Origin of the sequence: Pseudoxanthomonas beigongshangi (assembly GCF_016820515.1) — a bacterium.
GTDB lineage: Bacteria > Pseudomonadota > Gammaproteobacteria > Xanthomonadales > Xanthomonadaceae > Pseudoxanthomonas_A > Pseudoxanthomonas_A beigongshangi.
Genome location: NZ_JADHDV010000015.1, coordinates 1 through 98835, shown reverse-complemented (window position 1 = coordinate 98835; position 98835 = coordinate 1). Strand labels below are relative to the sequence as shown.

Genomic DNA, 98835 nt, shown 5'->3' with positions numbered 1-98835 from the left:
TGTCTACGAAAGGCTGGCCGGTCCAATGGCCAGTGAACAACAGTTGGCTGAGGTGATGTCGGGAGATGGAACGGTCATAGCAGGTGGAGTTAGCGGAAAGGAACTCCGAGACTCACCACGCTTAAGCGCAGTCCATGGAGGACAAGAATCGGATTGGACGAAAGTAACGAGCTCGACACATACCGCTCCTGATGGACAGAAGTTCTCCACACACGCATATCAGAATCAGTCCACAGGCCAAGTCGTAGAGCCAAAGACAAAATTTGAGAACTGAAAGGTCATAACGCGATGCGCGTCAAATTGAACGATGGTTGGCGAAATGTTCTTGCTGAACTCGCCCATAAAAATCGAAAGCAGATGACATTCTTCCTTAGCAGCAAGAAGGAATACGTGGTGTATGGTTTGAGCTGGCATCCGGATTCCGAGATCTATCCAAGGCCCGTAACCTTATGTGAAGTGGTGGACGATGAGGGGAATCTGGTGTCTGTTCCCATTGATGTTTTTGAAATTGTCGATAGCAATATTTCGAGTACTTGGCAAGTCGAAAGAAATGCTAATAGCGTCCTAATGTGGCCTAGGGAATTCTTGGAAAAATTCTTCTTTGACGATCTGTCGGAAGGAAAATCAGGCGCCTTAGCAGCCTTTGAGCACGTGCGTGATTTGATCGGCAGGGATTGACTGGTGGACCAGCCAGCCTTTCGTATTGGTAGCGGCCAACGAGCATCAGCCAGCAATGCCTTTTATCAGGCGTGCCCACTAGGCATACCTAAGTTCGTGATTAGATTGATTTATCGGGGGTAGGGGAGGACGGCAGGGGGCTCAGATTTTTAGGTGGCTACGAAACCGGGTGCGATTCAGCGCAGAATATGGCAATGCACCGTGACGATCCCACTGCCGTCAGAAATGAATCGAGTCCCGCTGCACGCGGCGGCGCCGGCGCCTACATCGAAGGCGAGCTTGGTGCGTTCTACCTGCTGGCGCTCCTTGCCGACATCGAACCGCGCGGGCTGCCGGGATCGCGCATCCAGCGCGTTCGTTACCAAGGCGTAGATCAAGGCTTCTTGCTCGACGATCTGGTGATCCACGGAACATCTCATACTGGTGAGATGCTGCTGGAGATCCAATCGAAGCGGACAATCTCGTTCGCCCCGAAGGACACGGTATTCGAAGATGTCTGCAGGCAAGCCTTCAGGAGTGCCGCGCAGGGAATTCCCGAAGATAGGCATCGGCTTGCGATTGCGACGCAACGGACGAGTAGGGCCATCTCAGGTCCATACCAAGACGTTCTGGAATGGGCGCGCAAGGCTGCGACCGGAGCCGAGTTCTTCAGCCGACTGGCGGCAAAAGGCGTATCCGGGCTCGACATGCGGAAATTCGCCGGCACGTTCCGCGCGAACCTCGTGGCGGCAGGGGTTGCGGACGATGACGACGCGATCTGGCGATTCTTCAGGCGGTTCCTGATTCTGGAGTTCGACTTTGAGTCGAGTGCGCCGCTGGCGAGGACACACGGGCTGTTCGTTGCCAGGCAGATCCTCGCCCCTGGGGATGCACCGCGAGCGGAAGCGCTATGGAGCAACCTGGTCGAAATCTCGCTCGAGAGGGCGAAGGCAGGCGGATTCGTCGAACGCGTCGAACTGCGCGGGCTGCTCTCCGACCGCGGCTTCCGCTTCGCAGGCGACCGGGACTTCTCCGTACCAAGGCTGAAATTGGCGGAGAGATCACGACAAGCCTTGGCCGAGATCGGCAACAGCGTCGCCGGTGTCCAGCTTCCTCGACTCAAAGCAATCGATGCGCTCGACCTGGCCCTCGATCAGCATCGCTTCGTCGAGATCAGCGGTGGTCCTGGCGTCGGCAAGTCGGCGGTGCTAAAGCATGCCGCCGAGCGCATCGCTGTCCAATCCAACGTTCTCGTCCTAGATCCGGTGAGCACGCCGGAGGGCGGTTGGGCGGCCTTGGCGCAGACGTTGAATCTTCAGGCGACGGCGCAGGAGTTCTTGGCAGATCTGGCGACGAGCGGTGGCGGCGTGATATTCATCGACAGCCTCGATATGTTCACCTCTCCTGCGCGACGCCGGACAGTCAATGATCTGTTGCGGGAGGTCGCAGCGATCGAAGGCTTGTCGATCGTCGCCACCTCGCGGCCGGAATACAGCGCCGACGGAGACGGCTGGCTTGCGCCGGAATTGGCATCGCTGCTTGGACCGCTGCACACGGTCGTCATCGGCGAGCTTGACGATGATGAAGTCGAGACCTTGCGTGAGCATGCCCCCGAGCTTCGGGCACTCCTGGCGCCTGGACACGCCGCCGCAGCCATCGTCCGAAATCTGTACAGACTCTCGAGACTACTCAAGGTGCCGTCAACCACGACGATCCGGTCGGAGGCGGCGCTTGCAAGCCACTGGTGGCAAACCGCGGACTCCGCGGAGTCCGCCGACCGGCGAGCGGCCCAGCGGCTGATGGCCGATCTCGCGGACGCCGCGCTCGCAGGTGGCAATGCGATTGAGGTCCGGGACGATTCGCCCGCGCGCAACCACCTCCTACGATCCCAGACTCTGACAGAGCCCAGGCGAGACCATCTGCGGTTCTATCACGACGTGCTTCGGGACTGGGCCGTGGGCGCTCGCTTGCACGAGGATCCTGATGGCTTCAACGCACTTGACCTTGGAGTCCCAGCTTCAGCGAAGCTAGCGCGGGGAGTGGAGTTCGCTGGACGCTTTGCATTGGAGCTCACCACCGATAGCTCGCGATGGCCTGCCCTTCTGGAAAGACTGACGGTCGACGGATCGCACAGCTCCTGGCGACGCCATGCGCTGCTGGCGATCGTTCGCTCGGAGCTTTCGGCAAGCTTGCTCGATCGCTGCACTGCAGCACTTCTTTCTAAAGACGGCGAGCTGCTAATCGAACTGTGCATTGCGGTGACCGCAGTGGAGACGGTGTCGCCTGCCGACATGGCGCGAGACCTGACCGGAGAGTCGGCCGCATGGGCATCCTCGCTCTCAAAGGACATCCGCGTGCCGACCACGGCATCCGCGGCTAGATTGGTGGACTGGTGCATTCACCATTCGGCAGAGATTCCGCTCCAGGCGATCGCATCTGTAGTCAAACTGGTGCAGGTCCTGTACTTGGTGGTCAACGGTCTACCGAGGTTGGCCGCGCCTATCGCGGGAATGCTTTTCGGCTGGCTGCGCCAGCTCGACGAGCAAGATGCGGACGTCCTGATTCCTGCGGGGACTACGCCCTTGCGTATCGACCGCAGGTCCATGATCTCGGAGCTCAGGGCGGTGTCCTTGCTACTATCCGCCTACGCGCCGGAACAGACGAAGGCCTATCTGCGTGCGCTCGCCGTGGAGAACGACGGGTTCAAGTTCAAGGAGATCCGTCCATTCAGCGCGGTCATTGCACGCGTAGCGCCGCAAGAACTCGCCGATCTCGTTGCGGCCAGCTTGATCGCGCCGCCAGATCCTCGAGGCCAAAGCAGACGCCATCGGGACCAAGCGTTCAGTTTCAACGACGGCGACTACTTGCCGCCATCACCTGCGCAGACTCCGTTCCTGGACCTGCTGGAGGCGTCGCCCGGCGTGGGGCTCGACCTCGTGCGCAAGCTCGTCGATGTAGCAGTGGCTTTCCAATTTGGCGACAACGATCCGGAAACGAACGGATTCCTACTTGGTCTCGGCACTGGTCCGCGGTTCTTCCCATGGACGCATACGTACTTCTGGTCGCGTGACCAAGCTCGCGAGTACTCGGTTGCCTCCGCACTGATGGCATTGGAAGCCTGGGGACACGGTCGCATCGAGGCGGGGGAACCGCTGGACGCCGTTATAACTGACGTTCTCGGCCCCGATGGGAGCTGTGCGGCGTATCTCCTCGTGGCGATCGACCTTCTGCTGTCCAATTGGCCTGCCAGTCGAGATCTGTTGGTTCCTTTCATGGCGTCCCCGGAACTGCTGGCGACGGAAAGAGGACGAGCAGGGCATGACCGCTTGGCCACGATGGACTTCGGTATCGCCCAAGAACCCACCGGAAAGGTGCGTCTCGCCAACCTCCAAGCGAAGCCTTCCCGGGGTATAGCGCTCGAAAGCTTGTTGCCGGCCTATCTTCGGGACGACGATGCGTCACACGGCGTGCGCGCATTGCTTAGTGACGCCGTGATCAGGACAGGTACCTACGCTCCGCATTCGAACTTCGGCGATCCAGCTTTCATGGGGGCCCATGCACTCAACGTCCTTGACGCGGGCAATTGGATCGTCGTCGGCGACAAGCGCCAGTATCAATCACCGTCGGCGGAGGCGGAGCATCTTGCTCGCCTCGCCGAGTATTACAGTGGGCATCGCCGCTCCAGCGAAATCGAATCGAAGATCCAACTCGCGATACATGACCTAACGCACGCCACTACGGCTGTCGCCCGCGAATCGGTGGAGTTCGCAAACGGCGAGCTGCCGGATGACACCGATTCCGATGTGCTGCGATCGAGGTCGACCCGCCTTGCGGCTGCGGCGATGCTCGCGGCGCGTGACGGCGACGACGCGCTGCTGGATGAATACGAGAACTGGGTGCGCGAGGTTGTCAGGCTCACCTTGTCCCGGGAGGGAGACAGCTTCCGCACTTCAAGTTCAGCACTTGCCTACAATCCCCAAGCCCTCTCGGTACTGGCATTGATCCATCTTTGGCGCCGGCGCTGCCGTAATTTCGATCGCGATGCGTTGCTTCGCGCTGCAGCCCGACGAGACCGTTGTGCGGTGCCGGCGTTCTCGGCAGCGCTGGATGTCGTTGTGGGAACCGATCCGCGTCTGCTGAAGTCCGCCGCGCGTGTCGCCTTCGCGACGAGCCGCTGGAGGCACAGCCCCTGGCATGAGGACAAGGCGGACGCGGCGAGATACGGGCGTGAGAAGGAAAACGCCGATCGCCTGGCTCTCGAAGCCGAGACTGCTTGGCTGGACGGCGGTTCCGAACCTGCCTGGCCCACCTTTCCGGAGGAAGAGCCGATCCTCAGGCAACACACACGTATTCGAGGCCCGCGCTCGGCGGGAACCGACAATTCCGAGGACGCGGCAACCCCAAAACAGGCTCCGGAAGCGAGCGTTCACGTTGACACTCAGGCTGTCGCGCCTTGGCTGAATCTTCTGGCGGGCAACGGTGTGGCACGGGAATGGCATCCGGAGATCGTCGGGGCCTACGCTACCTGGTCCGCGAGGAAAAACGGATTCGGTCATCCACCGCATGTCGAAGTGGACAGGGAGCCGATGGAATGGAACAACGTTTTCTATGTCCTCGTCGCAAACGAGTTGATGGACGTCGGCGACAATCGGTTCGACGGACTTCTCGCGCAGATCGAGGGACTTCCGGACCGCTCGTTCGGAGACGTTTCGGAGATCGTGCTCCACGCCGCCGATGTCTGCTACTTCAACGAAGTATCGCGATCGCCCGAGCGTGCGGTGGAGCTTCGTCGGCGGTTGGTGGCCCGCGCTTCGAAATTGCGCTACTGGAACCGCGACCCACGGCCGGGAGATCTGTCGGTTGATCGTGACACCGGCGGTGTCGTCGCCAAGCTGTTGTTTAACACCCATAACCTGATCGGCGGCACCACCAGCTACCTAGTACCAACCGTGTTTGATCGCATTGATCCTTTACTAGACGTACTGCATCCCTTCGTTCGGAAAGGGCCAACTCCCTTCGTCGCGTTATGTACCATGAACATGTTGCTCATTGCACCACGAGTACGACATCTCGATTTCTTCCTTCACGCATCAGAAGCATGGCTCCAGCGATTGCCTACTGATGTAGGGTTGTGGGTAGAACTCGGAATAGGTCGTCTGCTGGTGGACTGGTTGAACGCAGTCTCGCGCGAAGATCCATCGCTACTCGCGCGCAGCCATCCGATGCGCAATCGTATCGACAGCATTGTCGGACAGCTCGTTAAGCTTGGCGTTCCGGGGAGCTATGATTTTGAGAGGATCGTGGAGCAGAGCGGGTGATCGACAGTGTCGGATGCATTTTCTCGAATAGGTCTCCAGTGCGGTCTCCGCGGCCATTAGAACCACTTCGAAGCCGTGGACCGAGACGGCGGCTAGGGCCTTTGCCATGGCGTGGTCGCCGTGAGGCTGGCGCAGTAAGCGTTTCGGCAGGGCCATAGTGTGGAACGGCGCGCCGTCATGCAGATCCCCGGACTTGCACTGGACCAGCGCGATGTAGAGCTGTTATTCATGGTGACGACTGGAACACCTTCCGGGATAGCAGTGCAATCTGGAATCGGCGTCCACTCGGTGGTTAGTGGCGGCACGAAATCGCGGGTGCGGCAGGCTTCGCCGCTCCAGCCCTTTTAGGTTCAAGTCTCTTACATGTCTAGCCAAGACATCCCGCAGAATCGCCCCAAGCACCAGCACTGGGTTCCGCAGTTCTATCTGCGCTACTACGCAACGCCGGAGACCCGCAGAACCAAACAGCCGAAAGTCTGTATATTTTCGAGAGATGAGTCAGATGGGGATGAGAAGCTAACGAACATCAGGAATGTCTGTGGCCAGCGGTACCTCTATTCACCGGCTACCGGGGCAGGGGAGCGAGACTGGACACTTGAGGATCTTCTCATGGATCTTGAATCTGATCTCGCGCGGATATGGCCTGCGCTGGCGGAAGACTATGTTGCACTCGATGGCACCAGCTTGCGCAAGATTGTGGCGCTTTTCCTGGCCGTGACCTACCTGCGTCATCCCGACGTTCGTGCGCAGATGGAATCGATCCACGCCCGTCTTGTGGAAGCTTACGATGCCGCGCCAAAGCGGCTGGATGGCACGCCAGATGTCGAAATAATGGAGATCAATGGGAAAAGCTACGCAGTGTCGACCGAAGGTTGGCACGACTATCGCGCTTGGGGGAAGGCCGAGCACGATCGCTTCTTCGCGCATCTGGTTCGTTCGGATGCCATCCGGATTGCAGAGCATCTGGTGCAGAAGCGGTGGTCGATCGTTGTTGCGAACGGGGACACTTTCATCACCTCGGACAAACCCGTGGGGCTGCAGCACGAAACCAGGGAGAAATTCGGGATCGAAGGTCAAGGAACGATCATCACGTTCCCTATTAGCCCCACACGCCTCCTTGTCCTCGACGACATGCACTCCGAGCCCGCCAATCAGTACTACCCACTGAAAGAGGGCAACGGAGCGGCGTTCAATTTCACCACATGGCGGAGTGCGAGTCGGTTTCTCATCACGGGTCGATCCGTACCTGAAGTGTTAACGGAGATGCTGTCTTTGGACGACGGAGACGCGGCGACCTGATCCAAGGAATCGTGAATTGGCGAGTCAGGCAAACAATGGTGCCGGTGCGCTGTGCGGCAGCTTGCGGCACATGTTGAGATCGGCGATGGAACCCGAACGTCACGGCTGTTTGCTCGGCTCAGCGCGTTTCGGAGTTGTTTGCGTTGCAGGGCCTTGGTTAGCTGGTGGCGCGGTCGGAAGGTCGTTCGCGTGACTTGCGGATATGCCTTGGATATCAAGCCGCAACTTGCCCAACTCATCCCGCGTTCTGTTCTGCTCCGCGCGTAGCACTTCTGCTTGATCGATTCTGTCGATCAAGGTTTCCAATGTGCTATTCAACTGCAACAACGCGGGATCATTAACGGATTGCTGGCGACTGGCCGCCGCAGCGATACCGGGAACGGTCACGGCGCCCGCCAACAGGACGAAAGCAACGGAGATTGCCAGGAACATCTGCGATGCGCGAATGAAGTTCGCGACATGGTCGTTGAGCGCCTGTTGCTTGATATACACATAGAGCAGGCCGCGTCCATGGAAGTCGTCGGTCGCCTTCCTGAAGGTCCGGGAGGCAACGACGCTCTCGATGCCAAGTTCCTCGCGTTCTCGAACGGACAAGGCTCGCAGCACGGCGAGAAAGCCCATCACCATGCTGGCGATGGCCAGCACGACAAGGGTCAGGGAAGTACACCTGACCCACGCGGAGATCGACGGTTCCTTGACGATGAAAGCCGACAGAGCGATGACGATGGGTGCGGCAATCCCAAGGCCGGAAAGCGTGGCCGTCGATTTCTGCTCGAGGTGCTCGGAGCGTACCCTCGCTTCCTCCCAAAGCTTTTCGATCCGCTGCAGCAACTTCGGGCGGATTATGCCTTTCGGCGAGTTCGCGGTGATGAGCTGCTCCGGAGATGGAGCCGTGGCGTACGCAGAGAATGTGTGACGCAGCAACACGAGGAAGGTCGCGATGCTCTTCTTCCAGGCATCAAGGTATGTCCGGGAGGAAAACGGAAGGCGACGCGGTGGTTTGGAAAGATAGTCCAAGGCCTGGCTCATGATCCTGTCTGGTGTTTGGGATTGAACAGATCGATAAAGGCATCGCGCAGCGGCAGGTCGAGTTCAAGTTCCAGCCATGCCCATTCGCCGGCTGGATTGACCTCAAGGAAAAACAGTTCGCCCTCCGGCGATTGGACGAAGTCAAAGGCGCCATAGACCAGGTCGAGCGCTTTCAAGAGTTTCTTGCAGTTGTCGACGACTGGCTCGGGAAGCGTGCAAGGACGATAGATCAGATCGTTGGGGCACGACCTCCAGTCGATGTCAGCATCGGGGGCCGTTTCGATGGCGACGGGGAATGCACGGTCTCCAATGATCGTCAGCCTGATGTCCAAGCCCTTGGGTACCAGCTTCTGCAGCAGCGTTGGGAATGCGCAGAAGGCTAACTCGGCAAGGTCGCCCTCCATGACTTCCCAAGTGCGCACGGCGAACCATTGCGACCGTGTGGCGACGAGGCCTTGGGAGATCGGCTTGCAGATGACGCGTCCATGCTGCTTCGCGAAGGCCTGCAGCTCTCTCGAGTCGCTGCTGATGATCGTGGCCGGGATCTGAAGGCCGTAATGCGGTGCCAGGGCGAGCTGGCGCACCTTGCGCTCGGCGCGCTCCGTTGCGCCGATGGGGTTCACCCACCTTGCGCCTCCGGTTTCAGGCAGCAGACCTTCCAGGAGATAGCGAAGCTCCTGCCCCGCGAATCTCCTGAACTCCGCCGGTACGTCATCGAGGCCGACGGGATGGATGGCACGTCGATACCAGACGGCGTCGACACTGGCCAATGGTGCTTCTCTGAACTCGCTGCGCAGCAGTGAGTCGATGCCGGACGAATCGCAGTGGATCGAGTAACTGAGATTGGCGGCATCCTCAGAATCCAGCCGGAAGTAGTCGATGCCTTTCTCTTCCAGTCGCGTGATCATGAAGTCAGCGGCGAGGTCGTCCCGATTGCTAACGATCAGCAGCATCAGTACCGGTCTTCATCACTAATGCGTTCCGATTGATCGTGACCTTCGCTGGTGGCTGTAACGACGGTCTCTCCAAAATCGGAGGCGCGCACAGATTCGGACTGATCGACACCTTCTGAGGTTTCGGTCATGACGGTCTCGCCCCAATCGGAGGCGCGGGTGCCCTCCGATTGATCGATGCCCTCGGAGGTTTTGGTCATGACGGTCTCACCCCAGTCGGAGGCACGGGTAACCTCCGATTGGTCGACGCCTTCGGAAGTTCTCGTTGTGATGGTTTCACCCCAGTCGCTGCGCTGGCGGCTGTTCGGGCGTACATGCTCCGCTACGACCGGAAGTCCGGAGTCCCTAGAGATCCAGAGTTGGCGCATTGGGTCGAATACCCGGCTTGGGTCAGGTACGTGTCCCGGTATGGGCTTTCGAGACTTCAGCACGAATGGCTGGCGACGCGACTCATTCATATCGGCTCCAGTTAAACGATCAATTTGGCAACTATGAATCGTGCGTCACGGTAATACGACGCAAGGGGTGACAGGCCGGACAATCAGAGTTCGACAAGAGTGTTGCCGGTCCGTTTGTTTGGAAATACTCCACAGCACTGGCCGCGGCCCGATGAGCGGTCAGGTCCAGGAAACCTCTGCCGGCCTCTGAGAATACTGATCTAAGGGTAGCGCGCCAATCTGGTCTAGATGACTACTTCTGGCCAAAGTCGCACCGATGTTAAGAGGCTAGGGCAGGTCGTCTTCCAGTAGCCGAGCGGCGGGATTCATCGCAGCGCCGCCCGACTGGAAATATCCCACGACGCTCGACACTGCTCGGTGTTCGGTCAGTTGCATGATCGCCGGCAGCGACACCCCTTGGCGGCTCGCCTCGGTCACGAACCCGGATCGCAGGCTATGCCCCCCAAAATCCCCCTCCAACCCCGCCATGCGGGCCCGCCGCTGCACGATCTCACCCACCGCAGCCGGGGACAGGGCAGGGCCCACCCGCTGTTTCCAGAGCCGCCGGAAGATCGCCCCTTCGGTGATCCCGGATGCCTCCAGCCAATCCTCGAGGGCGAGGGCGGCCCGATCCAACACCGGCTTGTCGGGGGTGGAGGATGCGGTGACGCCGGCCTGCTGGGTCTTGCTGTACTCCAGCCGGTAGATATAGCCCTTGTCGCCGATCCGGCGTAGATCGCGCAGGTCGGCTGCGGCGATCTCGCTGCGCCGGCGTCCGCCGCTGGCGAATCCGAAGCAGAGCAGGGCACGGTCGCGCAGGCCTTCTAGGCTGTCGTCGCAGGTGGCCAGCATCGCTTCTAGCTCTGCCAAGGTGATCGCGGTCTTCTTGCGGGGTCGCTCGCCGCGTTTGACCGAAGCACGGGCCGCACGGCTGAGCAAGGTGCGAATCGCGGGCTGCTCGCAGGGATTGGGCTGCTGCTTGAGTCGGTGCGCGGTGGACAGCACCGCCACCCGATGCCGGACGGTGGACAAAGTCCAAGGACCCAGCTTGGCCTTCAGGCCGGCGGCCACCAAGGCCTGGTCGACCGCCGGCGGCAGTTCCCACGTCAGCTCGCCGTCGGCGTTGCGCCGGACCACATGGTCGACCACGAACTGCAGCACGGCCGCCTCGGACACCGGCAGGGTCAGTTCGATCCCGTAGCGCGCCGCGTGCCAGCCGGCCCAATAGCGCAGCGCGCTGGTGTAGCTGCGGGTCGTGTTGGCCGCGGCCGCTTCGGCGAGCAGTTCGCGCACCGCGTCGGCGGCCTGTTGGGCCAGCTGAGCGGGCAGGGCTAGGCTGGCCGCCGGTTGCGCAAGGGCAGGAATCGCGGGAATATCTTTCATAGTATGTACGTTTTACTACGATAAATCGCCTATAGCCACGATAATCATCACTTATCACCAGTACGTATTCAGCCGAGTAGGGCACCGGCGTAGGAAGCACTTCCATGGCTCGAGGCATCACCGAAACTGACGTCCACGCGGCAGCCGACGATCTCGTCGCCGCGGGCGAACGACCAACGGTCGAACGCATCCGCGCGCATTTGGGTACCGGTTCGCCGAACACGGTGACCCGTTGGCTGGAGACTTGGTGGAAGACGCTCGGCGGGCGATTGCAGGCACAGCGCGCCCGCTTGGCTGTCCCCGACGCGCCAGAAGCCGTGGCTGGTCTGGCAGGGGAGTGGTGGACCTTGGCGCTGCAGCATGCCCGAAACGAAGCATTGGAGGCCTTGGCCGATGAGCGTTCCGCCCTGCATGCAGAACATCGTGCATTCCAGCGGGAGCGCGAGGACCTGGCTGCCGAGATTGCGTCGCTTCGGAAGCAGGCCGACGCAGCCATCCACGCCGAGCAGGTCGCTTCGGCCCAAGCCGCTGAGCTGCAGCGCCTGGTTAACCAGTTGGAGGAGCATTCTGCGGAAATGGCCCAACAACGTGATGCGGCGCTCCTGCGGGTTACACAGGCTGAGAACGAACGGCGGGCGGCCCAGGTGCGTATCCAGGAGCTGCTGGAATCCGCCGACAAAGAGCGCGATGCCATAATCCAACATGCACGAACCGTTGAGGATCGCGCGCACGCTGAAATCGACCGTGCGCGCCAGAAGGTCAAAGACCTTGAGGTTCATCTCGCTAATGCCGCGCAGGAGCAGGTTCTTCTTAAGAAGTCACAGGTAGCGGCTGCGGAAGAATTCAGACTGAAGGCAAACGAGATCCAACGGGATGCTGACATACAGCGCGCTCGTGCCAATGCCTTGGAAGTCCAACTCGCCAAACTGCACGATCTACCAGCAGCCTTGGAGGCAGCATGGCGGCGCAGCGGGCCAACTGTAGTCTCTCCAAAAGCACCGTCCAAGAGATCCAAGCGGCGTTCTGCGTAGATGTGGATCATGCTAAATGCTGTCCTTTATTTGGGAAATTCCTCTTACTAATCAAGGAAGAGCACGATCCAAAGCAAAAAGGACAGCAATTGCCGAAACCGACAGCCAGACCCGCCGGGACAGGCCGTCCCGGAATTTACATAANAGACCCGCCGGGACAGGCCGTCCCGGAATTTACATAATATGCATTATGCGAAAAGACATATCGTCGTGCCCGGAGGGTCTGGCGCTACTACTGGTCCCTGCTGCGCCTGATGCTGGACCGGCTGTTGCAAGGAAACCGGGACGATTCCCAAGCCATGGAGGCCCTAAGCCTATGAACCGTCCCCCGTGCTGGCCCAAGGACCGCACCAAGCCCAACCCGTGTGCACTGGCGCACTATGCCCGTGTCGTTGACGGTCACACCGACCTGACCGCCGATTGGCTGGGCTGGAAACAGCGTGGTCGCTGGCTGGTCTCGCCGGCTGGCGACCGTATCAGTCCGGAACGCATGAAAGGCCTTCTCTGGCGACTGGAACAGGAAGAACGGCTGACCGCTACCCGCAACTGTAACGCGTCACGAAAAGCGGTTCGGCAGCAGTTGGTGAAAGTCGTCGTGGTAGACCTGGCCGACTGGCAGGCCCAGCGCTTCGGCACCCGCGCCGGTTGAAGGCGTCACCGTAGGGGCGCTGCCCCTACACCCCGAATCCTGCGATCGAAGACTACACCTGTAGTCAATCTAGCCGGCGAATCTCATCGCCAGCGACGGCCAGCGGTAGCCTATTCCCATGGAATGGCGAGACCCACCACCCGGCGAACTTTTCGCGACCTGGACACTGCACTTCGGGCGCTACCGGGTCGCTTCGATGACGAAATGCAGCTGTGGCGTGCAGCTGCAGCTCAAGCAGCACCGCTACCAGTACCAGTGGCTTTCCGGGCGCGCCGCCAGCATTGCCCAGGGGAAGCGCTTCGCCGAACGTTGGACGCGGGCCTACCTACAAAGGCATCCCATTGACGACCCCTGATAGGATCCCCCCGGGGAAAGCAATCAGGGAGATGTAATGGACAACGATATGCCGGCTTCCCAGAAAAAGGTATTCGCCAAACTGGGGGTTCTGACCCAAATTCTTGGGCCAATGTACTTCCTGCTCAAAGTCAGTCTTAGGACGCCACTTGTATACCTTGTTTTATGTGGGTTCTGGTACGCACACCGCTCAGAGCACTCCACATCAAAGCCATTCACGTTCGGCGAATTAGTTCTTTGGCTCGACGCCCTCGATACGACCATGAAGGCTGCGGTTGTGGCGAGCCTAGTTACAGCTGTTGGATTCTGTGTGTCGTTCTGGGTTGCAACAAGGCAGTGGAGAGACCAAAAAGGGGCTGATATCCGCCTTCAAGTTGCATCAGAACTACATGCGTTCTTCTCTCATGCCGCAGACAATATTAGAACCATAGAAGGATTCGCCTCTCGCTTAGTTGAGCTGCAGCGCGAAATTAGGTCCCGAAATTTCGACGAAGTGAATGCAGCGGTGCTCATAAAACTTCTGATTGAGACGCACCCTGAATTCGAGCAGGCGAAAACGAGACTGATGCGCCAATCAATCACCGTGCATGATCTTAGGTCGAAGTATAGCCTTGTGCTTCTATCCACATTCTGGGGATACAAGGGTTTTGAGGCCGCAGTTGGTTACCTCGATGCGTTCACTTCCAACGTTAATTTTATGCCTTCCGGCATCGAATTAAGTAACCAGGGTATTGCTCAATTCGTAGTCGGTCGCGACTTAAGTTCAGCAGAGAAATTCATTGAGCTGCATTGGTCTACAACTCATCTTATGGTTGGTGGAGCTGCATTCGCTCAAGGGAACGCCTTCTCAAAAGTTATCGATGTGAATATCTGGAGCGTTTTCTTTTCTGGTCGCGCACTCCGGAAGATGTCTTTTGGCGACAAAACGAACGTTGAGTAAAAGAAGACCTTTGAGGACAATCAATGGAACGAGAGCTGCCGCCATACCGGGCTGCCGTGACGAAGCCAACCAGGTCGAACATCTGGCCGACATTGATCGTCGGACTCACCTTGGCGGCGATTATTGCCGGTGCTTCCAACTGCTGGGGAAAACGCGACTTCGCTGGGAAGCCAACCGAACCGAACGCACCCAGCACAAGGACGCTTTCGAGGAGCAATGGCGAGCCTCTCAGGCGACTCCCGCCCAGCAACAGGCGGACCGCGCCAAACCCCGAGAGCCGCTCAGAAATCCGAACCTACGGTGCATCAACGGGCAGCTGTTCCGGAAGCTACCCAACGGCTGGGAAAACATCCCCGGAGAACGCTGCTAGCGCCAGTACAGCCAGGTGCGCCACGTAGTAGCCCAAGAACACCCACGGAGCGCGCGGGAAGTTACTCTGGGACTTCCCCAGCCACCAGACCAGCGGGAACGCGCCGAGCGCGTAGACGTTCCCGTTGATGACCCACAGCGAGGCCACCGCTGCCACCAGGCCGGCCCAGCCGGTCCAATGGCCATGGGAACGCAATAGCCAGGTGGTGGCCACCACGACGCCAATGCCGGTCCAGCCATAGTCAACAAACAGCCCGCCCACCAGCCAGGCCAACAGGCCCAGCGCCCGCGAACGTTCCGTGCTGACGTAGACGCCGAGTGCCAGCGTGAACAAGACATTGAGCGGGAACGTGTAACCGAAGGCCAGCGCGTGAAAAGGCTGCGCCACCGCCGCGGCAACCAGTAGCCGCGTCAATGAGCGTCCCGCGGCGGATGGATCGCGATGCGTGTGCAGGTTGTAGGCCAGAACCATCGCGAAAATGGGAAACACCACCCTGGCCAGCTCAGACACTCCGGCCAAGCCACCGTCGAACAGGACTTTGTTGACGTGGTCGCCAGTCATCAGCAGCAGGGCGAGCCACTTCAAATGCTCGCGCCCGGCGCTGGTCAGCGTGAGCGCGTCAGAAATGCGGAGCGGGTGCGTTAACGACATTGGAGGTCTCCCCTACTTTGGCGAAATCGCCGTTGACCACGGCTCCGGTTAACGAGCCACCCGGTGGCTGCGCTGGCGCTGGCGCCGGCGTTGCCGGCATGAACTGGTCCTGCCGGCGTTCCTTGTACGGGTTGTAAGGCAACCCGTGCCGCGCCACGCGCCGGCATTCGGGTTGGCTCATCTCGTAACGCGTGCCCTGCTCGGTCAAGCACGTACAGGACGGGTCACCGCCCTCCTCCGCCGAAGGCATGCTCGACATGCAGAACAACTGCGGGTCCACCGTCGTCGGGCGTTGGTCATACACCTCCGCCGTCCAGGGCATCGAGTTGAAACGCGGAAGGTGGGCCTTGGCATACGCGAGTGGGCTGTCGTACTTGACGACGGCCCCATCCTTGGCAGCTGCGCCGGTGGCGGCCATTGCGCCAGCTTGCGCTGGCGCTGCGGCCGCCCCGGCTTGTGGCTCGTCTTTCTTGCCGAACAGGTTTTTCCCGTTCCAATACGCGTAGCCCACCAGCGCAGCGGCCACAGCGGCAAGCATCAGACCACGCTTCATCTTGCTGGACATCGTCCGCTTGACGGTATGCACCTCAGCGGACTTGTACAAGCCGTAACAGTCAGCCGGGAATGCCCACGACTCGTGATCCTCGGCGAGCAACGCGCGCGGGCTGCGCACGTTGTCAATCACCTTGCTGGCGCGGTACACCGTCGCGAGCTGCTTGCCGTTCTCGCGCACCAGGTGTTCGTGCAGGCCCACCAGCTGGCGAATATTCAAGTGAATCAGCGACGGGCTTTGCGTGACAATAATCAGGCGAATGCCGACGTGGCGGATGGTTTCCATCGCCTGGATATTGCGCGGCACTATCTTCTCAGGCTTGCCGGTCTGCGGGTTGTTAACCGTTTCGGTGACACCCGCGCGCCAGAACTTCTGCGCCTCGTCGACCACCAGAATCGAGCCTGCGGGCAGTTCTTCCCACTTCCACGGGTCCTCGAACGGCATCGCACCATCGATGTTGAGGCCGTTGAGGTTGCAGACGTAGACCTGCTCGCCGGCCTTAACCGCTTCGCGGATATACCACACCGTGCGCAGCGTCTTGCCGTTACCAGGTACGCCGGTAATCAGCGTAATGGACGAGTTGGCGGCGATGGCGCTCATGCGTCCTTCTTCGCGAAGAAGATGCGCTTTGCCGAGATCAACGTCAGCCCCGACACCGTAATGCTCGCCACCTTGGTCACGCCGAACAGTGCCAGCCAGCACTGGAACCCTGCCGGGATGGATGCCCAGGCGGTCATGGCGTGGTCAATCAGCGGCTGCACCGCAAACTCGTTGGTCGCAATGACGATGCCCGCGCGGCCTAGGAAGCCGGCCACCATGATGATGGCCTTCGCGGCGAAGAACCGCATTATCCAAGGCCCGAGGACTGCCAACAGTTCAGCCAATACGACAGGCATGTTATTTCCCCAATTCCAGTGCGAGCCAGACATACGCGGCGGCCACGAACAGCCAGCCGATGAACGTTGCAATCGTCCAAAACTGCGGCGGCACGTCGAACGTCTTGCCACCTATGGTCCAGCCCGTGGGGCACTGCGACGCACCGCCCCCGAACAGGTTGGGATTAAAGCCGCTGTTGTCGAAGGTATGGAACATCGAGTTCGGGTCCACGCCTTCATGACCATCGCTGGTCGGCAAGCCGCGCAACGCATTGACCTCCGCTTGCTTGAGCGCGGTCATATGGTCCTTTATGCCGGTTTCACCACCACCGCCACCTGGCACGCTCAGCTTTTCCAGCGCGCACGCACTACGCCACTGCATAATCAACTGCGAGTACTCAACGGCATCGCAGTTGTCCCCGACGCACACCGGCATGGCGGCGCAACTGCCGCCGCTCACGTTCTTTGTTTTGCGAGTGTTGCAATCGATGCGCCATTGAATCCGCGCCATGCCACACATGATGGCGTCACCCGAACACATGGGCGGCGCGCTACAGTTGTCACCGCCAGAAAACGACGTCTTGTCCGGATCATTGTCCGGATTGTCGTCATCTTCGTCGGCCTGACCGTCGCCGTCACTATCCTTGCCGCAGGTGCCGTTCTCGCGCCTGGCTTCACCGGCGGCACACTGGCCCTCTCCGGGCATGCAGCCGCCTTCCGGAGACTTAATCTGCCCCGCCGGGCATTCAGGCTTGCTGGGTGAGCACTGCCCGTCTTGATTCAACATCATGCCCTCGGGGCACGCGTCCTTACACGCCCCGCTGAGCGGGTCTTTCGCCTGATTCTGACCGCACTGCTGCTCGTTCGGCTCGCACGTCTGATTCCATTTGTTCCAATGATTTCCGGGAACGGTCGCACAATGCTCCTCCAGCGTCGCGACCGTACAAGACACACCGCTGTCGTACTTTCCCGTCCAGGTGCCGTCGCCATTGTTGTACATCACCGCAGCGCAGCCATTGATGCATGAAATAGCGCCCTGGCGCGGCTGTGCAACGACCGTGGACATGGGGGGCGGGCCGATATATGGCTGTCGCGTCGCGCAACTGGTCGCGCCGCCATAGACGTAACGAGTCGTCGGAGCGGAATTCGCACGTGTACGACAATCACGCTGAAACGACCCAGTTGGGTTCGGCGAATCAATGGCACAAACGTACCAACAAGTCGTTGTCGCGCCGTTGTTAAAACACCTAGGCGGCCTACCGCCGCCACAGTTGTACGATAGAACGCTCGCCGTCGCACCGGGATAGCTCGACACGACAGAGGAATAGTTCGCCATGCACTCGGCGTAGGCGGCACCCTGGTCCGGAAAATTGAGGTCTTGCGCCTTGGCCGTGTTGAGGCCGAGCCACGCGAACAATGCGGCGACCAGCAAGTAAGCGAGCCGCCGCGCCACCGTGCTAGCAAAGATGCGTGGAAGGTTCATCAGTCCCAGTCGCCGCAAACAATGTAGCTGGCGAACATCCACCACAGCAGGCAGATGGTGCCGAAGAGTTGGTCGAAGTCGGTGCCCATAGTGAAGTCGCGGGGTGCCCTAGAACCCCGCTTGCCCTCGCATCAGCTACGGGGCTTCAACACGCCGGTGGCGCGCAGCGTCCACAGGATCACGATGAGCGCGAGGATGGCGACCAGCGCCTCTTCCTTGTACTCGTTCATCGCGGTAATGGCCGGGCTGAGGTCGGCACCGGAACCGCCGGAGGCGAACGCCATGGGCGCGGCGACCAGGGCGGTGATGCCCGCCATCAGGGCGGTGAACTGGGTCTTGCCTTTCTGGATGAGACTCTTCATTGCTGTACTCCTAAAGATGACGCGGTGGTTTCAGAATCCGCTTCGCAGCGGCGATGGTTAGCAGGCTGGCGAAGAACAACGAACCGACGACGTTGGCCTGCTCAACGGTCGGCAGGTACTGCGCTATCCCGCCCACCTCCATCCACGCCGTTTGTGCGCAGGAACCGTCCTGCGCTGGCTGTGGGTCGAGGCAGACGAGATAGCGCGGCATTGCTTACTTTCCTGCAGCTGCCGGCGTCGCCGGCGGCGTGACGCCGGCGTCCTTGAACGCGACCGCCAGCGGAATCAGCTTCGGGCGGTTCAGTTGGAGGTCGCCGTACTTGCCGTGGCCGTAGCTGTCCGGATGGATGAGGTAATCGCCCACCTGATACACGGGGCCAGTTCCGAGGCCGACATTGAAGGCGGTTTCGTACCCGCCCCCGAGGATGAGCGCCACGCGCTGCTCACGGAAGATTTGCGGCACACCTTTGATGGTGACCTGACGTTCGATAACACGGTCATCTTTGACCCTCACGATGGACATAGTTCAGCCCTCAGCTGATTGACGATGGCGGATGCCTTGCCTAGTTTTTTGAATCGCGCGGGCACCCCTTCGCGCGCGATTACCTCGCTGGCGTAGCGGGCAAAACCCTCTACACCGAACACTTGAATCAGGAGCCATGCAGATTTGCCCCACTGGCGCTTGGACCACCGCTGCATGGCGGTGCCGGTCGCTTCGACGGCGCGCTTGGTGTACTCAATCGCGCACGCAATGCCCTCGCAGACCTTGGCGAGCAGCAGTTCCATGTAGCCGTACGAGCCGCGCAGGTACTTCATCGGCTCGGTCAGGATGTCGGTCGGCACTTCGCAATGCTTGCCGTACAGGCGCGCCTCATAACGCGTCCAGGGCGAATCCGTGACGCCGAGCTGCTTCCCTTTCTCGTACACGCACAGTTGCTTGTGGCCTTTCTGGCCGACGTACAGCGTGCAACCGGAGCCACCGCCGTGGTCATCAAGGAACTTGGTCTTGGGCGGGGTTCCGCCGTTGGCGAACAACAGGCAACCGCCGCTCTCTGTGAGCGTTTCGCGGGCCTTGGCTTCCAGCTCCCGCACTGTACCCATAAGGCCGTCGTAATCGTCGTAGGCGACGTCACAGCGGCTAATGCGGCCGCCGCAGGCTTCAATCTGCATGCGCACCCTGCGCCACTCATCCCTGGTGCGGATGAACTTGCAGGCGGCACCGGAGAGGCTGACGCACACCGTGTCGCCATTGCCCTCGCAGCCGATGCGACCAACGAGTTCACCTTCGCTGTCTACGATCACAGCGCTGGCCTTGTAGAACTGCCAGCGCTTGGCGTGCAGCTCCCCTGCCCTCACGTCGGACGGCCTCAGACCGAAGATGCCGGGGAGCAACAGCGAAATGCGGGTGAAGCCTCGCTCCGCGAGGCGGTCTTGTGAAAAAACGACGGTCAAAAAGTCCACCAGCGCGCCATGTGTCGGGAGGGCGGACTTTTGGCCCGTGTTACTCCTCGGGCCAATCTGACTTCCCACCGCTCCGACCGGGGAAAAGGTCATGCCGTCGGACGGACGGCCCTCGCGCAGGGAGATCATTCATCACCCCGCTGAGCGATGACGGCCCGGTAGTCGGAGGCGCACAGGTGCCACACAGCGCCGTTGACCAACAGGCGGTAGTGGTGGACCGGGAGGATGCGCGTGCAGCACTGGCAGCGATGACGGGGCTTCATTCGCCACCCCGGCGCGAGAACGCGGCTTCGACGAACGCCTGCGTCCAGTAGTCGCCCAGGCGCACCTCTTCACCGTCCACGATGATGATTCGGTCGGCGATGTCGAAGGCGGTGATGACCGGCGTGTTGACCGGGGTAAGCATGCGCGGCGGGCGCGGCTTGGGGGCGCGGTCTTCACGCATGGCGTTCCCTCAGCGCACGGCGGCAGCGTGCAAGGCGACGGCGGGCGCGGAAGCGGTCCCACGTGCGATACCAGTCGATGAACCATAACGCACCGCAGAAGCCGCCGAACAACGCCAGCAGCGCGATGATTTGCAGCAGGGTTCCCCACTGCTGGGCAGTGACGACGATGCAAGAGGCGTTCATTGCACGTCTTCCTGCTGGGCCTTGTGCAGCGAGGCGGAAAAGGCGCACTGAGCGATGAACTTGCGCTGCGCCAGCTCGCTGCGCAGCTGCCACTGCTGGAAGATTTCGTGTGCACGGAGCAGGCCGTACAACACCAGCCCGGCGCATGCGGCGAGTATCAATTCCATTGCCCTATCCCCTGCCCTAGTGCCCTAGAGGTCCCCTGCCCCGGCCTAGGGCGACCGGGGAGGGGAACCCCGGCGGAATTTGCGGCCCGGCGGGGTGTCCACCACTGGTGGACATGCGGCAACGTACACTGGTGGTGGACAACCTGTCAACAGGCGGTGGACATATGAACTTCGAGGACATCCTCGACCGGGCGAAACAAGCGTCCGGAGCTACATCTGATTCGGACCTATCAAGGAAGCTAGGCGTAAGCCGTCAGGCGGTCAGCAATTGGCGGCATGGCACGAAATATCCGGACACGGTTACATGCGCGACGATTGCCGGCATCACAGGCATTCCGCTCGCACAGGTAATCGGAATAGTTGGTGAAGCCCGAGCGATCAGCCGCGAAGAAAAGGCCGTCTGGCGCAAGCTAGCAGCGTCTGTAGGTGTTGCCCTCATCGCGGTATTGGCGACGCTTCCCAGCGTTGCCCATGCGGCTACCCCTGCCCTACACGCGGCCAGTTCCCATGCGGGGGAATTGATGCTTTCGGCCTATGCATTATGCGAAATTATTACCAGAACGGTCCGACGGACCTGGCGCTACTACTGGACCCCGATCAAGCTACCTAGCGCGAGGTTCTGTGGCGCGCTTTGAGCTCAGGGCCGCCTGTATGCAGAATGCGTATGCTGCGTCAGCGCATCGCGCGCTTGCGTTTCAGCAGCTTTCGCTTGGGGCCGTCGCCGGGCTGTGCCGGAGTGACCGAGATCCACTCGGACTGGTTCATGATGCGGTCGACCTGCCGCTCCATGTTCTCGAAGCTGGCGTACCAGCGGTGGATGGCCATGGTGGGTTCGTTGTGTTCGTCCGTAGGGGAATCTGAACTCATTGGCGGTACTCCGGTCCGTGGGAAAGATCCCCGTTGCCGGATGGCAAGCGGGGATGTCGGGAGGCCAAAAAACCGCATTTCGTCGGCGGGCGTATTCCCTCAGATGAGGTCTTGTATTAGCCGCCCTCCCGACGCAGAACGTCTTGCGTCGGTCGTACCCGTGACAGGTACAAAAGACCCACCAGATTGTCGGAGGTGGGCACCGCGAAATGTGGAGTTTTTGGACTCCGGCGACGAGTCTGCCTTCGCCATCGAACGCGTTCAATGCTTTGGCGTTCAATGTTAGGTAGATAACCTGGCGATAGTTCGAAACGACCTACCCTGTCATCCTCAACTACCGACGTTCGGACAAGTCCCGGCACATGGTTGTTGCTACCGAACAAGCTGAACATTGAGCTTTGCGATGGGCCGGAAGATGTCGTCGGTGTAGTCGAGGCTTCCCAGCGGCCCCAGAATTCCAACAAGGGTCACCCATGAGCCGCCCTTCCCTTTCAGCAAGGCGACCTGCCCCGTGAGCAGGATGGAGTCAGCCATGCTGAAGTTGTCGGAGAACTCTTTGCTTGTGATGCAGGATGACCATCTCCAGGCGGATTAATGTCATCAGGTGATTCCAGCAAGGTTCGCAAGAACAAAAAACTGGCTTGCCTATTGCCAGAACCGACTTGAAGCTCCGTCCACCACTCGCTTCAGCAGATGCCAGGAGGTTGCCGAGCCTTCTCCCAAGTCAAACTTCGACAAGAAGAAGGCTTAGGGCTTCTTGGATTTGAAATAGCCGGCGTCATACAAATAGCCCAGTGCTGCGCCAATGGCGATACCGATGGCGATTCGGTCGATGAATGCCCCCAGCGCCAAGCCAAAGACCATGCCGAGCAGCAGCCCCTTGTACGAAGTTGCAGGGTTCATGTCCTATCAGTCCCAACTGATATTCAGCAGGATACAGGCTAACGCGATTTGGCTTTCGATGCAGACCAACACGGCCACTGCAAGCCTGGAGAATGTCCACTAACATGGCAGGCTCAACAAGTAGCCACTACATGGCACGGACCATGATCAGGCACACCCCCGATTGCCACCGCACAACCTGCCCGGCTACCGCGGATGCAAAGCGGCCCATATCCGCCCCCCCCAAAGCTTCTTCGGGCGAAGATACGGTCTAGAGGGTCATGTCGGCGAGTCCGAACAAGTATCCCTTTGACTCCAACAAACTCCTCAGTCGCCTTTCAACAGCGTCCTTGTCATGAAGGCGCCAAGCCCACAGCTCGTAATAGGGCTGCTTTGCCTGATCGTAGGCCGAAGTCCGCCGGCTGACGCTTACATCGGACGATTGCGCCGCCTCCTGCCACATGGACTGGAGTTCGGCAGGGCCAATCGACTGGCGATTTCCGACGTGAAGTGTGAATGTAAGTTCATGCTTATGCCGCACAACCATCTCCCTAGTTTGGAGCCTCAAACGACATCAGATATGCCGAGACGGAACCAGACAACTTTGACCACTCGCTCGGCATAGAGCCAATCGAGCCTCTTTCTCGGATCGATTTGCCTGTCATAGGAGCACTTCAAAACGCTCTCCAGCTCGACCAGCGCCTCCCCTTTCCAGGCCAGGTAAGCATCGTAGGAGAACTTCAGTGTAGGACGTAATTGATGGAAGCTTTGCTCCAGGCCGGGAAACCCATTTGCCGAGATTATCTGCTCCCAAAAATCCAGTTCGGCCTCAATGTTGATGACCGTCCTCTCCGCGATATTTGACAGGTCCACAGGCCAACCCCGGCAGTCCCCGGACATGGTTGCATCACGCATCGCCTTGGACGCGTTGCCCTAGAGGCACGCCTTTTGCCCGCGCTCGGGAAATCCCGTCCAGAATCTGAATTCACCGCGAAAATGGCACGCAATGTGTTTGGCTACGTGCCGCACAGCGCTCGCCTTGGCAATGGATGACCGTGATTCCACGGCGGAGGGCGGTATCGGCCAGCCTTCGTTCTCGGCCCTTTCCACAGCGCCTGACATCTGCATGGCAGCAATGCCTTCACCGAATTTGGCACTCACGACACGGTGCCCCTTGTATCTGTTCATGACGCCCTCGCTTTCGTGCAGGCCGGCACGAGACGGACGTTGGAGATAGGCGGGGTTCGCATTCCAGCAGCAGCTCACCATAGCACTTCTGCGACGCAAGCGCCGATGCATGTCCCCCGCTCAGACCGACGGCAACGCTCACGGCACAGTAACAACCATGGGGCTATGGTCATTGGGTTGCCGCGCAATGCCGCAACGGCTCCTCAAGCCGCGCCGCACTTCCACCCACTCTCCGCATTGAGTTCTCGCCCCGGCAATCGGGGCTTTGGCTTCGGCCATCTTCGATTTGCAATCCGCAAATCACACCAAGGCTCACCCATGAACACGACCCAAGAAAACAAGTCCCAGGAGAAGAACCTCCTGGATACCGCCGCTGCCAACGGTTCCTTCAAGACCTTCGCCCGCGCCGTCAACCAATCAGGCTTGAAAGACACCCTGGCTGGACCAGGCCCCTTCACGGTCTTCGCTCCTACCGATGAAGCGTTCGCCAAACTGCCTCCGGGCAAGCTGGAAGAATGGTTCAAGCCCGAGAACAAGGCGGAGCTCACTTCGGTGCTGAACTATCACCTCGTCAATGGTCGCCGCAGCAAGGCGGACATCGGCAAGTGGGAGGCTGCGCGGACAGTGAACGGCCAGCCGGCCCCCATTCAACTGGCAGGCGACAGGCTCAGCATCGATGGCGCCGAGGTTACCCAGGCGGATATCGCCTCGACCAATGGCGTTCTCCATGGCATCGACAAAGTCAACATCCCGGCAGCGACCAAGCACTAACGGGTGACATGCAATGGATTGCGAACGGCAGGAAGGAATTCCTGCCGTTTTCTTGTTCCCCCTGGTCAAAGTCCTCCTGCGGATGTCGCCTGTCATGCGCCTTCGCACACCGGGTCCAGGAGCGAATTGACGTCAAGGCCGAACCGTACACAAGGGGCTACAGATGACTTACCTCAAAGAACGCACCAACAAAAACCTGGCCAAGCCACGCCCGCCCTTTTCACTCAAACAACCCGCCCTTCCAATCAGGCGGAAGAAGAGCGTCCGACGACCTCGCCCCCATTGAAAATCACTACCCGCGAGGATAAACGATGAGTATCTCCGACCAAGCCACCGCATTGATGGTCAAGATTGTCTATCAGCTCAGGCCGCCTGCCACCACGACGATGGCTCCATGCCTTCGTTGCAGCAGCCCGAGTCCCGGAGGACAAGTCTGCGCCGCGTGTTTGGACGATGACCTGGGTGGCCTGATCAAGAACAGAGGCGCCGCCGTACGCTGGCTGAACTCGGTGAAGCAGGCCGCTCAGGACGAGCGAACGGTCATTTCATATGCGCAGAAGATGGACGAGGCGAGAACCAGATAGAACGGCCGAACCGCCTTTCGCGACCAGCCCCGGAAACCGACGGCCCCGCAGTTTGCAATGAAACATCAGCATCATGCCTTTGCCCTCTCAAGGCATCCATCGTTCCCCATCCAATTGCAGTACCGGGCCTACCAGAAACCAAAGAACGACAAGGATTATCGCCACTGAGACGGCGACAGCCACCGCAATCCAAATCTCGCCAGATGTCAACTTCACTACCGCGCCCTCCGCAGGGTATCGAGGTTGCGCGCTGAACAGTGAAAGGGGAATGATGGCTGCAGGTGACCTGGCCTCCCTGGCGCATAAAGACACCCAAAGTTGTCTAGCGCTCCTGGCCTGACCGCGTCATCCCGCCCTCACAACGCGATGACGTTGCGTACACGTCGTGTGTGAAAAATCCTGGTTTCCTTCAATACCGAGCCCCGACATGACTACCCAGAAGGACATCATGGAGCTGGAACGGCAGTTCTGGCAGGCGATAGTCGATACGGACGTCGATACTGCAATCTCGCTGCTTGATGGAGAATCAGTTTCCGTCTCCGGATGGGGAATCCATCACTTCAGCCCCTCCGAATACAGGAAAATGGCTTCGTCCGGCGATGCGCGGGTCACGGCCTTCAAGTTCTCCGAGGAACGGGTAATTTTCCCCGCGCCTGATGTCGCCATTGCGACCTACAAAGCGGACCAGTCCATTACCGTCAGCGGGAAGAGTCAGGACATGGTGGTTTACGACACCACGACATGGGTCCGCAAGGATGGGGCCTGGGTGGCCTCAGCCCACACCGAAACCGTCCGCCAGACCAACTCCTAGCCGGTCTTCCCACCATACGGTTAGCGCGCGCCGGCAATAGGAGGAATGTCTGTCGCTGTCCTGTCTCTGCCAGGCTCCATGCACCAGTAAACGCCGTATGCAATGGCGACCAGCGCCACCGCAATGAGGGCGCCGAGGGCGATCCTTCGTTGGGTCCTGAGCTTCATACCCGGACCGTAGCACCCTCCCGTTACCGCGGCGTCTGGAAAGGGTTGCCATTACGTATCGATGTGACCTGCGTGCCTATTCCGTCCCGAGTTAGTCCGACACCAATAGTCGGCTCTCCTGCATTGCTGTGGATCACTGAATCGAGAATGGTCTGCAAGGTATTCATTTTCCACGGCCCGTCTTTCCGGCCCGGGTACGCATTCCGGAGCCGCTTCCAAGACATTTCACCATAGGGTTCGTCCCTCGCCTGGTTTGATACTTACCCGACCTGGACACCACCCGACGGGTAACGATGCCGGATTTCACGCAACAAGGCATCGGCAAGCTGCTCGGGCGGCGCGGCCGCGTCCCATGGCTCGCCAAGTTCGCTGCCGACCGCGCCGCTCAGCACGGCATATTCGCGGTGGAATGTTTCCTTATCGTAGTCGAGTTCGTCGATCGCCCTGACGCTTGCCCGCCGGTCTATCCGGGCCAGGTTCGATTCGGGGTCCAGCGTCATGCGAAAGCAAAGGATCCGGTCATCCAACCGGGCCAGCCGGCAGCGAAGGTCCTCCAGTTCGGCTGCGTTTTCCCAGAGATGGTTGATCACGAAATGGCGGTAGCCGAATCGTCGATGGTGGCGCAGCAGCAACAGGATTCCCCGGTGAAGGTGCTCGACCGGATCCGCAGGCAGCGGATTGACCGCGACCAGGCTGTCGCCGTCCAGCATGGCGCAACGGTCGATTCTCTCCGACAGGGCTTCGGAGAGCGTCGATTTGCCGATGCCCAGCGGGCCGTTTATCACGATGATCATGAAAGTCCGCGCCTCCGGCGCCCGGTCATCGGATTGCTTCGCCGACTTCCAGATCGCCGCCCAGGACGCGGCGCGCGACATGCAGCGGATCATCTCCACCGTTCACATCCGGAACCACGCCTTCGCGGTCCCAGTTGCCGCCGGTCCGGACGTTGAGCGGCCGGGCATCCGGAATGAAAATCTGGAAGCCATGCGGCAATGGCTTGGGGTCACCCAGCAGGTTGGCTGCACCCGCGCTGCGCGAACCGATCACCACCGCCCTGCTGGCGGCCTGCAGGGAATAGGCGACGTACTCCGATGCGGACGCGGAACGGCGGTCCAGCAGGACCACCAGCCCGCCATGGTATTCCGGTAGATCACGCTTGGGCAGCGGCTCGGTCCGGCGCGCCGAGCGCGCCTGGATGTCCTGAACCGAAGCCACCTCGTCGCCCAGGAATGCACGCACCAGCTGGCCCGCGGTATCCGCGTCGCCGCCGCCGTTCTGCCTGAGGTCCAGCACCAGTCCCTGCGTGTCCTTGAGCAGTTCCATTGCATTGCGGAGCTTGGGGCCCGCCATGTCCCAGGGATAGAAGGACGCCAGGCGCAGGTAACCGATGTTGCCTTCCAGCACCTTCACTTCCCGCACGCCCATGTTGGCGGGCTTGCCGGCCGCCCGCCAGGCCATCAGCCAATCGTCATCGGCGCCCGCCTTCTCTTCGATCACCCGCTCGATCAGGAAGTGTCCGTCGTAGGCATCCAGATCCCGGTTGAGTCGCTTGGAGAAGGAAAGCCAGTCGCCACATGCATCGGCGTAGCGTCCCTTGTCCGACCAGTCGCGGACGCTTTCGGCAATCTGCCGGGCTTCCTGCGCAATCACGTAGTCCTTCTCGATGGCCTTCGCCATCTGTTCGAGCACGGCTTCCTGCTGGGGACAACCACCCGCCAGCATCGCCGCCAACCATAGTGCCTGGCTCATGACCCTTCTCCTCCCATGCCGTCATTGACAATATATAAGTGCTAACATATATTCCTGGGCATGACAACACCACATGCGACTTTGGGCACGCTGTTGCGTACGCTCATCGATCAGTTGGATTCGGCGGTCGCGGATGCGTACGCCGAATCCGGACTCGACTACAAACCGCGCTTCACGCCGATCATCCGCGCGCTCTCCCAACACGGCCCCTCGCGGATCAAGGACATCGCCGACGGGATGGGCGTGAGCCATTCGGCGGTCAGCCAGACCCTGAGCGCGCTGGTGCGCGCCAAGTGGGTGAAGCTCCTGCCCGGCGAGGACAGTCGCGAGCGCATCGTGCACCTGACCCCCTACGCGAAGGCCCGCCTGCCCCTCCTCGAACAGCACTGGGCGACCACCGCGAAGGCGGCGGCCAGCCTCAACGAGGAACTGGGAATTTCGCTTGAAGACGTGCTTCGCAATGCGCTGAAGGCGTTGCAGGACCAGTCGTTCGGGGAGCGTATACGGAAAGCGGGTAAAGTCCGTTCCGCCTGACCCGGGCGTCCATCCTTCCCGCCACATCGCACCCACCGGAGAGTCCAGATGCGTGGTCTTCGCCTGTTCGCGTTCACCCTGTCGCTGCTGCCGTGGCTGGCCTGCGCCGCGACGCTCCCCTCCCCCACTTCCCTTCCCATCACCGCCGAGATAACGGGCACCGGCACGACGGATCTGGTGCTTGTTCCCGGGCTGTCCGGTGGCGATGTTTCCTGGCAGGAAACCGCGGTGCGATTGTCGGACCGGTATCGCGTGCACAGGCTCCGGATAGCCGGGCTCGAAGGGCCCGTTGGCGATGCTCCCGCACCAAGCAGTATCGGCGCGGTCGCCGAAGCGCTGACAAGCTATATCCAGCGGAATTCGTCTCGTCCCGTCATGCTTGTCGGGCATTCGGCCGGCGGCGTGGCGGCGCTGATGGCCACGCTTCGGCAGCCCGATCTGGTGGCGCGCGTCATCATCGTGGACGCGCTGCCCTTCATGTCCGCCAATCGCGGCAGCACAAGCGTGGACGAGGAACTGCGCGGCAAAGTCGGCGCGGAGGTCCGAGAGATGCGCGCGGAAGACGCGGCGGCCTTCGAAAAGCGGATGCGGGCGCAGGCTTCGTCCGCGGTGGGCAATCCGGACACCGCCGCCCGAATCGCGCAAGGCGGTGCACGCAGCCATCGAGACACCTACGCCGCGTTGTACGAAAGTCTTTCGACCACGGACCTGAGAGCCGAAGTCGCCAGCCTGCGCCCGCCGTTGACCGTCATCTTCGCCGACCAGTCGCCCCTTGGCGCGCCCGCCGGATACATGGCCCGCCGCTACCGGGAGCAGTATGCGAGCAGCCGGGCCACATTGGTGGAAATCACGGATGCCCGTCATTACCTGATGCTCGACCAGCCGCGCGAGTTTGCCGAGGCGCTGGATGCGGCATTGATGGATTGAACCGAGCCGGCATAGCGTGAGGGTGGCATGGCACTGCTGATCGGCGAGGTGTTCTCGCCCTGGACGCGCAAGGCGCGATGGGCGCTGGACTACTGCGACGTGGCCTATCGCTACCAGGAGTACGTCCCGTTCCTCAGCGAACCCGGGCTCAGGCTCAGGTTGCGGCAATGGCATGGCAAGGTGTCGGTTCCCGTGTTGTTGACGGACACGGGACCGGTACGTGGCTCGTTCGAAATCGCCCGGTACGCCGCGCTGGCATCGGGTGATGATCGGCTGGGCGATTTCGACCGGATCCGGTTCTGGGATGACATCAGCGAGGTGGGCCTGGCTGCCGCCAGGACCCGTGTGGTCAGGACCATCGCGGAGCATCCGGACGCGCTCGACGAATCCCTTCCCCACCTGCCTTCGCGACTCAGGCCCCTGCTCCGCCCCATCACCCGCCGCGTGGTGAACGCACTGGACCGGAAGTACGCGCACTTGTACGGGGCCGGCAACCACCGGAACGCACTGTTTGCATTGCGCCGCGGTTTGCGCGAATCCGGAACGGGATTCGTGCTGGACACTTTCAGCTACGCCGACATCACCCTGTGCGCCCTGCTGGACGCGGTGGTCCCCGAGACCGATGCCGTGTTTCCCGGCGAAGCGCAGCGGCGCTGCTGGCAGGACGACGGTCTGGCCGATGAGTTCGCAGATCTGCTTGTCTGGCGGGAACAGCTGCGCCCGTATCGCGCTTCCCCGCCTGTCGTCTGAATGCGGTGCGTACCGCCACCTGCTTCCCTGCTGGCCACCCGTGAGGGGAACACCCGTTCCCCCCACGGGTACTAGCTAGCGTTGGCCGCCGCGTCGTCTTCCGGCCAGTTCGCTGGCCGCCGCGCGGAGTTCCTCGCGTGAAATCCTGTCGTCGCGATCCGCATCGATGCGATCGAAATGCTCGGCCAGCTTAGGCAAGGAAGCGTCGGCCTCGGCACGACTGATGTAGCCGTCCTGATCCGTATCGGCGGATTGCAGGCGTTCCTGGAGCGCCTGCTTGCGCGCGCCGCGACCTTGCTGCGCATCCGCGGCGAACGAAACCAGCAACAAGCTCGCCAGCAGGGTGAAATGAATGCTTTTCATGGATGGGATCCTGTCGATGGGAATTCAACGTTCCGGGTTGTCGCAATCAGCGCTGGCGGCAGGGCGCGGGATCGCCATTGGCATCGTGGCAACTCCCGGAGTAGCTGACCTTTCCGTCGGAGAATGCGAGCGAGCCGTCGTAGTGGCCGCCATCGCGCGTGGTGAGCGTGGTGGCACGGGTGCCGGACACGCTGCCGTCCGCGCTCCGGCTGATGCTGCCGGAACGGTCGACGCCCGCACCGCCGGGACCATGGAGCGAGATATCGCGCTGACGACTCGCATTCCCGGCGTGATCGCGCTGGCTGGAAGTTTGATAGCCGGCGGTCCCGCCCCGATGACCCTGTGCCGAGCCCTGCCGATTGAGCGAGGCGTTTCCATGCCCGTCCGCCTGCCAATGGCGGCTCCGCCGGGACTCGAAACGGGCATTCGAACGGGCCGCTTCAACCTCGCCGGCATGCGGGCTCCGTTCCACATGGCGGAAACGCTCGCGTCCGACAGCCCACTGGCAACTGGCCAGTGCTATCGCGAAAACAAACATTCGGGTCCAAACAGGGACTGTGTTCATGGTGGTTCCTTCGGGTAGGGGTTGGCCGGGAATTCCGGCGCATCCACGCTAATCGCGCTCCGCTCCCTCCATCGCACGCAGATGTAAACCGCCGTTTCTCCCGGGCGTTCCAGAAACATCCGCTTACAAATCGGCACCGGTTCCCCGCTGCCGGCGACCGGCATTGCCGACATAGTGACCGCCATGAACGAATCCACGCCGTCCCGCATCCTGATCGTCGATGACGACGCCCGCCTTCGCGAGCTGCTGTGCCGTTATCTGCGCGAATCGGGCCTGCGTGCCAAAGGCGTGGCCGACGGCAGGGACATGGACGTCGCCCTGGGCCGTGATCACTACGACCTCGTCGTGCTCGACCTCATGCTGCCGGGCGAGGACGGGCTGGCCCTGTGCCGCCGGCTGCGCTCGCAGGACGACGCCGTTGCCGTGGTCATGCTCACCGCCAAGGGCGATGACGTGGACCGCATCGTCGGGCTGGAGATGGGCGCCGACGACTACATTCCCAAGCCGGTCAATCCGCGCGAACTGGTGGCGCGGATACGCAGCGTATTGCGACGTTCCCACCGCGTTCCCTGCGCTCCTTCGCCCGAGGCCGGATGCCTGCGCTTCGGCGCGTTCACCCTGGACATGGCGGCCAGGACGCTGCATCGCCATGGACGCCCCCTGCGGATGACCGGAGGCGAATTCGCCGTGCTCTCGGTGCTCGCGCGCCATCCCCATACCACCCTGAGCCGCGACCGCCTGATGAGCCTGGCGCGCGGCCGCGGCCTGGAGGTAATGGGCAGGAGCATCGACATCACCATCGTCCGCCTGCGCAAGCTGGTCGAGGAAGACCCGCGCCGGCCACGCCTGATCCAGACGGTATGGGGCGCCGGCTATGTCTTCGTCCCGCCGTCGGAAGAAGCATGATTCCGCGCATGATTTCGCGCATGACCCCGCGCATCAACCGGCCATCGACGGTATTCGGACAACTGGTGGCGGTCATCTCGCTGTGCCTGCTGGGCGCGTTCGTGCTGAGCTTCCTGCTGGTCAGGGAACTGTGGGTGCGGCCGGCGGCGGAACAGTCCTATCGGGTGATGGATGGCTTTGCCAGGACCGTGGAGACGCTTGCCCGGAAGGAACCGATCGACACCACGGTGAGCCGCCTGGAGGCCGCCGGCCTGCGTTTCCAGACCGCTCCGCCCGTGGACACGCGGCCCCGGATCGCGCCCTACCTGCGTGAACTGGCGTCGCTTTCGGGTGCCGGGGATGTGGCGCCGCGCGAGGTCCGGATTGCGGACGGCCCCGGCGGGCGACCGGTCCTCTGGCTCAGGCTGCGGACTGAGCCTTCATTGTGGATTTCATTCGCGCGCGAACGGGCGCAGGGCGAGGTGCGCTGGCTGCCGCTGCTGATCCTGCTGGCATGCGCGCTCGCGGTGCTGGTGGCGGCGGGATGTTTCGCCCGCAGGCTGGTCATCCCTCTGCGCAGCCTGGCGCAGCACGCACCGGACGTGGTGCGCGGCGAATGGCCGCGCCTGCCGTTGCCCCAGGCTTCGCGGGAGGTGGCGGAACTGGCGCAGGCGCTTGGCCGGGCGGGCGATGACCTTCGCGCGATGATGGACGATCGCAACCTGATGCTCGCCGGCATATCGCACGACCTGCGCACGCCGATGATGCGGTTGCAGTACGCGGTGGAGTTGCTGCCGGGAACCGATCCGGAACTGCGCGCGGGCATGCATCGGGATATCGAGGAGATGGACGACATCCTCGGACAGTTCATCGCCTATGCCCGCGATGGCAGGGATGAAAACAATCGCACCCTCGATCTGGCGGTCATCTGCCGGCAGGTTGTCGCCGCCTCCGGCGTGGATTGGCAACTGCAGGTTCCCGACCAGGCGTGGCTGCGCGGGCGACCGATGGCCCTGCTCCGGGCGCTGGAGAACCTGGTGACCAACGCGCTTCGGCACGGTGCCCCGCCCTATGAACTGCGGCTCCGGCGGGAGGGCGATGCGTGGTGCGTCGACGTCATCGACCACGGTTCGGGCATGCCGCCCGGTCATTCGCGCGAAGCCCGCAAGCCTTTCGTCCATGACGCCACGCGCGGTGGCAGCGGCCTGGGCCTGGCCATCGTCGAGCGGATCGCGGCCCAGCACGCGGGCGATCTCCAACTCGGTTCCCACCTGCCGCACGGGCTGCGGGCCACGCTGCGGCTGAAATCCAACCTGGAGTGACCATGCGCCTTTCGACATTGCGTCCATGCCTGCTGGCGGCCCTCCTCGCCTTCATCGCCTTCCTGCCACCCGTGAGCGACGCGGCCGAAACCGATCTCCCCGCGGGTACGCGCGTGCTTGCCGACGTCGCCTACGGGAACGACGCCAAGCAAAGGTTCGATGTCTACCTTCCCGCGGAAACCAGGAACGCGCCGGTGCTTTTCATCGTCCATGGCGGTGCGTGGCGCAATGGCTGGAAGGATCATCGCGGCCTGATTGCGAACAAGGCCGCTTACTGGATTCCCAAGGGCTACGTGATCGTCTCGACCGACTATCGCCTGCTCCCCGAGGCGGATCCACGGGTCCAGGCCGAGGATGTCGCCCACGCCATCGCGAAGGCACAGGAACTGGCACCGGCCTGGGGCGGCGATCCGGCTCGTTTCATCCTGATGGGCCATTCGGCGGGTGCGCACCTGGCACTGTTGCTGGCGGCGGATCCCGCACGCCTGGCGAAGCACGGGGCACGCCCGCCACGGGGTGTCATTTCACTGGACAGCGGCGCGGTGGATGTCGTCGGAATCATGCGGACCGTTCCGCATCCCGCCCTGTACGACGCGGCATTCGGTGACTCCCCGTCGTACTGGCAGGCGGTATCGCCGCATCATCTCCTGGCCCCCGGAGCGCCGCCGATGCTGCTGGTGTGCGCTTCGCGTCGCCAAGGCGCCTGTCCGCCTTCCTGGCGGTTCTCGCGCAAGGCGACATCGCTGGGCGTCCGCGTGGAGGTGATGGAACAGGATCTGTCCCACATGGCGATCAATCGGGAACTCGGCCTGCCGGGCGCCTACACGGAGCAGGTGGATACCTTCATTGAACGCGTCGACAGATGAGCGGCCCGTACAAACCGCGCAGCACACGTCCGAGCCATTTCTTTCGAGGAGTTTGACGTGATGGAGCTGTCGGCCCTTGCGCTGGGATTTGTCCTGGCCGCACTCGTTGTCGTTCCGGAACGGAATCCGGTGTATGCGCCTGGCTGGTCGGCCACCCATGCCGATGCATCGAACAGCGACTACAGCCCGGTGCCGGGATCCGCGCGCATCGTCCACGCGTGGTCCCGTTCCTTCGAGGGCATGATCAACCTGGGACCGACCAGTGATGGCCACGGGCAACTGTATGTCACCACCAGCGGACCGGGCTGCCGGCTGCACGCGCTGGATCGGGCGACCGGCCGGACGCTCTGGTGCTCCGATGCGCTGGACCGCCTCGCGGTGGCTTCCTCGCCGCTGCTGGACGCAGATCGCAATCTGTACATTGCCGATGGCGCGTCGATGCATTCGTTCCGGCACGATGGTGGCAAGCGCTGGAAAACACCCCTCATCGGATTCCCGTTGTCGGCGCAGTTCGCTGCCGATGGCGATCTGGTTTTCATCACCCATGTGGGTGTCATTTACCGCCTGGACCGCAGGACCGGGAAAACCGTCATCGATCCCCTTGAACTGATCCCGGATCCCGTCTTCGACCCCTCCAGGGACGCGCTTGCCTGCATGCGTGGAACCCGGGCATGTCCGAGCGCCAACACGCCAGCGCTGGATCGGCGCGCTGGCAGGTTCATCTTCACGTTCTGGGCTCCGGAGTCACCCGCGGCCGGTGTCCGTTCGATGAAGATCCTGGCCGGCGCGGACGCCAAGGGCATCACCGCCGATTGGACCCATGACACGCTCCCGGGCGGGGGCGCGGCCAGTCCGAGTCTGTCGGCGGATGGCAGCCGGGTCTACCTGACCGACAACAACCAGCGCTTGCTGGCACTCGATGCGCGTACCGGCGAGCGCGTGTGGAGCATCGACATCGGCTACTCCGCGGGCGGCAGTCCCTCGGTCTCGCCCGACGGTATCATCCTGCCCGCCGGCGGTGGCGATGCTCCCCTCATGGCCATTCGCGATCTGGGAAACCAGCCGCGCGTTCTATGGCGCAGGGACGACCTGCAAAACCGGGGCATCGCGACCCAGACCGCAGGTCACCTCGCCTATGCAACGGTGGCCAATGGAGATGGCACCCTGGATCTGGTGGTCGTCGACGTCCAGACCGGCAAGGTTCATGACAGGGAACATTTGCCTGGAAGACCGATGTTCACCGTCGGAACAACCGTGGATTCGGATGGCACCGTTTATGTCCCGACCATACGTGGTGGGCTTCACGCCTATGTGCCTGTCCGGTAGCGGCCGTCTACCGCGATGACGCGATAGACAAGCGCCAGGCTCGGCATGCGGACTGCACCCGGACGCGGAAAGCGATCAAGCCTGCCTGGACGAACTCCCTGCCGCGCCAATCAATGCGCGGTACTCCTGGTATCGGATGCCGGGCTGCCCATGGCAGACGCCGGGGTTGCCGGACGGGAATCCTCGCTCATCGCCATCACCGCGAACAGCATCCAGGTGGTATGCGGAATCCATTGCTCCACCCAGCGCCATTGTTCCGAGTCCGGACCCGGTGCGAAGGTGATGCCGGCGCCGGTGTCGCTGCCCACCGCCCCGGTGATGCCGTTGGAGATGCCGCCCACGAACATTTCGCCGGCGCTCTCCAGGACCGTGGGCGGGTTCTTCTGGCCGAAGCCATACAGCATGGACATGCCGTACGGGTTGCGGCCCAGCGTCCAGTCGAGCTGCGCCTGCGCATAGCCGGCCTGCTCGCCAGACAGGCCGTATCCGGCCTTGCCATCGGCGGCCAGCTTGCGTCCGCCGATGACCATGGCCGCGCTGAGCGATGCCAGGCGGGCGCTTTCGCCCTGCCACCAGTAGCCGGTTTCATTACGGTGCGGAATGAAGAATCCTTCCAGCACCTCGCCCGCGGCCTTGCCGTCCTGCGTGAGCTGGAAGCGCTGGCGGGCATAGCCGTACGGATTGGACACCGCCTGGGTAATGGCCAGTTCGTGTTTCAGCGCTGAAGCGATGGCGTCCAGTGCGCGCTGACGGCGCGCCTGTTCCGGTTCGATATCGGCATAGGCGGACAGACTGATCACCGGCAGGCCGGCTTCGGCCGCATGGTAGTAAGGACGGCTGCCGCCATCGCTGATGAAACCACCATCGGCCTGCTGGCGCGCCATCAGGCTGGCGGCGCGCTCGCGCGCATCGTCGAGATAACGCGGCTGGCTGGTGGCGTTGTGCAGTTCCACCAGCGCCATCAGCGCGGTGTAGTCGTCGATGATGTTTTCCTTGCCGTCGGCGCAGTACTGCGGGTTGAACCGGCGCAGATGCGCATAGGCGCGCTCCGCGTCGGCCAGATAGGTCGCGCCGTCGAATTCGCCGTGACGTCCGGCCTGTTTGGCCAGCATCGAGGCGCGCGCGAGCGCCGCGATCGCCATGCCGCCGCCGGCGCGGAAGGCCGAGCGATACAGGGTGGTATAGGTTCCCGCGGCGCCCTCGTAGCCGGTGACCATGCGCTTTGCGCCGGGTGTGCCCCACTGATCGAACACCGTGGTGTAGAAGTAGCCCTCCGCGTCCAGTATGCGGTGCAGGTAATCCGCGCCCCAGAACGCCTCGTCCTCGACCTGCTTCTGCAGGCCGTGGGCGGCGAACAGCGCCTTGCGCGTATCCGCGCCGTAGGCCAGCACCCAGACCGCCATCGACGCCTGCTGCGGATTGAAGTGATTGGCGTAGCCTAGATGGGACAGGTACTTGCCCTTGTCGCCGCCGGCATCCTGCCAGCCGCCCCACACGTTCACCCGGCGCGAGGTCTGGAAGATGGGCAGATCCCGATCCGCGTCGTCGGTATGCCGGCTGCGCTGGAAGTAGCCGAGCAGCTGCGCGGCCGTGGTGGCGAAGACGGCGTTGTCGCGTACCGCCACCGGCGCCGACAGCGCATGCTGCCCGCCGATGCGCGCGTCCACCTGATACCGGCCGCTTTGCTCGGCATCGGAAAAATCGACGCTGAAATAGCGCTTGCCCGAGCCCCATTCGGTGAAGGGTTGCAGCGGCCGCAGGTCGCCGTTCCGCACCGGCTTGCCATCGACCAGCACCGTGTAGCTGCCCTTCGTGGCCTCGCCCGTGTATTCGACGATGGCCTGCTTCGGCCCCCGCCGCTCCAGCGCCACCTGGTTGATCTGCACCAGCAGCGGTTCGCTGGGCAGGCTCACCGACACCGTGGTCGCCGGCTTCTGCTCCGAGGCGGGCGCTGCGTAGGCCTGGGCGGACAGCGCCGTCGCCAGCGCGGCCACCAGGAAAACACCGGTCTTGCAGGAAGGCGGCAATCGGGTCATTGGCACGGTTCCGGATAGACTAGCGTCGCAACTTAGCCACGGATTCGGCCGCCGTCAATAAATATTTCACATGGATGTATAAATATATGGGTATGCACCTCCCCTCCCCTACGCTCAACCGGTTTCAACGCCTATGAACATCGGCCGCGGCGCCACCCAGCAGTCCAGCGCCCCCTACAACCGCCGCCTCGTGCTGGATTTCATCCGCCAGCATGGCGCGGCCTCGCGCAAGGACATCCAGGAAAAGGTCTCGCTCAGCCCGCAGACGGTGGCCAACATCACCAATGAGCTGGAGTCCATCGGCCTGATCGTCTCGCGCCGGCAGAAGGACCTTAAAACCCGCGGCCAGCCGCCGATCGCCTTCGAAATCAATCCCGACGCCGGCCAGTCCATCGGCATCAGCCTGGAACCGGGCCGTGCCTCGGGTGCGCTGGTCAATCTGGTCGGCCGGATCGACGCCCGTTTCGAAGTGCAGTTGCAGGGCTGCGACCGCCCGCAGCTGCTGGCCGGGCTGCTGGAACTGGTGGCCAACCTGCGCCGGCAGGCCAATGCCCGGGTCTGGGGCATCGGCGTGGCCCTGCCCGGCCCGCTCGGCGATACCGAACTGAGTTTCGTCGGCCCCACCGCGCTGGAGGGCTGGAAGGATCTGTCCATCCTCGACCAGTTGCAGGAAGCCACCGGCCTGCCGCTGTTCCACAGCGTCGACAGCGTGGCCGGCGCGCTCGGCGAGACCCTGTACGGCGTCGCCCGGCACCTGGACAACTTCTTCTACCTGCACCTGAGCATGGGCCTGGGCGGCTCGCTGATCGTCGGCCGCAACCACTACCGCGGCGCCGACGGCAATGCCACCGAGATCGGCCACGTGCCGGTCGTTCCCGGCGGCACGCCCTGTTACTGCGGCAACCAGGGCTGTCTGGAGCGCTACCTGTCGCTGCACTCGCTGGCCGAGGCGCTGGGCATGGACGACGGCCAGATCCGCACATCGGACCTGCTGGATCGGCTGGACGACGCCAATGACCAGCCCTTGCAGCAGTGGTGCCAGCAGGCCGCCCAGCGCCTGCGCGACGCCATCTGCATGATCGAGAACCTGCTCGACCCGCAGACCATCGTCATCGGCGGCTCCGCGCCGCAAAAGCTGGTCCGGCGCCTGGTCGAACTGGCCCAGCCGCTGCATCGTTCGGTGCGCGGCCGCCCCGCGCCGCAACTGCCGCGGGTGATGATTTCCCAGCGCGAGGAAGACTGCTCGCTGCTGGGTGCCGCCGTGCTGCCCATCCATGAGCTGCTCTCGCCGCGCCTGCAGGGCGTGCAGAAGGACGATCCGGGCGACATGCAGGCCGCGGAACTGCTGGGCCACCGCCCGGCCAATGGGGGGCGTCGAATTTAATTAAACTTCCACTGGATATTTTTATTGACAGGGAAGAATCGGGCTGCCTATAGTCGGCCCCATGAAGCACGATCAGCCCCAATTCAGCATCATCGGCGATGTCAGCGTGGACCTGGTCCTGGGCACGCTGAACAGCTGGCCCAAGATTGGCACCGAACAGCTGCTGCCGCGCAGCGAGCTGCGTGCGGGAGGCTCGGCGGCCAACTCCGCCCTGGCGGCGCGCCACCTTGGCCTGAGTCCCCGCCTGATCGGCGCCATCGGTAACGATGACCTGGCCCAGTGGCTGTTGCTGCAATTGGCCGGCATTCCGGTCGAACTGCAAACCTGCGCCAGCGACACCACCATGTCGGTCGGATTGATGCACGCCGATGGCGAACGCACTTTCTTCACCAGTTGCGGGCACCTGCAGCACCTGACCCCGGCCTTCGTACTCGAACACCTGCCGCCGGCGCCGGCCGGCAGCATCGCCCTGTTCACCGCCCCTTTCCTGCTGCCCGGCCTGCGCGACGACTACAGCCAGTTGCTGGCGCAGGCATCGGCCAGGGGTTACCAGGTGGCGCTGGATCCGGGCTGGCCGCCGGAAGGCTGGACGCCCCGGGTGCACGAGGAAGTCGAAGGCTGGCTGGTCCATTGCGACCATCTGCTGATCAACGAACTGGAGGCGATGAGCATCGCCGGCACCCAGGACCTGACGATCGCGGTGCAGCGCGTGGCCCGCCTGCTCAAGCCCGGCGCCCATCTGATCATCAAGCTGGGTGCGGCCGGCGCGCTCGGGCATGTCGACGGACAGAGCACCCACTACGCGATTGAAGTGGCCCACGGGATTTTCGACACGGTGGGAGCCGGCGACAGTTTCAACACCGGCTACCTGGCGGCGCGGTTGAACCAGGCCGGTCTGCACGATGCGCTCGGCGCCGGCTGCCGGACTGCTGCGGCGATCCTGCCGCGCTTCCCGCGCAAGACCATCGCCGCGGGTGAACTCTCGCATTGCCTGCACCCGTCTCCCTGATCCCGGAGCCACGACCATGAAGCACCGGCCACTGATCATCAGCTACATCCTCCTGATCTGGTTCGCGATCTCCTTCATCACCAACCTGATCGGGCCGTTGATGCCCATCGCCATCCAGGATTTCAAGCTGAGCCTGACCATGGCCGGCTTCATGCCGTTCTCCTTTTTCCTCGCCTACGGGCTGGTCTCGATTCCGGGCGGCATGCTGATCGAGACCCGTGGCACCCGCTACACCCTGTTCGCCGCCTTCGCGCTGAATTTCCTTGGCGCGCTGGCCATCGCCCTGCTTCCCGGCTATGTCTCGGTGGTCGCCGGGTTGTTCGTCATCGGCCTCGGCATGGCCCTGCTGCAGGTGGTGATCAATCCGCTGATGCGCACCGCCGGCGGCGAGGGGCACTTCGCGTTCTTCTCGGTCATGGCGCAGCTGGTATTCGGCCTGGCGTCCTTCCTCAGCCCATTGGTCTTCAGGCTGTACATGCAGCGTCCCGGCGTGGAGGGTCAGCCGTTGGCCTGGCTGACGTTCTACTGGTACTTCAGCGCCGCCTTCGTGCTGCTCGCCCTGCTCAACTACAAGCTGCCGCTGCCGGCGGTGGAACTGAAGGAAGACGAACGCGCCGGCAGCCGCGAAGCCTACCGCAGCCTGCTGCGACGTCGCGACGTGCGCCTGTTCTTCCTGGCCATCGTCGCCTATGTCGGCACCGAGCAGTCCATCGCCAACTGGATGTCGCAATTCCTGCACAGCTATCACGGCCTGTCGGCCACCGAACACGGCGCCGTCGCCGTCAGCCGCTTCTGGGGGCTGATGTCGCTGGGCTGCCTGGCCGGACTGGGGCTGCTGAAACTGCTGGATTCGAAGCTGGTGCTGGCGATTTTCTCCCTCCTGGCCATCGCCTGCCTCGCGCTCGCCCTCTTCGGTTCCGCAGCCGTCTCTCCACTGGCGTTTCCCGCTGCGGGCTTTTTCTTGTCGGTGATGTTCTCGGTGATCTTCTCGCTGGGACTGAACTCGGTACGCCAGCACCACGGCGCGTTCTCGGGAATCCTGTGCAGCGGCATCCTCGGCGGCGCCATCGTGCCGCTGCTGATCGGCGTCGTCGCCGATCACTGGGGCCTGCGCGTGGGCCTGTCGCTGGTCTTCATCCCCCTGCTCTACATCCTCAGCGTCAGTGCCTGGGCCAGGCCGCTGGTGCGCAACCAGACGCTGTATTCCGCGAAAAATACCCCCGCCTCGCCCTGATGGGCAACCACACCAGCCACTGCGCGGGCCCGATCGCCCCGAGTCGCCGTACAACCAGGAGCCAATGATGAAAAAGCATCCCAGCGCTGTTCGACCGACCGGCATCGCCGCCGCGGTGGCGGCGGTATTGCTCGGCTGTGCCACCGCCCCGGTCCTGGCCCAGTCCAGCACGGATGGCGAGGACAAGCAGGCCAGCCAGGGCGAACCCACGACCACCCTGCAGACCGTGCGGGTGTCGGCCACGCGCCTGGAATCGGATCTGCTGAAGACTCCGGTGACCGTCACCGCGGTCACCCAGGAAACGCTGACCCGCGAAGGCATCCGCGACGTGCGCGGCCTGTCGGGCAAGATGCCCAACCTGCAGATCGCCGCCGGTCCGGATTCCGGCGTGCAGGTCACCATCCGCGGGATAGGCGCCAACAACTTCACCGAGATCGGCGACCCGGCCGTGGGCCTGCATGTGGCCGGCCTGTATTCCCCGCGCCCGCAGGGCGCGCTGGCGCTGATGTTCGACGTGGACCAGGTCGAAGTGCTGCGCGGGCCGCAGGGCACCCTGTTCGGCCGCAATTCGACCGGCGGCAGCATCAACATCATTCCGGCCAAGCCGCGTTTCGATTCCAGCTTCGGCAGCACCGAGATCGAACTGGGCAGCTACAACCTGCGCCAGATCAACCTGATCCAGAACCTCGCCGTCAACGATCGCTTCGCCCTGCGCGTGGCCGCCACCAAGATCGAGCGCGACGGCTGGATCGACCAGCAACAGGACTTCACCGACGTCAACATTCCGGAACGGGGTTTCATCGCCGACGGCATCCCGGACGTGGACCAGCGTCGCAACGTCAAGGTCCCGCGCAGCAAGTACTACTACAACCGGGACGAATGGGCTGCCCGCATCGCCGCCCGTTTCGCCATCACCGACGATGTCGAGTGGCTGCTGGCCTATGAAAAGTTCCAGAACTCCGGCGCCGGCCAGGTGGGGCTGAAGGACTGCAAGCAGGCCGCTGGCACCCGCTTCGCCTGCACCGGCGGCAAGTGGGACGTGAAGATCAACGTGCCCGGCCGCACCGACATGTCCATCGACACGGTGCGCTCGAACCTCAACTGGTATCTCAGCGACACCAACAGCATCGAGTACAGCGTGGCGTTCGCCAGGCAGAAGCGCTTCCAGATCTCCGATGACGATGGCGGCTACCACGAGATTCCCTCGCAGGTCACCGCGACCCTGCCGGTGCCGGCCGAAGGCGACTGGGGCGTCTGGCCGGTGCGCGACAACACCTCCATCACCCTGGATTCGGAGTACAAGTCGTTCGTCCACGAACTGCAGTTCAAGCACCAGGGCGAGCGTCTGAAGCTGGTGTCCGGCCTGTTCTGGATGCACGAGAAGAATTCGATCGACTACGCCCAGGAAATGCTGGTCAACGCCCCGTTCGGTTATCCGATCAGCCAGTTCTATCACCAGCCCAACCGCCAGATCGACGCCAAGGCGATCTTCTCGCAGGCCGACTGGCGCTTCGCGCCCACCTGGACGGCGACCTTCGGCGCGCGTTTCAGCCGCGATTCCAAGACCGATCGCGGTGGCCAGGTGTATGGCGGCTGGGACAGCGAATCGACGGCCTACTACAACGGGCTGTACGACCCGGGCACGCCGGGCGAACCCGGTTTCCGCCCGCACAACGGCCGTGACCTGACCGAAGGGATGGGACCGTTCGCCGGCATCGGCGCCTACCGGCTGTGGGGACCGCCGGCGGAAAACGCCCATTCCGATTCGTGGCGCAAGTTCACCTACCGCCTGGGCCTGACCAAGGATCTGTCGGACAACGAAATCCTGTTCACCTCGCTGTCCACCGGCTACAAGGCGGGCGGTTTCGGCGACAAGGACGACGCCTGTGACGGCAAGGTCTGCGTGGACGGCCCCGCCGGCCCGCACTACACCTTCTTCCCCTACCGGCCGGAAACCGTCACCAACCTGGAAGTCGGCTACAAGGGCCTGCTGCTGGACAAGCGCCTGAGCCTGTCGGTCACCGCCTTCTACAGCCGCTACAAGGACATGCAGGTGACCGGCGACTTCTTCGCCGCCAAGGTGATTGTCAACGAGCCCTGCCCGGAATGGGATCCGACCTGCGACGTGGTCAAGAAATGGCAGACCGTCAACGTCGGCACCGTGAACATCCCGGGCGTGGAGGTGGAGTTCGACTACCTGCCCACGGCCAACACCCGCATTGGCGGTTTCTTCTCGTACATCAACAGCAAGATGAAGGACTATCCCACCTTCAGCGACGAGTGGAACTGCGGCGTGCGCGAGGAGTTCGGCGCGGTGCCCTGCCCGCCACCCTACAACGGTCCCAATCCCGAGCTGGCGGGCCGGCAGATCTACGACATCACCGGCAACCACCTGCCGCTGACCCCGAAGTTCACCGCCGGCGTCAACGTGGCGCACACCTTCCGGTTCGGCAACGGCTATGAGCTGGTGCCCTGGATCAACGTCAAGTGGCAGGACAAGATGTACTTCACCCTGCGCAACCTGGACAACGCGCACGTCTCCGATGCGCAGGAAGCCTATGCCACGGTCGATGCCAGCCTGAGCCTGCAGTCACCCTCCTTCTGGCGCGCCGAGCTGTACGTGCTCAACGCCACCGACAAGATGACCAAGAACTGGGCCGACGATGCCGGCGGCTTCATCCGTGCCTACTGGAATGATCCGCGCACCGTCGGCCTGCGCGTCCGTTTCGACTACTGAGACCGTCGGTGCCGATGCTCCGGCATCGTCACGGGTTGCTCCAAAAAACCGCCCGAAAGGGCGGTTTTTTAGTCTCGTGCCGCGCCAGTCAATGCGCAGCGATGTAGATGTCGCGCAACACGTCCCGTTCGAGCGAGAGTTCGTCCAGCCGGTTCTTGACGATGTCGCCCAGGCTGACGATGCCCACCAGCTCATCGTCGCTGATCACCGGCAGATGACGCCGGCGCGCATGGGTCATCATCGACATCGCCTGTTTCAGCGTGCTGTCGGGCGTGATGCTTTCGATAGCGGTTTCCACCAGCCGGCTCAGCGGCCGCTCGCCGGCCTGCGCGCCGTGTTCCGCCAGCGCGGCCACGACGTCCTGTTCGGACACGACGCCAACCGGCTGCGCCAGGCGGGTCACGACCAGTGCCGCGATCTTGTGGGCGGTCATCTTCCTGGCGGCGGCGCCGATGGTATCCCCGATATCGATGGTGACCACATCGCCGGGCTTGGACTTCAGAAGTTCACGAATTTTCATGGGGGTCTCTGGCTGTTCGGGCTGCACCCATCCGGCGCGTTACCCGTGTTGTGTATCCGGACTCTATGACCTGCCCATCCGCCTCACTAGACGGCCCGAAGGGAATTCACCCTTCCACGGATGTGGGCAATGCGCGAATCCCTACACGCGGCGAGTGGTCCGGAACGCCATCCTGCGCCGGCGGCGCCACCGCAATCCAGACGGCCCTGCCTTTGCGGCAGGCGTCGGTTCAGTTTTCCGCATCGATGCTCCTTCCCGCGTCTCCCGCCTACTCTCAGGCATGGATCTCGCCGCCGACCTCGATGCGGGGACTGCGGAACCCCATGGCGATCCATGCGTTCAACAAACGGGCGAAGAACGAGAACGACTGGCGCTTGAAATTGGGAACGTCGGCGGGCAGGAACGACGCATCCGCCAGGTCGCCGGTCATCGTGCGCATCTCCAGTGGCGGCAGCGTGGCGTCGGGCCACAGGGCCCCATAAAGGCTCAACCAATGCCCGCCCTTGAATTCGAGGAACACGGGCGTATTGCAGCAGGACGCGAGAACGCGCCGGGTGCTGGCGTCGGATGACAGCCGAAAGGCCTTCAGGCGGTCCATGCCGGCGACAAAGCGGATGCGGTCTTTCCGGTAGAGAACGAACCGCGTCCCGCCCAACGGATCAAGCAGGGGCCGCGCGCAGGCCAACCGTTGCAGTCGCGCGCCGGCGGCACGGCAACTGTCGCAATGGCATGCGACGCTGGTGATGGGCTCTCCCCGGAGGGTCAGCTTGAACTGTCCGCAGGCGCAAGCGAGGCTCGTGGTCGGCGACATGTCTTTCCTTCCGTCGTGGATTCCATTCTTCGACGAACGGGCTGATCCGATTTCGACACGGTGATCGCGTTACGAAACACCCCAGAGCGCCCGCGCCTCCCCGGCGACCACCTCCGGCATCTCTTCCGGCCAGAACAGCCTGCCGCCCTCGACCCGCCGGACCCCGCGGCTGCCAGGCAGGGCCTGGTCGAGCCAGTTCGCCCAGCGGACCGGAAACAGCGGGTCCGCCGTGCCCCAGACCATGCGCGTCGGCGTGTCCAGGCGCCGGAGGTCCGGTTCGATCGCCAGCAAGGGATTGGGGTCGAGATCGGCGAGATAGCGGTTGAGTTGCGACTTGCGCAGCGGCGACGACACGAGCGGCTTGAAGTAGTACTCGATCGTTTCGTCGGTGACGTTCGCGGGCGTCATGTAGGCCGACCCGATGATGCCCTTGTCCGAACGGGCGTAGACGCGATCGTCCAGGTGGCGCTGCATCTTCGGATCATAGTTGCCGGCCTTGGCCGCGTTGATCGAGTTGCGCATCTGTTCCGGCGGGCAGTTCTCGTGGACGTCGCAGTTGGTCAGCAGCATCGTCCGGACCCGTTCCGGATGTTGCACGGCGAAGAGTTGCGCGATCGTTCCGCCGCTGTCGTTGGCGACGAGGTCGACGGACGAAACGTCGAGACGGTCAAGGAAGGCCACCAGCATGTCCGCCTGCGCCTGCGGGGAAAGATCCTGTTCCCCGGAGACCTCCGTATAGCCCAGTCCCATGAAGTCCGGCGCGATGCATCGCCGATGCGGCGCGAGGCGTTCGAGCGAACCGCGCCAATGGAAGCCGTTCAACGGAAGGCCGTGGAGAAACAGGGCCGCCGGGCCGCTTCCGACTTCCACGTGGGCGATGCGTCCGAACGGCGTGTCGGCGAAACGGCGCAGCGCGGTGAACGCCGCCGCGTCCAGCGTCGTCCCTTCCCTGCCCGGCGCCATCCGGTACGCGCTGAGGGCGGCGGTACCCGCAATCGCCGCGCATGCCTGCAGAAAGCTCCGTCGTTTCATCGTGGTCCCCTATCGTCAATGGCGTTGTCGGTCGAAGGAAATCGTGGCGTCGCCCGCGCGGTAATCCCTGCGGATAGTCGCCCCGATGCATGCCGTGGAACCCGTGGGTTGGCTGCCTCATCATCACCGGCGCCCGCTGGCGCGACCACGCGAATGCGTGCCGGCAGGCCAAGGCAGGTTGATGGTCGAACGCCTGTTGTTCGCGGGAGGGGGCGGTGCCGGAGCGCCCGTTCTCGCGGTAGCCGAAGGGTGTCGCCCATGACATGGGAGGCAGGGGGAATGGGTGAAATGGGCGGATTCCCGTCCTCGTCCGCACCGTCTTTCAGCGGTCTGTTGAAGCCTCCTTCCCGGCCGGATTTTTCACCTCCGGATGGCTGTTCCCTGGCGCCGATGGCCCGAAAAAGAACTCATATGAAACGATCCAAATGGCCTGATTGCGTTCAAATTTGCGAGCAAAGTTCCAATTTTCTTAAATGAACAGGGCCCAATGAGTGCTATCGCCCCTTCCTAGCAGCATCCGATGACAGGTCGTTGACATCTGAATTTATATCGATTCAAACTCGGCTCGCGTTGGCGCCCGTGCCGGCGCATCACGGGTGGGGGCACCTTGCAATGGCTGTTGCATCTCGAACGGACGTACCGATCAACGATGTGCCACTTCTCACAGTGGCCCTCGGTCATGCCGAAGCCGGTTCGCCACCCGCGCAGGCTTCGAACACCCCGCGCTCGCCTCGGCCACCCCGACGCGACCACGGTCCCTCCCCTTCTTTTCTCCAGGCCGCGGCATCGTTCGGCTCGACCCTCGGCGCGGCGCGCGACCGCCCGGTTCGCGAAATCGAATTCGAGTCACCCGCCTTTTTATTTGGCCGCCATTTGGTAGCGCTACCTGACGAGAACAAAACCCGGGCAAGTCGCCCGGGGCGAGCCACGGATGCAGGTCCGGGCATCGGGCAAAGCAACGCCACTCGCATCCGCCGTCCGACCGGCGGCGCACGAAAACGAACAGGACCTTGAAGAAAACGGAGGGGCGCGTCCCACGCCGGGGATGGGCACGGAACCACCGCAAATCGGCAGCAGGCAACCATCGCAGCAACCACCCATTTGATGAGGAAAGGTCATGAAATACCGCAAGTCCGCACTGTCGGCAGCCGTCATTGCCTGCATTGCCTTCAACGCCCAGGCACAGGAAGCCTCGGATCTGGATACCGTCACCGTCACCGGCTATCGCGTTTCGCTGGAAAAGAGCCAGGCGGTCAAACGCTCGGCCAATTCGATCGTCGATGCGATCAGCGCCGAGGACATCGGCAAGTTCCCGGACACCAATGCCGCCGAATCGCTGTCGCACCTGCCCGGCATCACCGTTGATCGCCAGTTCGGCGAAGGCGAGAAAGTCAGCATCAACGGCACCGATCCGGCCCTCAACCGGGTGCTGGTCAACGGCCAGACCATCGCCTCCGGCGACTGGGGCGGCAATCCCACCGACACCAGCGGGCGCACCTTCAACTACACCCTGCTCTCTCCGGAAATCATCGGCCTGATGGAGGTCTACAAGACACCGGAAGCGCGCATCGACGAGGGCAGCATCGGTGGCACCGTGATCGTGCATACCCGCAGGCCGCTGGACCTGCCCAGGAACACGCTGCGCGGCACGGTCGGCTACAACTACAACGACCGTTCGGAAGACGGCAATCCGCGCGCCTCGCTGCTGTGGAGCTGGAAGAATGCCGCCGAGGACCTTGGCTTCCTGATCTCGGCCACCCACGACAAGCAGAGCATTTCCCGCGCCGGCCTCGAATACTGGGGCTACACGACCGGCCTGCCCGACACCGCCGTCATCAGTGGCGAAGGCGACCCCGCCGCCGCCAAGCTGCCGGTCGGCATCAGCAGTTCCTACTTCCAGCAGGATCGCGAGCGTGACGGCCTGCAGGCGGCGTTGCAGTGGAAGCCCAACGAAAACAACGAAATCAACCTGACCGGTATCTACGTCAAGGGCAAGTACGACAACTTCAGCCAGGCGCGCTACATCTGCCCGGCCTGCAGCCTGGGCCAGATCACCAGCGCGACCATCGACAATGGCTACGTGGTCGCGGCCGAGGTCGGCGGCGACGCGTACGCGCAGCACGATTTCAACCTGCGCAAGAGCGAGGTCGAAACGCGGAGCATCAACCTGCGCCACGACTGGTCCGGCGAGAGCTGGGTATTCACCACCCAGGCCGGCGTGACCAGCGCCAAGGGCGGCAAGGATCCGGAATACCTGATGAAGACCCTGCTGCTCAGCGGTGGCTTCGATTTCGAGTACGACGCGCGGCATACCGTGGTGAACTACGACAACGACGCCGCGTCCAACTGGGGCCTGGCGCCGGGCCAGCAGTACGGCGGCCAGTACTACGAAACCAGCCGCGACAAGGAGCGCTACTTCCAGTTCGACGCGACCCATGACGTGGCCTGGGGTCCGATCAACCAGATCCAGGTCGGCTACAAGTACACCAACCACGACAACGGCGTGTCCTCGCGCGGCAACGCGGTGGACGTGGTGTCGGCGCTCAACCTGACCGAGATCCTGGGCGGCATGTCGCCGAGCGGGCTGTATGACGGCCTGGGCGCCGGCGGCGACCTGGCCTCCTGGCCGGTGGCCGATCTGGGCAAGGCCATCGCCTACTTCAACTCGCTGGCGCCGCGCGGCCCGTACACCTACAACTACGGTCCCTCTTTCAACGTCAAGGAGATCACCACGGCCCTGTACGCGCAGGCGAACTTCGAGTCCGGCAAGTGGCGCGGCAACCTGGGCGTGCGCTACGTGGATACCTCCGACAAGTCGCTGTACTGGGTCAGCAACGGCTCTGGCGGCTACGACCGGGCCCTGGCGAACCGCAGCTTCTACAAGCCGCTGCCGAGCTTCAATCTGGCCTACGAGCTGACCGACGACATGGTGGCCCGCTTCTCCGCCGCCAAGGTGATGGCCCGCCCCCGCTATGGCCAGTTGGCCGGCACGCTGGATCTCAACGACCAGGACTTCACCGGCGGCGGCGGCAACGTCGATCTCGAACCCTACGAGGCCACCAACTACGACCTGGCCTTCGAGTGGTACTTCGCTCCCAGCAGCATGCTGGCGGCCGAGGTGTTCCGCCGCGACATCAGCAACTACGTCGTGACCAATACCATCGAGCAGCAGCTGACCAACCCGATCTCCGGCGTGTCCGGCGTCTATTCCATCAGCCGTCCGATCAACGTCGCCGACGCCTCCGCCACCGGCGTGTCGCTGATCTACCAGCAGGCGTTCGACAACGGGTTCGGCATCAACGCCAACTACACCTATACGGACACCGACACCAGCACGAACCTGTTCCTGCCGTACGTCTCGAAGAACGCCTATACGGTGACGCCGTACTTCGAGAAAGGCCCGTTCAGCGTGCGCGTCAACTACAGCTACCGCTCGGAGTACTACAACCAGGTGGGACGCCAGAACGCGAGCGTGTTCGCCGACGCGTACAAGCAGCTGGATCTGATTGCCGGCTATCAGTTCAACGAGATGCTCGGCGTTACCTTCAGTGCCTCCAACCTGCTGGATGACACTTACTACTGGTACGACACCCAGAAGCGCACCCCGCTGGGCCTCTACAAGAGCGGGCGCAACTACCAGGTGGCCTTCACCTTCAAGTTCTGAGGCGGCCAAGGCACGCCATCGGTCCTCCCTCGATGGCGTGCCGTTCCGTGCGCGTGGCCGCCCCTACGGCCACGCGCTTTTTTCAGCGCCTCGTTCCAGACAGGCACCCTCCCGTACCCGTTGTACATTGAGCCACGCTCCGGAGAACCCTTGCCCATGCCCGTGTTCCTTCGCCGCCAGGCCCTGCCGTTCCTGATTGCCGCGGGATGGACGCTGGCGACAATGTCGCTGGCAGCCCCGGCACATGCGGACGAGGCCGAGCAGCGGGCGGCGGCGCTGGTGGCGAAGATGACGCGCGAGGAGAAAATCGCGCAGACGATGAATGCCGCTCTGGCGATTCCACGCCTGGGCGTACCGGCCTACGAGTGGTGGAACGAGGGCCTGCACGGCGTCGCCCGCAGCGGCCACGCGACCGTGTTTCCGCAGGCCATCGGGCTGGCGGCGACCTGGAATGTCGATCTGCTGGAACAGGTCGGCACGGTGACCTCGACCGAGGCCCGCGCCAAGTTCAACCTGGCCGGCGGGCCGGGCAGCGACCATCGGCGTTATGAAGGGCTGACCATCTGGTCGCCGAACATCAACATTTTCCGCGACCCCCGCTGGGGACGCGGCATGGAAACCTACGGCGAGGACCCCTACCTCACCGGGCAGTTGGCGGTCGGCTTCATCCGCGGCCTGCAAGGCGACGATCCCCGGCATCCGCGCACCATCGCCACGCCCAAGCATCTGGCCGTGCACAGCGGCCCGGAACCGGGACGCCACGGCTTCGACGTCGATGTCTCCCCGCGCGATCTGGAAGCCACCTACCTGCCGGCATTCCGCGCCGCACTGGTCGACGGCGGCGCCGGCGCGGTGATGTGCGCCTACAACTCGCTGCATGGCACGCCGGCCTGCGCCGCGGACTGGCTGCTCGATGGCCGCCTGCGCAAGGATTGGGGATTCCGCGGGTTCGTGGTGTCCGACTGCGATTCGCTCTACGACATGCTGCACTTCCACTACTTCCGTTCCGACGAAGCCGGCGCCAGCGCCGCCGCCCTGAACGCCGGGCATGACCTCAATTGCGGCAACACCTATCGCGCCCTGGGCCAGGCGCTGGATCGCGGCGAGACCGACGAGGCGTCGCTGGACCGGTCGCTGGTGCGCCTGTTCGCCGCGCGCTACCGCCTGGGCGAACTGGAGCGTCCGCGGCATGACCCCTACGCTCAACTCGGCGCGGCTGACATCGATGCGCCCGCCAGCCGCGATCTGGCCCTCGAAGCCGCGCGGCAATCGCTGGTCCTGTTGAAGAACGAACATGCGACCCTGCCGCTGAAACCGGATGCCCGGCTGGCGGTCATCGGTCCGAATGCCGATGCGCTGGCCGCGCTGGAAGCCAACTATCAGGGCACGTCCACGGACCCGGTGACGCCGCTGCGTGGCCTGCGGGAACGCTTCGGCCAGGCCCGGGTGAGCTACGCGCAGGGTGCGCCGCTGGCGGCGGGCGTGCCGGTGATGATTCCCGAGACCGCCCTGCGCAGCGATGGCCAGGCCGGACTCAGGGGCGAGTACTTCGACAATCCGGATCTGGCCGGCGCCCCACGCGTGGTGCGCCGGGATCGCGTGGTCAGCTTCAACTGGGATCAGGTGGCGCCCGCCGCCGGAGTCGATCGGAATCACTATTCGGTGCGCTGGACCGGTGAACTGCTGCCGCCCGGACCCGGCGAATACACCCTCGCGGTGCGCGTGGCGCGCTGCTTCGATTGCAGCGGGCACGATCCGGTGCGGTTGTACATCGACGACGAACTGGTGATCGCCGGTAACGCGCAAGACAAGCGCGTCGCCGCCGGCGTGCACAACGCCGATGGCCGCAATGTCGAAACGCGCCTGCATTTCACCGATACACGGCCCCGCCGCATTCGCCTGGAGATCGAGCATCACGGCCAGGATCAGGGCCTGCGGCTGGAATGGCTGGCTCCGGCCGACGCGCAACTGGCCGAGGCCGCGCGCGTGGCGGAAAGGGCCGACGCGGTGGTCGCTTTCGTCGGCCTGTCGCCGGACGTGGAAGGCGAGGAACTGAAGGTCGACGTGCTGGGCTTCGATGGCGGCGATCGCAACGCCATTGGCCTGCCGCCGGCGCAGCAAGTGTTGCTCGAGCGCGCCAAGGCGGCGGGCAAGCCGTTGATCGTGGTGCTGATGAGCGGCAGCGCGGTGGCGCTGAACTGGGCGCAGCAACATGCCGACGCCATCCTTGCCGCGTGGTATCCCGGTCAATCCGGCGGTACCGCGATCGCGCAGGCGCTGGCCGGCGACTTCAGTCCGGGCGGACGCCTGCCGGTGACGTTCTACCCGTCGACCCGGGATCTCCCTCCCTACGTCAGCTACGACATGAAGGGACGCACCTACCGCTACTTCGGTGGCCAGCCGCTGTATCCGTTCGGCCATGGCCTGAGCTACACCACCTTCGCCTATGACGCCCCCCGCCTGTCGACGCGGACCTTGAAGGCCGGCGAGACGTTGCGGGTGAGCGCGCGGGTGCGAAACAGCGGCGGACGCCGTGGCGAGGAAGTGGTGCAGGTCTATCTGCAGCCTCCGCAAGGGCCGCAGTCGCCGATCCGCAGCCTGGTCGGATTCGCGCGCGTGGCGCTGGCGCCGGGCGAATCGCGCGAGGTGACGTTCGAGCTGGACGCGCGCAGGCTCAGCGAGGTCGATCGCGCCGGCCAGCGAGCGGTCGAGGCCGGCGACTACCAGGTCTTCGTTGGCGGCGGCCAGCCCGGTACCGGTGCGCCCGGCGGTGCGGCCGGCTTCTCCATCATTGGCCGCGCGCCATTGCCGCGCTGATCCGCTGGCTCGGACAGGCACAAAAGAGACAAGGGAACGAGGAAACGGACGATGACGACACGACGTGGATTCCTGAAGGGCGCCGCCGCGCTGGGCCTGTCCGGCGTCGGTGGCCCCGCGATCGCCGCTTCGGCGCGCACCGGCAGACCCGCCCTGCCCGCCGACAGTCGCGCGCGAATGGACTTGAGCCGGCACGTCGATGTATTCATCGGCACCGGCGGCCACGGCCACACGTTTCCCGGTGCGACCCTGCCCTTCGGCATGGTGCAGCTCGGCCCGGATACCTACAACACGACCTGGGACGGATGCAGCGGTTACCACGAGGCGCAGGATTCGATCATGGGTTTTTCGCACACCCATCTGTCCGGTACCGGCATCGGCGACATGCTCGACTTCCTGGTCGTGCCGCGCACCGGCGAGGTCCGGCTGCATCCGGGTCCGCCGGATGCGCCGGAAACCGGCTACCGCTCGCGCTTCGACCGCGAGGACGAAGCCGCCTCGCCAGGCTATTACCGGGTAAGGCTGAAGGACACGGATATCCTCGCGGAACTGACCGCCACCGCGCGTACCGGCCTGCATCGCTATCGTTTTCCCGCAGGCAAGCCAGGCCACCTGCTGCTGGATCTGTGCCACGGCTACCAGGACAACGCCGACACGCCCACCCGGACCAGCGAGGCGCAACTGCGCGTCGTCGACGAGCGCACGCTGGTCGGTGGCCGTCGCGTCCATCAGTGGGCCAGGGGGCGCTACCTGTTCTTCGCGATGCGACTGTCGCGTCCATTCGCGCGCGCGCAGCTGTACGCCGATGACCAGCCGCTGGCCGAGGACGCGCGAAGCATCGATGGCACCCGGCTGAAGGCCGCCCTGCACTACCCGGATGCCGGCGCCGCGCCGCTGCTGGTCAAGGTCGGCATTTCGGCGGTCAGCGCCGAAAACGCGCTGGCCAATCTCGATGCCGAGTTGCCGGACTTCGACTTCGCCCGCGTGCATGCCGAGGCGGTCGATGCCTGGGAGCGGGAACTGGCGCGGGTGCGCATCGATACCGGTGACGGCGGGCAGCGGCGCATCTTCTACACCGGGCTGTACCACAGCCTGCTGGCACCGACACTGTTCAGCGATACGGACGGTCGCTATCGCGGCATGGATCTGAAGGTGCACACCCTGCCCGAGGGTTACCACAACTACAGTACCTATTCGCTGTGGGACACCTATCGCGCGCTGCATCCGCTGCTGACCCTGGTGCAGCCCGAGCGCGTACCGGATCTGGCCCAGGGACTGGTGCGCGGCGCGGCCGAATGCCCGGACGGCGTCGGCATCTGGCCGCTGCAGGGCGTGGAAACCGGCACGATGATCGGCTACCACTCGGCGGTGGTGCTGGCCGAGGCGCACGCCAAGGGTTTCGACGGCATCGACTACGCCGCGGCCTGGCCGCTGTTCCGCAAGCGCGCAATGGACGACGACTTCCACGGGCTGGGCTGGTATCGCCGGCTGGGCTACATTCCCAGCGACAAGGTCAGCGAGGCGGCCAGCCGGACCCTGGAATACGCCTACGACGACTGGGCCTGCGCGCATCTGGCACGCGCAGCCGGCGCCTTGGACGATCATCAGGCGCTGCTCGCGCGCTCGCGCAACTACCGTCATCTGTTCAACCCGGACAGCGGTTTCATCCAGCCCCGGCTGGAGGACGGCCGCTGGGCCGAGCCGTTCGACCCGCGCGCGCTGGGCCACTCGGAGCGCTGGCACGATTTCACCGAATCCAACGCCTGGCAGGCCACCTTCCTCAACCAGCACGACCTGTACGGCTACATGGAGGGCTTTGGCGGGCGTGACGGGTTCGTGCGCAAGCTGGACGAGTTGTTCGGCACCAGCTCCGAGCTGCCGGCCGGTGCGCCGCCGGACATCGACGGCATGGTCGGCCAGTACGCGCATGGCAACGAGCCCAGCCATCACGTGGCCTATCTGTATGCCTATGCCGGCCAGCCTTGGAAAACCCAGGCCATGGTCCGCCGCCTGATGCGCGAGCAATATCGCGATGCCCGCGACGGCCTGTCCGGCAATGAGGACTGCGGGCAGATGAGCGCCTGGTTCGTGCTCAGCGCACTGGGCTTCTATCCGGTCGATCCGGTCAGCGGTAACTATGTGTTCGGTAGTCCCTTGTTCCGCCGAGCCGAGCTGCACGTTGGCAACGGACGCCGGCTGCACGTCCTCGCTCGTCGCAACAATGCGCGGAATGTCTTCGTGCAACGGGTGCGCTGGAATGGCGAGCCGTATGCGCGCAACTGGATAAGCCACGCCGACCTGGCCGCGGGCGGGACGCTGGAGTTCGAAATGGGGCCGCGACCCAATCTTTCGTTTGGTACCGGTCCGGAGGATTTGCCGCCCGGATTCGGTTGATCCGGCTGGGCTTGCCGGCACGGGGTTGACGGGGCGTTCGCAAAGGCAAGCGGAGCGAGCTCCGCTCTACGGCGCATTCAGCACTGGCTGCGGGCCTCGCGGCGCGGTTTAATCGGCAGGTTACGACTCCGGAATCGAGACGCTCCATGAAGATGACTTGCAAGGCCCTCGGCTGCCGCAGGCTGGCGGCATTGGCGTTGTTCCTTCCCGCGGTTTTCGCCCTGGCCCAGACACCGGCGATCACGCCGGACATCACCGGCAAGGAATTCGTCGTACCGAAGCAGGATTTCGACTACGACAAGCGCGTGGTGATGGTGCCGATGCGCGACGGGGTGAAGCTCTATACCGTCATCGTCGTGCCCAAGGGGGCGAAGAACGCCCCCATGCTGTTGACCCGCACGCCCTACGACGCGGCGGGCCGCGCCCAGCGCATGGAATCGCCGCGCATGATCGACATCCTGCCGCAGGGCGATGAGGTGTTCGTGCCCGCCGGCTACATCCGGGTGTTCCAGGATGTGCGCGGCAAGTACGGTTCACAGGGCGATTACGTGATGACCCGTCCGCTGCGCGGGCCGCTGAATCCGACCAAGGTCGATCACGCCACCGACGCCTGGGACACCATCGACTGGCTGGTCAAGCACGTGCCCGAGTCCAACGGACGCGTCGGCATGCTCGGCTCTTCCTATGAAGGCTTCACCGTGGTGATGGCGCTGACCGATCCGCATCCGGCGCTCAAGGTGGCGGCGCCGCAGAGCCCGATGATCGATGGCTGGATGGGCGACGACTGGCTCAACTACGGTGCGTTCCGGCAGGTCAATTTCGGCTACTTCACCGGCCAGCTGACCAAGCGCGGCAAGGGAACTTCGGTGCCCAGCGAGGGGCTGGACGACTACACCACCTTCCTGCGTGCCGGTTCGGCCGGCGATTACGCCCGGACCCATGGACTGGAACAGATTCCGTGGTGGCACAAGATGACCGAGCATCCGGCCTACGACGCGTTCTGGCAGGAGCAGGCACTGGATCGGAAGATGGCCAGCACACCACTGAAGGTCCCGACCATGTGGCTGCAGGGCCTGTGGGACCAGGAAGACATGTGGGGCGCGAACCACAGCTACCAGGCGATGGAAGGACGCGATACCGGCAACAACCTGAATTACCTGGTGATGGGACCGTGGCGGCACAGCCAGGTCAACTACGAGGCACGCAACCTGGGCGCGCTGAAATTCGACGGCGATACCGCGTTGCAGTTCCGCCGCGACGTGCTCAAGCCGTTCTTCGATCAGTACCTGGTCGAAGGCGCGCCGAAGGCGGATACGCCGCCGGTGCTGGTCTACAACACCGGCGAGGACCGCTGGGACCGCCTGCCGAACTGGCCGCGCAGCTGCGCCCAGGGGTGTGGCTCCCCCGCCCGGCCGTTGTACCTGCGCGCGGGCGGCCAGCTCTCGTTCCAGCCGCCGGCGGCCGGCGAGAGCGGATTCGAGGAATACGTTTCCGATCCCGCCAAGCCGGTGCCGTTCGCGCCGCGCCCGGTGCGTTTCGGCGATCGCGACATGTGGACGACGTGGCTGGTCAAGGATCAGCGCTTCGTCGATGGCCGGCCGGACGTGCTGACCTTCATCACCGAACCGCTGACCGAACCGCTGCGCATCGCCGGCACGCCGTGGGTGAACCTGCAGGCGTCCACCAGTGGCAGCGACAGCGACTGGGTGGTCAAGTTGATCGACGTGTATCCCGAGCAGGTCGCCTCGGCGACCGAGATGGGCGGCTACCAGTTGCCGGTCTCGCTGGCGATCTTCCGCGGACGCTATCGCGAGAGCTTCGAGCACGCCAAGGCGATTCCCTCCGACCAGACCCTGCCCTATCGCTTCGCGCTGCCGGAGGCCAACCACGTGTTCCTGCCCGGACATCGGGTGATGGTGCAGGTGCAGTCGACCCTGTTCCCGCTGTACGACCGGAATCCGCAGACCTTCGTCCCGAACATCTACTTCGCCAAGCCGGAGGACTACCGCAAGGCGACGCAGCGCATCTGGCACACGCCGGAAGCGGCGAGCTCGATCGAGTTGCCGGTCTATTGAGTGCGGGCGAACGCGCGGCGGTGCGCTCGCGCCGCCGCGGCGTCCATCATCGACGCGCGCCGGGTCTACCGACCGGGCGACGCGCAGGCAAAAGGATGGGATGAGGCTCCGGACGCGCCTGAGACCTAGCGTTCGAGCGTCGCCAGATCTTCCAGGATCGGACAGTCCGGCCGATCGTCGCCGTGGCAACGCCGGGCCAGATCCAGCAGGGTCTGCTGCATGGCCTGCATTTCCCGGATCTTCCTGCCCAGTTCATCCGCGTGTGCGCGTGCCAGTTCCTTGACCTCCGAACTGGCGCGCTCGCGGTTGTCCCACAGTCCCAGCAGCACCTCGATCTGCTTGATCGGAAAACCAAGCACGCGGGCGCGCTTGATGAAGCGCAGGCGGTGGAGGTCGTTGTCCGAGTAGATGCGATAGCCGGCGAAGGTGCGTTCGGCCGGCGACAGCAGGCCGATGCTTTCATAGTGCCGGATCATCTTGGCGCTCACGCCGCTGATGGCCGCCGCCTCGCCGATGTTGTGCAGGCCCTGCCGGCGGGCGTCGGCCAGTTCGGGGCGTGGTGCCTGGGTTCGTCTGGACATTGCGGAAATCTCCTAGGCGTCCAAGGTGGGTCGCCAACGGCGCAAAAGCAAGGTATTGGCGAGCACGCTCACCGAGGACAGCGCCATGGCCGCGCCGGCCAGCACCGGATTGAGCAGGCCCAGGGCCGCCAGCGGAATGCCGACGACGTTGTAGGCGAATGCCCAGAACAGGTTCTGGTGGATCTTGCGGGTGGTGCGGCGGGAAACATCCATGGCCGCGGCGACCAGCCGCGGATCCGGACGCATCAGGGTCACGCCCGCGGCGTGCATCGCCACGTCGGTGCCCGAGCCCATCGCCAGTCCCACCGATGCCGCCGCGAGCGCGGGCGCATCGTTGATGCCGTCGCCGACCATGGCCACGGTGCCGGCCTGCTGCAATTGCTGGATCACCTCGGCCTTGCCGTCGGGCAGCACGTTCGCGCGCACTTCGTCGATGCCCAGGGTCGCCGCCACCGCCCCGGCGGCGCCGGCGTTGTCACCGGAGATCATCACCGTGCGCAGCCCCATCGCATGCAGCCGCGCGATCGCGTCGGCCGCGCTTTCCCGGGGCTCGTCGCGGAATGCCAACAGGCCACGCAACCGGATCGTTCCGTCCCGCGCTTCCGCCAGCCAGGACACCGTATGCCCTGAATTGCCCAATGAATCGGCCTGCACGGCCTGCGTGGAAACATCGACCTCCAGTTCACGCATCAGTTGCGCACTGCCCAGCCACAGCCGGCGTCCCTGCACCTCACCGGAAAGACCACGCCCCGGCAGCGCCTGCACATCGACCGCCAGCTGCGGCGCCGGGCCGGAGGCCGCGGCGGCCAGTACCGCCTTGGCGAGCGGGTGTTCGCTGCCGGCCTGCAGCGCGGCGGCCAGCGCGAGCAGATCCGAAGCGCTGCCCTCGGTGGGCAGTACTTCGGCCAGCAGCGGCCGCCCCTGCGTCAGCGTACCGGTCTTGTCGAACGCGACGATGGTGACCTTGCGGGCCGTCTCCAGCGCCTCGGCGTCCTTGAACAGGATGCCCGCGCGCGCCGCCACGCCGGTGCCGGCCATGATCGCGGTGGGCGTGGCCAGGCCCAGCGCACAGGGACAGGCGATGACCAGGACGGCAACCGCGTTGAGGATGGCCTGGTTCCAGTCGCCGGTGAATACACCCCAGGCCACCAGGGTCAGCAGGGCGATGCCGATCACCACCGGAACGAACACCGCGCTCACCCGATCCACGATCCGCTGGATGGGCGCCTTGCGGGCCTGCGCGTCCTCGACCAGGCGGATGATGCGGGCCAGCGCGCTTTCCGCGCCCACCGCCACGGTGGTGATCGCGATGTTGCCTTCCCCGTTCACCGCGCCGCCGGTCACGCGATCGCCCGGGTTCTTGGCCACCGGCAGCGACTCGCCGGTGATCATCGACTCATCGGCATGGGTGCGGCCTTCGAGCAGTTCTCCGTCCACCGGAATCTGTTCGCCCGGACGCACGAGCACCACGTCGCCCACGCGAACCTGATCGATGGGCAGTTCCACGTCGCCATGGGCCTGGCGCACCCGCGCGGTGGCCGGACGCAATGCCTGCAACGCGCGGATGGCTTCGGTGGTCTGGCGCTTGGCGCGTGCTTCCAGCCACTTGCCCATCAGGATCAGGGTGATGATGACGGCAGATGCCTCGAAGTACAGCGGTTGCGCGGCATGCGACGAGGTGCCCGCCAGCAGGTGGTACACGCTCAGGCCGTAGCCGGCGCTGGTTCCCAGCGCGACCAGCAGATCCATGTTGCCGGTACGCGCCTTGAGCGCTTTCCAGCCGGCCTTGTAGAAGCGCGCGCCCAGCCAGAACTGCACCGGCGTCGCCAATGCGAACTGCACCCAGCCCGGCAGCATCCAGTGTTCGCCCCACAACAGGCCCAGCATCGGCAGCACCAGCGGTAGCGACAGCAACGCGGCGAACCACAGGTGCCGGGCTTCGCGGGAAGCCGCGACCTGCGCGGCATCCGTGCCGGACCGTGCCGCGGCATGCGGCGTGGCGCCGTAGCCGGCCGCCGCCACTGCCGCCACCAGATCGGCTTCGGCCGCCTGGGAAGTGACCCGCACGCGTGCCTGTTCGGTGGCGAGATTGACGCTGGCTTCGACCACGCCCGGCACGGCGACCAGGGCGCGTTCGATGCGCGAGACACAGGACGCGCAGGTCATGCCCTGCAGCGCCAGTTCGATCTCGCGGGTGGCCATTTCATAGCCGGCGTCGCGCACGGCCGCGTCCAGCGCCTGCAACGGCAGCGGTCGCGCGGCGTGGACTTCGACGGTTTCGGTGGCAAGATTCACCGCCACGTCGGCCACGCCCGGGACCTCGCGCAGGCTGCGTTCGACGCGGCCGACACAGGACGCGCAGGTCATGCCGGATACGCCGAAACGGAACCGGTCCTGGATGGCGGCGGCGGCGTGGGACAGGGAGGAGTTCATGACGGCATCCATCGGTGGGGTTGCCGGCACGATGCGGCTTCCCACGATGGGAAGGTCAAACCACCACCATTTCCCGCCCCGGGATTGACCTTCCCACAGGGGCAAGCCCGAACGTGTGCGTGCCGGCGATGGGCCGGTCATCCTCTCCGAGGCATCATGAAACTCATTGTCGAAGGCATGACCTGTGGCCACTGCGTACGCACGGTCACTTACGCGCTGCAGGCGCTGGACGCCAATGCGTCCGTTTCCGTGGATCTTCCGGGCAAGACCGTCCTGGTCCGGGGCGACATCCGCGCGGCGGAAGCGACCCAGGCATTGGCCGCGCAAGGTTATGACGTCGTCGCGACGGACGAAGCGGTCGCCGCGGCGCCGGCCGAATCCGGCAGCCAGTGCTGCGGCAGTTGCAAGGCCGCCTGACCGATCCGTCCGGACCACACCCGTGATCGCGGCGACGTGGCGTGAAAGGCGCGGGTCATAGGGATGCCCCGCGCCTTCCTGCGGTCACCAGTTGAAGCGCATGCCCAGATTGCCTTCCACCGTTTCGCGATCCAGACCTTCGTCGCCGGTATCGCTGGTGTAGTCTGCGGTGAAGTACAGGCTGAAGCGATCGCTGAACTTGGCCACTACCCCGCCGCCGAATTCCACCGCATTGGCCATCTGTCGGGTAACGACGGCATCGGTATCCATCCGCATCACGTCGCGGCCTTCGAAGGTGTGCCAGTAGTTGAGCTTCAGGTAGGGCTGCCACAAGCCGTGCGCGGTCGGGAAATCCGCGGCCAGGCGCAGGCCGACGCGTCCGGTCAGCGCACTGTCCATGTCGAACGCCACTCGGGCGAAGCGGTCGCGCTGATCGTCCAGATCCGTGCGTTGCCAGATGATTTGGGCCTGGGGTTCCAGCGACCAGCGCGAGCCTTCGCGCCAGCGCACAGGCGCGCCGATCTCCAGCGAAGCGGTCAGGCCGTCGCCGTCCAGTTCGATGCCCTGGCCCCGGGTCGAACGTGCATCGCCGTCATAGCGGCTGGCCATCAGCACCGCGTCCAGATAGCCGCCGCGTTCGCCGATGCGCGTCCAGTACAGGCCCAGGTGGTCCTCGTCGAGCTTGTTCTTGCCCACGGTGAGGTTGTTCCAGCCGATGGCGAAACCGCGCACGTCGCCGTCGGCGCGGGTCCGACCGAGGAACAGGCCCAGATGGTCGCGGCGCCCGGCCTCGGTGTTCTCCCAGGCATGGATGTCCACGCCCGCCTGCACGCCGGTGATGGAACCGTCGAAGGTGGGCGAGACGGTTCCGCGCCAGCTCTGCTCGGTGTTCTGTCCGATCACCCTGCCCCAGGCGGCGCGGAAGGTGCCGTCGTTGCCCAGCAACGCCTGTTCGCCCTGGCGCTCGTGGAAGGTCCCCAGGCTGGCCAGCGAGACCTGGCGCAACAGTGGCGGCACCACCGCGTAGGTAGGCGTTTCCACGCGATACAGCGGGATCACTTCGCCTTCGGCTTCGGTGGCCCCGGGCGTTGGCGGCGTGCGGTCTCCGCCGGGCAGCGGCGCCGGATTCCGCGGCACCGGGGGTTCCGGTGGCGGAGGTGAAGGCGGCTGGACCGGCGGTGGTTCCGGCGGCGGCGCCGGGGGCTCCGGCGTGGGTGCTTCCGGATCGGGATCGGGGATGTCCGGATCCCCCGGCAGTTGCGGCGGCGGCGGTGGCGGTGGCGGCGGCAATTCCGGCGGGGGTTGCGCCGGCGGCTCCGGAGGCGGAGGCGGTGGCGGTTCCGGCGGCGCGGGTTCGGTCGGATCCGGTGCGGGCGCCGGCGTGGAATCGATACCGCTGAGCAGGGTGGAACGCAGGTACCAGTTCTCGCTGCTGCCGTCGCTGGCGCCGCCCTTGAACAGGTAGTACTCGAATGCGCCTGCCGCCACGGGTCCGGTCAGCGCGAAGGCACTGCTCGTTGACGTCGCGCCCTCGATCGACTGCACCACCATGATGCCGTCCAGCGCCGTCTGGGCACCCGGACCGCCAAAATTGATGATGTCCAGGCCGGTGCTGCCGCTGGCCTGCCCTCCCGAGAGGATCAGTCGATCGGAGGCGGAACTGTCGTCCCCAAGCACCGTCTGCAGGTGGACCACGCCGTTGTTGCCGACATAGTTGCCGACGATGGTGAAGGTATCGCTGGCGTCACCGGTATTGCCGTTGGTCAGGTCGATGCGGCCTGCATTGACGACATTGGCCAGTTGCGCCGCGTCGAACGCGCGCACCGCGGCATGGGTGCCATCGCCGGCATAGACCGTGCTGGTCGCATCGATGTTGAAAGTGCCGGTACCGCTGCCGGCGTCGCCGAGCACCAGGTCGCTGTCGAAACCCAGTTCCGTGTCGTTGAGCGCATCCACCCGTTCCCAGTTCTGGAAGCGCGAAATGCCGCCGGTGGTCACGTTCGACCAATTGAGCGCATCGTTGCCGGCGCCGCCGTCCAGCAGCGGCGTGGCGCCCAGGTGCGCCTGGTTCAGGCTGGTCAGGTTGGCGACATCATCGCCGTCGCCCAGATCGATGGCGCCATGGATCACGCCACCGCCATTCCATTCGAACACGTCGTTGCCCAGGCTCACGCGGACTTCGCCACGCACGGTGCCGCCGGTAACGGTGATGCGGTCGTCGCCGCCGCTGACGCTGATGTTGCCGCCAATGTAGCCGTCGGACAGGCGGATGGTGTCGCGGCCGAACCCGGTCACCAGGTTGCCGTCGATGGTGCCGCCGGACATGTCGAAGGTATTGTCGTCGAGCTTCATGTTGACCCGGCCGATGCGTCCGCCGGTCATCTCGGCGTAGTCGCCATCCTCGAACGCGCCGATGATGCGTCCGCCGGTCATTCGGAAGGTGTCCAGGCCATCGCCCTGGAAGAGCGCGCCGATCTCGCCGCCTGTCATCACGAAGTCGTCGATGCCGCCGCCCTGCTGGACCGTGCCGGCGACGCTGCCTCCGTTGACCTCCATGCGATCCTGGCCGGCTCCCTGGTCGACCGGGCCGATCTGGCCGTCGTTCAAGATCAGGGCATCGTTGCCGTCGCCCTGGCTGGTGGTTCCGTTGATGGTGCCGCCCAGCATTTCGACCAGGTCGTCACCGCCAGCGAGAACCAGATTGCCGTTTATCGTGCCGTGGTTGATGAAATGCACCGCGCTGCTGCCGGACCCGCCAATCACGGTGCCCGTCGCCTCGATGACGCCGGTCCCGGTATTGGTGATCGTGTTCAACCCGGTCATGTTCTGTGACCAGATGGCTATCGCACTGGTCGCTCGGATGGTGCCGCTGTTCCGGATGACGTTGCCCGTACCCAGGAAGTTGACCGCCTCGGCACTGCCCTGCGTGCCCAGCGCCAGCACCTGACCGCCCGCATCGATGGTCAGGGTGCCGCCAGTGCGCATCTCGACAGTGTTGGCGCCGGCATTGAACAAGCCCGGGGCGCTGACCGCCGTGGAACTGACCACGGCATCCGTGCCCATGTGGATGCTGGCATTGTCGCGCAACGAAATCGCGTTGGCGTCGCCCACCGCGATCCGGGCACCGGCCTGCACGTCGACGGTACGGTTGTCGGCCGCGGGCACATTGCCCTCGCCCACAGTGGCAACCCAGGGATTGGGCGCGGCGGTGGTGCAGACCGTGGTGGTGCCGGTGGTGACGCATTCGGCGGCGGCCAGCGCCGGCGCGAGCAGCGCCAAGCCCCCGAGCAACCGGCTGGCATGCAGCAGCCGGGCAATGTCCATCGACAACCGCTTGCGTTCGATCTGGGCCATACAGGGTGCTCCGTTCCGTGAGTCGCTCCCCCGCATGCGCGCTCGGCAAGTTCGGGGGAATTTGTATGCGCGGGATCGCATCGGCCACCGCAGCGTGAGCCCGCGAGAGATTGTGCGAGCCCGGCTGGCGAATGTAGCGCAGGCCCGTCGGCGCGCGGAACACAGTAGCCTGTGACGAGATACGCAAATCGAAGCATCTATTCGCGGGTGGCGCGGTTCTTCCCCGTAACGCCATCGACGCGATGGCAATGCATGATCGACGCGCGAACCTCGCCATGCACATGCGCATCTGCGTCGTTCGCGGCGCGGGTTCGGAACCGGAGCATCGCGATGGTGCCGGATGCATGCGTGAAGACGGCCTTCACGCCGGATGCGTCGCCGTCCCTTCCCCACCACTCGACAGGTACAGCCACATGCAGGTGAACATCGATCAGGTCTGCCAGGGCATCTACGAACACATTCCCGGCGAGGACGTGGTCGGCTGCGTACGGCGTGGTGACGCCGTGCTGGCCTGGGCCATCGACGGCGCGACCACGCTGACGGAACATCCCTTCACCACCTTCCCCGACCTGACCGATGCGGGCTGGTTCGCGCGCGGCATGGAGCGATGGCTGGCCGAACGCGGTGCGCTGGAATCGTTCAGTCCTTCATTGCTGGAAGAAGGACTGCGAGTCCTGCGTGACGAGTACCTCCGCGCCGGTGGCGAGGCGCAGCCGCTCCACGCCTGGCCGGTCGCCGCCGCCGTCGTGGCCGAAATCAGCCCGTCCGGCCCTGCCCTGCGGATGCGGGTTCATCGCTACGAGGACTGCTTCCTGGAAATCCATTCCGCGCACGCATCGCCGCGGTCGATGGTGCCGGCGGTCCTGCCCACGCAGAGCCACGACGAGTGGAAACCCCATTCCGGTTTCGGATTACCGGCCCTGGAGCGCATGTGGGCGCGCAGGCGCCAGCAGCAGGCCAATACCGGAGGCACGGCATTGACCCTGAATCCGCTCAGCGCGCACAACGCGGTGATCGAGGAGCAGGTACTGACCGCGCCCGTGCACATCGTGCTGGGCAGCGACGGGCTGTCGCGGGTGTGGGATACCTACAATCTGATGAGTCGGGAACAGGCGCTGGCGCTGATCGCCGAACAAGGATTGCCGACGCTGCTGGCCACCCTGCGCGAACACGAAGCCAGCACCCGCACCGGCGACGCGTCGCTCAAGCGCCGCGACGACGCCAGCGGTCTGCACTTGTTCCTGGGCTAGCGCGTCCTGGCGCGCGGCGACGCCGGCGAAGTGCCCTGGCTCGATTGGGTGCGGCCACGCAGGCAGACGACGCCGAACTCCGCGCCCACCGCAACATGACTGTCATGCGCGACGCCTAGCATCGCTCCTCATTTGCCGGAAGGACGGATGGCGGGGAACCGGGTGTCTGAGCGAACTGAAGCGGCGGGGAGCACGGAGGGCACCCTGGACGATGTCGAACGGACGCGCTGGTTCATGCACCACATCCTGCCGCACGAGGCGGCGCTGAGGAACTGGCTGTCCCGCCGCAGCACCTACGATGTCGAGGACATCGTGCAGGAAAGCTACGCGGTGCTGGCCGAGCGCGAGCGGGTGGACGACATCCTCAATCCCCGCGCCTATCTGTTCCAGGTGGCGCACTCGCTGGTGGTGCGCAACATCCGGCGGGCCCGGATCGTGCCGATCCACGCGGTCGAGGATCTGGGCATGCTGGATTTTGCCGACGAGGCCGCCACCCCGGAGCAGAGCGCCATCGCGCACGACGACCTGCGCCAGCTGGCGCGGGTGATCGCGAGCATGCCGGGGCAGACGCGCGAGGCGTTCGTGATGCGCCGCATCCGCGAAATCCCCCAGCGGGAGATTGCCTCCCGGATGGGACTTTCGGAGAACACGGTCGAGAAACACATCGCCCGGGGACTCCGCTGGCTGGAAGACTGGTTCGCCAGTGGCGGAAACCCACCCGCCAAAACCTCTAGTCAATTGGAGCGGGAAAGAAGGCGTGCCAGTGGAAGAGCGCGAAACCAGCCAGAACATTGACCAGACCGCCTCGGAATGGGTGGCGCGGATGGACCGTGCCCCCCTGTCGGCGGTGGAAAGCCACGAACTGAAGGACTGGCTCGCCGGCGATCCGCGCCGTCGGGGCGCCTTCATCCGTGCGCGCGCCGTATGGATGCGCAGCGAAGCCGCGCGCGCGCTCGGGCCGCACTACGACCCGGACGACTTCCAGCCCGCCGCCGTCGCGGCGTCCCGCCCCGCCCCGCCTTCGCGCCGCTGGATGCGCTGGGGCGGCGCCATGGCTGCCTCCCTGCTGCTGGTCGTGACGCTGGCCGCAACCCTGCAGATGCCCACCGCCTACGCCACCGCCAAGGGCGAGATGCGCCGCGTGCCGCTGGGCGATGGCGCCACCGTCACCCTCAATACCGATACACGCATCCGGATTTATCAGGACGACGGCCGGCGCACCATCCGCGTCCTGCGCGGCGAGGTGCTGATCGAGGGCACCACGGCGACATCGCCAACCCGGGTCGAAGTCGATGGCCGAAAACTGGATGCCACGCAGGCGACCTTCGTCGTGCGCAAGCTCGATGGCGACGCCACCCAGATCCTGGTCCAGGACGGCCGGGTAGACGTGGCCGGCGGCACGCCCGCCGAGCACGCTTCGCTGGCCGCGAACACCCGCTATGCATTCCGGCAGGGCACGCCGCAGGCCTGGCGGCTGAGTTCCCTGCGCACCGGCCAGATGGATCGCGAGCTGGCCTGGCGCGAAGGGAAGATTGCCCTGCAAGGCGAAACCCTCGGCGAAGCGGTCGCAATCTACGCGCGCTACAGCGACACGCCCATCGTCATCGCGGATCCAGCGCTGGCCCGCATGCAGGTCACCGGCCTGTTCGCGACCAACAATCCGCTGGGATTCAGCCGCGCCATCGCCGAAGTGTTCGATGCGGACGTTCGCCAGGAACGCGGACGCATCGTGGTGGCCCGCGCGCATTAAATTTTTTTGACAGGTAGCGGAAAGCGCATCCGTCGAGTCTCTCAGTTCTCAGTACCGCCACCCACGCAGATTTCCTGAGAACACACGGATCATGAATCGCTACGAGAAAGTCCTGTTGACCAGCGCCATCCTCGCCGCATTGGCCTGCACGTCCCCGGCCATGGCGCAGCAGCGCAAGTTCGAAGTGCCCGCGCAGCCCGCGGTGACGGCCATCCCGGAGCTGGCACGGCAGGCGCAACTGCAGATCATCGCGCCGGCCGGTTCGCTGGAAGGCATCCAGGCGCCGGCCATCGTGGGCGAGATGGATGCGCGCGAAGCCCTTCGCCTGTTGCTGGAAGGGACCGGGCTGGAAGTGAAATCCGACGAGGGCAACATCATCCTGTTGCAGAAGGCCGACGACGTCGCGCCCGAACGTCCGCGTTCCGGGCCGCAGATCGGCACCGGCAGCCTGCGCGGCCGCGTGCTCAACACTGCCACCGGCGAATACGTGCGCAACGCCGAGATCCGGGTCGAAGGCACCACCCTTGTCACCTACTCCGAGGATGGCGGCAATTTCCGCCTGTCAGGACTGCCGGCGGGCGATGTCACCGTCACCGTCAGGTACACCGGCCTGCAGGAATCGAAAGCGGTGGCCAGCGTTGCCGCCGGCCAGGTCTCCACGCTGGATTTCGAACTGAAGGTGCCTTCCTACGCCGGTGCCGGCGCCAGTGGCGGCGGCGAGGCGGTCGAGATGGACATGATCATGGTCACCGCCAAGCGCGAGGGCCAGGCCAGCGCGATCATGGAGCGCCGCGCGGCGATGAACGCGAAGAACGTAGTCGCCGCCGACAACTATGGCGCCCTGACCATGGGCGACGTCGGCGAGTTCATGAAGTCCATGCCCGGCATCTCGCTCGACTACACGGAGGTGGATGCCACCGCCGTGCGCATCGGCGGCCTGGATCCGAAATACTCGACCTTCACCATCGACGGCGCCCGCATGGCGACCGCGACCTCCAACAACAACACCGGCCGGCAGAACTCGTTCGAACAGATGTCCATCACCGGCATCGAGTCCATCGAACTGAACAACACGCTGACCGCCAGCATGGACGCCGACTCCCCGGGCGGCCAGATCAACCTGCGCAGCAAGTACGCGTTCAACCGCACCGGCCGCCAGATCGTGGCCCAGCTGGGCGGCGTGGGCACCTCCGACTCCACGCTTTCGCGCAAGTACTTTCCCGACGATCGCAAGCACTCGACCCTCTATCCCTCGGCCCAGTTCGGTTTCGGCGACGTATTCCTGGAAGGTCGCCTGGGCGTGGAGTTCAATACCAGCTACAACGCCAACTACGTCCAGCAGGATCGCATCCAGACCGACTGGTCCTACCTGGCGGACGGCCGGGTCATGCCCTACCGGGTGATGTGGCGACCGGGTCCGAAGATGACCAGCCGCACGGCGGCCAACCTGAGCACCGACTACCAGCTCACCGACGAACTGGTCCTGTCCCTGCGCAGCACCTACTCGTTCTATGACGTCGAGTACTTCAACCAGTACACGTTCCTGTATTTCGGCACGCCCACGGCCTCCTATGCCACGCCGGATTCCACGCCCACCCATATCGTGGTCAATCCCAACGGCAACAACACCCGCCTGCGTACCGAGTACTCCCACCGCTATGCCGGCACGCCCACCTACACGATCGCGCCGAAGCTGGAGTTCAAGAACGATACCTTCGAAGCCACCCTGCGCAGCAGTTACTCGCGCTCAGAATTCAATTTCCGCGACAACGACGAGGGTTTCTTCCAGCGCACCGACAGCTGGCTGACCGGCATCGGCTTCACCATGGACCGGCCGACCGAGGGCTCCAACGCGTGGACGCTGGCCCAGACCGCCGGCCGTCCCTGGGGGGATCCGACCAGCTACAACCGCGATGCCGACATCGGCAACAACGTGCGCACGGCCCAGTCCGACGCAGTGAACGATCAGTACGGCGCCTACCTGGATCTGAAGAAGCACCTGACCATTCGCGACCTGCCGATCACCCTGATGGGCGGCTTCGGCAGCCGCAGCAACGACTGGCGCACCAACGAGGGGTCCTACCAGCAGTACCAGTACGTTGGTCCCAACGGCGATCTGAGCCAGCGCGATCCCGCCGCCGTGATCCCGTGGACCCAGCACTACCAGTTCGGCATCCTCGGCTTCGACGCCGGCAACATGAACCAGCAGAACTGGCGCGCCGACAACAACTACGCGGTGTACGACATCTACCGGGAACATCCCGAGTATTTCGTCGCCGACACAGTGGGCAACCTGAAGCGCCGGCTGGACAACAACAAGCGTATCCAGGAACAGGTCGACGCCGCCTACATCGAGGCGCAGACCCGGATTGGCAAGGCCCGTTTCGATCTGGGCCTGCGCTACGAGAAGACCCGTACCGCCGCGCGCGTGGCGAATGTTCGCCCGGCCAGCGAAGTGACCGAGGCCGGGCTGTCGGTCAATACCGTCGAAGGGCTGCTGTACCAGTACAACAACGGCGCCTACTCTATGCGCCGCGGCCAGTACGAGGACTGGTTCCTCAGCGGCGGCATCAAGTACGACTTCACCGACAGGCTGGTCGGCCAGCTGGCTTTCAGCGAATCCATCCTGCGCCCGGACTACGGCAACCTGGGCGGCGTGGTGTCGGTCAACGAGGACACGATGGTCGTCAACGTGCCCAATCCGCTGCTCAAGCCCGAGCACTCCACCAAGTACTTCGCCAGCCTGCAGTACTACCTGGAACCGTCCGGCATCGTTGGCCTGTCCTACTACAAACTGGACATGAAGGACATGCAGGTCACCGGCATCACCGTCAATCCGGAGGATGTCGGCTTCGATCCGGACGAGTATTCCGGCTACACCTTCCGCAGCGCGCAGAACCTGCCCGGCACCAGCACCAACGAAGGCCTTACCCTGGAGTACAGCCAGCAGCTCACCTTCCTGCCCGGCGCGTTTCGCGGGCTGAGCCTGTACGGCTCCTACACCAAGGTCAATCCGGACGGCGAGCGCCAGAACATGCCGGAACAGGCGGCCAACTGGGGTATCCGCTACAACTACGGCCGCTTCGATCTCCAGATCAACGGCAACCGCCAGGGCACGTACCGGGTCAGCGCGCTGAGCAACACGCCGACCACCGCCAACAACGGCATCCTCTACCACACCCCGCGCGAGCTCTGGAACATCAGCGCCAGCTACAAGCTCACCGAGAACATCGAGTTGCAGTTGGCCGGACGCAACATCTTCAACGAGCCCGACATCATCTATTCCAACGTGCCCGGCCGGGTCCAGCAGTACACCGTCTACGGCTCGATGTGGAATTTCGGCATCAAGGCCAGGTTCTGAGGCCGCGCGAGGCCGGCGACCCTCCCCTTCCCGCGACGTGCACGGATCCGGCCCGGCGTCGCGGGCCCTCTCCGCACCGGTGGCTCGGCGCGGATTCCGCCTCGACGGACATGTTCATGCACCCTCCCCGTTCCTTGCCTACCTGCATGCGCCGTGATGGCCATCGACTCCCGCACCGGATCCGATGGTTCGCCGGCCTCTGCCTGATATCCATCGTGTCCGGCGTGTCCATCCCGGCGTGGGCCGGCACCGCGAATCCCGTACCCGCGCCGCGGCTGCCGTCAACGCAGAACGGCGGCACGTGGGCTTCCGGACATGTCCAGGGCATCGCGGTGGATCTCGAACGTGGCCATGTCTATTACTCGTTCACCGATCTGCTGGCGAAGTACGACTTCAGCGGCAGGCTGATTGGCACGCTGGTGGGCTGGAGCGGCCATCTGGGCGATCTCGACTTCAATCCGGACGACGGCAAGCTCTACGGTTCGCTCGAGTACAAGGCTGACCAGGCATTCTATATCGCCGTCATCGATGTGGACCGCATCGACCGCGTCGGCGTCTCAGCCGACGGCACGGATATCCTGCGTACCGTCTACCTGCCGGAGGTGGCCGCGGACTACACCGCCGACCTGGACGGCAATGGCCGCTTCGACGGCAATGTCGCGGCCACGCCCGATCACCACTATGGCTGTTCCGGCATCGACGGCGTCGGCTTTGGTCCGGCCTTCGGCCGTGTGGACGGATCGCGCCTGCTCACGGTCGCCTACGGCATCTACGGCAACACCGCCCGCGAAGACAACGATCACCAGGTGCTGCTGCAATACGACATCCAGGGATGGGACGCGCTTGCCCGCCCACTGGATGAAGCCGCGCCGCACCACAGCGGTCCGCGTGCACCGCACGGCAAATACTTCGTCCGTACGGGCAACACCACCTATGGCGTGCAAACCCTGGCCTACGACGGCGCATCGCAACGCTGGTTCATGGGCGTGTATCCCGGCAAGAAGCCTTCCTTCCCCAACTACGGATTGTTCGCGATCGACGCGCGCGCCGCGCCACGCCTGGACGATCTGGTGGGTGTTCCCGCTCGCGACGGGGATGGCTGGGAACGGGGCCGTCTGCTTGCACTGGCCGATGAGGGATTGAAGGACGAGGCCAGCGGCGTGCGCGGCTGGCATCAGAAAGCCGACGTCGGCTTCCAGCCGGTCGGCCGGGGCCTGTTCTATCTGGCGATCAATTCAGGCGCCAAGGGCGCGCAGACCGCTGAAATCAACCTGACACGGTGGACGGGGAACGTGGACGCGCCCTTCACCCGGGTCGATACGGAGAAACAACCTTGAGCGTGAACATCGAACGTCGTCGCCTGATCGTCGGCGGCACCCTGGGCCTGGGCATGCTGGCGCTGCCGGGCGGCCGCGGCCTGGCGATGGAACTGCTGGGCGCGCGGGGATTCACCCACAGCGTCGCCAGCGGCGAACCCGGACCGGACAGCATGCTGCTGTGGACCCGCTACGTGCCGGCCGGCGGCGCGGACGAAGCGCGGTTGGTCGCGGAAGTGGCGCTGGATCGCGAATTCACCCGGGTGGTCTCGGGCGGCCAGTCCAGCACCGGCGCCCATCGCGACTGGACTGTCAAGCAGACCGTGGACGGACTGCGGCCCGGCACGACGTACTGGTATCGCTTCATCGCGCCGGACGGCACCCGATCGCCGGTCGGCCGCACCCGCACCCTGCCGGAAGGCGAGGTCGAAAGGTTCGGACTGGGCCTGTTCTCCTGCTCCAACCTGCCGATGGGCTGGTTCAACGCCTATGCGCACGCGGCGGCGAGCGACGATCTCGACTTGTGGCTGCACGTGGGCGATTACATCTACGAGTACGGTATCGGTTCCTACAAGGAAAAAGACCGCATCGCCGTGCGCGAGGTCCTGCCCGCGCACGACCACGAGATGATCAGCCTGGCCGACTACCGGCTGCGCTTCGCCTGCTACCGGGCGGATCCGGATTTGCGGCAACTGCACCGCATGGCGCCAATGCTGGCGCTGTGGGACGACCATGAAATCACCAACGACAGTTGGGAAGGCGGCGCACAGAATCACCAGCCGGCCGCCGAGGGCGACTGGAACACCCGGCGCATGGCGGCGATGCAGGCCTATCGCGAGTGGATGCCGATATCGGAAGAACCGTGGAAGGCCTATCCGATCGGCTCCCTCGCGACCCTGTACCGCACCGAATCACGGGTGCTGGCGCGCACGCGGCCACCGGCGGCGGAACTGGCCGAGGCGCACCAGTCAGCGGATCCGGACGCGGCGCTGCGGCGTTTTCGTGACGGTGCCTGGCAGGATCCGGCGGCGACCATGCTCGGTTCGGATCAGGAACACTGGCTGTCGCGCGAATTCGCCCGCAACGCCGCCAGCTCCACCTGGCAGATGGTGGGCATGGGCACGATCCTCGGCCGCACCCTGATGCCGGAGCAGATGCCGGGCTGGCTCCGGCCCGAGGCCGGCGAGCGCGTGGCCGACAAGTTCCGCCGCGACGTGCGCGCGTCGCGCCAGGGCGTGCCGATGTGGATGGACCGCTGGGATGGCTATCCGGCTGCGCGCTCGCGCCTGCTGCGCGCGGCCCAGCAGGCGGACGCGGATCTGGTGATGCTGTCCGGCGACAGCCACAACGCCTGGGCGTACTCGCTGGTCGAGGACGGCCGCCCCGCCGGCACCGAGTTCGCCGGCCACAGCGTGAGCTCGCACGGCATGGAGGGAAACATGGCCGTGGATCCGAAACAGGTCGCCGCCGCCTTGGTCGCCACCAATCCGGAACTGGCCTGGGCCGACACCAGCCAGCGCGGCTACATGCGCCTGGACATCACTCCGCAGCAGGTCACCGGCGAATGGCGGTTCCTGCGCACCGTGAAGGAACGCAGCCTGGCGCTGGCCGGCACCCATCGGCTGTCGGTGGAACGCGGCCGGCGCGGCTTCAAGGCATGAACCTGGCGCCGGCGATCAGCCGGCGCGCGTAAGCGCACCACGCAGATCGGCGGCGAAGCGCCGGCCCTGCTCCGGCGTCAGCGTCGATATCGTCACACGCAGTCCGCGCGCCGGAGCGCCGACGCCGAATGCTTCACCCGCCCGCACCAGCCAGCCGTGGCGGGCGAGATCGCCGGCGATTCGGCCGCCATCCGTGGCCAGCGGCAACCAGAGATTGAGGCCGTCCGCCGCCGGGGTCGCGATGTTTTCGTCGCGCAGCGCCTCGGCCAGTTGCTGCCTGCGGCGCGCATAGTCCTCCCGCGCCCCCTTGATCTGCCGGTTGCGCGAATCCAGCAGGCAGGCCTGCGCGATGTCCTGCAGGATGTGGCTGACCCAACTGGTGCCGCCCGCCAGGCGCAGGCGCAGGCGATTCGAGGTCCGCGCATCGGATGCCACGAACGCCAGCCTCAGATCCGGCCCCAGCGCCTTGGACAGCGAACGCACCAGCGCCCAGCGCTGCGCGTTCTTCGGAATCACGTCGTGGTACGGCGCCTTCGCCAGCAGCGCGAAATGGTCATCCACGATCACCAGCGCGTGCGGATGGCGCGCAAGCACCGCGCGCAGCGCCTTCGCGCGGCTGGCGCCCAGGCTGCAACCGGTGGGGTTGTGCGCGCGCGGCGTGATGATCACCGCCTGTGCGCCCTGCTCCAACGCGGCTTCGAGCGCGTCCGCGCGCATGCCCTGGCCATCGATGGGCACGCCGATGGCGTCGAAGCCGGCGGTGCGCAGGGTGTTGATGCTGCTGAGGAAGCACGGATCCTCCACCACCACCCGATCGCCCGGCGCGAGATAGGCGGCGAGCAGGCGCTCGACCGCATCGACCGCGCCGTGGGTCAGGTCGATGGCCGGCCCGGCCGGGCAATCGGGCGACAACCATGCGCGGCCATAGGTCTCCAGCTCGGGATTCATCAACGGCGCGCCATAAAGCCGCGGCGGTCGCCGTTGCGAGGCCAGCGCGGCGGCGGGATCGGGCAGCCAGTCCGGATTCGGATTGCCGCCGGCCAGATCGATCAATGGAGTGGCATGCGGTGTGCCCTCCTGCTCGCCCAGCACCTCGTCGCCGCGGATCACCGTGCCCAGCCTGCCCTGGGTGGCGGCGATACCCGCCGCGACCAGGCGCTTGTAGGCGGCGGCGACGGTGTTGCGGTTGACCTCCAGGTTGAGCGCCAGTTCCCGCACCGGCGGCAGTGAATCGCCCGGTCGCAATTGCCCGCTCCGCACCAGCAGGCGGATGCGCTCGAAGATCTCGGCGGCGGTGTTTCCGGTGATTTTCATATTGTCCCATGACAATATAGAATCTGGCCTGTGTCAACGGCGCCCGTGCCAAACGCGCGCTTCACGCAAAGGAAACCATCCTGGTGAACACCTCCTCCCCCGCTCCCGTTCCGTCCACTTCCACCTCGCATTCGCGGCACGGTCGCTATCCGCGCGCCGAGAGCGTCGAGGACTTCCACCACAACCTCGCCGCAGTCGATGCACGCATGCGGGCGGCCTGCGCGCGGATCGGTCGCGATCCCGCCGGCGTGCGCCTGCTGCCGGTCAGCAAGACCATGGACGAGCCGCACATCCGCCTGGCCCATGCCGCGGGCTGCCGCCTGCTGGGGGAAAACAAGGTGCAGGAAGCGCATCGCAAGTGGGAGGCGATGGCCGACCTCACGGATCTGCGCTGGTCGGTCATCGGCCACCTGCAGACCAACAAGGCCAAGCTGGTGGCGCGGTTCGCCGCCGAGTTCCAGGCGCTGGACAGCCTGCGCGTGGCCGAGGCACTGGACCGGCGCCTGCAACTGGAAGGACGCGGGCTGGACGTGTTCGTGCAGGTCAATACCTCGGGCGAGGCCAGCAAGTACGGCCTGCCGGAGGAGGAGGTCGCCGCCTTCTTGCGCGAACTGCCCGCCTTCTCCGCCCTGCGGGTACGCGGCCTGATGACCCTGGCGGTGTTCTCCGAGGATGCCGAGCGGGTGCGCCGCTGTTTCGTGCAGCTGCGGGAACTGCGTGATCGCCTGCGCGATCAGGCGCCGGCCGGCATCGAACTGCATGAATTGTCGATGGGCATGTCCGGCGATTACGAGATCGCGATCGAGGAAGGCGCCACCGTCGTGCGGGTCGGCCAGGCCATCTTCGGCGCCCGCGCCCTGCCCGACAGCCACTTCTGGCCCGGCGAAGGCAGCGCGGCATGAGCCTGCGCGACGACGGCGGCGCCGGACTGGCGGAGCGGCTGGCGACGGTGACCCACCAGGTGGACGCCGCGTCGCTGCCATTGCGGCTGGACGTGGTGTCCGTGCAGTCACAGGTCGTCTATGGCCGGGTCGGCAACGCCGTCGCCGTACCGGCCTTGGAGGCGCACGGATTGAGCGTGGCTGCGGTGCCCACGGTGCTGCTGAGCAACACGCCGCACATCCCAGCCTGCATGGCGGCGTCATCCCGCTGCCGTGGTTCGAAGGCTATCTGTCGGACCTGCGCGCGCGCGGCGCGCTGCGGCAACTACGCGCGGTGGTGGTCGGCTACCTCGGCGAGCCCGCGCAGGCCGCGGCGCTGGCGGTTTGGATCGCCCGGCTTCGCGTGGAACTGCCGGAGCTGCAACTGTTTGTCGACCCGGTGATCGGCGATCACGACAGCGGCATCTATGTCGACCCCGGCATGATCGACGCCTACCGGCGCCATCTGCTGCCTCTCGCCGATGGCATCACCCCGAACGGATTTGAACTCGCGCAACTGGTGCCGGATCATGGCCGCGCCCCCGAAAGCGTGTTCGCGGCCGCGCGCCGCCTGTTGACCGGCCGCACCCGCTGGGTGGTCGTCACCAGCGCGGCGCCGGAGGCATGGGAAGCCGGATGCATGTGGGTGGCGGTCGTCACCCGCGACAGCACCCGCGTGATCCGGCATCCGCGCCTGTCCGCCGACACCAAGGGCACCGGCGATCTGTTCAGCGCGGAACTCGCCGCGCGCCTGCTGGCGGGAATTCCGTTGGACGACGCGGTCGCGCAGGCATGCGAACGCGTCGTCGCGGCGCTTCGCCACACCCTGCTCCATCGCAGCGGCGAGCTGCTGCTGCCCGCCTCCTCCCTTTCTCCCTGAGATCACCATGTCCAGCTATCGCCTTCTCGTCCAGCAGCAGGACCGCCACCTGGGTCATTTCGATGCCGAGGGCGCCGAAGCGCTGCAGGCGATTCACCGCATCGCCGCGCTGCTGCGCCCCGAGGACGGTTTCCAGTTGGAGTTGCTGGTGGCGCATGACGAGCGCCGCCTGCTGGAAAGCGGGCCCGAAGGGCTGCGGGTATTGAGCCGGGAGCCGCTGTTCCAACCGGCCTCGCTGTGAGCGCGCCGACGAACGGTCATTGAACGATATAGTTAGGACTCCTACCATACCGCCATGTCCGATCCTTCCCACCAGCGCGAACAGGCAGCCGCGGGCCTCGAGCAACTCGCCTCGCTGGTGCGCGCGCAGGCCTGGCGCAGTGATGCGGGCGCCGCCCTGCCGCCGAGCCAGGCGCAGGTATTGCGGATGCTGGCCGCCGCGCCCGACGGGCTGCGCGCGCGCCAGATCGCCGAGCGCCTGAGCGTATCGCCGGCCAGCCTCAGTGATTCGCTCAAGGCGATGGAAGCCAAGGGCTGGATCCGCCGCCGCGCCGACACGGAGGACCGCCGCGCCAGCATCGTCCGCCTGAGCGCGGCCGGACGCACGCAGGCGAACCGGTTGAAGCATCCCGCCCATGGCCTGGCCGCCCTGTTGCAGGGCCTGGAATCCGACGACGTGGGCGCGCTGCTGCGGGTGAGCCAGTTGCTGATCGCACAGGCACAGCAGCAGGGACTGGCCACCGGCCTGCGGACCTGCCTGGGCTGCCGGTTCTTCCGTCCCTTCGCCAGCGACGATGCGGCGAAACCGCATTTCTGCGCCTTCATCGGCGCCCCGTTCGGCGACGCCGAACTGCGGATCGATTGCGGCGAGCAATCGCCCGCCGAAGACGAACTTCTGGCCGCGAACCGCGAACGGTTCCGGCTTCCCCTTCCGCCCCAGGCGGAAACGAGTGGGCGGCGATCGACTGCCATCGATCGCCGCCCGGTTCCCCCAACGACCCTGTGAAGAGCAGCAAGAGGAGATGCAAGTATGCGCCAGAAAGCCATTTTCTATCACGCCGGTTGCCCGGTCTGCGTCGATGCCGAGCAGCAGCTCGCCACCGCGCTGGATCCCTCGCGGTTCGATATTGAAATCGTCCATCTGGGCGAACAGAAGTCCCGTCTCGGCGAAGCCGAAGCGGCCGGGGTGAAATCCGTGCCCGCGCTGGTGCTGGGCGGCCTGCCACTGCACGTCAACTTCGGCGCCGCGCTGGCCGATCTGCGCTGAGCCGGAAAAGCCGTTCGCCCCCACTGACAGGAGAGCGGCGCCCGCATCGCAACGGTGCGGGCGCCCCAAGCCATATGGACAACACCTACCATCCCCCCGCGCCCGCCTGGCAGGTGGAACGCTGGTTCAACACGCCCACGCCGCCGAGCCTGGAATCCCTGCGCGGCAAGGTGATCGTGCTCGAAGCCTTCCAGATGCTCTGCCCCGGCTGCGTTTCGCACGGCCTGCCGCAGGCGCTGCGCGTCCACACCGGCTTTCCACGCGATCAGGTCGCCGTGATCGGACTGCACACGGTGTTCGAGCATCGCGAGGTGATGACGCACGAGGCATTGCAGGCTTTCCTGCACGAATACCGCATCCCCTTCCCGGTCGGCGTGGACCGGCCCGCCCCGCGCGGTCCGATTCCGCAGACCATGCGCGCCTACGCCATGCAGGGCACGCCGACCCTCACCCTGATCGATCGCCTCGGCCGGGTCCGCATGCAGCATTTCGGCCAGGTCAGCGACTTGGTGCTGGGCGCGCAGATCGGCGGCCTGCTCGCCGAGTCCGCGGTGATCCCGGTGGGCGATGCGGAGGCTCCCGCCAGCGCCGGCTGTACCGACGAAGGCTGCGCCATCGATGACAACGCGCGGAAAGCCGAATGAAGAACGCGATCGTCATCCAGCACGTGGAATTCGAGGACGCCGGACACCTGGCGCCGCTGCTGCAAGAACGCGGTTACCGCGTCACCACCTACCGGCCACCCGGCGACGAAGTGTGGTCGATCGATCCGCTGCACGTGGACCTGCTGATCATCCTGGGCGGACCGATGAGCGCCAACGATCATCGTCATGATCCGGCCATCGCCGACGAATTGCGGCTGGCATCGATCATCGCCGAGCGCGGCATTCCCCTGCTCGGCATCTGCCTGGGTGCGCAGATCATCGCGCTGGTGCTGGGCGGCGCGGTCGCACCGATGCCGGCACGCGAGATCGGCCTGGCGCCGATCAGGCTTACCCCGGCGGGCCGGCGGTCGCCGCTGCGGCACCTGCCGGCCGGGCAACCGGTACTCCACTGGCACGGCGAAGCCATCACCCTGCCGCCACAGGCCGAGCGGCTGGCGGAAACCGACGCCTGCGCGGTCCAGGCATTCCGGATCGGAACCCGCATCCTCGGCCTGCAGTTCCATCCGGAAGCGGAACTGCATCGCCTGCGCGAATGGACCGAAGGCCATGCCGGCGAAGTGCGCGACAGCGGCGTGGATGCGGCCGCGATGCTCGAGCTCGCCGGCCAGCACGACGAAACCATGCGCGTGCGGAGCCGGCAGGTGTTCGGCGAATGGCTGGACGGCCTGCCCGCGTGAGCGGGGTTGGCCGGGCGCGGTCAGTGCCCGGCCGCCCTGAGGTTCAGGGTGCGCGCTGCGCGTTCCAGGCGGCCACCTGGCGTCTGGCTTGGTCCAGCATGCGATCCAGATCGGCGCGTTCGTGGACGGCACCACGCAGCACCACCGCGTGGATCGCGCGCGTCGCACGGATGTCTTCCAGCGGGTTGGCGTCGAGCAGCACCAGATCGGCCGCCTTGCCTGTTTCGATCGCACCATAGCGGTCCAGCCGGCCGAACCAGGCCGGGCCGGCACGGGTGGCGGACGCAAGCGCCTGTGCCGGCGTCAGCCCTTCCTTGACATACAGCGACAGCTCGTCGTGCAGGCCGATGCCGGGATAGTTGTACGAATTGAGGAAACCCGCGTCGGTACCGGCCATGATCGTGACGCCGGCTTCCTGCAGCAGCGGCAGCACCGCCGCCAGTTGGCGGTAGTGCGCGTGACGCGCGGCGATTTGCTCCGGCGTCGCCTTGGCCGCGCGTTCCACGCGCCACGCGTAGGTCGCCCGCAGGCCCGGGCCGATGTAGGCCAGGTAGTCGTCATCCAGGTGATCGTCGACATCCAGGAAATCGATGATCCGGCCGCCGTTGAGGGTGGGCGTGACGAATACGTCCTTGGCGGCCAGATTGCGGTAGGCGGCCAACGCCGTCTGGCGATCGAATCCCTCCCGCAGGCGCCGGTTGGCCTCGGCGCGATCGATGCGGCCAGCGGCGAAATCGGCCGCAATCGCGGCCTCGCCCTTCACTCCTGCCTTGTACGCATAGTCGATGTGCTCCAGCGAACGGATGCCCGCATCCATCGCCTGCGCGACGGTCAATGCCATCGGAATATGGCCGGACGTGCGCAAGCCGGCTTTGCGTGCGCGGAAGAGCGCATACAGGAACAGCGGCGGCGTCAGGGTGCTGTCGGTGATCTTGACGAAATCGACCCGATCGCGCCGCAGCCGTTCCAGCGCCGCATCCACGCCGGCCTCGTCGCCGACTTCCAGTGTGCCCTTCCAGACCGGCCGGATGCCCTCGATCTTGGCCCCGGAGGTGAACAGCTGCGGCCCCGCCAGTTTCCCGCTGCGGATCGCCTCGCGCCATTCCAGCACCTGCACGGGCAGATCCCCGGAAGCATCGCGGATGCTGGTGATGCCGTGGGCGATGTACAGCGGCAGCAGCGCCTTGTTCTCCTCGATCAGTGCCGGACCGCCGCCGAAATGCACATGCATGTCCCACAGGCCCGGAATCAGGAACCGTCCGCGGCCTTCGATGCTGCGCCCGGCCTGCCAGCGGGCAGCGATCTCCGCGTCCGGTCCTACCGCGACGATGTCCTCCCCGCGCAGCACCACCGCCTGCCCGGGCAGCACGCGCGCACCGGCAACGTCGATGACGGCGGCGTGGCGGATGATGACGTCGGCGCGCTCGGCGGCGATGGCCGGCGTCGAGAATGCCAGCGCCAGCGAGAGTGCGGAAAGCAGTGACTTGAGCATGGGGTGTCCAGGTTCGCGGTGACTGCGCGCCGTTGCCGGGCGCGCGTGAATCGAAAGGGTTGGCTGCGCGCCAGGAGATGCGCGCAGCCAACCGATGCCGGGAGGAAAAACGACAGGCCGGACCACCCGGCCGGCCTGCTATCCGCGCGCGCCGGCCCGCACGAGAAGATCGACGATGCCGTGCTGCTGGCGACGACGCGCGTGCTGCAGCGGGGTGACGCCTTCACCGTCGGCGAGATTCACGTCGGCATCCGCCGCGATCAACGCCTCCACGATGCGCACGTGCCGCGGGCCGCCCTGGCCGAGGATGATCGCCTCCAGCAGCGCGGTCCAGCCGAGCCGGTTGACGTGGTCAACATCCACGCCGGCCTCGATCAAGGTCTTCACCGTCTCCACGTGACCGCGTTCGGCGGCCGGAATCAGCGCGGTTCCACCGTAGCGGTTGGTGCTGAGCAGATCCGCGCCGTGGGCCAGGGTCATCCGCAGGATTTCCAGATGCCCGCGCGCGCCGGCATAGAGGTAGGGGCTGTCCTGGATGGCGTCCTTGGCATTGACGTCGGCGCCGGCCTGGATCAGCACCCGCGCGGCTTCGATCTGGTTCGCGTGGGTGGCAAGCAACAACGCGGTGCGTCCCTCGCCATCGCGGGCGTCCACCGCGGCGCCTTGCCGGATCAGGGTATCGACACCGCGCGCATCGCCGGCGCTGGCGGCCTTCCACAAACGGTTTTCCAACTCTCCTCCCTTCACGCTGGCCATCGCCGCCAACAGCAGCAACGTGGCGGTCAGGACGACCGCACCCAGGCGGAACAACGATGGCATCGGCAACTCCCGGCGAAATCCGCGGCATGGCTTGCCGGGCACGCTTGCCCGGACCTGCGACCGATGCTAGAACGCGCATGCTCCATCGGGAAATTAAATATTCGAATGGCCGGAATCCAGAAAACGAATAGGCCGCTGATCGAGCTGGATCTGCTGCGGGCGCTGCTGATGGTGGCCGACTGCGGCAGCTTCACCACCGCCGCCACCCACCTGCATTCCACCCAGTCGACCATCAGCCAGAAAGTGCGCCGGCTGGAGGAGCTGACCGGCCACCGCCTGCTGACCCGCGGCACCCGCGACGTCCAGCCCACCGAGGCCGGATACGTGCTGCTCGGCCACGCCCGGCACATGCTCAACGTCAACGACCAGTTGTTCGACAGTCTCGCCGGCGCCACCGTGGCGGTGACCATCCGGCTGGGGGTGCCGGACGATTTCGCCGGCACCCGCGCCACCCGCATGCTGGCCGCGTTCAACCGCCGCCATCCGCAGGTGAAGCTGGAAGTCACCACCGGACTGAGCCGCGATCTCACCCAGGCCTATGACCGGGGCGAGCTCGATCTGGCCCTGGTCAAGCAACGCCGCAATACCCGCGAGGCGGTCCGGTGCTGGCCCGAGCCCTTGCACTGGATCGACAGTCCGCAGCGTCCCTGCCTTCGACAGGATCCGGTGCCGCTGGTGACCTTTCCCATGCGTGGCCTGTACCGGGAAGAGATGATCAGCGCCATCGAAGCCGGCGGGCGGCGCTGGCGCATCGCCTTTTCCAGTTCATCGCTGGCCAGCATCCAGGACGCGGTCGCCGACGGCATGGGCATCAGCCTGCTGCCGCGTCGCGCCATCACCCGCCAGCATCGTGTACTCGATCGGCGCCACGGCCTGCCGCCGGTGGACAGCTACGAAGTCGCCCTGTTCCACCGGCCCAGCGCGGACGCGCTGGTACAGGTGCTGGCGACCGAACTGGGGCGGCTGGTGGAAGCGCGGCCACGCGGCTAGGCAGCGGTCCGGCCCGCCGGCTCAGTTCATCTGCGCCTTGCAGTAACGGTCGATGTAGTCCTGGTGGGACGGCATCGTGTCCACGCACGTCGCCAGTGTCCGACGCACCCGTTCGACGAATCCCGCCAGTTCCTCCTCGGGCATCTCGTCCACGATCGGGTGGTAGCCGCGCGGCACGACACGCTGGCCCAGCATCACCTGCACCCAGCTCGGCAACGCGAAGAAATCCTCGCCGTTGCGGAAGTAGCGTCCGTCCAGGCGGAACAGATCGACCGTTTCGCGCAGGCTGTCCGGGATCGGCATCGTCCGGCAGTAATCCCAGAACGGGCTGTCGTCGCGCTCGGTGGCGTTGTAGTGGAGGATCAGGAAATCGCGGATTCGCTCGTACTCGAAAATCGAGTCCCGGTTGAAGCGTTCGATCAGCAAGGGATCGAACGTGCGATCCGGGAACAGCCCCAGCAAGCGCTGCAGGCCCGACTGGATCAGGTGGATGCTGGTGGATTCAAGCGGCTCCATGAAGCCGCCGGCCAGACCCAGCGCGACCACGTTGCGGTTCCAGAATCGCCTGCGCCTGCCGGTGGTGAAGCGCAGTGGCCGCGGTTCGATCAACGGGCGGCCATCGAGATTCGCCAGCAGGGTCGCGGCGGCCTCGTCGTCGCCCAGGTGCTCGCTTGAATAGACATAGCCGTTGCCGACGCGATGCTGCAAGGGGATGCGCCACTGCCAACCCGCCGCCCGCGCGGTGGCCCGCGTGTACGGCGTCAGGGGCGCGCTGCCTTCGCAGGTCACCGCCATCGCCCGGTTGCAGGGAAGCCAGTGCGACCAGTCCTCGTAGCCGGTCTTCAACACCTGTTCGATCAGCAGGCCGCGAAACCCGGAGCAATCGATGAACAAATCGCCTTCGATGCGTTCGCCGCTTTCCATCACGACCGCCTCGATGAAGCCATCCTCGGCGCGCTGGACCGCGTCCACCACCTTGCCCTCGATGCGCGTCACGCCCCTGCGCTCGGACAGGTTGCGCAGGTAACGTGCATACAGCCCGGCGTCGAAGTGATAGCCGTAGGCGATGTCCTCCAGTGGAGAACCGGCCGGAGCACCTTCCGGACTGTTGGTGAACCGGCACAGGGGTGCGGCCACGGTCGGCAACGAATAGGCGCCGATCGCCGGCGCGCGGCCGGCCAGGAACAGTTTGAGCCAGAACTGGTGGAATGGCAGCGGTCCCAGCGAACGCCCCAGCGTGCCGAACCCGTGCACATAGCTGTCGCCGATGCGTGCCCAGTCGTTGAACTGGATCCCCAGCTTGAAGGTGCCCTGGGTATGGGTGACGAAATCGGCCTCCTTGATGCCTAGCACATGCGCGTTGAAGATGCGCATGTGCGGGACACTGGCCTCGCCCACTCCGATGATGCCGATCTCCTCGGACTCGATCAGGCGGATGTCCGCGCCCTTGCCGATGAACGTGGCCAGGGTCGCCGCCGCCATCCAGCCGGAACTGCCACCGCCGACCACGACCACGCGCTGGATGCGGTTGTCTGTGTTCATTCCTGCACTCCCCTCCCCGGGAACGCGCCTGTCGCCAACATGGAAAATCCCCCTCACCCTCGGGTGAGGGGGCGGACAACTCGACTCAGAACTTGTAGGTCAGGCCCAGGTACAGGATGCGCCCGGAGTAGTTGTTGGAGTACGTGCGGGCTTCGGTGTCGTTGCCCAGATACTGCCGTTGCTCAGACTTGGTCGCATTCAGCACCGAACCGGTGAGGGTCAGGTAGTCGGTGATGTTGTACGCGGCGTTCAGATCCAGCTGATCGTAAGGCTCGCTGTAGACCGTGAGACCATTGTCCAGGTTGCCGATCACCTCGCCGCGACGATTGTAGGAAGCACGGGCCAGGAACCGGTCGTTCTCGTAGAACACCGTCAGGTTCGCCTGGTTCTTGGCGCTGCCCGCCAGCGGCGATTCGCCGATGTTCTCGCCGTCGAGAACGATGGAAGCCAGGTTGGTGTCGTTGTACGTGTAGTTGGCCTGGAATCCGAATCCCGAATCGAAGGTGTGCTGGGCATACAGTTCCACGCCCTGCGACACCGCGTCGCGGCCATTGGCATCGGTGCTGTACCCCTGGATCGTCACCGTCTCTCCACCCACCACGAGTTGCTGGTCGCGGACGACCTCGACGGTGAAGTTCTTGACGTTCTTCCGGAACAGTCCTGCGCCCAGCACCGAACCCGGCTTGTAGTACCACTCCAGCCCGACATCGAACTGGGTGGCCTCGAACGGCTGCAGATCCTTGTTGCTGCCCGAGCCGTACCAGCCGGGGTTGGTGGTGCCGCCGGCGACACGCCGGTCGTTGCTGTATTCCTCGCTGTAGAACTGCAGCCCGCCCGGATAGGCGATGCTGGTGTAGCCCGCACGGGAAATGACCTTGGAGGCCGCGGCGCGCAGCACCAGGTTCTCGGTCAGGTCATAGGCGATGTTGAAGCTCGGCAGCACGTCGGTGTAGGTCTTGTCCAGCGAGGCCAGTTCGTAGGTCTTCTCGCGCACGTCGCGGCGCACGAAGCCCGACTCGCAGACGGTTCCCGCGGGCGGTTCGCCGGCGGGACACGCCAGCGGGTTGCCATCCGGGCCATCCACGAAGTAGTCCATGAACCGTTCCACCGAGTCGGTGGATTCGGCGCTCTGCTTGGTGCGCACCACGCGCACGCCGATGTTGCCGCGCAGGCGCTCGGTGCGGAAATTGGCCTGGAAGTAGCCCGAATAGATCTTCTCGCCGACGTTGTAGACGAAGTCGGGTTCGCGACGGTTCTGCATGCCGCCATAGCGGCTGTTGAGATAGTTGATGTAGGCCGGGAAGTTGATGCCGGGGAAGACATTGGCGTTGAAGCCGCCGGCGATGTTGCCGATGGGTTTGGAGTAGAAGAAGCCTGGCTGGGCGATGCCCTTTTCCGGATCGGCACAGCCGCTGCTCTGGTAGCGGGCGTCATAGTCGTCGGGCGAGGCGCCCTGGCAGACCCAGTAGGTATTGCCGGTGTTGCGGTGCACCTTGCCGTCCCGGTACTTCGCGCCGAACTGGATCGAATCCAGCCAGCCGTCCTCGAACAGCTTGGTGAAGTCGGCCTGGAAGTAGTTCTGCTCGAGTTCGGTTTCCATCCAGGACGAATCGGTCGAGCCGGTGTCGATTTCCGCCACGCCCGCCATCAGCATCTCCTGCAGATTCGGCGAGAAGGTCGCCGTCGGCGTCCCGCTCAGATCCCAGGCGCTGTAGGTATTGCCGGCCTGCCACACGCCGTCGACCTGGCGACGCGGTTTGGCCGACATGCGGAAGTTCATCGACGGGCCGCCTTCGGACCAGGTCCGGCCGCCCTTGAACGATGCCTTCCACAGCGGGCCGATATCCCATTCGATCGCCAGATCCGCGGTCTGCGACAGCGCCTTTTCGCGGCTGTAGCCGCCGGTCAGCTGCGGAGTCGGGATGGTGCAGTCATCCGGTCCCCAACCGCCGCGTTCCAGGCCGGCTGCCACTGCTTCGTCCTCGCTGCAATAATAGACCTTGCCTGGCAGCTTTTCGTACTCGGCGCCGGTCACGATGGTGCCGCTGCGATCGAAGGTCAGCCCATTGAGCAGGCGGCCGCCGGGCCAGTTGCCGTCGCCCGAATAGCGGGCCAGGTTCCATTCCGGGATCTTCAGCATGTTCAGGGTGTAATCGCCCTGGAGTTCGAAGCGGAAATAGTTGGCGGTCAGGGTCAGGTTGTCGGTTGGCTTGAACTGGAAGGTCAGCTGCGCGCCCTCGCGCTCGCGCTCTTCCTCGCGCACGGCGAAGTTGACCGAGGTCGGCAGGAAGAAGTTGGAGTAGTAGTCGCCCGTCTGGTTGTAAAAACCCGACTGTCCCCACCAGTATCCAATGCCGTCCTGGGTGAATGGCCTCCCGTTGACATCGGTCGCGGGCGAACCTTCGTAGTCATCTCCGTACCACTGGTAGTCCTCGGTGCTGACCTCCATGCTGCGGTTTGTGCGCTTCTGCTTGGTCACGCCCACCAGCACGCCGAACCGGTCATCGTCGCTGTGCCAGGAATACATGGCCGACAGCTGCGGGTCGGTGGTCTTGCTGGTGTCCGAATAGGTTCCTTCGACGGTGGCGAAGCCCGAATTGCTCTCCAGATCCAGCGGGCGCCGGGTATGCAGAATCACCGTGCCGCCGATGCCGCCTTCGTCGATGCGCGCCTCCGGGGTCTTGAACAGTTCCGCGCTGGACAGCATGTTGGCCGGCAGCAGCGTGTAGTTGAACGAGCGCGACGCTTCGTCGTTGGTTTCCGACGAGGCGACGTAGTTGCCGTTCAACTGGGTCAGGGTGAGGTCCGAGGACAGGCCGCGCACGCTGACGGTTTTTCCCTCGCCGCCGTCGCGGGTGATGATCACGCCGGGCACGCGCTGCAGCGCGTCGGCCACGTTCTTGTCGGGGAATTTGCTGACGTCTTCGGCGGTGATGACTTCGACGACCGCGTTCGCGTTGCGCTTCTGTTCCAGGCTCTGCTCGATCGAGTAGCGGAAACCGGTGACGGTCACCTTGTCGAGGTCGGTGGCGCTGGCGGGCGCGTCGGCCTGCTCCTGGGCTGGCGCCTGCTGGGCGAATGCGCTGCCCGGCAGCGCCGCGGTTGCGGTCAGGGCGATGGCGATCGCCGTGGATAGTGAATTCCTGATGCGCTTGCGTGGAACCTGGTTCATTTCAATCACCCTCTCCTGGATTGAATAACGGTTGCTGACGCGGAATTTTTATATCGATCTAAATTTCTGTAGCGATTTACCTCGTTGCAAATGCGCGCACTCACTCCGTCGCCGGAATGCCATATGCACTTCGATTACCCGCCGTTATTCCCCAACAGTGACCGCTTCCTTATTTGGATCGATTCAAGCGGGTAGGCGCGAGATTAGTACCACAGGGTTTTGCCTGGCGCATGCTGCCTTGCAGCAAGCCTGGGCCCGCTCCCCGCCCTGCCTGCCATCGCCGCCAGCCGGACGATGGCGTTTCATCGCCCGGCTGGCGGCCAGGCCAACGGATGCAGCGAGGCGTGATCCACGGGGATGCCCGCCATCTCGCCGAAATCGCGGCCCTCCACCAGACACCGCAACAGGCGAATCGCCGCACCGTGAGTCAGGACAAGGACGCGCCGTCCGTGTGATTCGGCGGCAATTTCGTCCAGCGCGGCGGACAGGCGTTCACGGAACGCTGCGAAGGGTTCCGCGCCCGGCGGAGGGAAACGCACCGGATCCGACCAGTACGCGTGCAGCGCGTCGGGCGAGGTCGTTTGCAGTGTTTCGATCGGCATACCCTGCCATTCGCCGAAGTGGTACTCGGCCAGTCGCGCATCCAGCCGCAGCGGCAACCCGCGCCGGGCCGCCAGCTCGGTCGCGAACGCCGCGCAGCGCCGCAGCGTGGAAGCCACGATCGCATCCCAGTGCCGACCGGCGACCGCCGTGCGCAATTGCGCCCAGCCCATCGGCGAAAGCGCGTCATCGAGCTGTCCCCGATAACTGATGCGACCGGTGTCGCCATGCCGCATCAACTCGACCCCGGGCGCGTCCGCGCCAAGGCTCACGGCAGGCTTCCCTTGAGCGCCAGCGGCAGACCCGCGGCGACGAACACCACCCGTCCGCAACGCTCCGCCAGCGCCTGGTGCAATCGCCCGGCCTCGTCCACGAACCGGCGGCTCAGTTCGCCCATCGGCACCACGCCGGATCCGACTTCATTGCTGACCATCAGGATCTCGCCCGGCAAGCCGGGCAGCGTGTCCAGCAGCGCTTTCCGCTCGCGTTCGAACGCCGTGCCTTCCGCGTCGATCAGAAGGTTGCTCAACCACAGGGTGAGGCAGTCCACCAGCAGGCAGCGATCCGCTGCCGCATGCCGGGCCAGGGTCGCGGCGAGTTCGATGGGCGTTTCCACGCAGGCCCAGTCGGCCGGACGCCGGGCGCGATGGTGGGCGATGCGCGCGGCCATTTCATCATCGCCGCTGCGCGCGGTGGCGATGTAGGTGACCGCATGCCCGGAGGCCTGCGCCCAGCGTTCGGCCAGCGCGCTCTTGCCGGATCGCGCGCCCCCCAGAATCAGCGTGTGTCGTGGAGGGTTCATGCGTTCTCCCGTCCCAGCAGCCGGTGCAACGCGGCGGTGTCCAGGTGCGCTTCCACCGCGTCGGCCAGACGATCGATGGCGCTCTCGCGCAGTGCCTGCATGTCCACGGGGGCGGCCCGCTCCAGACCCGCCCATCGCAACAGCGCGGCCAGCGCCGGTGGCGAATCGAACAGGCCATGCAGGTAAGTGCCGAGGATCTGGTCGTCGTCCGAACGCGCGCCATCGGCGCGTCCCTGCTCCAGCGTGATCGGCGCGGACGCCAGCGCGACACCGCGACTGACGCCGCAATGGATCTCGTATCCACTGACAGGCGCCGCGTCGTCCGCCAGGGCGAGCATGCCGCGCACGTTCCGCAGTTGCTTGCCGGCTTCCAGCGTCGTCTCGATATCCAGCCAGCCCAGCCCCGCGCTGGATCCCGGCGCGCCCTCGATGCCCTCGGGATCGTGGATGCGCCGGCCCAGCATCTGGAAGCCGCCGCAGATGCCGATCACCTTGCCGCCGTAGCGCAGGTGCCGGGCCAGTGCCACCTCCCATCCCTGCTCGCGCAGCCAGGCAAGATCGGCGCGGGTGGACTTGCTGCCCGGCAGGATGATCAGGTCGCAGTGCGGCGGCGATTGCCCCGGGCCGACGAACCGGCAATCCACCTGCGGATGCGCACGCAGCGCGTCCAGATCGGTGTGGTTGCTGATGCGCGGCAATGCCGGTACCGCCACCCGCAGGCGGGCTTCGGGCTTGTCGGCGACGGCGACGGGCAGTGCGTCCTCCGCTTCCAGATGCAGGCCCTGCAGGTAGGGCAGCACGCCGAGCACCGGCTTGCCGGTTTCGCGCTCCAGCCAGGCCAATCCCGGTTCGAGCAGGGAAATGTCGCCGCGGAAACGGTTGATGACGAAACCCTTCACCCGCCGCCGTTCGCTTTCCGAAAGCAATGCGAGGGTGCCGACCAGATGCGCGAACACGCCGCCGCGATCGATGTCGGCCACCAGGATCACCGGGCAATCGACGGCTTCCGCATACCCCATGTTGGCGATGTCGTTGGCGCGCAGGTTGATTTCCGCCGGGCTGCCGGCGCCCTCCACCACCACCGCGTCATAGCCGGCGCACAGCCGCGCGTGCGAAGCGAGCACCGCTTCCAGCGCCACCCGCTTGTAGTCGTGATATGCGCTGGCTCCCAGGCGCGCGACCGCGCGTCCGTGGACGATGACTTGCGCACCGGTGTCGCTGTCGGGCTTGAGCAGCACGGGGTTGAAATCCGTATGCGGCGCCAGCCCGCACGCCTGCGCCTGTACCGCCTGCGCGCGCCCGATTTCGCCACCGTCCGCCGTGACCGCCGAGTTGAGTGCCATGTTCTGCGGCTTGAACGGCGCCACCCGCACGCCCTGGCGTTGCAGCCAGCGGCACAGCGCGGTGACCAGCGTGCTCTTGCCGGCATCGGACGTGCAGCCCTGCACCATCAGCACGCGCGCGTTCATGCGATGGCTTCCGCGTGGATGCCGGCGAGTGCGTCGCGCAGGCGCAGGAATCCCGCCTCATCCGCCGGCAGGCCGAAGCGCAGGCTGGCCGGCGTGTCGAACAACCGGGTCAGGATGCCGCGCCGCGCCAGCGCCTCGTGCAATGCGCGCGCATCGGCGTGACGGCACCACTGGAACAGCGCGCAACCGCCGGCCGGTTCGAGCCCGGCCGCACGCAGGATTCCGGAAAGCCGCTCGCCGGCGGCCCGCAAGCGTGGACGCGCCGACGCCTGCCAGGCCTTGTCGGCCAGCGCCAGCCGCAGCGCATGGCGGCTGGGACCGCTCAACGTCCAGGGTCCCAGCCGTTCGCGCAATGCGTCCAGCAGCAGGGGCGATGCGCAGACGAATCCCGCCCGCGCGCCGGCCATGCCGAAGAACTTGCCGACCGAGCGCAGCACGATCAGGCCTTCCCGCGCGGTCTCGGCGCACAGGCTGGCGTCCGGCTCGACATCGATGAAGGCTTCGTCGACCACCAGCCAGCCGCCACGCGCGGCCAGGCGCGCGTGCAGTTCGAGCAACTGCGCGGAACCGAAGCGCTCGCCGCCGGGATTGTTGGGATGAATCAGTACCACCACGTCGAAGCGATGCGCCTGCGCCAGCAGTTCCCCGGCAGGCAGGGTCGCCACCTCGTGCCAGGCGCGCCGCCATGCATGCGCGTGTTCGGCGTAACCGGGGGCGATGACGCCCACCCGCGAGGGAACCCGCAACTGCGGCAAGGCCTGGATCGCCGCCTGCGACCCGGCGACCGGCAGCAGATCCGGCGCACCGTAGTAGGCACGCGCGGTTTCGATCAGGCCATCGTCATCCTCCGGCAGTCGGTGCCAGACCGATGCCGGCAATTCCGGCACCGGCCACGGAAACGGGCTGACGCCGGTGGACAGGTCCAGCCAGTCCGACGCCGGGATTCCGTATTGCCGCGCGGCGCGCAGCAGGCGTCCGCCATGTTCAAGCATGCAGCATCTCCCGTCCGAGTCCGATGATCAGCGCGATCGCCAACCACAGCACCACGCCGCGGTTCACCAATCGTCGCGCCGCCGCGATGCCGGCCCGGTCCGCCGCCCTGCCCTCGCCCAGCGGCGGACGTTGCTGCCAGACACCGTGATATGGCGCCGGTCCGCCCAACCGGACTCCCAGCGCGCCCGCACCCGCCGCCATCACCGGCCCGGCGTTGGGACTCTTCCATTGCCCCGCCTGCGCACGCCAGCAACGCAGCGCGCCGGTGGTCCGGCCCAGCAAGGCATAGCTCAACGCGGTCAGCCGCGCGGGCAGCAGATTCAGCAGGTCGTCCAGCCGCGCGGCGGCCCAGCCGAAACGCAAATGGCGCGGGGTTCGATAACCCCACATCGCGTCGAGCGTGTTCGCCAGCCGATACAGCACTACGCCGGGCGCGCCGAGCACGGCAAACCAGAACAACGCACCGAACACCGCGTCGCTGCCGTTCTCCAGCACCGATTCGGTGGCCGCCGCGGCCACCTGCGAGGCATCGAGTCCGCCGGTGTCGCGGCTGACCATGCGCCCGACCGCCCGACGCGCGGCGTCCAGCTCGGCGGCCGCCAATGCATCTTCAACCGCACGCGCGTGCTCGCCCAGACTGCGCCGGCCGATGGCCAGGTACAGCATGACCGCCGCGAACGCGGTCGCGAGCCACGGGACTTCCTGTCGCAGCCAGACGTCCACGCCTGCGACCACGGCCACCGGCGGAAGCACCGCCACGCTCCACGCGAGCGCTCCCGCGCCGCGCGCATCACGATGCAGGCGACGTTCGAGCCAGTCCGCCCAGCGGCCGAATCCCACCAGCGGATGCCAACGGCGGGGTTCGCCCAGCAAAGTGTCCAGGCCGACGCCGGCCAGCATCGCCAGCACCGGCGTCATGGCAGGAACAACCGCAGCGCGGCCTGCGGATTCGACGGGAAATAGAAGTGGACGAAACTGGCGGTGAGGCGGCGATCCCGATGGACGGTTTCCCGGCTGGGACCGCCATTCGGGTTGCTGGCGACGGCGAGCGGAACGGAGGCCAACTCCGCGCGGGCATAGTGGAACGTGTGTCCGCGCAGCACGCCTTCGGGCAGTTCGACCGATTGCAGGCCCAGCGCGGCCAGTCGCGGCTGCATGGCCGCTTCGCCCGCCATGAGTCCGGCCATCGCGGCACGCTCGCCGTCCTTGCCGGTCAGTGCCTCCAGGACGAACAGCATGCCGCCGCATTCGGCCAGCATCGGCTTGCCGTCATCGCGATGCGCACGCAGCGCTGCGTGCAATTCATGCTGTTGCGAAAGCACCGCCAGATGCAGCTCCGGATAACCGCCGGGCAGCCAGACTGCGTCGCAGTCGGGCAAGCACTCGCCCGCCAGCGGCGAGAAGAAGCGCAGGTCCGCGCCCGCCGCGCGCAGCAGATCCAGATTGGCCGGATACAGGAAGCAGAACGCCGCGTCGCGGGCGATCGCGATGCGCAGGCCACGCAGCAACGGCGGTACGGGTTCGATATCCACCGGCGCGAATGCCACCGGCGGCGGCAAGGTTGTGGCCGCATGAACACCCCAGGCATCGGCCAGCGCATCCAGCCGCGCGTCGATGTCGCCGAGTTCACCGGCCGACACCAGACCGAGGTGACGCTCCGGCAACGCCAGTTGCGCATCGCGCGGCAACGCGCCCAGCCAGTGCAGATCCGCCGGCAGGCTGCTGCGCAGCAGATCGGCGTGATGGGCGCTGCCGATGCGATTGGCGGCCACGCCATGCACGGCCAGACCTTCGCGATAGCGCGCCAACCCCGTCGCCAGCGCACCGAAGGTCTGCGCCATCGCCGATCCGTCGATGACCGCCAGCACCGGAACGCCCAGCGCCTGCGCCAGATCCGCGCTGGAGGGCGATCCGTCGAACAGACCCATGACGCCCTCGATCAGGATCAGGTCGGCTTCGCCCGCTGCCGCGTGCAGGCGTGCGCGCACGTCGGCCTCGCCGGTCATCCATAGATCCAGCTGGTAGGCCGGCGCTCCGCTGGCGCGTTCCAGCACCATCGGATCCAGGAAATCCGGACCGGTCTTGAATACCCGCACGCGACGGCCCTGGCGACGGTGCCAGCGGGCCAGCGCGGCGGTCACGCTGGTCTTGCCCTGCCCCGAAGCGGGCGCGGAGACCAGCAATGCCGGACAGCGGAAGGTTTCGGAATCCATGGTCTACAGTTCGATGCCGTGCTGGGCCTTGATACCCGCCTTGAACGCATGCTTGATCAGGCGCATCTCGGTGACCGTGTCGGCCGCGTCGATCAGTGCCTGCGGCGCGCCGCGTCCGGTGACGACCACGTGCTGGCGCGGCGGTCGCGCGGCCAGCGCGGCGAGCACCTGGTCCAGCGGGACGTAATCCTTGTTCAGGGCGATGTTGAGTTCGTCGAGCAGGACGAAATCATAGGCCGGATCCGACAGCATCCGCGCGGCCTCCTGCCAGGCCGCGCCGGCCGCGGCGATGTCGCGCTCGCGATCCTGGGTTTCCCAGGTGAAGCCCTCGCCCATCACACGATAATCGACGTCCTCGTCGAAGCGACGGAAGAACGCCTCCTCTCCGGTGGAAAAGCTGCCCTTGATGAATTGCACGACCCCGCAATGGAAGCCGTGTCCCAGGCTGCGCGCCAGCATGCCGAAACCGGAGGAACTCTTGCCCTTGCCATTGCCGGTGTTCACCACCAGCACGCCGCGGTCGATGGTGGCGCGGGCGACCCGGCGATCGACCAGTTCCTTCTTGCGCTGGGCGCGTTCGCGATAGTGCTCCTCCTCGCTGAGCCCGCGGCGTTCCGAACCGCGGCTCATGCCGGGCTGCCCTGGCGGGAGGCGGCGCGTGCGGCCAGCCCGCGCAGGCATGCGCGAACCAGGAAAGCGACGCCCACGTAACCGGCCAGCGTGCCCAGGGCGCGCGGATAGTAGTGCGGAATGCGAGCGAGAAAGCCGTCCAGGGTCGGCTCCGGATAGCGCCCGGAGAAGAAATAGAAACCGCCCTTGGACAACAGGTAGGCCACGCTCGCCGTCACCGCCAGCGTCAATGCCAGGCGGGGTACCGTGCCCGCGTGGTCCCGGTGCAGCCCGCGATAGGCATGGCCGCCCAGCCATAGCGCCGCGTAGGCGAACGCCAATGCCCAGTAGGCCGGCGACAGGCACCAGTCGGTGATGGTGCCGTTGGCGAGGCTGCCGAAGTCCAGCAGCGACGACAGCACGAAGAAGGCCGGCAGCGTCCACATCGGCCGCAGCAGCGCGCCGGCCAGGAAGAACACCGCCCACGATGCGCTGGGCAGCGCATCCACGCTGGCGAAGTGCTGGCCGCGGGTGGCGATCATCAGCAGCGCCAGGGCGATGCCGGTGAGGAGCTGCGCACGCGTGGACGTCAGCGGCAGCGCGGGTTCGGATGTGACGGACAGGTGCTTTGCGGACATCGCGGTTCTCCTGATCAGGTGCCGAGGGAGGCGGGACGACGACGGGTAGCCAGCAACAGGCCGTGCACCAGCAATGCGCTGGCCACGTAGGTCAGCGTGGTCCGCACGAACAGCGGTCCCCACTGCCAGATCCGCGCCAGGTACTGCGGCCATTCCGGATTCAGGTAGCGCCCGCCCAGCCAGTAGAACGCGCCGTTGGAAATCAGGAACGACAGCGAGGCGCAGGCCAGCGCCACCAGCAGCGCGCCGCACAGCCCGCCGCACAGCCCGCGCCAGTCTTGCGCCATCCTCGGCGCGTAGGCGCGGCCGCCGTACCAGAGCACCGCGTAGGCCGGCAGCAGGAAGGCGTAGGCAGGTGTCACGCAGAAATCACTGACGCCGGCCAGTTCCACCGCCGCCCAGTCGATGCCCACCGCCAGCCCCAGCAAGCCCAGGAACGGCAGGTGTCCGCGCAGGTACAGGCCGCCCAGGAAGAAGATCGCCATCGACGCGTCCGGCAGATGCAGGACATCGCCGAAGTGATGGTAACGGGTGGCGATCATCAGCACCGCGAAGGTGGCGAGCAGACCGAGATGGAAAGGCCGTGACAGTGGTTTCATCTTGTGCTCCGGTCAGTGGGTGACGGGCTGGTAGCGGACAGTCAACAACCAGGTCCGTCCTGGCTGGTTGTAGAGCGCGGCGGTTTCGTAGCGCTTGTCGAACACGTTGGAGGCCGCCAGTTGCAATTGCCACGCCGGGGTCAGCGTGTAGCCCATGCGCAGGTCGACCAGCCCGTACCCGCCCAGGCGGGTGGTGTTGGCGAGGTTGTCGTAGCGTTCGCCCACGCCGATCGCGCTGGCGCCTACGCTGAACGCGCCGAAGCGGCGATCGGCATCGATGCGGGCGCTGCTTCGCGCTCGTCGCGGCAGCAGGTTGTCGCGGTTGGGATTGTCGCCATCGTTGCGCGGATCCAGCCGGGTCAGGCTGGCGCGCAGATCCCAGTCCGCCAGCCGTACCGCGCCTTCGGCCTCGATGCCGCGGATGCGCGCGCGATCAATGTTGTTGGGGCCGCCGGAGTCTCCCAGCGAGGCATCGAACGCGATCATGTCGTCGATGTGCGTCTCGTAGGCATGCAGCGCCCAACGCGCACGCCCGTGATCGCCTCGCAGGCTCAGCTCGACGCTGCGCGAGGTTTCCGGACCCAGTTCCGGATTGCCGTAGCCCGGGAAGTAGAGTTCGTTGAAGGTGGGCGCCTTGAAGCCGGTTCCATAGCTGGCGCCCAGGCGCAGCTGTTCGGTGAAGTCCCAACCCCATTGCAGGCTGCCCGTGGTCTCGCCGCCGAACTGGCTGTCGTCGTCGCGGCGCGCACTGGCCTGCAGCGACTGCCGGCCGAATTCCTGCTGCCATTGGCCGAACACGCCGCGATTGATCCGGCGATCGCGCGCGTAACCGGTATTGCTGTCCACCTCGTCGCCGGACCAGTCGTAGCCCAGGGTCAACAAGCCCGCGCCGAGCCCCAGGTCGGCCTGCAGCGAACCCAGCTTGCGGCGGGTGTCGAAGTGGGAGGAATACACGCCATCGAGGAAGTTCTCGCTCAGATCCGCGCTGGCGCCGGCGCTGGCGGTGATGCGCAGCCGATCATTGGCCGCGTAGCGCACGCGCCCGCCAACCACCTGCTGGACCGTATCGGCCTCGTTGTTGAGGCTGCCGTCGTATTCGTTGCGGCCTTCGGCGCGGAACAACCGCAGTTCCGCGTCCCAATGCTCGTCGAAGCGATAGCCGCCCTGCACGGTCAGCGAGGCATTGCGGTAGCCATCGCGATCCGGATCGAAGTTGCGCCGGCCGCGATAGGCGTTGATGCCGTCGGTGTCCTGGTGCGCGGCCTGGATTGCATACCAGCCGCCCCGCTCGGCATCGCCGCTGCGCCCGCCGATGCCGGCGGAGGCGCGTCGGGTCCTTTCGCTGCCGATGCTGGCGCTGAAGTTGGGCTGGAACGGCCCCTGCGGCCGGCGGGTGAAGATCTGGATCACGCCGCCCAGCGCCTCGGATCCGTACAGGCTGGAGAATGGCCCGCGCACGATTTCGATGCGCTCGATCTGCTCGACGGGAATGTCCTGCAGCGATGCGCCGCCACTGGTGGCCGACCCCAGCTTGATGCCGTCGACCAACACCAGCACGTGATCGGATTCGGTGCCGCGCAGGAACAGCGACGTGGACTTGCCCGGACCGCCGTTGTTGGCCAGCGACAGGCCCGCGCGGCCAGTCAGCAGATCCGGCAGCGAGGCCGGCTGCAGGCGCTCGATCTCCTCGCGATCGATCACGGTGACCGCGGCCAGGGTCTGATCCTGGGTCCGCGCGGTGCGCGTCGCGGTGACGATCACGCCATCCAGATCGGTGGCCGGCGCTTCGGCGAAGGCCGGGGCGATGAAGCAAAGGGAAGGCAACAACGAAACCGCCAGGATCTGGCGGTGGAACGACGACTGCGGATGCACTGACACACTCCTTGACCGCGCCTGCCCGCGCGGAAGCGATGGAAAAGGACAGGCGGAAAGAGAGTGCTATGGCGACCGGAAACGAGCCGGCCTCCATGACATCGCCCACCGCATGTCACGCCGCTCAAAGGCCGGTCTCCGGGCTCGCGAGTGAAGCCGGGAAAGATCCGTGCTTCCGGTCCGCGCCTTCCCATGCATCAAGCACAGTGGCTGTTGCGGTACCTTGTCTCGCCTACCGTTGCGGGGGCAGCTCCGGAATTGCCGATCGTGCGAACACGATCCGGCGCACCGGATTCCCGTTTCAACCACCGGCCAGGCCGGCGGTCACCTCAGGCGGCGCGAGTATAGCAGTTGATGGCAGTGTGGCCCCGGCGCCGTGGCGTGCGCCGGAGCGGCCGCGCGTCGCGGCTCAGCGCTTGCCCGGTGCGGGCGTCGCGGCGGGCGTGGCGGACTCGCGTTGCAGCGTGACCGGAATCGACTTGACCCGCGCATCCAGCGCCTTGACCACGTCGGCGGTCAGGTCGTGGCTCATGTTGCCGGCCAGCACCATGCCGCGATCCAGCAGCACGCCGCAGCCGTGGCGCTGGTAGGCCTCGGCGATGAGCGGCTGGGCGGCGGTGGAGATCCGTTCCAGCACCGATGCGCGGGTCGCCTCGATCTCGCGCGAGCGCTGGCTGGCGCGCTGCTGCACGGCCTGCGCTTCCTGCACCGCCTTGCTCTGCTCGGGGGTGAACTTGTCAGCGGAAATGTTGCCGCGCACGCCCACGCGGATCAGTTCCGCCTCAGCGCGGCTCTTGTCGCGTTCGATCTCGGCCTGGGCGTCGGTCACCAGTTTCTGCAACTGCACGCCCGCGTCCTTGCCGGCGGCCGCGTTGGAGAACACCGCTTCGCGGCTGAGGTAGCAGACACCGGCGACGACCGGGCCTTCGAGCGAGGCCGTCGCGCCGCCAGCCGCCTGCGCGCAGGCGCCATTGGCCGCAGTGAGCGTCACGACGAGAGTGAGGAAGCGGAGTGTGTTGGAGGAATTCTTGCACATGGGAATGTTGTCGTCGTCCGGTTGACAGAGGTGGGGTTCCAATCAGGGTGCCAGCAGGTCGTTGAAGCGGCCCAGCGACGCCAGGTGGAAGTGCACCAGCGCCAGCCAGCCCTTGCGATGCCAGTCGACGATCACCGCGTCCGGCAGCGCGGCGAATTTTTCGCCATCGACCACCTGGAAGCCATCGACGCTGCTGCGGCGCCCATCCGCGAAGGCGATGTTGGCGCTGCGTTCGATCAGCAGCCCCTGCTCGGCCAGCGCGGCGGCGAAGGTACGTGTGGCCTGGTCCTCGCGGGTGAAGGTGTCGCAGAACTGCAGCGCCTGCCTGGTCAGCTCGCTCGGCTCGCCGTTCTCGAACAGCGGATTGCCCTCCTCGCCCGACGGGATCACCGCGTCGGAGCCGGCATCGATGGCCAGCACGTAGCCTTCCGGATCCCGGGTCTGCACGAACACGAACGGATAGCGGCGCACGTAGGCCGGCACGTACGCGCCGTCGCTCCAGGTGTCGCCGTTGACGAAGCGGTTGCGTCCGGCTTCCACGCCCAGCACCGCCAGCGGGGTGTTGTCCGGGCCGGCGAACACCAGCGGATAGTTGCGCGCGGCGGCGGCGAACTCGCCGATCACCACCGGTACGGAATTGCTGGCGGCGGCAAAGCCGACGCCGGTCGGGCGCACCCGCCACTGGGCGTGTTCGACCGAGGACAGTACGCGCGGCTCGCGATAGAACAGCGGCCAGGGATTGGCTTCGGCGGCGCCGTTGGATGCGACGGTGGCGGATTCGGGGTTCTGCGTGGTCATGGGATCTTCCATTCGTTTCTGTGATCGGGTTCGGAGGTGGATGCCTGCTTCAGCCGGGCGGCTCGAACCGGCCGCGCATGGCGTACAGGATCTGCTTGCCCTCGACGAAGGACTCGATGCATTCGCCGATGTCCTCCGGTGTCTGCCCAGATTGCCGCAAAACCATTTCAACCATATGCCGGCAGATGTCCGAATCGTGCTGCGCCCCCCAGACCTTGATCGGCAGGTAGAAACCCAGCGGCACCTTGCCGCGGGTGAGCAGGACGGGACCGTCCGCCACCAGTACGACCTCGGCGAACTTTTCGGTGAATTTTCTCAGCGAGATGAAGCCTTCTTTCACTTTTTCACTTCTTGGTTCGGGGGAGACGATCCATGCCCTCCCCCATCAAGGCGGATGCCTGTGCGGATGCCGGCCGCTTCCGTGCGGAAGCGGCCCCGGCGGGCGGCGTCAGAACCCGGCATTGACCTCCAGCT

General features: G+C 65.1%; 91 protein-coding genes and 1 riboswitch. Of the genes, 42 read left to right on the top strand and 49 right to left on the bottom strand.

Annotation, left to right across the window (positions count from 1 at the left end; all coding sequences use genetic code 11):
- Positions 1–288: 288 nt before the first annotated feature.
- From IQ458_RS12800 to IQ458_RS12790, 3 genes are all read left to right on the top strand, one after another.
- Positions 289–678: a hypothetical protein gene (locus IQ458_RS12800; RefSeq protein WP_203323071.1), complete on the top strand. Its 390-nt coding sequence runs from the start codon at positions 289–291 to the stop codon at positions 676–678.
- A 194-nt stretch (positions 679–872) separates the two neighbouring features.
- Entirely contained in the window at positions 873–5975 is a 5103-nt protein-coding gene (locus IQ458_RS12795; protein ID WP_203323070.1) for an ATP-binding protein, read from the top strand.
- Positions 5976–6338: 363 nt separating this feature from the next.
- Positions 6339–7274, top strand: a complete 936-nt coding sequence (locus tag IQ458_RS12790) for a DUF4238 domain-containing protein (RefSeq protein ID WP_203323069.1) — start codon at positions 6339–6341, stop codon at positions 7272–7274.
- A gap of 99 nt (positions 7275–7373) precedes the next feature.
- Here the strand turns inward: IQ458_RS12790 and IQ458_RS12785 are convergent, their stop codons facing one another.
- The 4 genes from IQ458_RS12785 to IQ458_RS12770 all read right to left on the bottom strand — a co-directional run bounded on the left by IQ458_RS12785 (position 7374) and on the right by IQ458_RS12770 (position 11076).
- Complete coding sequence (locus IQ458_RS12785) at positions 7374–8303, bottom strand: hypothetical protein (RefSeq protein WP_203323068.1); 930 nt, start codon at positions 8301–8303, stop codon at positions 7374–7376.
- A complete protein-coding gene (locus tag IQ458_RS12780; RefSeq protein WP_203323067.1) occupies positions 8300–9256 on the bottom strand; it encodes an MvdC/MvdD family ATP grasp protein in 957 nt (318 codons plus the stop codon). Before IQ458_RS12780 ends, IQ458_RS12785 begins: the two co-directional genes overlap by 4 nt.
- Complete coding sequence (locus tag IQ458_RS12775) at positions 9256–9456, bottom strand: hypothetical protein (protein ID WP_203323066.1); 201 nt, start codon at positions 9454–9456, stop codon at positions 9256–9258. The genes IQ458_RS12780 and IQ458_RS12775 overlap by 1 nt, the downstream gene beginning before the upstream one ends.
- 525 nt (positions 9457–9981) lie before the next feature.
- Positions 9982–11076 (bottom strand): site-specific integrase, encoded by a 1095-nt coding sequence (locus tag IQ458_RS12770; protein ID WP_203323065.1) that lies wholly within the window; start codon positions 11074–11076, stop codon positions 9982–9984.
- Between the two features lie 104 nt (positions 11077–11180).
- Here IQ458_RS12770 and IQ458_RS12765 point away from each other — a divergent pair, with 104 nt between their 5' ends.
- The 4 genes from IQ458_RS12765 (at position 11181) to IQ458_RS12750 (ending at position 14050) form a co-directional block, all read left to right on the top strand.
- Positions 11181–12107, top strand: coding sequence for a DNA-binding protein (locus tag IQ458_RS12765; protein ID WP_203323064.1), 927 nt, complete (start codon positions 11181–11183; stop codon positions 12105–12107).
- Positions 12108–12423: 316 nt separating this feature from the next.
- Positions 12424–12756, top strand: coding sequence for a DUF3653 domain-containing protein (locus tag IQ458_RS12760; protein ID WP_203323063.1), 333 nt, complete (start codon positions 12424–12426; stop codon positions 12754–12756).
- Positions 12757–12874: 118 nt separating this feature from the next.
- Entirely contained in the window at positions 12875–13111 is a 237-nt protein-coding gene (locus IQ458_RS12755; RefSeq protein ID WP_203323062.1) for a hypothetical protein, read from the top strand.
- A gap of 36 nt (positions 13112–13147) precedes the next feature.
- Complete coding sequence (locus tag IQ458_RS12750) at positions 13148–14050, top strand: hypothetical protein (protein ID WP_203323061.1); 903 nt, start codon at positions 13148–13150, stop codon at positions 14048–14050.
- 328 nt (positions 14051–14378) lie between these two features.
- On the opposite strand, the gene IQ458_RS12745 is transcribed toward IQ458_RS12750, so the two are convergent.
- The 11 genes from IQ458_RS12745 to IQ458_RS12695 all read right to left on the bottom strand — a co-directional run bounded on the left by IQ458_RS12745 (position 14379) and on the right by IQ458_RS12695 (position 20601).
- Positions 14379–15071: a TraX family protein gene (locus IQ458_RS12745; protein ID WP_235996811.1), complete on the bottom strand. Its 693-nt coding sequence runs from the start codon at positions 15069–15071 to the stop codon at positions 14379–14381.
- Positions 15040–16224 carry a zonular occludens toxin domain-containing protein gene (locus IQ458_RS12740; RefSeq protein ID WP_203323060.1) on the bottom strand — a complete coding sequence of 395 codons (1185 nt, stop codon included), beginning with the start codon at positions 16222–16224 and terminating at the stop codon, positions 15040–15042. The genes IQ458_RS12745 and IQ458_RS12740 overlap by 32 nt, the downstream gene beginning before the upstream one ends.
- Complete coding sequence (locus IQ458_RS12735; protein WP_203323059.1) at positions 16221–16520, bottom strand: DUF2523 family protein; 300 nt, start codon at positions 16518–16520, stop codon at positions 16221–16223. Before IQ458_RS12735 ends, IQ458_RS12740 begins: the two co-directional genes overlap by 4 nt.
- 1 nt (position 16521) lies before the next feature.
- On the bottom strand, positions 16522–17931 hold the full coding sequence (locus tag IQ458_RS12730; protein WP_203323058.1) for a hypothetical protein: 1410 nt from the start codon (positions 17929–17931) through the stop codon (positions 16522–16524).
- 182 nt (positions 17932–18113) lie between these two features.
- Positions 18114–18344: a hypothetical protein gene (locus tag IQ458_RS12725; protein WP_203323057.1), complete on the bottom strand. Its 231-nt coding sequence runs from the start codon at positions 18342–18344 to the stop codon at positions 18114–18116.
- A 10-nt stretch (positions 18345–18354) separates the two neighbouring features.
- Positions 18355–18555, bottom strand: a complete 201-nt coding sequence (locus IQ458_RS12720) for a hypothetical protein (RefSeq protein WP_203323056.1) — start codon at positions 18553–18555, stop codon at positions 18355–18357.
- 3 nt (positions 18556–18558) lie between these two features.
- Positions 18559–18867: a single-stranded DNA-binding protein gene (locus IQ458_RS12715; protein ID WP_203323055.1), complete on the bottom strand. Its 309-nt coding sequence runs from the start codon at positions 18865–18867 to the stop codon at positions 18559–18561.
- Positions 18855–19934, bottom strand: coding sequence for a replication initiation factor domain-containing protein (locus IQ458_RS12710; RefSeq protein WP_203323054.1), 1080 nt, complete (start codon positions 19932–19934; stop codon positions 18855–18857). Before IQ458_RS12710 ends, IQ458_RS12715 begins: the two co-directional genes overlap by 13 nt.
- A 130-nt stretch (positions 19935–20064) precedes the next feature.
- Positions 20065–20250, bottom strand: a complete 186-nt coding sequence (locus tag IQ458_RS12705; RefSeq protein WP_203323053.1) for a hypothetical protein — start codon at positions 20248–20250, stop codon at positions 20065–20067.
- Complete coding sequence (locus IQ458_RS12700) at positions 20243–20434, bottom strand: hypothetical protein (RefSeq protein ID WP_203323052.1); 192 nt, start codon at positions 20432–20434, stop codon at positions 20243–20245. Before IQ458_RS12700 ends, IQ458_RS12705 begins: the two co-directional genes overlap by 8 nt.
- Positions 20431–20601: a hypothetical protein gene (locus IQ458_RS12695; protein ID WP_203323051.1), complete on the bottom strand. Its 171-nt coding sequence runs from the start codon at positions 20599–20601 to the stop codon at positions 20431–20433. Before IQ458_RS12695 ends, IQ458_RS12700 begins: the two co-directional genes overlap by 4 nt.
- Before the next feature lie 164 nt (positions 20602–20765).
- Here IQ458_RS12695 and IQ458_RS12690 point away from each other — a divergent pair, with 164 nt between their 5' ends.
- Positions 20766–21236 (top strand): DUF3693 domain-containing protein, encoded by a 471-nt coding sequence (locus tag IQ458_RS12690; RefSeq protein WP_203323050.1) that lies wholly within the window; start codon positions 20766–20768, stop codon positions 21234–21236.
- A gap of 37 nt (positions 21237–21273) precedes the next feature.
- Here IQ458_RS12690 and IQ458_RS12685 read toward each other — a convergent pair whose 3' ends face one another.
- From IQ458_RS12685 to IQ458_RS12670, 4 genes are all read right to left on the bottom strand, one after another.
- Positions 21274–21468, bottom strand: a complete 195-nt coding sequence (locus tag IQ458_RS12685) for a hypothetical protein (protein ID WP_203323049.1) — start codon at positions 21466–21468, stop codon at positions 21274–21276.
- A gap of 372 nt (positions 21469–21840) precedes the next feature.
- The gene (locus IQ458_RS12680) at positions 21841–22002 is read right to left on the bottom strand and encodes a hypothetical protein (protein WP_203323048.1); all 162 of its coding nucleotides are present in this window, start codon (positions 22000–22002) and stop codon (positions 21841–21843) included.
- 213 nt (positions 22003–22215) lie between these two features.
- On the bottom strand, positions 22216–22371 hold the full coding sequence (locus IQ458_RS12675) for a hypothetical protein (protein WP_183636291.1): 156 nt from the start codon (positions 22369–22371) through the stop codon (positions 22216–22218).
- A 543-nt stretch (positions 22372–22914) separates the two neighbouring features.
- A complete protein-coding gene (locus IQ458_RS12670; RefSeq protein WP_203323047.1) occupies positions 22915–23265 on the bottom strand; it encodes a hypothetical protein in 351 nt (116 codons plus the stop codon).
- Positions 23266–23856: 591 nt separating this feature from the next.
- Between IQ458_RS12670 and IQ458_RS12665 the strand changes: the two genes are divergently transcribed.
- From IQ458_RS12665 to IQ458_RS12655, 3 genes are all read left to right on the top strand, one after another.
- Positions 23857–24309 (top strand): fasciclin domain-containing protein, encoded by a 453-nt coding sequence (locus IQ458_RS12665; protein WP_192198486.1) that lies wholly within the window; start codon positions 23857–23859, stop codon positions 24307–24309.
- Positions 24310–24620: 311 nt separating this feature from the next.
- Positions 24621–24893, top strand: a complete 273-nt coding sequence (locus IQ458_RS12660; protein ID WP_203323046.1) for a hypothetical protein — start codon at positions 24621–24623, stop codon at positions 24891–24893.
- A gap of 427 nt (positions 24894–25320) precedes the next feature.
- Positions 25321–25704 carry a nuclear transport factor 2 family protein gene (locus IQ458_RS12655; RefSeq protein WP_183636287.1) on the top strand — a complete coding sequence of 128 codons (384 nt, stop codon included), beginning with the start codon at positions 25321–25323 and terminating at the stop codon, positions 25702–25704.
- A 427-nt stretch (positions 25705–26131) separates the two neighbouring features.
- On the opposite strand, the gene IQ458_RS12650 is transcribed toward IQ458_RS12655, so the two are convergent.
- Complete coding sequence (locus tag IQ458_RS12650) at positions 26132–26746, bottom strand: Gar/GrdA family gentamicin resistance ATP-binding protein (RefSeq protein ID WP_328805176.1); 615 nt, start codon at positions 26744–26746, stop codon at positions 26132–26134.
- Positions 26691–27620 (bottom strand): S41 family peptidase, encoded by a 930-nt coding sequence (locus IQ458_RS12645; protein ID WP_203323045.1) that lies wholly within the window; start codon positions 27618–27620, stop codon positions 26691–26693. Before IQ458_RS12645 ends, IQ458_RS12650 begins: the two co-directional genes overlap by 56 nt.
- 93 nt (positions 27621–27713) lie before the next feature.
- Here IQ458_RS12645 and IQ458_RS12640 point away from each other — a divergent pair, with 93 nt between their 5' ends.
- Genes IQ458_RS12640 through IQ458_RS12630 form a run of 3 tightly spaced genes read left to right on the top strand, consistent with a single transcriptional unit; the run spans position 27714 to position 29831 of the window.
- Positions 27714–28154 (top strand): MarR family winged helix-turn-helix transcriptional regulator, encoded by a 441-nt coding sequence (locus tag IQ458_RS12640; protein ID WP_328805175.1) that lies wholly within the window; start codon positions 27714–27716, stop codon positions 28152–28154.
- 48 nt (positions 28155–28202) lie between these two features.
- Positions 28203–29081, top strand: coding sequence for an alpha/beta fold hydrolase (locus tag IQ458_RS12635; RefSeq protein ID WP_203323043.1), 879 nt, complete (start codon positions 28203–28205; stop codon positions 29079–29081).
- A gap of 27 nt (positions 29082–29108) precedes the next feature.
- On the top strand, positions 29109–29831 hold the full coding sequence (locus IQ458_RS12630) for a glutathione S-transferase N-terminal domain-containing protein (protein ID WP_203323042.1): 723 nt from the start codon (positions 29109–29111) through the stop codon (positions 29829–29831).
- 75 nt (positions 29832–29906) lie between these two features.
- On the opposite strand, the gene IQ458_RS12625 is transcribed toward IQ458_RS12630, so the two are convergent.
- The gene (locus tag IQ458_RS12625; RefSeq protein ID WP_203323076.1) at positions 29907–30194 is read right to left on the bottom strand and encodes a hypothetical protein; all 288 of its coding nucleotides are present in this window, start codon (positions 30192–30194) and stop codon (positions 29907–29909) included.
- A gap of 46 nt (positions 30195–30240) precedes the next feature.
- Positions 30241–30384, bottom strand: coding sequence for a hypothetical protein (locus IQ458_RS12620; protein WP_203323041.1), 144 nt, complete (start codon positions 30382–30384; stop codon positions 30241–30243).
- A gap of 558 nt (positions 30385–30942) precedes the next feature.
- On the opposite strand from IQ458_RS12620, the gene ompR reads away from it, so the two are divergent.
- The 4 genes from ompR to IQ458_RS12600 are packed head-to-tail and all read left to right on the top strand — an operon-like array spanning position 30943 to position 35158.
- Positions 30943–31665 carry an osmolarity response regulator transcription factor OmpR gene (gene ompR / locus IQ458_RS12615; protein WP_203323040.1) on the top strand — a complete coding sequence of 241 codons (723 nt, stop codon included), beginning with the start codon at positions 30943–30945 and terminating at the stop codon, positions 31663–31665.
- Positions 31666–31673: 8 nt separating this feature from the next.
- The gene (locus IQ458_RS12610) at positions 31674–32966 is read left to right on the top strand and encodes an ATP-binding protein (RefSeq protein WP_203323039.1); all 1293 of its coding nucleotides are present in this window, start codon (positions 31674–31676) and stop codon (positions 32964–32966) included.
- Between the two features lie 2 nt (positions 32967–32968).
- On the top strand, positions 32969–33832 hold the full coding sequence (locus IQ458_RS12605) for an alpha/beta hydrolase (RefSeq protein ID WP_203323038.1): 864 nt from the start codon (positions 32969–32971) through the stop codon (positions 33830–33832).
- A 60-nt stretch (positions 33833–33892) separates the two neighbouring features.
- Positions 33893–35158: an outer membrane protein assembly factor BamB family protein gene (locus IQ458_RS12600; protein WP_235996822.1), complete on the top strand. Its 1266-nt coding sequence runs from the start codon at positions 33893–33895 to the stop codon at positions 35156–35158.
- Between the two features lie 110 nt (positions 35159–35268).
- Here IQ458_RS12600 and IQ458_RS12595 read toward each other — a convergent pair whose 3' ends face one another.
- Positions 35269–37194 carry a glycoside hydrolase family 9 protein gene (locus IQ458_RS12595; RefSeq protein WP_203323036.1) on the bottom strand — a complete coding sequence of 642 codons (1926 nt, stop codon included), beginning with the start codon at positions 37192–37194 and terminating at the stop codon, positions 35269–35271.
- 133 nt (positions 37195–37327) lie between these two features.
- Here IQ458_RS12595 and IQ458_RS12590 point away from each other — a divergent pair, with 133 nt between their 5' ends.
- The 4 genes from IQ458_RS12590 to IQ458_RS12575 all read left to right on the top strand — a co-directional run bounded on the left by IQ458_RS12590 (position 37328) and on the right by IQ458_RS12575 (position 43558).
- Positions 37328–38578, top strand: a complete 1251-nt coding sequence (locus IQ458_RS12590) for an ROK family transcriptional regulator (protein WP_203323035.1) — start codon at positions 37328–37330, stop codon at positions 38576–38578.
- Between the two features lie 61 nt (positions 38579–38639).
- The gene (locus tag IQ458_RS12585) at positions 38640–39587 is read left to right on the top strand and encodes a carbohydrate kinase family protein (RefSeq protein WP_183636254.1); all 948 of its coding nucleotides are present in this window, start codon (positions 38640–38642) and stop codon (positions 39585–39587) included.
- A gap of 16 nt (positions 39588–39603) precedes the next feature.
- Positions 39604–40821: an MFS transporter gene (locus IQ458_RS12580; protein WP_203323034.1), complete on the top strand. Its 1218-nt coding sequence runs from the start codon at positions 39604–39606 to the stop codon at positions 40819–40821.
- Positions 40822–40888: 67 nt separating this feature from the next.
- Positions 40889–43558: a TonB-dependent receptor gene (locus IQ458_RS12575; RefSeq protein WP_203323033.1), complete on the top strand. Its 2670-nt coding sequence runs from the start codon at positions 40889–40891 to the stop codon at positions 43556–43558.
- Positions 43559–43646: 88 nt separating this feature from the next.
- On the opposite strand, the gene IQ458_RS12570 is transcribed toward IQ458_RS12575, so the two are convergent.
- From IQ458_RS12570 to IQ458_RS12560, 3 genes are all read right to left on the bottom strand, one after another.
- Positions 43647–44078: a CBS domain-containing protein gene (locus tag IQ458_RS12570; RefSeq protein ID WP_141452901.1), complete on the bottom strand. Its 432-nt coding sequence runs from the start codon at positions 44076–44078 to the stop codon at positions 43647–43649.
- 274 nt (positions 44079–44352) lie between these two features.
- Positions 44353–44889, bottom strand: coding sequence for a GFA family protein (locus IQ458_RS12565; protein ID WP_203323032.1), 537 nt, complete (start codon positions 44887–44889; stop codon positions 44353–44355).
- A gap of 69 nt (positions 44890–44958) precedes the next feature.
- Complete coding sequence (locus IQ458_RS12560) at positions 44959–45921, bottom strand: alpha/beta fold hydrolase (protein ID WP_203323031.1); 963 nt, start codon at positions 45919–45921, stop codon at positions 44959–44961.
- 1117 nt (positions 45922–47038) lie between these two features.
- Between IQ458_RS12560 and IQ458_RS12555 the strand changes: the two genes are divergently transcribed.
- The 4 genes from IQ458_RS12555 (at position 47039) to IQ458_RS12540 (ending at position 56871) form a co-directional block, all read left to right on the top strand.
- Entirely contained in the window at positions 47039–49585 is a 2547-nt protein-coding gene (locus IQ458_RS12555; RefSeq protein WP_183636243.1) for a TonB-dependent receptor, read from the top strand.
- A gap of 222 nt (positions 49586–49807) precedes the next feature.
- Complete coding sequence (locus IQ458_RS12550) at positions 49808–52402, top strand: glycoside hydrolase family 3 protein (protein ID WP_235996820.1); 2595 nt, start codon at positions 49808–49810, stop codon at positions 52400–52402.
- A gap of 51 nt (positions 52403–52453) precedes the next feature.
- Positions 52454–54796 (top strand): GH92 family glycosyl hydrolase, encoded by a 2343-nt coding sequence (locus tag IQ458_RS12545; RefSeq protein ID WP_203323029.1) that lies wholly within the window; start codon positions 52454–52456, stop codon positions 54794–54796.
- 152 nt (positions 54797–54948) lie between these two features.
- Complete coding sequence (locus IQ458_RS12540; RefSeq protein WP_203323075.1) at positions 54949–56871, top strand: CocE/NonD family hydrolase; 1923 nt, start codon at positions 54949–54951, stop codon at positions 56869–56871.
- 125 nt (positions 56872–56996) lie between these two features.
- Here IQ458_RS12540 and cueR read toward each other — a convergent pair whose 3' ends face one another.
- The gene (gene cueR, locus IQ458_RS12535; protein WP_141452908.1) at positions 56997–57452 is read right to left on the bottom strand and encodes a Cu(I)-responsive transcriptional regulator; all 456 of its coding nucleotides are present in this window, start codon (positions 57450–57452) and stop codon (positions 56997–56999) included.
- Positions 57453–57464: 12 nt separating this feature from the next.
- Positions 57465–59885 carry a heavy metal translocating P-type ATPase gene (locus IQ458_RS12530; RefSeq protein WP_203323028.1) on the bottom strand — a complete coding sequence of 807 codons (2421 nt, stop codon included), beginning with the start codon at positions 59883–59885 and terminating at the stop codon, positions 57465–57467.
- Positions 59886–60041: 156 nt separating this feature from the next.
- Between IQ458_RS12530 and IQ458_RS12525 the strand changes: the two genes are divergently transcribed.
- Complete coding sequence (locus tag IQ458_RS12525) at positions 60042–60302, top strand: heavy-metal-associated domain-containing protein (protein ID WP_203323027.1); 261 nt, start codon at positions 60042–60044, stop codon at positions 60300–60302.
- An 84-nt stretch (positions 60303–60386) separates the two neighbouring features.
- Here the strand turns inward: IQ458_RS12525 and IQ458_RS12520 are convergent, their stop codons facing one another.
- Positions 60387–63656 carry an autotransporter family protein gene (locus IQ458_RS12520; RefSeq protein WP_203323026.1) on the bottom strand — a complete coding sequence of 1090 codons (3270 nt, stop codon included), beginning with the start codon at positions 63654–63656 and terminating at the stop codon, positions 60387–60389.
- Between the two features lie 197 nt (positions 63657–63853).
- Positions 63854–64021, bottom strand: coding sequence for a hypothetical protein (locus IQ458_RS12515; protein ID WP_203323025.1), 168 nt, complete (start codon positions 64019–64021; stop codon positions 63854–63856).
- Between the two features lie 48 nt (positions 64022–64069).
- Between IQ458_RS12515 and IQ458_RS12510 the strand changes: the two genes are divergently transcribed.
- From IQ458_RS12510 to IQ458_RS12485, 6 genes are all read left to right on the top strand, one after another.
- Entirely contained in the window at positions 64070–64906 is an 837-nt protein-coding gene (locus tag IQ458_RS12510; RefSeq protein ID WP_203323024.1) for a hypothetical protein, read from the top strand.
- 234 nt (positions 64907–65140) lie between these two features.
- Positions 65141–65701 (top strand): RNA polymerase sigma factor, encoded by a 561-nt coding sequence (locus IQ458_RS12505; protein ID WP_203323023.1) that lies wholly within the window; start codon positions 65141–65143, stop codon positions 65699–65701.
- A complete protein-coding gene (locus tag IQ458_RS19610) occupies positions 65664–66656 on the top strand; it encodes a FecR family protein (protein ID WP_203323022.1) in 993 nt (330 codons plus the stop codon). The genes IQ458_RS12505 and IQ458_RS19610 overlap by 38 nt, the downstream gene beginning before the upstream one ends.
- A gap of 91 nt (positions 66657–66747) precedes the next feature.
- A complete protein-coding gene (locus IQ458_RS12495) occupies positions 66748–70017 on the top strand; it encodes an outer membrane beta-barrel protein (protein ID WP_235996809.1) in 3270 nt (1089 codons plus the stop codon).
- Positions 70018–70232: 215 nt separating this feature from the next.
- Positions 70233–71354, top strand: a complete 1122-nt coding sequence (locus IQ458_RS12490; protein ID WP_203323021.1) for a hypothetical protein — start codon at positions 70233–70235, stop codon at positions 71352–71354.
- 2 nt (positions 71355–71356) lie between these two features.
- Positions 71357–72994: an alkaline phosphatase D family protein gene (locus IQ458_RS12485; RefSeq protein WP_328805177.1), complete on the top strand. Its 1638-nt coding sequence runs from the start codon at positions 71357–71359 to the stop codon at positions 72992–72994.
- A 15-nt stretch (positions 72995–73009) separates the two neighbouring features.
- On the opposite strand, the gene ptsJ is transcribed toward IQ458_RS12485, so the two are convergent.
- Entirely contained in the window at positions 73010–74308 is a 1299-nt protein-coding gene (ptsJ, locus tag IQ458_RS12480; protein WP_203323019.1) for a MocR-like B6 salvage transcription factor PtsJ, read from the bottom strand.
- Between the two features lie 206 nt (positions 74309–74514).
- Here ptsJ and IQ458_RS12475 point away from each other — a divergent pair, with 206 nt between their 5' ends.
- From IQ458_RS12475 to IQ458_RS12440, 8 genes are all read left to right on the top strand, one after another.
- Entirely contained in the window at positions 74515–75210 is a 696-nt protein-coding gene (locus tag IQ458_RS12475; RefSeq protein WP_203323073.1) for a YggS family pyridoxal phosphate-dependent enzyme, read from the top strand.
- A complete protein-coding gene (locus IQ458_RS12470; protein WP_203323018.1) occupies positions 75207–75632 on the top strand; it encodes a hypothetical protein in 426 nt (141 codons plus the stop codon). The genes IQ458_RS12475 and IQ458_RS12470 overlap by 4 nt, the downstream gene beginning before the upstream one ends.
- The gene (locus IQ458_RS12465; RefSeq protein ID WP_328805172.1) at positions 75524–76108 is read left to right on the top strand and encodes a PfkB family carbohydrate kinase; all 585 of its coding nucleotides are present in this window, start codon (positions 75524–75526) and stop codon (positions 76106–76108) included. The genes IQ458_RS12470 and IQ458_RS12465 overlap by 109 nt, the downstream gene beginning before the upstream one ends.
- 7 nt (positions 76109–76115) lie before the next feature.
- Positions 76116–76349, top strand: a complete 234-nt coding sequence (locus tag IQ458_RS12460) for a cytoplasmic protein (RefSeq protein WP_183636216.1) — start codon at positions 76116–76118, stop codon at positions 76347–76349.
- Positions 76350–76403: 54 nt separating this feature from the next.
- A complete protein-coding gene (locus IQ458_RS12455) occupies positions 76404–77114 on the top strand; it encodes a MarR family winged helix-turn-helix transcriptional regulator (RefSeq protein ID WP_203323016.1) in 711 nt (236 codons plus the stop codon).
- 24 nt (positions 77115–77138) lie between these two features.
- A complete protein-coding gene (locus tag IQ458_RS12450; protein ID WP_203323015.1) occupies positions 77139–77375 on the top strand; it encodes a hypothetical protein in 237 nt (78 codons plus the stop codon).
- Between the two features lie 74 nt (positions 77376–77449).
- Entirely contained in the window at positions 77450–78019 is a 570-nt protein-coding gene (locus IQ458_RS12445; RefSeq protein WP_203323014.1) for a thioredoxin domain-containing protein, read from the top strand.
- Positions 78016–78717, top strand: a complete 702-nt coding sequence (locus IQ458_RS12440) for a glutamine amidotransferase-related protein (protein WP_203323013.1) — start codon at positions 78016–78018, stop codon at positions 78715–78717. Before IQ458_RS12445 ends, IQ458_RS12440 begins: the two co-directional genes overlap by 4 nt.
- A gap of 43 nt (positions 78718–78760) precedes the next feature.
- Here the strand turns inward: IQ458_RS12440 and IQ458_RS12435 are convergent, their stop codons facing one another.
- A complete protein-coding gene (locus IQ458_RS12435) occupies positions 78761–80209 on the bottom strand; it encodes an amidohydrolase family protein (protein ID WP_203323012.1) in 1449 nt (482 codons plus the stop codon).
- Positions 80210–80347: 138 nt separating this feature from the next.
- Positions 80348–81028 carry an ankyrin repeat domain-containing protein gene (locus IQ458_RS12430; protein WP_183636199.1) on the bottom strand — a complete coding sequence of 227 codons (681 nt, stop codon included), beginning with the start codon at positions 81026–81028 and terminating at the stop codon, positions 80348–80350.
- A gap of 105 nt (positions 81029–81133) precedes the next feature.
- On the opposite strand from IQ458_RS12430, the gene IQ458_RS12425 reads away from it, so the two are divergent.
- A complete protein-coding gene (locus tag IQ458_RS12425; protein ID WP_203323011.1) occupies positions 81134–82018 on the top strand; it encodes a LysR substrate-binding domain-containing protein in 885 nt (294 codons plus the stop codon).
- A 21-nt stretch (positions 82019–82039) separates the two neighbouring features.
- Here IQ458_RS12425 and IQ458_RS12420 read toward each other — a convergent pair whose 3' ends face one another.
- The 15 genes from IQ458_RS12420 to IQ458_RS12350 form a co-directional block, all read right to left on the bottom strand.
- On the bottom strand, positions 82040–83560 hold the full coding sequence (locus IQ458_RS12420) for a tryptophan halogenase family protein (protein WP_203323010.1): 1521 nt from the start codon (positions 83558–83560) through the stop codon (positions 82040–82042).
- 85 nt (positions 83561–83645) lie between these two features.
- A complete protein-coding gene (locus IQ458_RS12415) occupies positions 83646–86732 on the bottom strand; it encodes a TonB-dependent receptor (protein WP_203323009.1) in 3087 nt (1028 codons plus the stop codon).
- A 302-nt stretch (positions 86733–87034) separates the two neighbouring features.
- Complete coding sequence (locus tag IQ458_RS12410; protein ID WP_203323072.1) at positions 87035–87568, bottom strand: histidine phosphatase family protein; 534 nt, start codon at positions 87566–87568, stop codon at positions 87035–87037.
- 32 nt (positions 87569–87600) lie between these two features.
- Positions 87601–88134, bottom strand: coding sequence for a bifunctional adenosylcobinamide kinase/adenosylcobinamide-phosphate guanylyltransferase (gene cobU / locus IQ458_RS12405; RefSeq protein ID WP_203323008.1), 534 nt, complete (start codon positions 88132–88134; stop codon positions 87601–87603).
- Positions 88131–89603: a cobyric acid synthase gene (locus tag IQ458_RS12400; RefSeq protein ID WP_203323007.1), complete on the bottom strand. Its 1473-nt coding sequence runs from the start codon at positions 89601–89603 to the stop codon at positions 88131–88133. The genes cobU and IQ458_RS12400 overlap by 4 nt, the downstream gene beginning before the upstream one ends.
- Positions 89600–90595, bottom strand: coding sequence for a threonine-phosphate decarboxylase CobD (gene cobD, locus IQ458_RS12395; RefSeq protein ID WP_203323006.1), 996 nt, complete (start codon positions 90593–90595; stop codon positions 89600–89602). Before cobD ends, IQ458_RS12400 begins: the two co-directional genes overlap by 4 nt.
- Complete coding sequence (gene cbiB / locus IQ458_RS12390) at positions 90588–91514, bottom strand: adenosylcobinamide-phosphate synthase CbiB (protein WP_203323005.1); 927 nt, start codon at positions 91512–91514, stop codon at positions 90588–90590. Before cbiB ends, cobD begins: the two co-directional genes overlap by 8 nt.
- Positions 91511–92809, bottom strand: a complete 1299-nt coding sequence (locus IQ458_RS12385; protein ID WP_203323004.1) for a cobyrinic acid a,c-diamide synthase CobB — start codon at positions 92807–92809, stop codon at positions 91511–91513. Before IQ458_RS12385 ends, cbiB begins: the two co-directional genes overlap by 4 nt.
- A gap of 3 nt (positions 92810–92812) precedes the next feature.
- Entirely contained in the window at positions 92813–93439 is a 627-nt protein-coding gene (gene cobO / locus IQ458_RS12380) for a cob(I)yrinic acid a,c-diamide adenosyltransferase (protein WP_183636182.1), read from the bottom strand.
- Positions 93436–94056 carry a hypothetical protein gene (locus IQ458_RS12375; RefSeq protein ID WP_425504683.1) on the bottom strand — a complete coding sequence of 207 codons (621 nt, stop codon included), beginning with the start codon at positions 94054–94056 and terminating at the stop codon, positions 93436–93438. The genes cobO and IQ458_RS12375 overlap by 4 nt, the downstream gene beginning before the upstream one ends.
- 14 nt (positions 94057–94070) lie before the next feature.
- The gene (locus IQ458_RS12370) at positions 94071–94655 is read right to left on the bottom strand and encodes a hypothetical protein (protein ID WP_203323003.1); all 585 of its coding nucleotides are present in this window, start codon (positions 94653–94655) and stop codon (positions 94071–94073) included.
- Positions 94656–94667: 12 nt separating this feature from the next.
- Positions 94668–96533 (bottom strand): TonB-dependent vitamin B12 receptor, encoded by a 1866-nt coding sequence (gene btuB / locus IQ458_RS12365; RefSeq protein ID WP_203323002.1) that lies wholly within the window; start codon positions 96531–96533, stop codon positions 94668–94670.
- Between the two features lie 105 nt (positions 96534–96638).
- Positions 96639–96874: riboswitch (cobalamin riboswitch) on the bottom strand.
- 62 nt (positions 96875–96936) lie between these two features.
- Positions 96937–97563 carry an OmpH family outer membrane protein gene (locus IQ458_RS12360; protein ID WP_203323001.1) on the bottom strand — a complete coding sequence of 209 codons (627 nt, stop codon included), beginning with the start codon at positions 97561–97563 and terminating at the stop codon, positions 96937–96939.
- Positions 97564–97605: 42 nt separating this feature from the next.
- Positions 97606–98361 (bottom strand): SapC family protein, encoded by a 756-nt coding sequence (locus IQ458_RS12355; RefSeq protein WP_203323000.1) that lies wholly within the window; start codon positions 98359–98361, stop codon positions 97606–97608.
- Between the two features lie 49 nt (positions 98362–98410).
- Positions 98411–98701: a hypothetical protein gene (locus IQ458_RS12350; RefSeq protein ID WP_183636172.1), complete on the bottom strand. Its 291-nt coding sequence runs from the start codon at positions 98699–98701 to the stop codon at positions 98411–98413.
- Positions 98702–98835 lie beyond the last annotated feature (134 nt).

What these genes read in the sequence shown, in the direction of transcription:
- IQ458_RS12455 (WP_203323016.1), top strand. Translation starts at nt 76,404, where the DNA reads ATGTCCGATCCTTCCCACCAGCGCGAACAGGCAGCCGCGGGCCTCGAG.
- IQ458_RS12355 (WP_203323000.1), bottom strand. Translation starts at nt 98,361, where the DNA reads ATGACCACGCAGAACCCCGAATCCGCCACCGTCGCATCCAACGGCGCC.
- IQ458_RS12755 (WP_203323062.1), top strand. Translation starts at nt 12,875, where the DNA reads ATGGAATGGCGAGACCCACCACCCGGCGAACTTTTCGCGACCTGGACA.
- IQ458_RS12700 (WP_203323052.1), bottom strand. Translation starts at nt 20,434, where the DNA reads ATGAACGCCTCTTGCATCGTCGTCACTGCCCAGCAGTGGGGAACCCTG.
- IQ458_RS12675 (WP_183636291.1), bottom strand. Translation starts at nt 22,371, where the DNA reads ATGAACCCTGCAACTTCGTACAAGGGGCTGCTGCTCGGCATGGTCTTT.
- IQ458_RS12795 (WP_203323070.1), top strand. Translation starts at nt 873, where the DNA reads ATGCACCGTGACGATCCCACTGCCGTCAGAAATGAATCGAGTCCCGCT.
- IQ458_RS12440 (WP_203323013.1), top strand. Translation starts at nt 78,016, where the DNA reads ATGAAGAACGCGATCGTCATCCAGCACGTGGAATTCGAGGACGCCGGA.
- IQ458_RS12435 (WP_203323012.1), bottom strand. Translation starts at nt 80,209, where the DNA reads ATGCTCAAGTCACTGCTTTCCGCACTCTCGCTGGCGCTGGCATTCTCG.
- IQ458_RS12360 (WP_203323001.1), bottom strand. Translation starts at nt 97,563, where the DNA reads ATGTGCAAGAATTCCTCCAACACACTCCGCTTCCTCACTCTCGTCGTG.
- IQ458_RS12750 (WP_203323061.1), top strand. Translation starts at nt 13,148, where the DNA reads ATGGACAACGATATGCCGGCTTCCCAGAAAAAGGTATTCGCCAAACTG.
- IQ458_RS12605 (WP_203323038.1), top strand. Translation starts at nt 32,969, where the DNA reads ATGCGCCTTTCGACATTGCGTCCATGCCTGCTGGCGGCCCTCCTCGCC.
- IQ458_RS12790 (WP_203323069.1), top strand. Translation starts at nt 6,339, where the DNA reads ATGTCTAGCCAAGACATCCCGCAGAATCGCCCCAAGCACCAGCACTGG.
- IQ458_RS12585 (WP_183636254.1), top strand. Translation starts at nt 38,640, where the DNA reads ATGAAGCACGATCAGCCCCAATTCAGCATCATCGGCGATGTCAGCGTG.
- IQ458_RS12780 (WP_203323067.1), bottom strand. Translation starts at nt 9,256, where the DNA reads ATGCTGCTGATCGTTAGCAATCGGGACGACCTCGCCGCTGACTTCATG.
- IQ458_RS12770 (WP_203323065.1), bottom strand. Translation starts at nt 11,076, where the DNA reads ATGAAAGATATTCCCGCGATTCCTGCCCTTGCGCAACCGGCGGCCAGC.
- IQ458_RS12410 (WP_203323072.1), bottom strand. Translation starts at nt 87,568, where the DNA reads ATGCGGCATGGCGACACCGGTCGCATCAGTTATCGGGGACAGCTCGAT.
- IQ458_RS12710 (WP_203323054.1), bottom strand. Translation starts at nt 19,934, where the DNA reads ATGATCTCCCTGCGCGAGGGCCGTCCGTCCGACGGCATGACCTTTTCC.
- IQ458_RS12625 (WP_203323076.1), bottom strand. Translation starts at nt 30,194, where the DNA reads ATGAAAAGCATTCATTTCACCCTGCTGGCGAGCTTGTTGCTGGTTTCG.
- cobO (WP_183636182.1), bottom strand. Translation starts at nt 93,439, where the DNA reads ATGAGCCGCGGTTCGGAACGCCGCGGGCTCAGCGAGGAGGAGCACTAT.
- IQ458_RS12685 (WP_203323049.1), bottom strand. Translation starts at nt 21,468, where the DNA reads ATGAGTTCAGATTCCCCTACGGACGAACACAACGAACCCACCATGGCC.
- IQ458_RS12430 (WP_183636199.1), bottom strand. Translation starts at nt 81,028, where the DNA reads ATGCCATCGTTGTTCCGCCTGGGTGCGGTCGTCCTGACCGCCACGTTG.
- IQ458_RS12555 (WP_183636243.1), top strand. Translation starts at nt 47,039, where the DNA reads ATGAAATACCGCAAGTCCGCACTGTCGGCAGCCGTCATTGCCTGCATT.
- IQ458_RS12545 (WP_203323029.1), top strand. Translation starts at nt 52,454, where the DNA reads ATGACGACACGACGTGGATTCCTGAAGGGCGCCGCCGCGCTGGGCCTG.
- IQ458_RS12415 (WP_203323009.1), bottom strand. Translation starts at nt 86,732, where the DNA reads ATGAACCAGGTTCCACGCAAGCGCATCAGGAATTCACTATCCACGGCG.
- IQ458_RS12635 (WP_203323043.1), top strand. Translation starts at nt 28,203, where the DNA reads ATGCGTGGTCTTCGCCTGTTCGCGTTCACCCTGTCGCTGCTGCCGTGG.
- IQ458_RS12560 (WP_203323031.1), bottom strand. Translation starts at nt 45,921, where the DNA reads ATGAAACGACGGAGCTTTCTGCAGGCATGCGCGGCGATTGCGGGTACC.
- cbiB (WP_203323005.1), bottom strand. Translation starts at nt 91,514, where the DNA reads ATGACGCCGGTGCTGGCGATGCTGGCCGGCGTCGGCCTGGACACTTTG.
- IQ458_RS12445 (WP_203323014.1), top strand. Translation starts at nt 77,450, where the DNA reads ATGGACAACACCTACCATCCCCCCGCGCCCGCCTGGCAGGTGGAACGC.
- IQ458_RS12505 (WP_203323023.1), top strand. Translation starts at nt 65,141, where the DNA reads ATGCACCACATCCTGCCGCACGAGGCGGCGCTGAGGAACTGGCTGTCC.
- IQ458_RS12540 (WP_203323075.1), top strand. Translation starts at nt 54,949, where the DNA reads ATGACTTGCAAGGCCCTCGGCTGCCGCAGGCTGGCGGCATTGGCGTTG.
- cobU (WP_203323008.1), bottom strand. Translation starts at nt 88,134, where the DNA reads ATGAACCCTCCACGACACACGCTGATTCTGGGGGGCGCGCGATCCGGC.
- IQ458_RS12580 (WP_203323034.1), top strand. Translation starts at nt 39,604, where the DNA reads ATGAAGCACCGGCCACTGATCATCAGCTACATCCTCCTGATCTGGTTC.
- ptsJ (WP_203323019.1), bottom strand. Translation starts at nt 74,308, where the DNA reads ATGAAAATCACCGGAAACACCGCCGCCGAGATCTTCGAGCGCATCCGC.
- IQ458_RS12590 (WP_203323035.1), top strand. Translation starts at nt 37,328, where the DNA reads ATGAACATCGGCCGCGGCGCCACCCAGCAGTCCAGCGCCCCCTACAAC.
- cueR (WP_141452908.1), bottom strand. Translation starts at nt 57,452, where the DNA reads ATGTCCAGACGAACCCAGGCACCACGCCCCGAACTGGCCGACGCCCGC.
- IQ458_RS12775 (WP_203323066.1), bottom strand. Translation starts at nt 9,456, where the DNA reads ATGACCAAAACCTCCGAGGGCATCGATCAATCGGAGGGCACCCGCGCC.
- IQ458_RS12630 (WP_203323042.1), top strand. Translation starts at nt 29,109, where the DNA reads ATGGCACTGCTGATCGGCGAGGTGTTCTCGCCCTGGACGCGCAAGGCG.
- IQ458_RS12765 (WP_203323064.1), top strand. Translation starts at nt 11,181, where the DNA reads ATGGCTCGAGGCATCACCGAAACTGACGTCCACGCGGCAGCCGACGAT.
- IQ458_RS12525 (WP_203323027.1), top strand. Translation starts at nt 60,042, where the DNA reads ATGAAACTCATTGTCGAAGGCATGACCTGTGGCCACTGCGTACGCACG.
- IQ458_RS12470 (WP_203323018.1), top strand. Translation starts at nt 75,207, where the DNA reads ATGAGCCTGCGCGACGACGGCGGCGCCGGACTGGCGGAGCGGCTGGCG.
- IQ458_RS12565 (WP_203323032.1), bottom strand. Translation starts at nt 44,889, where the DNA reads ATGTCGCCGACCACGAGCCTCGCTTGCGCCTGCGGACAGTTCAAGCTG.
- IQ458_RS12785 (WP_203323068.1), bottom strand. Translation starts at nt 8,303, where the DNA reads ATGAGCCAGGCCTTGGACTATCTTTCCAAACCACCGCGTCGCCTTCCG.
- IQ458_RS12385 (WP_203323004.1), bottom strand. Translation starts at nt 92,809, where the DNA reads ATGGATTCCGAAACCTTCCGCTGTCCGGCATTGCTGGTCTCCGCGCCC.
- ompR (WP_203323040.1), top strand. Translation starts at nt 30,943, where the DNA reads ATGAACGAATCCACGCCGTCCCGCATCCTGATCGTCGATGACGACGCC.
- IQ458_RS12495 (WP_235996809.1), top strand. Translation starts at nt 66,748, where the DNA reads ATGAATCGCTACGAGAAAGTCCTGTTGACCAGCGCCATCCTCGCCGCA.
- IQ458_RS12655 (WP_183636287.1), top strand. Translation starts at nt 25,321, where the DNA reads ATGACTACCCAGAAGGACATCATGGAGCTGGAACGGCAGTTCTGGCAG.
- IQ458_RS12375 (WP_425504683.1), bottom strand. Translation starts at nt 94,056, where the DNA reads ATGTCCGCAAAGCACCTGTCCGTCACATCCGAACCCGCGCTGCCGCTG.
- IQ458_RS12510 (WP_203323024.1), top strand. Translation starts at nt 64,070, where the DNA reads ATGCAGGTGAACATCGATCAGGTCTGCCAGGGCATCTACGAACACATT.
- IQ458_RS12610 (WP_203323039.1), top strand. Translation starts at nt 31,674, where the DNA reads ATGATTTCGCGCATGACCCCGCGCATCAACCGGCCATCGACGGTATTC.
- IQ458_RS12595 (WP_203323036.1), bottom strand. Translation starts at nt 37,194, where the DNA reads ATGACCCGATTGCCGCCTTCCTGCAAGACCGGTGTTTTCCTGGTGGCC.
- IQ458_RS12715 (WP_203323055.1), bottom strand. Translation starts at nt 18,867, where the DNA reads ATGTCCATCGTGAGGGTCAAAGATGACCGTGTTATCGAACGTCAGGTC.
- IQ458_RS12705 (WP_203323053.1), bottom strand. Translation starts at nt 20,250, where the DNA reads ATGCGTGAAGACCGCGCCCCCAAGCCGCGCCCGCCGCGCATGCTTACC.
- IQ458_RS12695 (WP_203323051.1), bottom strand. Translation starts at nt 20,601, where the DNA reads ATGGAATTGATACTCGCCGCATGCGCCGGGCTGGTGTTGTACGGCCTG.
- IQ458_RS12400 (WP_203323007.1), bottom strand. Translation starts at nt 89,603, where the DNA reads ATGAACGCGCGCGTGCTGATGGTGCAGGGCTGCACGTCCGATGCCGGC.
- IQ458_RS12670 (WP_203323047.1), bottom strand. Translation starts at nt 23,265, where the DNA reads ATGCGTGATGCAACCATGTCCGGGGACTGCCGGGGTTGGCCTGTGGAC.
- IQ458_RS12425 (WP_203323011.1), top strand. Translation starts at nt 81,134, where the DNA reads ATGGCCGGAATCCAGAAAACGAATAGGCCGCTGATCGAGCTGGATCTG.
- IQ458_RS12720 (WP_203323056.1), bottom strand. Translation starts at nt 18,555, where the DNA reads ATGCCGCGCTATCTCGTCTGCCTCGACCCACAGCCAGCGCAGGACGGT.
- IQ458_RS12600 (WP_235996822.1), top strand. Translation starts at nt 33,893, where the DNA reads ATGGAGCTGTCGGCCCTTGCGCTGGGATTTGTCCTGGCCGCACTCGTT.
- IQ458_RS12745 (WP_235996811.1), bottom strand. Translation starts at nt 15,071, where the DNA reads ATGTCGTTAACGCACCCGCTCCGCATTTCTGACGCGCTCACGCTGACC.
- IQ458_RS12645 (WP_203323045.1), bottom strand. Translation starts at nt 27,620, where the DNA reads ATGAGCCAGGCACTATGGTTGGCGGCGATGCTGGCGGGTGGTTGTCCC.
- IQ458_RS12725 (WP_203323057.1), bottom strand. Translation starts at nt 18,344, where the DNA reads ATGAAGAGTCTCATCCAGAAAGGCAAGACCCAGTTCACCGCCCTGATG.
- IQ458_RS12450 (WP_203323015.1), top strand. Translation starts at nt 77,139, where the DNA reads ATGCGCCAGAAAGCCATTTTCTATCACGCCGGTTGCCCGGTCTGCGTC.
- IQ458_RS12575 (WP_203323033.1), top strand. Translation starts at nt 40,889, where the DNA reads ATGAAAAAGCATCCCAGCGCTGTTCGACCGACCGGCATCGCCGCCGCG.
- IQ458_RS12550 (WP_235996820.1), top strand. Translation starts at nt 49,808, where the DNA reads ATGTCGCTGGCAGCCCCGGCACATGCGGACGAGGCCGAGCAGCGGGCG.
- IQ458_RS12530 (WP_203323028.1), bottom strand. Translation starts at nt 59,885, where the DNA reads ATGAACTCCTCCCTGTCCCACGCCGCCGCCGCCATCCAGGACCGGTTC.
- IQ458_RS12660 (WP_203323046.1), top strand. Translation starts at nt 24,621, where the DNA reads ATGAGTATCTCCGACCAAGCCACCGCATTGATGGTCAAGATTGTCTAT.
- IQ458_RS12760 (WP_203323063.1), top strand. Translation starts at nt 12,424, where the DNA reads ATGAACCGTCCCCCGTGCTGGCCCAAGGACCGCACCAAGCCCAACCCG.
- IQ458_RS12740 (WP_203323060.1), bottom strand. Translation starts at nt 16,224, where the DNA reads ATGAGCGCCATCGCCGCCAACTCGTCCATTACGCTGATTACCGGCGTA.
- IQ458_RS12460 (WP_183636216.1), top strand. Translation starts at nt 76,116, where the DNA reads ATGTCCAGCTATCGCCTTCTCGTCCAGCAGCAGGACCGCCACCTGGGT.
- IQ458_RS12520 (WP_203323026.1), bottom strand. Translation starts at nt 63,656, where the DNA reads ATGGCCCAGATCGAACGCAAGCGGTTGTCGATGGACATTGCCCGGCTG.
- IQ458_RS12800 (WP_203323071.1), top strand. Translation starts at nt 289, where the DNA reads ATGCGCGTCAAATTGAACGATGGTTGGCGAAATGTTCTTGCTGAACTC.
- cobD (WP_203323006.1), bottom strand. Translation starts at nt 90,595, where the DNA reads ATGCTTGAACATGGCGGACGCCTGCTGCGCGCCGCGCGGCAATACGGA.
- IQ458_RS12690 (WP_203323050.1), top strand. Translation starts at nt 20,766, where the DNA reads ATGAACTTCGAGGACATCCTCGACCGGGCGAAACAAGCGTCCGGAGCT.
- IQ458_RS12475 (WP_203323073.1), top strand. Translation starts at nt 74,515, where the DNA reads ATGCGGGCGGCCTGCGCGCGGATCGGTCGCGATCCCGCCGGCGTGCGC.
- IQ458_RS12370 (WP_203323003.1), bottom strand. Translation starts at nt 94,655, where the DNA reads ATGAAACCACTGTCACGGCCTTTCCATCTCGGTCTGCTCGCCACCTTC.
- IQ458_RS12420 (WP_203323010.1), bottom strand. Translation starts at nt 83,560, where the DNA reads ATGAACACAGACAACCGCATCCAGCGCGTGGTCGTGGTCGGCGGTGGC.
- IQ458_RS12570 (WP_141452901.1), bottom strand. Translation starts at nt 44,078, where the DNA reads ATGAAAATTCGTGAACTTCTGAAGTCCAAGCCCGGCGATGTGGTCACC.
- IQ458_RS12735 (WP_203323059.1), bottom strand. Translation starts at nt 16,520, where the DNA reads ATGCCTGTCGTATTGGCTGAACTGTTGGCAGTCCTCGGGCCTTGGATA.
- IQ458_RS12680 (WP_203323048.1), bottom strand. Translation starts at nt 22,002, where the DNA reads ATGGCTGACTCCATCCTGCTCACGGGGCAGGTCGCCTTGCTGAAAGGG.
- IQ458_RS12650 (WP_328805176.1), bottom strand. Translation starts at nt 26,746, where the DNA reads ATGTCGCGCGCCGCGTCCTGGGCGGCGATCTGGAAGTCGGCGAAGCAA.
- IQ458_RS12665 (WP_192198486.1), top strand. Translation starts at nt 23,857, where the DNA reads ATGAACACGACCCAAGAAAACAAGTCCCAGGAGAAGAACCTCCTGGAT.